This window comes from Bacteroides sp. M10 (assembly GCF_014334015.1).
In the GTDB taxonomy this organism is placed as follows: Bacteria; Bacteroidota; Bacteroidia; order Bacteroidales; family Bacteroidaceae; genus Bacteroides; species Bacteroides intestinigallinarum.
Window position 1 is genome coordinate 4,105,110 of sequence record NZ_CP060488.1, and the last position, 115,343, is coordinate 4,220,452.

The 115,343-nt window shown below is 41.2% G+C and carries 86 protein-coding genes (2 of these 86 cut by a window edge); 48 read left to right on the forward strand and 38 right to left on the reverse strand.

Annotated features, from left to right (window positions below):
• The 10 genes from H8796_RS14625 to H8796_RS14670 form a co-directional block, all read left to right on the forward strand.
• Positions 1-654 carry the 3' portion of an alginate lyase family protein gene (locus H8796_RS14625; protein WP_233530389.1) on the forward strand. 612 nt of this gene lie to the left of the window's left edge, so the window shows 654 of its 1,266 coding nt (coding positions 613-1,266); its start codon lies off the left edge, out of view; it ends in the stop codon at positions 652-654.
• Between the two features lie 95 nt (positions 655-749).
• Positions 750-3,893, forward strand: a complete 3,144-nt coding sequence (locus H8796_RS14630; RefSeq protein ID WP_117935093.1) for a glycoside hydrolase family 2 TIM barrel-domain containing protein — start codon at positions 750-752, stop codon at positions 3,891-3,893.
• A 291-nt stretch (positions 3,894-4,184) separates the two neighbouring features.
• Positions 4,185-7,010: a two-component regulator propeller domain-containing protein gene (locus tag H8796_RS14635; RefSeq protein ID WP_117935091.1), complete on the forward strand. Its 2,826-nt coding sequence runs from the start codon at positions 4,185-4,187 to the stop codon at positions 7,008-7,010.
• Positions 7,011-7,709: 699 nt separating this feature from the next.
• Positions 7,710-8,225 (forward strand): RNA polymerase sigma-70 factor, encoded by a 516-nt coding sequence (locus H8796_RS14640; RefSeq protein ID WP_117935089.1) that lies wholly within the window; start codon positions 7,710-7,712, stop codon positions 8,223-8,225.
• Positions 8,226-8,294: 69 nt separating this feature from the next.
• On the forward strand, positions 8,295-11,594 hold the full coding sequence (locus tag H8796_RS14645) for a TonB-dependent receptor (protein WP_117935087.1): 3,300 nt from the start codon (positions 8,295-8,297) through the stop codon (positions 11,592-11,594).
• A 3-nt stretch (positions 11,595-11,597) separates the two neighbouring features.
• A complete protein-coding gene (locus tag H8796_RS14650; RefSeq protein ID WP_117935085.1) occupies positions 11,598-13,331 on the forward strand; it encodes a RagB/SusD family nutrient uptake outer membrane protein in 1,734 nt (577 codons plus the stop codon).
• Between the two features lie 32 nt (positions 13,332-13,363).
• A complete protein-coding gene (locus H8796_RS14655; protein ID WP_117935083.1) occupies positions 13,364-14,890 on the forward strand; it encodes an Ig-like domain-containing protein in 1,527 nt (508 codons plus the stop codon).
• A 5-nt stretch (positions 14,891-14,895) separates the two neighbouring features.
• Positions 14,896-16,299: an alginate lyase family protein gene (locus H8796_RS14660; protein WP_117935081.1), complete on the forward strand. Its 1,404-nt coding sequence runs from the start codon at positions 14,896-14,898 to the stop codon at positions 16,297-16,299.
• Positions 16,300-16,546: 247 nt separating this feature from the next.
• Positions 16,547-18,196 carry a glycoside hydrolase 43 family protein gene (locus tag H8796_RS14665; RefSeq protein WP_117935079.1) on the forward strand — a complete coding sequence of 550 codons (1,650 nt, stop codon included), beginning with the start codon at positions 16,547-16,549 and terminating at the stop codon, positions 18,194-18,196.
• 87 nt (positions 18,197-18,283) lie between these two features.
• Positions 18,284-19,504: a glycoside hydrolase family 88 protein gene (locus H8796_RS14670; RefSeq protein ID WP_074637735.1), complete on the forward strand. Its 1,221-nt coding sequence runs from the start codon at positions 18,284-18,286 to the stop codon at positions 19,502-19,504.
• A 159-nt stretch (positions 19,505-19,663) separates the two neighbouring features.
• On the opposite strand, the gene H8796_RS14675 is transcribed toward H8796_RS14670, so the two are convergent.
• The 4 genes from H8796_RS14675 to H8796_RS14690 form a co-directional block, all read right to left on the reverse strand.
• On the reverse strand, positions 19,664-20,140 hold the full coding sequence (locus tag H8796_RS14675; protein WP_004296964.1) for a copper resistance protein NlpE N-terminal domain-containing protein: 477 nt from the start codon (positions 20,138-20,140) through the stop codon (positions 19,664-19,666).
• Between the two features lie 56 nt (positions 20,141-20,196).
• Complete coding sequence (locus H8796_RS14680) at positions 20,197-21,489, reverse strand: hemolysin family protein (protein WP_117935077.1); 1,293 nt, start codon at positions 21,487-21,489, stop codon at positions 20,197-20,199.
• Positions 21,490-21,737: 248 nt separating this feature from the next.
• Entirely contained in the window at positions 21,738-22,523 is a 786-nt protein-coding gene (locus H8796_RS14685; RefSeq protein ID WP_117935075.1) for a M48 family metallopeptidase, read from the reverse strand.
• A 32-nt stretch (positions 22,524-22,555) separates the two neighbouring features.
• The gene (locus H8796_RS14690) at positions 22,556-24,934 is read right to left on the reverse strand and encodes a TonB-dependent receptor (protein WP_117935073.1); all 2,379 of its coding nucleotides are present in this window, start codon (positions 24,932-24,934) and stop codon (positions 22,556-22,558) included.
• A 182-nt stretch (positions 24,935-25,116) separates the two neighbouring features.
• Here H8796_RS14690 and H8796_RS14695 point away from each other — a divergent pair, with 182 nt between their 5' ends.
• Positions 25,117-25,551 carry a DUF2007 domain-containing protein gene (locus H8796_RS14695; RefSeq protein WP_117935071.1) on the forward strand — a complete coding sequence of 145 codons (435 nt, stop codon included), beginning with the start codon at positions 25,117-25,119 and terminating at the stop codon, positions 25,549-25,551.
• Between the two features lie 24 nt (positions 25,552-25,575).
• Positions 25,576-26,394, forward strand: a complete 819-nt coding sequence (locus H8796_RS14700; RefSeq protein ID WP_117935069.1) for an alpha/beta hydrolase family protein — start codon at positions 25,576-25,578, stop codon at positions 26,392-26,394.
• A gap of 556 nt (positions 26,395-26,950) precedes the next feature.
• Here H8796_RS14700 and H8796_RS14705 read toward each other — a convergent pair.
• Positions 26,951-28,447, reverse strand: coding sequence for a S41 family peptidase (locus tag H8796_RS14705; RefSeq protein WP_117935067.1), 1,497 nt, complete (start codon positions 28,445-28,447; stop codon positions 26,951-26,953).
• Positions 28,448-28,627: 180 nt separating this feature from the next.
• Between H8796_RS14705 and mnmA the strand changes: the two genes are divergently transcribed.
• From mnmA to H8796_RS14720, 3 genes are all read left to right on the forward strand, one after another.
• Positions 28,628-29,695 (forward strand): tRNA 2-thiouridine(34) synthase MnmA, encoded by a 1,068-nt coding sequence (gene mnmA, locus H8796_RS14710; protein WP_117935065.1) that lies wholly within the window; start codon positions 28,628-28,630, stop codon positions 29,693-29,695.
• Positions 29,696-29,784: 89 nt separating this feature from the next.
• Entirely contained in the window at positions 29,785-30,024 is a 240-nt protein-coding gene (locus H8796_RS14715) for a hypothetical protein (RefSeq protein ID WP_117935063.1), read from the forward strand.
• On the forward strand, positions 30,014-30,355 hold the full coding sequence (locus H8796_RS14720) for a type II toxin-antitoxin system RelE/ParE family toxin (protein WP_117935061.1): 342 nt from the start codon (positions 30,014-30,016) through the stop codon (positions 30,353-30,355). The genes H8796_RS14715 and H8796_RS14720 overlap by 11 nt, the downstream gene beginning before the upstream one ends.
• A 9-nt stretch (positions 30,356-30,364) precedes the next feature.
• Here H8796_RS14720 and H8796_RS14725 read toward each other — a convergent pair whose 3' ends face one another.
• The 7 genes from H8796_RS14725 to H8796_RS14755 form a co-directional block, all read right to left on the reverse strand.
• A complete protein-coding gene (locus tag H8796_RS14725) occupies positions 30,365-31,024 on the reverse strand; it encodes a response regulator transcription factor (RefSeq protein WP_117935224.1) in 660 nt (219 codons plus the stop codon).
• 88 nt (positions 31,025-31,112) lie between these two features.
• Positions 31,113-31,703, reverse strand: coding sequence for a DUF4251 domain-containing protein (locus H8796_RS14730; RefSeq protein WP_117935059.1), 591 nt, complete (start codon positions 31,701-31,703; stop codon positions 31,113-31,115).
• A 67-nt stretch (positions 31,704-31,770) separates the two neighbouring features.
• A complete protein-coding gene (nhaC, locus tag H8796_RS14735; protein ID WP_004305934.1) occupies positions 31,771-33,198 on the reverse strand; it encodes a Na+/H+ antiporter NhaC in 1,428 nt (475 codons plus the stop codon).
• 156 nt (positions 33,199-33,354) lie between these two features.
• On the reverse strand, positions 33,355-33,789 hold the full coding sequence (locus tag H8796_RS14740) for a hypothetical protein (RefSeq protein ID WP_004296952.1): 435 nt from the start codon (positions 33,787-33,789) through the stop codon (positions 33,355-33,357).
• Between the two features lie 46 nt (positions 33,790-33,835).
• Positions 33,836-35,011 (reverse strand): MFS transporter, encoded by a 1,176-nt coding sequence (locus H8796_RS14745; RefSeq protein ID WP_117935057.1) that lies wholly within the window; start codon positions 35,009-35,011, stop codon positions 33,836-33,838.
• A gap of 26 nt (positions 35,012-35,037) precedes the next feature.
• A complete protein-coding gene (gene pbpC / locus H8796_RS14750; protein WP_187343819.1) occupies positions 35,038-37,476 on the reverse strand; it encodes a penicillin-binding protein 1C in 2,439 nt (812 codons plus the stop codon).
• A gap of 135 nt (positions 37,477-37,611) precedes the next feature.
• Positions 37,612-43,242 carry an alpha-2-macroglobulin gene (locus H8796_RS14755; protein WP_117935055.1) on the reverse strand — a complete coding sequence of 1,877 codons (5,631 nt, stop codon included), beginning with the start codon at positions 43,240-43,242 and terminating at the stop codon, positions 37,612-37,614.
• Between the two features lie 99 nt (positions 43,243-43,341).
• On the opposite strand from H8796_RS14755, the gene H8796_RS14760 reads away from it, so the two are divergent.
• Positions 43,342-43,743 (forward strand): FKBP-type peptidyl-prolyl cis-trans isomerase, encoded by a 402-nt coding sequence (locus H8796_RS14760; protein WP_004296948.1) that lies wholly within the window; start codon positions 43,342-43,344, stop codon positions 43,741-43,743.
• Positions 43,744-43,767: 24 nt separating this feature from the next.
• Here the strand turns inward: H8796_RS14760 and H8796_RS14765 are convergent, their stop codons facing one another.
• The 7 genes from H8796_RS14765 to H8796_RS14795 form a co-directional block, all read right to left on the reverse strand.
• Positions 43,768-44,154 (reverse strand): LytTR family transcriptional regulator DNA-binding domain-containing protein, encoded by a 387-nt coding sequence (locus tag H8796_RS14765; RefSeq protein ID WP_117935053.1) that lies wholly within the window; start codon positions 44,152-44,154, stop codon positions 43,768-43,770.
• A gap of 165 nt (positions 44,155-44,319) precedes the next feature.
• A complete protein-coding gene (locus H8796_RS14770) occupies positions 44,320-45,432 on the reverse strand; it encodes an AraC family transcriptional regulator (RefSeq protein ID WP_117935051.1) in 1,113 nt (370 codons plus the stop codon).
• A 127-nt stretch (positions 45,433-45,559) separates the two neighbouring features.
• Positions 45,560-45,913 (reverse strand): DUF1622 domain-containing protein, encoded by a 354-nt coding sequence (locus tag H8796_RS14775; protein WP_117935049.1) that lies wholly within the window; start codon positions 45,911-45,913, stop codon positions 45,560-45,562.
• A gap of 81 nt (positions 45,914-45,994) precedes the next feature.
• Positions 45,995-47,146: an acyltransferase gene (locus tag H8796_RS14780; RefSeq protein ID WP_117935047.1), complete on the reverse strand. Its 1,152-nt coding sequence runs from the start codon at positions 47,144-47,146 to the stop codon at positions 45,995-45,997.
• Between the two features lie 106 nt (positions 47,147-47,252).
• Complete coding sequence (locus tag H8796_RS14785) at positions 47,253-47,828, reverse strand: Crp/Fnr family transcriptional regulator (protein WP_233530388.1); 576 nt, start codon at positions 47,826-47,828, stop codon at positions 47,253-47,255.
• A 146-nt stretch (positions 47,829-47,974) separates the two neighbouring features.
• Positions 47,975-48,985, reverse strand: coding sequence for a GGGtGRT protein (locus H8796_RS14790; RefSeq protein WP_008760490.1), 1,011 nt, complete (start codon positions 48,983-48,985; stop codon positions 47,975-47,977).
• Positions 48,986-49,004: 19 nt separating this feature from the next.
• Positions 49,005-49,706: an iron-sulfur cluster assembly scaffold protein gene (locus H8796_RS14795; protein WP_074556386.1), complete on the reverse strand. Its 702-nt coding sequence runs from the start codon at positions 49,704-49,706 to the stop codon at positions 49,005-49,007.
• 238 nt (positions 49,707-49,944) lie between these two features.
• Between H8796_RS14795 and H8796_RS14800 the strand changes: the two genes are divergently transcribed.
• Positions 49,945-50,349 carry an HsmA family protein gene (locus H8796_RS14800; protein ID WP_117935045.1) on the forward strand — a complete coding sequence of 135 codons (405 nt, stop codon included), beginning with the start codon at positions 49,945-49,947 and terminating at the stop codon, positions 50,347-50,349.
• A 194-nt stretch (positions 50,350-50,543) separates the two neighbouring features.
• Here the strand turns inward: H8796_RS14800 and H8796_RS14805 are convergent, their stop codons facing one another.
• On the reverse strand, positions 50,544-52,157 hold the full coding sequence (locus H8796_RS14805; RefSeq protein ID WP_117932118.1) for an IS66 family transposase: 1,614 nt from the start codon (positions 52,155-52,157) through the stop codon (positions 50,544-50,546).
• A gap of 69 nt (positions 52,158-52,226) precedes the next feature.
• Entirely contained in the window at positions 52,227-52,736 is a 510-nt protein-coding gene (gene tnpB / locus H8796_RS14810) for an IS66 family insertion sequence element accessory protein TnpB (RefSeq protein WP_117932120.1), read from the reverse strand.
• Positions 52,737-53,291: 555 nt separating this feature from the next.
• On the opposite strand from tnpB, the gene H8796_RS14815 reads away from it, so the two are divergent.
• The 8 genes from H8796_RS14815 (at position 53,292) to H8796_RS14845 (ending at position 60,862) form a co-directional block, all read left to right on the forward strand.
• Positions 53,292-53,792, forward strand: coding sequence for a DMP19 family protein (locus H8796_RS14815; protein WP_117937546.1), 501 nt, complete (start codon positions 53,292-53,294; stop codon positions 53,790-53,792).
• 82 nt (positions 53,793-53,874) lie between these two features.
• Positions 53,875-54,636 carry a hypothetical protein gene (locus tag H8796_RS14820; protein ID WP_117937544.1) on the forward strand — a complete coding sequence of 254 codons (762 nt, stop codon included), beginning with the start codon at positions 53,875-53,877 and terminating at the stop codon, positions 54,634-54,636.
• A 32-nt stretch (positions 54,637-54,668) separates the two neighbouring features.
• Positions 54,669-55,214 (forward strand): Yip1 family protein, encoded by a 546-nt coding sequence (locus H8796_RS14825; protein ID WP_117937538.1) that lies wholly within the window; start codon positions 54,669-54,671, stop codon positions 55,212-55,214.
• A gap of 9 nt (positions 55,215-55,223) precedes the next feature.
• The gene (gene smpB / locus H8796_RS14830; protein ID WP_117937536.1) at positions 55,224-55,676 is read left to right on the forward strand and encodes an SsrA-binding protein; all 453 of its coding nucleotides are present in this window, start codon (positions 55,224-55,226) and stop codon (positions 55,674-55,676) included.
• An 86-nt stretch (positions 55,677-55,762) separates the two neighbouring features.
• Positions 55,763-58,510, forward strand: coding sequence for a methionine synthase (gene metH / locus H8796_RS14835; RefSeq protein ID WP_117937534.1), 2,748 nt, complete (start codon positions 55,763-55,765; stop codon positions 58,508-58,510).
• Between the two features lie 11 nt (positions 58,511-58,521).
• Positions 58,522-59,121 (forward strand): nitroreductase family protein, encoded by a 600-nt coding sequence (locus H8796_RS14840; RefSeq protein WP_004296933.1) that lies wholly within the window; start codon positions 58,522-58,524, stop codon positions 59,119-59,121.
• Between the two features lie 71 nt (positions 59,122-59,192).
• The gene (locus tag H8796_RS25645; RefSeq protein ID WP_004296931.1) at positions 59,193-59,318 is read left to right on the forward strand and encodes a symporter small accessory protein; all 126 of its coding nucleotides are present in this window, start codon (positions 59,193-59,195) and stop codon (positions 59,316-59,318) included.
• Positions 59,315-60,862 carry a sodium:solute symporter gene (locus tag H8796_RS14845; protein ID WP_117937532.1) on the forward strand — a complete coding sequence of 516 codons (1,548 nt, stop codon included), beginning with the start codon at positions 59,315-59,317 and terminating at the stop codon, positions 60,860-60,862. Before H8796_RS25645 ends, H8796_RS14845 begins: the two co-directional genes overlap by 4 nt.
• Before the next feature lie 31 nt (positions 60,863-60,893).
• On the opposite strand, the gene H8796_RS14850 is transcribed toward H8796_RS14845, so the two are convergent.
• A complete protein-coding gene (locus H8796_RS14850) occupies positions 60,894-62,285 on the reverse strand; it encodes a transporter substrate-binding domain-containing protein (protein WP_117937531.1) in 1,392 nt (463 codons plus the stop codon).
• Between the two features lie 24 nt (positions 62,286-62,309).
• Positions 62,310-62,921, reverse strand: a complete 612-nt coding sequence (gene udk, locus H8796_RS14855) for a uridine kinase (RefSeq protein WP_008648370.1) — start codon at positions 62,919-62,921, stop codon at positions 62,310-62,312.
• Positions 62,922-63,029: 108 nt separating this feature from the next.
• Between udk and H8796_RS14860 the strand changes: the two genes are divergently transcribed.
• Entirely contained in the window at positions 63,030-63,329 is a 300-nt protein-coding gene (locus H8796_RS14860; protein WP_004315980.1) for a Dabb family protein, read from the forward strand.
• 15 nt (positions 63,330-63,344) lie between these two features.
• Complete coding sequence (locus tag H8796_RS14865) at positions 63,345-65,402, forward strand: cytochrome c biogenesis protein CcdA (RefSeq protein WP_187343820.1); 2,058 nt, start codon at positions 63,345-63,347, stop codon at positions 65,400-65,402.
• 105 nt (positions 65,403-65,507) lie between these two features.
• On the opposite strand, the gene H8796_RS14870 is transcribed toward H8796_RS14865, so the two are convergent.
• From H8796_RS14870 to H8796_RS14920, 11 genes are all read right to left on the reverse strand, one after another.
• On the reverse strand, positions 65,508-66,212 hold the full coding sequence (locus H8796_RS14870) for a pirin family protein (protein WP_004296925.1): 705 nt from the start codon (positions 66,210-66,212) through the stop codon (positions 65,508-65,510).
• A gap of 133 nt (positions 66,213-66,345) precedes the next feature.
• Complete coding sequence (locus tag H8796_RS14875) at positions 66,346-68,586, reverse strand: glycoside hydrolase family 3 N-terminal domain-containing protein (RefSeq protein ID WP_117937527.1); 2,241 nt, start codon at positions 68,584-68,586, stop codon at positions 66,346-66,348.
• Between the two features lie 7 nt (positions 68,587-68,593).
• The gene (locus H8796_RS14880) at positions 68,594-70,585 is read right to left on the reverse strand and encodes an FAD-dependent oxidoreductase (RefSeq protein ID WP_117937542.1); all 1,992 of its coding nucleotides are present in this window, start codon (positions 70,583-70,585) and stop codon (positions 68,594-68,596) included.
• Positions 70,586-70,593: 8 nt separating this feature from the next.
• Entirely contained in the window at positions 70,594-72,909 is a 2,316-nt protein-coding gene (locus tag H8796_RS14885) for a glycoside hydrolase family 3 N-terminal domain-containing protein (protein ID WP_117971789.1), read from the reverse strand.
• 85 nt (positions 72,910-72,994) lie between these two features.
• Positions 72,995-74,209 carry a hypothetical protein gene (locus tag H8796_RS14890; RefSeq protein ID WP_074556398.1) on the reverse strand — a complete coding sequence of 405 codons (1,215 nt, stop codon included), beginning with the start codon at positions 74,207-74,209 and terminating at the stop codon, positions 72,995-72,997.
• A gap of 14 nt (positions 74,210-74,223) precedes the next feature.
• Entirely contained in the window at positions 74,224-75,579 is a 1,356-nt protein-coding gene (locus H8796_RS14895; protein ID WP_074556399.1) for a glycoside hydrolase family 2 TIM barrel-domain containing protein, read from the reverse strand.
• Positions 75,580-75,583: 4 nt separating this feature from the next.
• A complete protein-coding gene (locus H8796_RS14900) occupies positions 75,584-77,230 on the reverse strand; it encodes an FAD-dependent oxidoreductase (protein ID WP_117937523.1) in 1,647 nt (548 codons plus the stop codon).
• Positions 77,231-77,257: 27 nt separating this feature from the next.
• The gene (locus H8796_RS14905) at positions 77,258-78,844 is read right to left on the reverse strand and encodes a RagB/SusD family nutrient uptake outer membrane protein (protein ID WP_117937521.1); all 1,587 of its coding nucleotides are present in this window, start codon (positions 78,842-78,844) and stop codon (positions 77,258-77,260) included.
• Between the two features lie 12 nt (positions 78,845-78,856).
• On the reverse strand, positions 78,857-82,126 hold the full coding sequence (locus tag H8796_RS14910) for a TonB-dependent receptor (protein WP_117937519.1): 3,270 nt from the start codon (positions 82,124-82,126) through the stop codon (positions 78,857-78,859).
• A 268-nt stretch (positions 82,127-82,394) separates the two neighbouring features.
• The gene (locus tag H8796_RS14915; RefSeq protein ID WP_117937517.1) at positions 82,395-83,372 is read right to left on the reverse strand and encodes a FecR family protein; all 978 of its coding nucleotides are present in this window, start codon (positions 83,370-83,372) and stop codon (positions 82,395-82,397) included.
• A gap of 126 nt (positions 83,373-83,498) precedes the next feature.
• Entirely contained in the window at positions 83,499-84,101 is a 603-nt protein-coding gene (locus H8796_RS14920) for an RNA polymerase sigma-70 factor (RefSeq protein ID WP_117937515.1), read from the reverse strand.
• A gap of 173 nt (positions 84,102-84,274) precedes the next feature.
• Here H8796_RS14920 and H8796_RS14925 point away from each other — a divergent pair, with 173 nt between their 5' ends.
• From H8796_RS14925 to H8796_RS14960, 8 genes are all read left to right on the forward strand, one after another.
• Entirely contained in the window at positions 84,275-84,928 is a 654-nt protein-coding gene (locus H8796_RS14925) for a DUF2490 domain-containing protein (protein ID WP_117937513.1), read from the forward strand.
• 307 nt (positions 84,929-85,235) lie between these two features.
• Positions 85,236-87,140, forward strand: a complete 1,905-nt coding sequence (locus H8796_RS14930; RefSeq protein ID WP_117937511.1) for a fimbrillin family protein — start codon at positions 85,236-85,238, stop codon at positions 87,138-87,140.
• 73 nt (positions 87,141-87,213) lie between these two features.
• Positions 87,214-87,705: a PaaI family thioesterase gene (locus H8796_RS14935; protein WP_004296910.1), complete on the forward strand. Its 492-nt coding sequence runs from the start codon at positions 87,214-87,216 to the stop codon at positions 87,703-87,705.
• Positions 87,706-87,964: 259 nt separating this feature from the next.
• A complete protein-coding gene (gene hisG, locus H8796_RS14940) occupies positions 87,965-88,816 on the forward strand; it encodes an ATP phosphoribosyltransferase (RefSeq protein WP_117937510.1) in 852 nt (283 codons plus the stop codon).
• 41 nt (positions 88,817-88,857) lie between these two features.
• The gene (gene hisD / locus H8796_RS14945; protein ID WP_117937508.1) at positions 88,858-90,141 is read left to right on the forward strand and encodes a histidinol dehydrogenase; all 1,284 of its coding nucleotides are present in this window, start codon (positions 88,858-88,860) and stop codon (positions 90,139-90,141) included.
• Positions 90,142-90,244: 103 nt separating this feature from the next.
• Complete coding sequence (hisC, locus tag H8796_RS14950; protein ID WP_117937540.1) at positions 90,245-91,285, forward strand: histidinol-phosphate transaminase; 1,041 nt, start codon at positions 90,245-90,247, stop codon at positions 91,283-91,285.
• Between the two features lie 3 nt (positions 91,286-91,288).
• A complete protein-coding gene (gene hisB / locus H8796_RS14955) occupies positions 91,289-92,413 on the forward strand; it encodes a bifunctional histidinol-phosphatase/imidazoleglycerol-phosphate dehydratase HisB (RefSeq protein WP_117937506.1) in 1,125 nt (374 codons plus the stop codon).
• Between the two features lie 29 nt (positions 92,414-92,442).
• Entirely contained in the window at positions 92,443-93,003 is a 561-nt protein-coding gene (locus tag H8796_RS14960) for a dual specificity protein phosphatase family protein (protein ID WP_117937505.1), read from the forward strand.
• Positions 93,004-93,440: 437 nt separating this feature from the next.
• Here H8796_RS14960 and H8796_RS14965 read toward each other — a convergent pair whose 3' ends face one another.
• Positions 93,441-95,366: an NAD(+) synthase gene (locus tag H8796_RS14965; protein ID WP_117937503.1), complete on the reverse strand. Its 1,926-nt coding sequence runs from the start codon at positions 95,364-95,366 to the stop codon at positions 93,441-93,443.
• A gap of 650 nt (positions 95,367-96,016) precedes the next feature.
• Here H8796_RS14965 and H8796_RS14970 point away from each other — a divergent pair.
• From H8796_RS14970 to H8796_RS15025, 12 genes are all read left to right on the forward strand, one after another.
• Positions 96,017-98,962 (forward strand): TonB-dependent receptor, encoded by a 2,946-nt coding sequence (locus H8796_RS14970; RefSeq protein WP_117937501.1) that lies wholly within the window; start codon positions 96,017-96,019, stop codon positions 98,960-98,962.
• Positions 98,963-98,980: 18 nt separating this feature from the next.
• A complete protein-coding gene (locus H8796_RS14975) occupies positions 98,981-100,510 on the forward strand; it encodes a RagB/SusD family nutrient uptake outer membrane protein (protein ID WP_117937499.1) in 1,530 nt (509 codons plus the stop codon).
• Between the two features lie 21 nt (positions 100,511-100,531).
• On the forward strand, positions 100,532-101,443 hold the full coding sequence (locus tag H8796_RS14980; RefSeq protein WP_117937497.1) for a DUF4984 domain-containing protein: 912 nt from the start codon (positions 100,532-100,534) through the stop codon (positions 101,441-101,443).
• 17 nt (positions 101,444-101,460) lie between these two features.
• Entirely contained in the window at positions 101,461-103,020 is a 1,560-nt protein-coding gene (locus H8796_RS14985; protein ID WP_117937495.1) for a DUF5003 domain-containing protein, read from the forward strand.
• A gap of 11 nt (positions 103,021-103,031) precedes the next feature.
• A complete protein-coding gene (locus H8796_RS14990; protein ID WP_187343821.1) occupies positions 103,032-105,722 on the forward strand; it encodes a DUF4458 domain-containing protein in 2,691 nt (896 codons plus the stop codon).
• Positions 105,723-105,743: 21 nt separating this feature from the next.
• Positions 105,744-107,447, forward strand: a complete 1,704-nt coding sequence (locus H8796_RS14995; RefSeq protein ID WP_117937491.1) for a BACON domain-containing protein — start codon at positions 105,744-105,746, stop codon at positions 107,445-107,447.
• A 3-nt stretch (positions 107,448-107,450) separates the two neighbouring features.
• Positions 107,451-109,505 (forward strand): S8 family serine peptidase, encoded by a 2,055-nt coding sequence (locus H8796_RS15000; protein ID WP_117937489.1) that lies wholly within the window; start codon positions 107,451-107,453, stop codon positions 109,503-109,505.
• A gap of 18 nt (positions 109,506-109,523) precedes the next feature.
• Positions 109,524-110,336: a DUF1573 domain-containing protein gene (locus H8796_RS15005; RefSeq protein ID WP_117937487.1), complete on the forward strand. Its 813-nt coding sequence runs from the start codon at positions 109,524-109,526 to the stop codon at positions 110,334-110,336.
• Between the two features lie 37 nt (positions 110,337-110,373).
• A complete protein-coding gene (locus H8796_RS15010; RefSeq protein WP_117937486.1) occupies positions 110,374-110,853 on the forward strand; it encodes a lipocalin family protein in 480 nt (159 codons plus the stop codon).
• A 155-nt stretch (positions 110,854-111,008) separates the two neighbouring features.
• A complete protein-coding gene (locus H8796_RS15015; protein ID WP_117937484.1) occupies positions 111,009-111,437 on the forward strand; it encodes a Fur family transcriptional regulator in 429 nt (142 codons plus the stop codon).
• Positions 111,438-111,459: 22 nt separating this feature from the next.
• Positions 111,460-112,020, forward strand: a complete 561-nt coding sequence (locus tag H8796_RS15020) for an NADH peroxidase (protein ID WP_004297333.1) — start codon at positions 111,460-111,462, stop codon at positions 112,018-112,020.
• Positions 112,021-112,114: 94 nt separating this feature from the next.
• Positions 112,115-112,750: a SagB/ThcOx family dehydrogenase gene (locus H8796_RS15025; RefSeq protein WP_187343822.1), complete on the forward strand. Its 636-nt coding sequence runs from the start codon at positions 112,115-112,117 to the stop codon at positions 112,748-112,750.
• A 109-nt stretch (positions 112,751-112,859) separates the two neighbouring features.
• On the opposite strand, the gene H8796_RS15030 is transcribed toward H8796_RS15025, so the two are convergent.
• From H8796_RS15030 to H8796_RS15040, 3 genes are all read right to left on the reverse strand, one after another.
• The gene (locus H8796_RS15030; protein ID WP_117937480.1) at positions 112,860-113,324 is read right to left on the reverse strand and encodes a thioredoxin domain-containing protein; all 465 of its coding nucleotides are present in this window, start codon (positions 113,322-113,324) and stop codon (positions 112,860-112,862) included.
• Between the two features lie 17 nt (positions 113,325-113,341).
• Complete coding sequence (trxA, locus tag H8796_RS15035; RefSeq protein WP_004306008.1) at positions 113,342-113,641, reverse strand: thioredoxin; 300 nt, start codon at positions 113,639-113,641, stop codon at positions 113,342-113,344.
• 130 nt (positions 113,642-113,771) lie between these two features.
• Positions 113,772-114,950 (reverse strand): IS4 family transposase, encoded by a 1,179-nt coding sequence (locus H8796_RS15040; RefSeq protein WP_117938164.1) that lies wholly within the window; start codon positions 114,948-114,950, stop codon positions 113,772-113,774.
• Positions 114,951-115,155: 205 nt separating this feature from the next.
• Between H8796_RS15040 and H8796_RS15045 the strand changes: the two genes are divergently transcribed.
• Positions 115,156-115,343 carry the 5' portion of a glycosyltransferase family protein gene (locus H8796_RS15045; RefSeq protein WP_117937920.1) on the forward strand. Its footprint extends 940 nt past the window's final position, so only the first 188 of its 1,128 coding nucleotides appear in the window; its start codon is at positions 115,156-115,158; its stop codon lies off the right edge, out of view.

The window sequence follows — 115,343 nt, forward strand, 5'->3', positions numbered from 1 at the left end:
GATGATTTCTTAGATAACCACTTTAATTCTTCAGCCATTGCAGGTTGGGTGAGTTGGGATCTGCCCGCCATGCTCACCATTCTTTCTATCGGCGTACTGAACGATGACGATGCCAAGATTAAACAAGCCTTGGAATTTTTCTACCACGGAAAAGGTATGGGGTGTATCGAGTGGTCGGTGAGAGGTATGCACGAAGACCCGGAGGGAAAAGTGAAAGGTAGACATTTGGCACAGAGCCAAGAGATGGGTCGCGACCAAGGGCACGCTACTCTCAATGTAGGCTTGCACGCTTACTTCTGCCGCACGGCCTATAACATGGGAATTGATCTCTTCGCCTACAATGACAATATCATTCTCGATCTCTGCGAATACACGGCCAAGTATAACCTGACTTCGACCGAAGATGTGGAGATGCCTTTCGAACCTTATTATCACCCTAAATATGGCTGGCACGAGAAGGTTTCAGCCGATGGTAAGGGGCGTGCCCGTCCGGGATGGGAACTCCTTTATAACCACTATGCCAAGGTGAAAGGTATGAATGCACCCTATTCGCAAGCCTTTGCCGAAAAAGAACGTCCTGAAGGATATGGTGAGCGTGGCACTGCTGAAGCCGGCGATTTGGGATTTGGAACATTATTGTATACAGAAGAATAATTTTTTGAGCTTTTCCAACTGATTGCAAGGAGTTAAGAGGTTCGACTTCTTAACTCCCTGATACTATTCAATGAAACCCTCACAACTTTTTCCTTATGATAAATAGATTATTTTCTACCTTATTATTGTTTTCCTGCCTATTTGGTGGTTTGCCTCAAACAACAAAAGCACAAAACAACGAGTGGGAAAATCCCACCAAATATGAGTGGAACAAAGAGAAGCCACACGCTGACTTTCACCTCTACGAACAGGTAGAGGATGCTGTGAATGATAATCCCCAAAAATCACCTTGGCAACACTCATTGAATGGTACGTGGAAATTTATTTACGCTCCTACTATAACAGAGAGCATAAAAGATTTTTATCGCACGGATTTGCCCGACAATAATTGGAATACAATTACCGTACCCTCCAACTGGGAAATCCAAGGATTTGGTGAACCGATTATCCGTAACATTCAGTATGTGTTTTCACCTAATCCACCTTTTATTGATGTAGACAATCCGGTAGGCACCTATCGGCGCACATTTACAATTCCTCAAAATTGGCATGGACGTGAAGTGTTGTTACACTTTGGTTCTATCAGCGGCTACGCCCGTATTTATGTGAACGGACAACAAGTCGGTATGACCAAAGCTTCCAAAACTCCGGCCGAATTTAATGTGACTAACTATCTTAAAAAAGGAGAGAACTTACTGGCAGTGCAAGTTTATCGCTGGCATGATGGTAGCTATATGGAAGACCAGGATTTTTGGCGACTGGCCGGGATTGAGCGTGATGTATTCTTGCACGCTTACCCTAAATTGACTATTTGGGATTTCTTCTTAAAATCAAGTCTGGATGGCGCATATAAAAATGGTATATTCAATGCCACCGTAGATTTGCGTGAATTTACAGGCAACTATATAAAAAGAGGAACACTCAAACTGGAATTATTGGATAAAACCGGCAAGACAGTTTTATCACAACAAAAGAAATTTAACGTAGAAGAAGAGTTTACCCGGTTAGCTTTTTCGGGCGTCATAAAGAATGTTTCTAAATGGAATGCCGAAAAACCATCTCTTTATGATTGTGTCATCACACTTTTGGATGATAAAAACAAGCAGCTTGCAGTTACTGCCTATAAGACAGGTTTCAGAAAGATAGAAATAAAGAATGCCCAACTATTAGTGAATGGCGTTCCGACTTATATAAAGGGTGTCAACCGACATGAACATAACGACAGTTTGGGGCATACTCAAACTCGCGAAATTATGATGAATGACCTGAAGCTGATAAAGCAACTGAATATGAACGCCGTTCGTACCAGTCATTATCCCAATCATCCGTTGTTTTATAAATTATGCGACCAATATGGCATTTACATTGTAGATGAAGCTAATATTGAAACCCACGGAATGGGATCAGTTCCTTATTTCAAAGATACCATTCCACATCCTGCTTATCGTCCCGAATGGTATGCAGCCCATGTAGACCGTATCACTCGAATGGTAGAAAGAGATAAAAACCATCCATGTATCATTGGCTGGTCATTAGGAAATGAATGTGGTAATGGACTCGTATTCCATGATGAATATAAACGTCTGAAAGAATACGATCCAAGCCGTTTTGTACAGTTCGAACAAGCTTGGGAAGATTGGAATACAGATATTGTTTGTCCGATGTATCCTAATATGTGGAAAATAACGGAATATGCCAAGTCCGGTAAACAGCGTCCGTTTATCATGTGTGAGTATGCTCATGCCCAGGGGAATAGCAATGGAAATTTTAAAGACCTTTGGGATATTATTTATGACAGTCCTAATTTACAAGGTGGCTTTATCTGGGATTTTATGGATCAAGGATTTAAAATGAAGACAGAACCGAGAGACGGACGTACCTACTGGATGTACAATGGCAAAATGGGAAGTTATAAATGGTTGGAAGATAAGAAAGGGGAACTGAATACAGGAACCGATGGCTTGATCTCCGCTAATGGTATTCCCAAGCCGCAAGCGTATGAAGTAAAGAAAGTCTATCAGTACATTCAGTTTAATGCGAAAGATTTGGATAAAGGAATTATTTCAATTAGAAACCGTTATGACTTTACCAATCTGAATGAATATGCTTTCACTTGGGAAGTATATAAAAACGGAGAGAAATTCTCTACAGGAAATTTCAATGTTGAATTAAAACCTCATGCGGAAAAAGAGGTGCGATTGAATCTTCCAGTCATTCCGGAAGATGGAAATGAATATTTTCTCAACCTCTATGCCTATACAAAGGTTGCTACCGATTTAGTTCCCGTACATCATGAAGTAGCTAAAGAGCAGATAAAATTGAATAAGAGCAGTTTCTTTACATCTCTTTCGGCTTGTTCGGGTAAGTTGTCTTATGAAACGAAAGACCATATTTTATCCTTTAAATCAGGTACTGTTTCCGGTAAGATTGATTTGAAAAAAGGAATTCTGTTTAATTATAATATAAATGGTGAGCAGCCCATTAAACAATATCCGGAACCGGCTTTTTGGCGTGCTCCGGTTGACAACGATTTTGGGAATAAAATGCCAAGCTTGGCAGGTGTCTGGCGGACAGCCCATATTAACCGTTATGTGAAGAACGTGGTCATAGATGAAAAGAATGAAAAGGGATTGTCCATAAAGATTGATTGGATATTAAGTGATATTCAGGTTCCTTATACAATGGAATATTTGATACGTGATAATGGATCTGTTATAGTGTCAGGAAGTATCGACCTGACTGGAACGAGACTTCCCGAACTTCCCCGTTTCGGTATGCGGATGGAATTACAACAACCTTATGAAAACCTGACTTATTATGGAAGAGGGCCTTTTGAAAACTACATCGACCGTTATTCAAGTTCATTCATCGGACGTTATAATGATAAAGTAGAAAATCAGTTTTACTGGTATATCCGTCCGCAGGAAACCGGCAATAAAACAGATGTCCGCTGGCTATCTCTATTGGACAATAAGGGGCAGGGGGTGAAGATTACAGGTTTGCAACCTATCGCATTCTCTGCTTTGCACTTTTCACCGGAAGACCTTGATCCGGGGTTGACACGAAAGATGCAGCATACTATTGATATTATTCCTCAAAAGAATATTTTTTTGCATATAGATCTGAAACAAAGAGGACTTGGAGGGGATAATAGCTGGGGGATGTATCCGCACAACGAATATCGTTTACTCGATAAGAAGTATAGTTATAGCTATATGATCGAGTTGATAGACCAATAAATAATTTAAATAGTATTGAGTAAATGCGATTGTCTCTTCGTATTTGTCTATAAAATATATAGCAAATATGGAAGAGACAATTTTTATTAGTTATATTTATCACTTGTACGGTTCTCATCACCTACTATCTATAAAGTGTCAGACATTGATGCAGATGCGTCATTGAAGGTTCGTATCGAACAATAGCCGATTTAAAATGGGATTTTTCTCATTTTAATAAAAGATATATTCTCTTTTGGAGAATTTTATGTAAGTTTGTCACATGTTTAATATGAAAAAAGCCCATTGTAGGTGAAAAACACGATTAAATATCTGATTCTTTTAATAATGTGTTTGGCTTGCGGTGTAAAACTACAAGCCCAAGATTACACGTTCCGTAATGTCGTGATGTCCGACGGTCTTTCCGGGTTGTTGGTGAACGCTATTTATAAAGATTCGGAGGGCTTTGTCTGGCTAGGAACGGATAACTGTCTCGACCGTTTCGATGGAGTAAAAGTACGCCATTTTGAATTCCGGGGCATTGAATCAGGAAGAAAGAAACGGGTAAACAGCGTTACAGAAACAGCCAACAAACAACTGTGGGTAGGAAATGGAATCGGACTTTGGCGATTGAACCGTACAAGTAGCCAATTGGAAAGAATTGTCCCCGAAAAGATAGATTTTGCCGTAAATACTTTGTTGGCTAATGAGGATATTCTTTATATTGGAACAGAGAAAGGCTTATTCATTCATAAAGACGGTCAATTACTACAGGTCTTGACAGACCGGAATATGCTTGCCGCCTGTAACAGAATCATGGATATTTGTCTGAATGAAGATAAAACCGTATTATGGCTGGCTACGGTGCAGGGGCTGTACTCTTATTCACTGAAAGATGGAAAGATTGATTCCTGGCATTTTCAGGAGAATGTGCCCGAAGCCGATTATTTCCGTTGCCTGACCCGTATCGGAGAAACTCTTTATCTGGGCACAATGAGCCAAGGTGTAGTGCGTTTCGATATAAAAAAGGAAACATTCTCTCATACGGTATCTTTAGGCTGCGATGTCATTTCTGACATATCCAGCGATGGGAAAGAGACTGTGTATATAGCTACTGACGGTAATGGCGTCCACTTCCTTTCACACAAAGACCAACAAGTGACACGTCGTTTCTACCATGATGTCAATGATAAGGAAGGAATTCGCAGTAATTCTATTTACTCCTTACTTGTAGATGATAGAGGTGCTGTCTGGGTGGGGCATTTTCAGGCAGGGCTGGATTATTCACTCTATCAGAACGGCCTTTTCCGCACGTATGACTATCCACCTTTGTTCAATTCGGCAAATCTTTCCATTCGTTCTTTCGTAAACAGAGGGCAAGAGAAAGTCATCGGTTCACGTGACGGTTTGTTTTATATAAACGAAGCTACCGGAGTAGTGAAAAGTTTTGTAAAGCCCGTTTTAACTTCAGATCTGATACTGACAATCAGCTTCTATCAAGGAGAATATTATATCGGTACGTATGGTGGCGGTATGATGGTACTGAATCCGGGAACATTATCTCTGAAATATTTTGCACAGGGCGATACGGAGCTTTTTCAAAAAGGACATATATTCTGTGTGAAACCGGATGCAAAAGGAAATCTTTGGATAGGGACCTCACAAGGACTCTTCTGTTATAACGGACAGACCAAACAGATCAAACACTTTACCAGTGCTAACTCCCAACTGCCGGAGGGCAATGTGTATGAAGTAAGTTTTGATTCTACGGGCAAAGGATGGATTGCTACTGAAACCGGTATGTGTATTTATGATCCGGCTTCTCAAAGTTTACGCTCTAATGTGTTTCCGGAGGGATTCGTTCATCGGGATAAAGTGCGTACTATCTACGAAGATGCTGAACACAATCTCTATTTTATCCGTGAGAAAGGGAGTCTGTTTACATCTACTTTAACGATGGATCGTTTCCAGAATCGCTCTATCTTTTCTACTCTTCCGGACAATTCGCTGATGTCTGTTATAGAAGATAACCAAGGTTGGCTGTGGGTGGCCTGCAATGATGGGTTGTTGCGTATCAAAGAAGAAGGGGAGGAGTATGATGCTTTCACCTTCAATGATGGAGTGCCGGGACCAACTTTTACGAATGGAGCCGCTTATAAAGATGAAAAAGGACTATTGTGGTTTGGTAACACCAAAGGACTGATTTATGTTGATCCGAAACGTGTGGACGAAGTGCGTGGCAAGGTTCGTCCGATTGTATTTACCGATATACTGGCTAATGGCGTACCTTTTACCAGTTCCTCTTTGAAATACAACCAGAATAATTTGACTTTCTGTTTCACAGATTTCGCCTATGGTCTGCCATCTGCCTTACTATATGAATATCGATTGGAGGGAGTGGACAAAGACTGGAAATTATTGGCTGCACAGAACGAAGTCTCTTATTACGGACTTTCTTCCGGAACTTATACTTTTCGGGTACGTCTTCCGGGAAATGAGCAATCGGAAGCTATCTGTCAAGTGACAGTACGCCCTATGATACCTTGGTGGGGATGGGCACTTTCCATTTTATTAATCGTAGGAATTATAGCCTTTATACGGTATTATGTTTGGAAACGTATGCGTCGTTTGCTTGCTTCCTCTGCTTCGTCGATTTCGACATCAACGGAGGAGGAAATACAACAGAGAGAACAAACTGTAGAACATCCGGAAGTAATTTCAGAGCAACAATCTTCCGCTGTTGAAGAGAAATATAAGACCAATAGACTGACCGAAGAGGAATGTAAAGAACTTCATAAGAAACTGGTGGCTTATGTAGAGAAAGAAAAGCCATATATCAATCCCGACTTAAAAATGGGGGACTTGGCTTCTGCATTGGATACTTCTTCACATTCATTATCGTATCTTTTGAACCAGTATCTTAATCAGTCTTACTATGACTTCATCAATGAATACCGTGTTACCCAATTCAAAAAGATGGTAGCGGATAGCCAATATTCCCGCTATACTTTGACTGCACTGGCAGAACTTTGTGGTTTTAGTTCGCGTGCTTCTTTCTTCCGTTCATTTAAAAAGAGTACGGGAGTTACTCCGAATGAATACATCCGTAGTATAGGCGGAACAGCCAAAGAAGAGTAACTTTTCGACTTATTATCTCTGAAATCTATTTTGCACCCATATTCCCTTCACCCTTCACTTCTCCCTGTTCATTGGGGATAGAGGGTGAAGGTTCTTGATTCACTAAGTGACTTTCTTCCTTTCACTTGTTTCTTTCCATTATCTATTAATAGATAAGTTCTTCTTCTCCCTATATAAACTTCTTTTGGTCCTATTGCAAAGTTGTTTTTTATAGGGAGTAATCTATAAACGAAAGCTTTGTTTTTATAAATGAAACTTGCGTTTATAAAAACAAAGCTTGCAATTATATAATTGAAGCTTGCATTTATAGTTTACCCTTAATCAAACGTAACTTTGCAATAAGTGCAAAGCAAGTTTGTCTTTAATGAAATGAAAGTTTTCTTTTAATGTTTATGTCTCATCAAAGCCGTTGATGAGACAATGAATCGGTAAGATCGTGAAATGGTGAGATTGAAAAGGAGAGAAAGGTAAGGGCAAACAGGTGTAAGTGGAGCGAAAATGCATAGATTTTAGTGTGTGGAGTCTCATTTTATAAAGTGATACTCTATTTAATGTGAATATAACTTGTTGATAATGAGAAGAGTGTATTTAAATAAGTCTAACTAGATTCGTTGAGATTGATCCGCTTTATTTTACGACCGTTATATCCGAAATCCCCTCTATATTTGCATCGTGATTAAAACCGAAAAAGATAGTATTATGGAGACAATAGCTAACACTTACGACGACATTATCACCCGTTCTTATGAAGAATATTATCAGGTGATTCTTACCTATATTACTTATCGTATCACTCATCGCTACGAAGCGGAGGATCTAACCCAAGATGTATTTGTACGTCTGCTGGACTACAAACAAATGCTCCGTCCCGACACAGTGAAATATTTTCTGTTCACTATTGCCCGCAATATTGTAATCGACTATATCCGTCGTTATTATAAGAAGCAGGAGATAGACAGCTACATCTATGATACTATGTCTACTTCTACCAATGAAACCGAAGAAAAAATTATCGGTGATGATTTAATGACAATGGAACGGACCCGTCTGGCTGCCATGCCCGAACAACGTCGGTTAATTTATACATTAAGCCGTTTCGAAAATAAAACTTCTCCGGAAATCGCTAATGAACTGAATCTAAGTTGTAGGACGGTAGAAAACCACCTATTCCTTGGACGTCGTGAAATGCGCGAATTCTTCCGAAATTGTATATAATCTTATTCATTAATAAATAACCCTTTGTGCTTATGGAAAAGGAGTCAGAATTTACAAAGAGGCACCTGTATGCCTTACCTTATTTTAGAGAACAAAAATTTAATACTATTTTTAAACCTCAAATTTAATTTTATGAAACGAAGAGGATTAATATTTAATTCGCGACCTAACAAGACAGCTGTGTTTGCGTTAGGATTAATGCTGGGACTTTGTCCTGTTTCAAAGGCATGGGCTGATACAAACATGAACGATAGTCAAGTAGTGGCACAGGCTCAAAAGAAAGTGAAAGGTCAAGTCGTTGATGCAATGGGCGAGCCATTGATTGGCGTGAATATTACTGTAATAGGTGGGACAGAAGGAACGATTACAGATATCGACGGAAATTATACAATTGGTGTATCTGCTGGAGCCAAGTTGAAATTCAGCTATATCGGTTATAAAGATCAGATCATAGATGTAGCTTCGCAAACTGTGATAAATGTAAAGTTGCAAGAAGATAGCGAAGTATTGGATGAAGTTGTAGTAGTGGGATATGGTTCACAGAAGAAGGAAACATTGACAGGTGCTGTAACGGTGGTATCTGATAAAATGTTGAAGAATAAAGGAACGATGTCAAGTCCGTTACAGGCAATGCAGGGTCAGGTTCCGGGTGTGACGATTACTCGTAATTCAGCTGCTCCGGGAGATGAAAGCTGGGGCTTGAAATTGCGTGGTTCTGTTTCTGCAAATAATGCGGAGCCGTTGATCGTTATTGACGGAGTTGCTTATGATGGCGTAAATGCATTGCGTAATATCAACCCTTCCGATATACAGTCTATCAACTTTCTGAAAGATGCATCGGCAGCTATTTACGGTTCCCGTGCCGCAGGTGGTGTGGTATTGGTAACCACCAAACAGGCAAAGGAAGGAAAAGCGAGAATAGAGTATAGCGGTTCATACACTTATAAGATGGTGGGATTGCAGCCGGAACTGATGACAATGAACGAATGGGCGAATGCTGTGTTGCAGACTTGTCAGAATGACGGTCAGCCGGATTCTTATTCATGGGTGAAATATGCGAAAATGGCATTGGCCAGTGAAGGTAAATACATTGATTTGGATCACAGTGCAAATCCTTTTGCTCCCGGCTATTCAGATGTAATGGATTTCGTGTTTATGGATACCAACTGGCAAGACGTGTTGTTCGGCAATTCTTATTCTACGCAACATGACCTGGCTGTTTCCGGAGGTACGGAAAAGAATTTATATCGCTTGTCCGTAGGGTATATGTATGATGACAGTAATTTGAAGTGGGGAAATAATAATAATCAGCGTTTCAATCTTCGTTTGACTAATAAACTGAAGGTTTTTGATAACTTTGCTATTGAATCAGTGATTGCCTACAACCGCCAGGATCAGGTATCTCCCTCACAACTGAATAAAACGTTGACATCCAGTTATCCGCAACCGGGTCTTCCGGCTTCTACGATTGATGGAAAACCTTATTCATGGGGAACTTGGCTGTCGCCAATCTGGTTTGCCGAGCTAGGTGGGGATAATCAATTGAAAGTATCTGAAATTAATATCAGTGAAAAATTCACTTACAATATCAATAAACATCTGGATGTAGTAGCAAATCTCGGTTATAACTCCGGAGTAGCTTCACGTGATATAAAGAAGATGGCCATTACCTCTTATAATTATGCAGGGACTAAGATAAACACCAAGGCCGACGGCTATAAGCAGGAAGAATCGTCATACGAGAAAACGAGTTCACGTACAGATTTTTATTCTATGGCAGGTTATGTTGATTATCACAATACATTTGCGCAGCACCATAATGTAAGTGCGATGCTTGGTGCTCAATATGAATTGAAAGAATATGATTATTTTGGTGTATCGGTGAAAGATATACAGAACTCATTGGAAACTGTAAATGGTGCGGGACTTGTGAATCTGACAGACAAACATGGTACGAAGTGGCATGAGGCTGTGATGTCCTACTATTCTCGTTTAAACTATAATTATAAGTCAAAATACCTATTGGAAGTAAATATGCGTTATGATGGTTCTTCCAAATTCAAACCGGAGAATCGCTGGGACTTCTTTTATGGAATATCCGGTGGATGGCGTATTACGGAAGAAGCGTTCATGAAGAATATCAAATGGCTGAACGATTTGAAAATCCGTCTTTCTTATGGTGAAGTAGGTAATCAAAGTGGTATTGATCGTTACGATGGTACGCAGTTCTATAAATTTGAATCTCAAAGCGGAGCTTACATCGGTCCTAACAAAGGTACTATCATAGATACGAATGGTAAAATCGCTTCTTTGGGGCGTGAATGGGAACGCATTAAGAATTATAACTTAGGATTGGATTTCTCTTTGTTCAATTCCCGTCTGACAGGTACTGCCGAAGTGTACATGAAACGTAATGATAATATGTTGATTAATGTTTCTTATCCGGGAGTTCTGGGGGATAACGCAGGTATGTCTAATAATGGAAAATTCAGATCACATGGATGGGAAATTATGGTAAACTGGTCTGATAAGATTGGAAAAGACTTCACTTATCATGTAGGAGGTACTTATTCTTTCAATACCAACAAACTGACAGATATTGGTGCGGTATCAGTCCTAAAATCCGGTTTTGTTGATAAGCAACAAGGCTATCCGTTGAATAGTATTTTCGGTTTGCGTTATGCCGGTAAAGCGCAGACAGAAGAAGAACGTCAAAAATATCTATATCGTTTCCTGACTGGTAATACCATCGGACTGACAGAACAAAACTTCCGTTTGGGAGATAATATGTATGCTGATGTGAACAATGATGGGAAACTGGATCAGAATGATATTGTTTATCTGGGTACAGATGATCCGAAAATCTCCTTCTCTTTTAATGTAGGAGCAGAATGGAAGGGATTTGATTTATCATTGGTTTTCCAGGGTGCTGCCAAACGTACTATTTTCCGTACGGGAGATAATAACGGTAATGAGATTTGGCGTATACCGATGAAGGCATTATATCTGAACACCTCTAATCAATCGGTAGGTAACACGTGGAGTCCGGAAAATCGGGGCGCTTATTATCCGACATATAGTAATAAGAATGAAATTAATGACTACAACTATCAGGCTTCTTCCTGGTCAGTGGAAGATGGTTCTTACATTCGTCTGAAGAATGTGACATTAGGATACAATGTGCCTGCTGCCTTTTTAGCTAAAACAAAAGCAATAAGTTCTTGTCGTGTATATGTAGCGGGTGCTGATCTTTGGGAATATTCTAAGATTAACGACGGATGGGACCCGGAAGCTAGCCGTAAGGTATCAGCGGCAGGACGTTTCCCCTTTGTTCGTACTGTGACTTTTGGATTAAATCTAACTTTTTAATGTATGAAGAATATGAAACTATATAAGAAAGCTCTTTTGATTTTATCGCTTGGCCTGACACTGAATTCGTGTCTGGATCTCGATCCGCAGGATCAACTGGCAGATGGCAACTTGTGGGGGGCAGCAGATGATTTTAAGTATTTTGCAACTAATTTCTATGGTTGGACCCGCGATTTCACATCGGTAATTTCTGATGGTGCACATTCTGACTGGCGTTCGGACTTGATGACTTCCAGTTCTGTAAACATGTACAGCAATGGTAGTAATCCGATTCCTACTTCAGACGGTAACTATACAGGCAACTATGCTCATATCCGCCGTTGTAATTTGTTGTTGCAAAAAGCAGCGTCTTTTTCCGGTAATGGTGATATTAGCCGCTATGTAGCAGAAGCAAAGTTTTTCCGTGCTTATTCTTATTTTGATTTGGTACAATTATTCGGAGATGTGATTATTACCAAAGAACCGCTGGATATTACTTCTCCCGAACTGCGCATGAGCCGTAACGATCGTAGTGAAGTGATTGATTTCGTCATTCAGGACTTACGGGAAGCGGCTGAAGTATTGCCGGAGACAATCACAACGGATGATGAAGGACGTATTTCAAAATGGGGAGCTTATGCATTTCTTTCACGTGTTGCTTTATATGAAGGCACATGGCAACAAAACCGTAATAATGAAGAACGTGGCAAAGCATTGTTGAGCATTGCAGCGGATGCGGCAAAGAAGGTTATCGACAGTAAGCAGTTCGAATTATTCAAACCAGCAGCGCTGGGAGATATGGCTTATAAATACCTGTTCATTTTGGAAAATGTACAGTCTAATCCTGCGAATCTGACTAAGAGTGCTAATAAAGAATATATATTCTATCGCCGTCATGATGAAACGATTGCTCCGATCGGGACTAATATCACTCATGGCTGTGTGGCTAACGTGCAATACATTAATCGTAAATTTGTGAATATGTATCTTTGTAGCAACGGATTGCCTATTGACCATGCCAAGAGTGCCGATATTTTTAAAGGTTATGGAGGACTGACCACAGAATTTGAAAATCGGGATAATCGTATGAAGAACTGTCTTCTGGCTCATGGTACTAAATATTGGGATAATGACAAACCTCGTATCGATTGGAAAGGCATGGATGGAGAGGATGCCACTAATGCCATCACATGTAATGTATTCCAAGGTTCCGGTTATCAGAATAAGAAATGGGGTACGGAGCGTAAAGTTGCCGATACATTTGAAGGATATGACTTCCCGATCATCCGTTATGCAGAGGTTTTATTGAATTATGCAGAGGCTATGTATGAGTTGGGAACTACCGGTAAGGCTTTGGATGATGCATTGAATATCTCGTTGAATCTGGTTCGCCTGCGTGTAAACCCGGATATGCCCAAACTGACTACTTCTTTTGTTTCGGAAAACAATTTGAATATGCGGGAAGAGATCCGTCGTGAACGTACCATCGAATTGTACAATGAAGGTTTCCGTATTGATGATTTGAAACGTTGGAATACTGCTATTGTAGAGATGCCTAAACCGATTTTAGGTGTGAAATGGACAGGAACAGATTTTGCGACTTCATGGGCTGGTGCTTCTAATATGGCAAAAGATTCGGATGGCTGTTTGATTTTGGAAAATAGTCGGCGTTGGGGTAGCAAAAATGATCTGTATCCACTTCCGGTAGATCAGTGTCAGTTGAATCCGAACTTGGGACAGAATCCGGGATGGCAATAAACGAGTCTGAAATAACTTAAAGAATAAGAATCATGAAAAGAGATTATATAAAATATTTTGTTGGGCTGGCGGCTTGTTCGTTTTTAGGTCTGACTTCATGTGATGATGATAAGGATTTAGGAGGACAGATGGATGAGATGATTACCATATTCACCATTACTCTGAACGAAACTCAATATGATGCAGGAAATAAAGCAATTTGTTTGCTGAAGAATAAGGAACTGCAACTCTCTTGGAGTATTGCACCCGAAAGTGCAACTAATGCGAATGTGCAATGGACTTCGTCGGATGAATCTATTGTGTCTGTTACACGGGAAGGTAAGGTCGTAACCAAGGATAAAGCAGGAAAGGCTGTTATTACTTTAATGCCGGAAATCGGTTTCGGACCGGAAGCTACTATCGTGACCAGAACAGTGGAGGTCTTGGAAGAATATACATATATGTCATCTATTAACATTAAGAATGTTCCTGCGGAAGAAATTGCAGCCGGGGATGAATATCAGTTGGAAGTTGTGTCGGAACCGTCGGATGCTACATTTAAACGGTATAAGTGGATAAGTAGTAATCCGGAGGTAGCAACTGTAGATGAAAAGACTGGATTGGTGACCGGAATTAGTAAAGGTGATGCAACTATTACAGTGACTGCCGATGATTTTAGTTCGACTCCGGTGTCTGCAAGTTGCAAGATAGGAGTGAAAATAGTTACTCCAATTACCGGAATGACATTTACTGAAGATAAGGAACTCAATCAGTTAGGATACGGACAGGAATATCAGATTAAATATACATTGGAACCTGTAGATGCTACTGCCTCATTACTGACTTGGACGAGTGATAATCCTGATGTGATAAGTGTAGATAAAACAGGTAAGTTGAAAGTACATACCACGAAGACCGCTTCTGCTGTTATAACCGCCTCTTATGGCCCTGTTGTACAAAGTGTAACTGTAACAGTTGCCGATGGACGTTTCTGGTATTCATTAGGTAATGGTCTGGGTAATGGACAGGATAATAATTGGTATCTGGATGGTAACGGCGCATCTGTAGTTTCATCTGACGGAAAGAAGACCATTGTTCAAATGGGTTCCGGATATCGTGGTGATTTATGGCTTGCGAGAAGTGGTAAAGGAAAGGTTGTAAATGTGACTCCTGCTGATTATAGATATTTCGCAATTAAAGTAGGATTCAAATCGCAGCTGGTTCCGGGAAAGAATAAACCTAATGGTTGTATTAAGTTAGAGATATTTGATGATGGTATTAAGAAGATAGGACCTGAATATTTTGGAACAGGTGGAGATGCAAATAATAGATATGAGATTCTGGGGGCAAGTGAGATTTCGACTACAGAACCGAATGTTTTGTACTACGACTTACAGTCAAAATATAAGACTGTGACACCTACAGACTGGAATCAGGTATTTGATTTAGCGCAATGTAAATTTGTTATTGCTGACTTCCCGGAAACAGCACAGACTTATGATCTTTACTGGATTCGTTCTTTCAAGTCCATAGAGGAACTTCAAGCTTTTGTAGACAGTGAAAACAATACTAACGAATAACTATCATGAATAAGATGAAATTACATACAATAATAGGAGCAGGGCTTTTCGCCCTGACTTCTACCACGCTTTTAGCATGTAGTGAGATAGAAGACGGTTCTAATGATATGAGCAGTTGGCCGGAAGTGAAAGATTATGTTACGACTTTGGAGCATCCCTGTATGCTTCATACAGAAACGGATTTTGAATTTGTAAAAGGAAAGGTACAAGCTGGTGCACAACCTTGGAAAAATGCGTTCGATCATTTGAGCCGCGGTGGGAATAGCTTGTCTCAATCAAACTATAAGGCTTCTCCGGTGAAATTATTAGCACGTCTCGATCAGAACAACTGGGCTGGCAAATATCCGAATGATTGGAATAACTACACGAAGTTGATGAAAGATGCCGCCGCAGCGTATCAGTTGGCTCTTCGATGGAAACTGTCGGAAACAGATGGTGCACAGTATGCGGATGCGGCTGTTGCTATTCTGAATGATTGGGCTAAAACTTGTACAGGATTTATCGTGAATGATAAAGGTGAGTTTATAGATCCGAATGAGTTCTTGATTTTCATTCAAGTACATCAGCTGGCTAATGCTGCGGAAATTATGCGTTCTTATTCAGGATGGCAGGAAGCTGATTTCGTTAAGTTTAAAGCATGGATTACGGATGTTTTTTATCCTCATATCACAAAATTTCTGTCTACCCACAACGGAAATGAATGTGCACTTCATTATTGGCTAAACTGGGATTTATCCGCAATGACTGCTTTGCTTTCTATCGGTATTCTGGCGGATGATAACTTTAAAATCAATGAGGCTATTCAATATTTCAAATTCGGTATTGGTTCCGGAAATATAGGAAATGGCGTTCCTTTCATCCATTTAGATCCGGATAGTAATGAAATGCTGGGACAATGTCAGGAATCAGGCCGTGACCAGGGACATGCTACCTTGTGTGTCAGTCTGCTGGGTGCCTTTTGTCAGATGGCAAAGAATGTAGGTGAAGACCTTTTCATATTTGATGATGGACGCGCATTGGCTATGTGTGAATATGTAGCTAAGTATAATATCGGTGGTGCCGAAACCGGTAGTTCAAGTGCCAGTTGGAAGATGACGAGTTTTAAATATACAGATAATGATCTGCCTTATACTACTTATACAAATTGTAGTGGAAGCTGGGATACTATTTCTGCACAGGAAAGAAGAGAAGGAAAGGATTCACGTGGTGAAGTACGTCCTGCATGGGAGTTGGTGAATCGTTTGGCGCAAGATTACGGAAAATCAAGTATTTATGCTAAGATGTGGGTTGATAAAATGCGTGAAAATGCATCACGCGGAAATTCCGATGGCGGAGCAGGTGATTATGGACCTAATAGCGGTGGTTATGACCAATTAGGTTTCGGAACGCTGATGTTTGCAAAAGAGTAAAGAAAACGCTGTTGGTAATATAGCATGATTGTTTTACAATAATCTTGGATAAATAGAAAAAAGTTGTAAGGGGATTAGGTATTTACCTAATCCCCTTCGTATATATAAGCAAATAGGTTAAGAAATAGATTGTTTGGAATCAGATAATAGATTCAGTTTTTAAAGTGATTGGTTTTATATAAAGGTAGAAAGAACCTGTTTTTAGGAATAACACTTGAATTTAGAAAAGAATTATTAGTTAGGTACTATGCGTAAAAAGATTCTGTTTTTAGCAGGAATGATGGCTTGCTGTTCATTGGCAGGTGCACAAGAAATTTCTAAGACCTGGGTGGCTGATAAGGGAAATGGAACTTATCAGAACCCGGTTCTTCATGCAGACTATTCGGATCCGGATGTATGTGCAGCCGGAGATGATTTCTATATGACAGCGTCCAGTTTTAATTGTATTCCCGGAATTCCTATTCTTCATTCCAATGACTTGGTGAATTGGTCGCTGGTAAACTATGCGTTACCGGTTCAGGAGCCGGAAGAATTCTTCGATAAGGCACAGCATGGTAAAGGCGTATGGGCACCGGCTATTCGTTTTCATAACGGGGAGTTCTACATTTACTGGGGTGATCCGGATTATGGAATCTATATGATTAAAACCAAAGACCCGAAAGGAAAATGGAGCAAGCCTGTATTGGTGAAAGCCGGGAAAGGTATGATTGATGCCACTCCTTTGTGGGACGAAGACGGAAAAGTATATCTGATACATGCTTATGCCGGAAGCCGTAGCGGAGTGAATAGTATTCTCGTTATTTGCGAACTGAATGCAGAGGGAACAGAAGTAATTTCCGATCCGGTGATGGTATTTGACGGAAATGATGGAAAGAACCATACGGTAGAAGGACCGAAGCTTTACAAACGCAACGGATACTACTATATTTTTGCTCCGGCAGGTGGAGTAGCAACCGGTTGGCAATTAGTACTTCGCTCGAAGAACATTTACGGCCCCTACGAATCGAAGATCGTAATGGCACAAGGAAAGACAAATATCAACGGGCCTCATCAAGGCGGCTGGGTAGATACGAATACAGGAGAATCCTGGTTCGTTCATTTTCAAGATAAAGGTGCTTACGGACGCGTGATTCATCTGAATCCGATGACTTGGGTAAATGATTGGCCTGTAATCGGAGTAGACAAGGATAAAGATGGTTGCGGTGAACCGGTAATGACCTATAAGAAACCGAATGTAGGAAAGACATATCCGATAGCCACTCCGCCGGAGAGTGATGAATTCAATACCCGTCATTTAGGATTACAATGGCAATGGCATGCCAATAAAAAAGACACTTACGGGTTCACGACCGACTTGGGGTATATTCGTCTTTATGCAGGCAGCCTCTCGAAAGAATTTGTGAACTTCTGGGAAGTTCCTAACTTGTTGATGCAAAAGTTTCCGGCTGAAGAGTTTACAGCTACGACCAAGTTGACATTTACTGCCAAGCAGGATGGGGAACAAACCGGAATCATTGTGATGGGATGGGATTATAGCTATCTCTCCATTCGTAAGGCGGGAGATCAGTTTATTCTGCAACAAGCGGTCTGTAAGGATGCGGAACAGCAAAATCCCGAACAGATAAAAGAATTGGCAAACATTCCGGTGGAACATCTGAAGATGCCGGGAGTAGCAGATAATGAGTGGCAAACAGTTTACTTGCAAGTAAAGGTTCGAAAAGGAGCCGTTTGTACATTCGCTTATAGTCTGGACGGAAAGAAATACACGACAGTGGGAGAGCCTTTCACAGCCCGACAAGGTAAATGGATTGGAGCCAAAGTTGGAGTATTTTGCGTAACTCCGAATGAGGGCAATCGTGGATGGGCAGATGTAGACTGGTTCCGGATGACTAAGTAACTGATGGAGTGACTAAGTAACTGACCGCTCAAGTAACTGACAAAGAGAAATAAAGATTAAGAATTAACGCGAATATATTGAACTAAGATGAAAAAGATTGTAGTAGGTCTGGCTGTGATGTTAGGTTTTTGTATGTGCACTCACAAGCCTTCCGGTACATTGGATGTGAATAAGGCATTAGACTACTGTGCAGAGCAGACACAACGTACGCTTACGGAACTGAAAACAGATTCCGGCATTGACTATACGATGATGCCACGTAACATTATGGCTGACGAACACCACTGGAACTGTCGTAAGGCAACGAAAGAAGAATGGTGTGCCGGTTTCTGGCCGGGTGTGCTCTGGTATGATTACGAATATACACAGGATAAGCACATTCTGGAAGAAGCGAAGAAGTTTACGAACTCATTGGAGTTCCTTTCTCAAATACCGGCTTATGACCATGATTTGGGATTCCTCGTATTCTGCAGTTATGGAAACGGCTATCGCTTGACGAAAGATCCTGCTTATAAGAAAGTGATTTTGGATACGGCCGATTCGCTGGCTACTTTATTCAATCCGGTGGTAGGAACAATGCTTTCATGGCCTCGTGAAGTGGAACCACGCAACTGGCCTCACAACACAATCATGGATAACATGATTAATCTCGAAATGCTTTTCTGGGCAGCGAAGAATGGAGGAAATCCTTATTTGTATGATGTTGCTGTTTCTCATGCTGATAAAACAATGAAATGTCAATTCCGTCCCGATTATACATCCTACCATGTAGCAGTCTATGATACCATCACAGGTAATCTGATAAAAGGAGTAACCCATCAGGGCTATGCAGACAGTACCATGTGGGCGCGTGGTCAGGCATGGGCAATCTACGGATATACTGTAGTCTATCGGGAGACGAAAGATCCTAAATATCTTGATTTCGCACAGAAAGTGACAGATGTCTATCTCGAACGCTTGCCGGAAGATAAAGTGCCTTATTGGGATTTCAGTGCACCGGGAATACCGGATGCTCCCCGTGATGCTTCGGCTGCGGCAGTGGTGGCCTCTGCTTTACTTGAACTATCCACTTACCTCCCGAACGGAACCGGAAAACGTTATAAAGATGCAGCTATTGAAATGCTGGCAAGCCTGAACTCTGACAGTTATCAGAGTGGTAAGAGCAAACCGTCATTCCTGTTGCATAGCGTAGGGCATTGGCCGGCTCATTCTGAGATAGATGCTTCTATTATTTATGCAGATTATTATTATATCGAAGCCTTGTTGAGGCTGAAACGTCTACAAGAAGGACACGGGGTATTGGGATAACCGTATTACCGGGCTTATGAATACGGTAATATCAAAGTATCGGTAGAACTCATAAAGTGAATAATTAGATTAGTATAGATTATAAGCTAAAAAACGAAAAGCTCTGCAAGAACGAAGGTTCTGTGCAGAGCTTTTTTACTGGTTAGGGTTAGGTTTATTTTATTGTTTTACCTTGATAATGTCATAATTCAGATCGCTGACAGCTTCTTGCAAGCTATCGTTCACCAGACGAAGAGTGGTGTCATTTACAATCACGAAATACATCGGAGCTTCACCGTCCTTCGGAGTTAACTTAACAGCAGTCACAGGTTTTTTGTTCACTACCTTGTGTACAGTCTGCTGTTTTCCTTTTGAAGTGAAAGTCTTGTTTTGTCCTTGACCTTCAGCATCGAGGTAAGTCATATCCAGTGTATACGCAGTATCTACACCGTCAGTTGCAGCGTTCAAGGTTAGTACATAGTCAATACCCGGACCGTCGGCAGCAGGAAGAGTACCTTCATAAACTTCAGTTAGTTCGGTAATCGGAGTCATAGCAAGAGCTAGACTGTCTGCTTGAGCCTCTGCGGCTTTGTTTGCTTTTGATTGGCATGATGCCAAAGCAGCTACGACTGCTGCTAACATAATTACTTTTTTCATCGTTAAGTGCTTTAAGTTAATATAAATATAGTGAGCTATTGCTCGTTTTTGCTATTCTATTCCTGTTCCTCGTCCCGTTTGATGACAAGCAGTTTGTCTACTCGTCCGCGGTCCATGTCCACCACTTCGAATTGCAAATTCTTGTAGGTGAAGATGTCGCCCGCTTTCGGGATACGGCCAATCAGGAACATGGCTAATCCACCCAGAGTGGTGAAGTCTTCCGATTCCAGATCTTCATAGGATAAAATACCCATTTCCTCCATGAAGTCGTCGATGTTCATTGAAGCTTCCACCAGCATCGAACCATCCTGCCTTGTGACGATTTCTTCTTCTTCCATTTCATCCTCTTCAAGGATGTCTCCGAAGATACTTTCGGTCAGGTCGTGCAGTGTGATAATGCCTTCTGTGCTGCCATACTCGTTAACAACAACTCCGAACTTGTTTTTGTTCTTCTTAAATAGCTCTAAAACTTTATTTGCATATAAACTTTCCGGAATAAAGAGGGGAGGACGGGCAATTTCGCGTAAGTTAAACAGCTTTTTACTGCCTACCATCAGGATAATATCCTTTACGGAAACCACACCGATAATCTCATCTTTCCGTTCGTCCACCAACAGATATTTACTATAATGTTCTTCTTCGATCGTCTTCATCACCTTTTCCTGCGTATCATCAGGGTGAAGGATAATGAGATCTCTGCGATGCGTCATCAGTTCGTTAGCCCGTTTGTCGGAGAAGCGGAACACATCACGTATCATTTCCGTTTCCTCTTTGTCAATCACACCCTGTTCCGAACTTTGGTGGAGAATCATTTTGATTTCCTCCTGCGTCATGGGGCGTTCTTCGCTTTTCAAACCGATTAGTTTATTCAGTAGCCGGGTAGAGACACTCAGCAACCATACAAAAGGATAAGAAACCTTTGTCAGCAGAATCATGACCGGGCTGAACAAAGTGGCGTACCGCTCCGGATTACTAAGAGCAATAGATTTGGGTACTAGCTCTCCGATAATCAGAGAAAGATAGGTAATGATTGCTACGGTAGTAATCATTGCCAGGTTGCGTGCATAAGCTTCTGCGCCCGGAATGAGAGAAAAGAAAGGAACGAGGTCGTCGGCAATTGCCACACCACCATACGCACCGGATACGATACCGATCAGAGTGATACCAATCTGAATGGTAGATAAGAACTTTTCCGGTTCTTCCAATTGTTTCAAAACTCCGCGGGCTGATTTGTTACCTTTTGCGACAAGTGTTTCAAGACGTGCTTTGCTGGATGATACCAGCGCAATTTCATACATGGCAAAAATGCCATTCAGTACAAGTAAGAAAAGTATGATAAGAAATTCCATAAATGGATTAAAATGGTTATAGGGTCGAAATTACATGAAATCACGACACTATGCAAAATCTATGTAATATATTAATGAAAATTTAATAATCGTGTTGTCTTTTTGTGTATTCATAATAATATAAGGCACGGATTACACGGATTTCACGGTTTCAATTAAATAAGAACCGTGTTAATCCGTGTAATCCGTGCCTTAATAAAAATATCAACAGGAAGTTTTGAATTCTCCCTTATATATCAGATAACTCTTTAATTCTTGGCGTAGCTGTCAGCTTTGGCTTTTGTACGTTCAATGCGCTTCTGAGTGTCCGGATGTGAAGAGAACATTCTTTGTGCATAGGATGCTTTAGGAGCATCTTTTGCAAGTTCTGCCAATTTACTCAAGGCATTTGCCATTGCATAAGGGTCGATGCCGTTTTTTACGCAGAATTCAACCCCGTAATCGTCGGCTTCATTTTCTTGCTTTTGTGAGAATTGTGCACCAGCAAGGGCTTCTGCCATAGCTCCCAGTTCGGAGTCTGTCAGTTTGGCTACTTTTTCGTTGGCTGCACCTGCCGCGTTTTTCACAGCTGATCGTAGGTAGGCATTTTTCATAGCGTCTTTGGAGTCAGTGTGAACTACGTGGCCAATCTCATGTCCTACTACTGCCATCACTTCTTCATCCGTCATCACGTCCATCAGACCGGCGCAAATACGTACACTACCGTCGCCACAAGCGAAAGCATTTACGTCTACCACTTCATATACACCAAAGTTAAGTTTCAGTCCGTCCACTTCTTTGATGTGTCCCGTCAACTTCTCCAGACGTTTGCCATATTCGGAATCAGGTTTGGTCAATGGATTATGAGCATCCATCCATACCATATATTCCTTACTCATGTTGGCGATGTCCGCATCAGATAAAGTAACGGCTGATACTACGTCTTTACCGGCTTGTAACGCTTTTCCCAAATTAATCTTCTTGCCGAATTGTGCAGAAGCTGTCATACCCATGCCTAGCAATACGAAGGCAATCATAGCGATTTCTCTTTTCATACTCTTTTCTAGTTTACAGTTTTATGCATAAATTAATACTCAAATGTTATTCCTAATGTGGGGAGCAATGTCCCGCTCGATTGTTTGATGCGTTTCATTTTATAGTGTTGGCTGTCGGCAGGAGCTTCCGGATTTTCAATGATACCGGTGCTCATCAGTACATCCTGCTGTTTCAGTTTGCTTACCGTGATATTTTGCAAATCAAGATAGAATCCCAGCATACAATGTTTCAGATAAAATGTCTTGTCGATACGGAGGTCTACCTGTGCAAAGGCCGGAAGACGTTCTTTATTATATTTAGAATAGTCGTAATATGCTTTACCTTGTGCATCCCAGGCAGATACCAGAGATGACTTTTCTTCATCATAAGGTGTATAAGGAGCACCGCCGATGCAACTGACTTTCATCCCGACACTCCATTGGCGCGGCAGATTGTAGGTTCCCCGTAAGTTGAAGATATACCGGTTGTCCCATGCAGATGCAATGTATTCACTCTCTTTATCGTTGCGGTATTCGCTTTTAAAGATGGTAAAGGAAGAAGCCAGATTCAGTTTCTTGGCGATCAGCCATTTCACCAGAATCTCCGCACCATACGAACGTCCCTGGGCGGTGGAGGTCAGCAATTCGTTGCCAATCACCCCGTAGTCATTTCCTTTGCAGGTAAGAGGAATGCCATCCACAACGGAGAGCGGAATTTTATCATAATCTTTGTAGAATCCTTCCACGGAAACTTCGAAAGTATCTCCTTTGCGCCAACTGATACCCAGACTTTCCTGGCTGACTTTCATATAGCGGAGATTGTATTTGTTGACATACGTTCCGTTATTATCCTTAAAACCGAGAGCCGTGTAAGGAGGCAACTGGTAATAAAGTCCTGCATTTCCGCTTAAAAACCAGTGATCGGCAAGTTGATAGGAAAGCGATATGCGCGGTGAAAGCTGATCGGAGAGTGATTTCATCGTCGATGAATAATTGTTGGCATCCGCTCTCAATCCCAAAGAAGCAGTGAAGCGTTCGTCCATCGAAGAGTAGCTGATAGTGCCGAAAAGTCCCCAGCGCATCATCCCCAAATAGGTATGGTAATCAAACGTTTGTGCCTGATTGGTATATGCCTTTTGAAAGGTGGTGTTGGTATATTGGCTGTAATCCAGGTTCACTCCGAGGTTGACCTTCCAGTTGCGGAAAGAAGAATTGTTTTCGAAACGGAACTTTGTCTCTTGTTCGGTAGAACGGAGGCGGAGCATCAGATTCTCCGGAATACTTTCATCATTCTGACGGTATTTGGTGTTGCGGTTGTTCAGATAGCTGTGACTGACTACCACCGACTGCACATGTGCGCCTGCATAATGACGATAAACGGCTCCCAATGTAAATGTCTCCTGCTTGATTTTCGGCAGGTAACTAAGGATGTATTCATTGTCTTCGCTATCCGCTTTCGTGTTCAATCGCATATTGTCGATTCCTCCGAGTCCCAGCACTGTCAACTCGTTCTGTTCGTTAAACCGGGTTTTCAATTTGAACTGCGCATCGGTGAAAGTCGGCAGGAAAGGGAGGTCGAGCATATCAAACAGGAATTGCAGATAAGATTGACGTACAGATACCAGATAAGAGGTCTTTTTCCCGATATGCCCGTTGGAGGCGAGCGAGACTTCGGATGCTCCGAGGGTAGCCTTTACAGAGTTGTGCTCCATATCTCCGTCGCGCAACTTGAAATCAAGAACGGAACTAAGTGCGTTTCCTCTATCAGTGGGGAAAGCACCGGTATAGAAATTGACTTCACGTATCAGGTCGGCATTGAGGATTCCCACCGGACCACCGGAGGCTCCTTGCGTACTGAAGTGATTGATATTGGGAATCTCCACTCCATCCAGGTAGAAACGGTTTTCAGAAGGAGAACCACCGCGCACAATCAAGTCGTTGCGGTATCCAATCGGCGAGAAGGCAACTCCTGGATAAGACTGTACAATGCGTGAAATGTCCCGATTGGCTCCCGGACTCTTTTCTATTTCCTGCAATCCGATAATGCGCAGGCTGACGGGGCTTTCCAAATCACGTCGGAAAGGAGAAGCGGTGACGGTTACTCCTGCGAGTTCGGTCAGGTTCTCTTCCATCTCTATTGAGATGTTCAGATCTTTGGTAGATACAATATATTCGGGAGTGGTGACACTCTTGTAGCCGATGGCAGTTGCTTGCAGTCGGTAGATGCCGGGAGGCACTTGTTCGATGGTGAAATGTCCTTCCGCATTGGTGACGCCGCCTTTGTTCAGTCCGAGAACCATTACGTTAATGAACTCTAATGGCTGACGGCTGTTTTTCTCAATAACCGTTCCCTTAATTTGATGTACAGGTTGTGCCTGTAACAGGGAAAGCAGAAGGTTTGAAAATAGTAGCAATGTCAACAGTCTTTTCATGTGATTGCGAATTATTGCTGCGAAAGTACGAAAAAAGTATTAAAGAATGATACCTTCCGTGAATAAAAATAGAATCACTTCTTATTTGGTTCGTTTTACTTCCTGATAAAGTTAGCCGGATTTTGTTTCTCATTTCATTTTTATATCTTATTTTTGTGGGACATATTAAAAACAGATTCCTAATGAAGACTGTAAAACTGATAACTTGTAATGATGCAATGAAGGCACATATCCTTCAAGGGGCATTGGAGAATGAAGGTATTGAGTCTATTCTGCACAATGAGAACTTCTCTACTTTGTATAAAAGTTGTGTGAGCAGTATAGCGGGGGTGGATATACTGGTGGCAGATGAAGACTATGATAAAGCTGTTCAAGTATTGAGAGATAACGATAGTTGGCCGGAAGAGTTGACGCTTTGTCCGTATTGCGGTTCGTCGGATATCCGGTTGGTTTTGAGGAAAGGAAAGCGATGGCGTGCGATGGGTGCTGCCGTACTTTCGGCATTGATGGTTATTCCTCCGGGAGACAACCACTGGAATTATATTTGTAAGCAGTGTCATAAAAACTTTGAAATGCCGGTTTCTAAATTTGATCCCTCCGCAGTAGCAGAGGAATAACTATATCTAACTATATAACACACAATGAAAAAGAAAAAACTTCAATTAATTGCTCTTCTTTTAGTATGGGTGGCTCCTTCGTTTGCTGCCAAAGTAGATACTTTATTAATTAAAAGTCCTTCCATGAATAAGGATGTGCAAGTGGTGGTGGTAACGCCGGATGCTGCGCTAGGGAAGAAAGCGGTAGCTTGTCCCGCCATTTATTTGTTGCACGGTTACGGTGGAAATGCTAAAACATGGATTGGAATTAAACCGAATCTTCCTCAAATTGCGGACGAAAAAGGAATTATATTCGTTTGTCCGGACGGAAAGAATAGCTGGTACTGGGATAGTCCGCTCAATCCGTCTTATCGTTATGAAACTTTTATTTCATCGGAATTGGTGAAGTATATCGACGAACATTACAAGACGATTGCCGACAGAAAAGGACGTGCCATCACCGGATTAAGTATGGGTGGACACGGAGCGATGTGGAATGCGATCCGTCATAAAGATACGTTTGGTGCCAGTGGAAGTACCAGTGGAGGACTGGATATCCGCCCGTTCCCGAAAAACTGGGAGATGCCTAAGCAGTTGGGAGAATATGAAACGAATAAAGAAGTCTGGAATAATCACACTGTTATCACGCAGATTGATAAGATAGAGAATGGTGATCTGGCTATCATTTTCGATTGTGGAGAAGGAGATTTCTTCCTGAATGTGAATAAGGATTTGCATAACGCTCTGTTGGAAAGAAAGATCGATCATGATTTTATAACTCGTCCGGGTGCACATAACGGAACGTATTGGAGTAATTCTATTGATTATCAGATTCTATTCTTCGATAAGTTTTTCAAGAAATAAATCCGGGAATACTTGACTTTGGCTTTTCAATGTCGTATCTTTGGATACAGAATCATAAAATAGATTGAGGTTAAACTACGATAGAAGGAGGAGGCGAAAGCTTTCTCCTTTTTTGTTGTATGCTGCGGTGACGGAGAATCTCACCCCGGCTTGTAGCGGTTGTAAGCCCGGGTCTAAAGACTCTTTAGCTGCCGGGGGATGGTAAATCAGGTGTTTTATCAGGGTAAATCATACGCTCTGTTAAGTGTAAACCGATGCTTTGTTAGATGTAAACCGACGCTTTGTTTAGTAGAATCAGACGGTCTGTTTTGAAAAGGTGGAATAATGGGATTCTTTTGTTAATGATGCGTAAATCTGCTATTGACAAGAAGTGTGGTGAAAAACGAAGAAGGTGTGTCATAATGAATAATAAAACGCAGATGAACGCAAATTATCGCAGATTATTTCAATTATATTGATATATTAATCAACGACTTATAAAATGATTTCTGCGATAATTTGCGTTAATCTGCGTTTTGACACACTCTCTTCATTCTATTTGGTTCTTGCTTTGCTTCTATTTAATCTTTAGACCGCCGCCACCGACAAACCGTCTACTTGCGGGACTAATAACACTTTTCTCAATCTTGAATGTTGCTTTGGTGGTTTCTTCTGTGTCTTCCTCTTTTTTCGGTGGATAGGTGCCTTCTATAACTCCGATGGCTACTTTTAAAAGTCTTTCATCTTTGTTACCGAATGGCAGGAATTCGCTGTAATTGGTAATTCCATTAATAGTCGTTTCGCTGATTTTAAGATCTGTAGCTGGTGAAATAGAACCGTAAGTATCGTGATTGGAATCGTAAACAGTGCACACTACGGGGTTAACCGACCATAGAAACTCCTCGTTAATGAATTGCTCTGTTGCTACATTTTGTCCTTTGGTAGCACCACCAATGGCTACGACGGGATAGCTGTCTTTCAGATAAAGACTTCTGATTAACATTTCCGGTGCTCCGGTTGTCGTACTGCTTGTGATAACAAACAGGCCGGGTAGATTTAAGTTGGTTCCCCCCTTTAATACTTCACGATCAAAGTTGATGGTAGCATCCTTATCTTTGTTTTTATCATTATATTCAAGATAAGCCATTGGTTCATTCTGTTCAACCCGTTCTTCTGAAGCTAGAATTGTACCCAGTAACTGAACGCAATCCAATGAACCGCCGGAATTGTAACGTAGGTCAAGTATGACATATTTCACACCTGCTGTCTTGAATTCTTGTGAGACGCGACGCAGTTCGTTATTGTACTTTTCCGGATCAGCTTTTGTTCCGGCAGTGAAGCTGTTGTACATGAGATAACCAACTTTGATTTCATTATTGTTTTCTGTTGCCGGAAGTATCTTTGTTGTATGTATCGGATTGTCTTCGACGACTTGTGCTGCAGGCAGTTTTTTTGTGATACCGTTAGGCACTACCTTGTAAACATATTCGATTTCGTCTTCTCCGCTTTCTCCTTCTCCTTCCGTATCAGCTTTGGTTTTATCTTCTTCCTCATCTATCACAGGAACTTCTTTCCATTCTCCCATCACTAAATTCCGGGCTATTGTCCCTTGCAGTAATTGAGTCTCATATTTTTTGCTGATGTAAGAAGTATCGACTTTCATAATCCAGTCACCACGTTCCAATCCGGCTGCTTCTGCCGGTGAACCGGGAATGACATAAGTGATTAATGCGTTATACGCTGTATCAATATCTATGCTTCGAACCAAGGAATAGTCAAATCCATAGGTAGGCAGTGGAGTTTCCATCACAGAGTCTACAAATGAGTAACTATCGCTTTTCGATTTCACTTTAGACAAAAACGCGGCAGGATCCAAAAATAGATTCACATCATCGTAGGAAGGTAGATCTTGATACCACAGATAGTTCTGTTGCATGATGTCGAGCATCCATGTATCCAGTGCGGTCTGATGGGCATACTCCGGCCAGCGGTCGACACCACAGGAGAAAAAGCCACTGATAAATACGATGCTCAGGGCAGGTATGAGGATTATCTTTCTTAATTTCGTCATCATAAAAAGCTTTTTACTGTGCAAATGTAGGAAATACTTTGCTTATCTACCACATTTATGGTATAAAAATGCCTTCAATATGTGATTGGCTGTTAGAGATTCTTGCCTTATCTTTGTAGCATAGAATTTTTTAATAGGTATTAGCTTACATATAGAACGTTATTAATAGACGAATCATTATTCATGGATATAGCTGCATTATTATCAGGAGGTGTCGACAGTTCGGTTGTTGTACATCTCCTTTGTGAGCAAGGATATAAGCCCACTCTTTTTTATATTAAGATAGGCATGGACGGAGCGGAATATATGGACTGTTCGGCAGAGGAAGATATTGAATTATCTACTGCTACGGCACGTAAGTACGGTCTGTCTTTGGAGGTAGTGGATTTGCATCAGGAGTATTGGGAGAATGTAGCGGCCTATGCCATTGATAAAATCCGGCAGGGACTGACGCCTAATCCGGATGTGATGTGTAATAAGCTAATCAAATTCGGTTGCTTTGAACAGCGTGTCGGGAAAGACTTCGACTTTACGGCAACCGGTCATTATGCCACCACTTTACTACTCGACGGTAAAACTTGGTTGGGCACAGCGAAAGACCCTGTGAAAGACCAGACGGACTTTCTCGCACAGATTGATTACCTGCAAGTTTCCAAACTCATGTTTCCCATTGGAGGTTTGATGAAACAGGAAGTCCGTGAGATTGCCAATAAAGCCGGATTGCCGAGTGCCAGAAGGAAAGATAGTCAGGGTATCTGTTTTCTCGGGAAGATAAACTACAATGATTTTGTCCGTCGCTTTTTAGGAGAAAAGGAAGGGGCGATTATTGAATTGGAAACCGGAAAGAAATTGGGTACACATCGCGGCTATTGGTTTCATACAATCGGCCAGCGCAAAGGGCTTGGATTGAGTGGTGGTCCCTGGTTCGTAGTCAAGAAGGATATTGAAGAAAATACAATCTATGTGTCCCGCGGTTACGGTGTGGAAACACAGTACGGCAATGAATTCCGGATGCATGATTTCCATTTCATTACTGATAATCCCTGGAAAGGGCAGGAGAAAGAGATAGACATCACTTTCAAGATTCGTCACACTCCCGACTTTACCAAAGGAAAACTGATACAGGAAGGGGAGAAGCAATTCCATATTTTGTCCTCTGAAAAGCTGCAAGGCATTGCTCCGGGGCAGTTTGGGGTGATTTATGATGAAGAGGCGAAAGTTTGCGTGGGAAGCGGAGAAATCATCTGTTAAATAGTTTATTTTGAAAGGTGAGGATTCGATAATCAGGATAATTTTCACTACTTTTGTTTCGTAGAATAATAAATAAAGGAGGATTGCATATGACAACGATGGAATTGAAAAGTCTGAAAATGGACTTGGTGGAGGAACTCCTGAGTTTGAATGACAAAGAGATGCTCAATCGGGTGAAGAACTATTTGAAACGACTTAAGAAAATGGAAGCAGAAAAAGAAATGGAAGAAATCACAAAAGAGGAGATTCTTGCAGGGATTGATGCAGGACTGAAAGATGTAAAGGCTGGAAGAACGAGATCTGCTTATGAACTCCTTGATGAATTATAGTATAGAAAGCTCTGCCTCTTTTGATAAGGAGGCAAAACGGTTAGCGAAACATTATGCCTCATTTAAAGAAGATTATTTGAAACTTCTTGATGAGTTATCCCGTAATCCGCAATTAGGTACCGATTTAGGTCATGGCTTGCGCAAAGTTCGCATGAAAATTACTGCGAAAGGGAAAGGAAAAAGCGGAGGGGCAAGAGTAATCACTTTCACTCTGGTTGTTTCCCAGCAAGATGCAATTTTGAATCTTCTCTATATTTATGATAAAGCAGACAGGGCTTCTATATCAGACAAGGAAATAGAACAACTTTTGAAACAAAATGGCTTGAAGTAAAGCGTATAATCAGATATAGTATTCGGCTAAATCCACAATCCCTGCCCTCATCGCATATTTGGTAGCCTCGTGCACATTATTCACTCCCAATTTACGAAAGATATTCTTACGATGGCTGTTGATCGTATGGAAACTAAGATTTTTCTCTGCTGCAATCTCTTTCGTTGTTTTCCCTAATGCAATTTCTTTTAGGATATTCTTTTCTGTCTGCGTCAGCAAATGGTCGTCCATGCTTGACGCTGCCAGTGGAGAAGAAGCTCCTGAAAGCAGCAGATTGCTGACATGATTGCAAATATACCGTTGTTTGCGGGTGGCGCATTGAATGGCAGTCATGATTTCTTCTTTTGAGTTATCTTTCATCACTACCCCGAAAGCCATGCTGCTGAATAATACTTGGCGGAGAAAGTTCAGGCTTAGTTCGTCAGAAAATAGAATCCAGTCGGCTTCCTTGAATCTTTCCTGCAAGACAATCAATTCATCTGCCCCCGCAAAATTGAACAAGGTATAATCCAGAATAATCACTGCTTGCGGATACAATCGTAGCTGCTGAATCAGTTCAGCCTTGTTGTCAGCTTCTAAAAGGAGGGATACCTCCTTTTGTTTACTCAACAGGAACATCATTCCTGCCTTACTGATATCCTGATTGTCTGCAATGATAAATTCTCTCATAAGCCATACTGAATAAAAAAACTCCGTTACAAATGTACGCATTTTGCGCGATTTGTAGCGGAGTTATGATAAGATTCTTGTACCCGGATTACCAGGAACGTCCCTTGAAGATATTTGACTGGTCAAGCGGAACGATATTTCCGTTCAATGTCAGGTTGTTGTTGCTGAAGTTCGGGCTGATACTAACCGAAGCTGTATTGTTTCCACTGCTCATATTAATAAATACTTGAGCGGAGATGCCGATACCCTGAACACTGAATGAACAGTTCACATTTCCTTTTTTGTCGATATTCATCTTCATATCCGAAGAATTACCATCTACTGTCACACCACCGATTCCGTTAGGACCAGGGTAAGGAGTATTGAAAGCAGTCTGTACGGTAGCTCTGTTGCCGTTCATCAAAACGAAATTGGTGTTTGAAGTAACGAAAGCGCTCATACCGTTGCGGAAAACCACCTGATTAGCTTCCAGAACAAATTGCTTGTTTTTCAAAGCCTGTACAGCTTGTTGGTAGGCTGCCATGTCCTGCACCTCTTCTTCGGCACGGAGTTTTGCTCTCTCTGCATCTCTTTCTGCTTTTCTTTCTGCGCGGCGTGCTGCTGCGCTACTTTCTTGTGCATACATCATTGTGCTTGCACTCACTAATACTAATGCTACTAATGCAATAAACTTTTTCATAACTTTTTTTTGTTTAGGTTTAATATGTTGTTCGTTTATTGCAAAAACAAAGTGTATGCCAGATTGTTCACGAGCGTCGTGCAATTTTATATCCGATGGCTGCCACGGTGATACTCATTAAGGGACTGATAATGTTGAAAAAACAATAAGGGAGATACACAAGTGTGGGTACACTCAAGATGGTGGCTTGAGTCATTCCACAGCTGTTCCACGGGATCAATACGGATGTAACGGTTACTGCATCTTCCGTGGTACGGCTTAGTAAGCAACTTTCATACCCTTTCTTGGCATAAATATCGCGAAACATATTTCCCGTCAGAATAATACTGATATATTGGTCGGCAGTGGTCAGATTAAGAAACAGACCGGAACAAACCGTCGCACTGACCACGCTGACTGTTTTCTTCATAAAGCGCACAAAGATGGAAGTGATACTTCCCACCATGCCGCTTGCTGTCATTGCTCCGCCGAAACACATGGCACATAGTATCAGCCAAATCGTATTCATCATTCCTGACATGCCACGTGTGGCAATTAAATCTGTCAGAACGGCATTATCCGTGTGTAAATTTGTCTCTCCGTAGATAGTCATCATTAGTCCTTTAAACAGTGAATCGAATCCGGAAGCGGCAATTCCTGAAATTTCTTCCAACAAATCCGGCTGAAAGATTAAAGCAAAAACAGCAGCCAGCAGGGTGGACAGGAACAGCGTAACGATAGACGGCACTTTCTTCGCTATCAATATGCCGGTTGCTACGGGAACTATCAACAGCCACGGAGTGATATGAAACTTTTCATTCAGAGCTGTTGCCACTTCTGCGATGTGTTGTGTATTGTTGGCATCATGAGAGAATCCTGCTACGGTGAAAATAATTAGCGTAATGACAAGAGATGGAACCGTAGTAATCATCATGTAACGGATGTGACGGAATAAGGGAGTGTCTGTGATGGAAGAGGCCAGGATGGTAGTTTCGGATAAAGGAGATATTTTATCTCCGAAGTATGCCCCCGAAATAATGGCTCCGGCAATCCAGCCGTCTTCAAAACCTTGCGCCTTTCCGATACCCATCAGGGCGATACCGATGGTAGCAATGGTAGTCCAGGAACTTCCGGTCATAACGGAAATCAATGCGCAGATGATGCAGGTAGATGCCAGGAAGAAACTGGGATGGATAATTTGCATCCCGTAGTAGATTAGCGTAGGCACTACTCCACTAATCATCCAAATCCCACTCAACGCACCGATTATCAATAGAATAATAATGGCTGTTGCCACTCCGGCAATATTGTTGGTTATGGCGAGCTCATAATCTTTCCAGGGAATTTTATAAAACACCATACCGATAAGGATACAAATAGCTGTAGTGGTGAGTAGTGACACTTGGCTTCCGCCGCTTAGGGCATCACTGCCAAATGTGCGGATAGTGGCAAACAATAATAACACCAGTACAATGATCGGTATCAATGATACAAGGGGAGAGGGGGCTTTCTTCATGTTGATTCTTATAACCTTTTATTTGTTTTCCGGCTACTGTTTTGTTTATAGCCGCGCAAAGATACAACAAAAAAGAATGAAATCTTTTGCTTCAAAACGTCAGGCAATAAAAATTATTATAAGTTTGTATTTGATTGGAATATGTATAAGACCGGCTCAATTAGCGAAAGTCTTACGCCTTATCCACCAGTAACGGATGAAAAGTACCCCTGTCAGGATGAGGGCAATGGATAATCCGGTATAGAAAACTGAAATGAACGTTTCGGGCAGAAGATGGAAGCTACGTATGGTAATTCCCAGAGAAATCATGAAGATCATTGTAATCCAACTTTTCACATCGAAAAAGGAGAACGGGCAATTTCTGTGTTCTTTCTTTTGTTCGATTCGCTGGGTATGTTTATAATAAAGTCTTCTGAACACCAGAACGAAGAATAACAAGAAAACGACGGTAGCTTCTCCTATTTTGAACATCCAATCTTGGGAGGTGTTTAACCAGGTTACAATTCCTATTCGCAGAATATTGGCACCGGCTATAATCCAGACCGTGCCGGCTGTGATAAGTAAGATTTGTCTGTTAACTCCGTATTTCATTGGCTTTTTTATTGTAATAAACGGTTTGACCGTCCGTTTTGTTGACTCACTTCTTGTAGAAAGTCGTAATTAATAAAGAAATTCCGGTTAAAACGACTCCGGTACCGATAACTCCGTGCCAACCATACAGTTGCCAGAAGCTGCCCGCCAGAAATGTTCCCATCGAACCGCCAATAAAGTAAGTAGTCATGAAAACTGTATTGATACGGTTCGAAGCGCGCGGGTCCAGTTCGAAGATACTTGTCTGGTTACTAAGTTGGATGCATTGCATCCCTATGTCAATGATGATGATTCCGGCAATGATACCAATAAAAGTGTTTTCACCGATGAGGAACAGTAACCAGGCAAAGAGAATCAATCCGCAACCGATAAAGTTGAAGCGGCGTACCCCGACTTGTTTTACATATCTTCCAACAAAAGAGGCTGTTAATGCTCCCGCCACTCCGCAAAGTCCCAGCATACCAATGACGTCGCTGTTGGCAAAGAACGGGGCTTGTCCCATCTTAAATGCCAGGCAGGACCACATGGCGAGGAGGGAGCCGAAGTTTAATGCCGCCCGGATGGAATAAATGCGTAGTTGCGGATATTCTTTTACTAAGGCTAACAGGGATTTCATCAGGCCGCTATATTTTCCCTGAAAGTTGGTCTGAATGTCGGGAAGGACTTTTAGTACAACAATGGCGCAGATAAGCATCATGCCTGCGGCGATGTGATACATTTCCCGCCAGCCAATCAGTTCACCGATAAATCCGCTGACAACGCGTGAAGCCAGGATACCGGTCAGTAATCCTGATAAGACGATTCCTACATTCCTGCCTTTATTTTCCGGACGGGAAAACTGGGCGGCTATCGGAATGAATATTTGTGGAATCATCGAACAAACTCCCGTGAGGAATGAAGCGATAAGTATCAAATGAAAATTGTGCGTCAGGGCGATAGTCAATAGGGAAAATATCAGAACGGTGAAGTTGACGAGGATGATTTTCTTACGCTGATATAAATCTCCCAGAGGGGTGATAAACAGCAATCCTGCCGCATAGCCTATTTGCGTGACCATGGCAATCAGGTTAGTTCTGAACTCTGATATGCCAAGTTCATGGCGTATCATATTTAATAGAGGTTGAATATAATAGATGTTGGCTACCGAGACACCGGCCACAATAGCAAGTGTCCAGAGGATAGACGCCGGTAGTCCACCGTTTTCTTTTAAAGGCTGTTTCATGCGGCAAAGATAATAAAATAAGATGTTTATTCGATGAAGAAAGTGGTGGAAACTGTGTTACCTTCTCCGTCTACTGCCGTCAGGGAATGTTTGCCGGGAGCAGGTTGCAGGGAAATTTTGTGGAAATCCTGTGTCTGTGTCTGATAGGTGTCGTCGAGATGCCAGAAGATAGTGGCATTGGGATTGCTGTGTGCCAGTTCCACCGTGATAAAGCCTTTGCTGCCGTCCAATTGCTTGGGCAGTTTGATGTGGGCGTTCATCGGAGGGTAGATGAACTGCATGGGTTGGAAAGAATCTTCTCCGCAACCGGCTTTGAAAGGTGGTAGCGGTTTATATTCCGGATGATGCTGTTTATAGTACCATTCCCATACGGGAGGCAGGGCAAACCATGATTTCTGAATGGTAGGTTCCGTGTTTGCACAGTTTTCATAGATGCGGTGGCTTTCGTCGGCGGATAGTGTGACGAGATGATGGTAAGGACAAGCCTCTGTCCGTAATCCGACGGGAAGGATCAGTACGGTATCGGTTTCTTCACAGAAACGTCCTTTCAGATGACCGGATTGACGGCATATCTCTGCATCAACGAAAATTCCTTTGGGACGTTCGAACCAAGGTGAAGATGGGAGATAATTGAATATATCGAATAATACGGGACCGGCCGTTTGTGCACCGACCAATCCAGGTTTTCCCTCTCCGGTTGCATTTCCTACCCATACGCCTACTGCATAGCGGGGAGTCACGCCAACGGCCCAAGCGTCACGGAATCCGTAACTGGTTCCGGTCTTCCATGCGATAGTCTGCATCGAGGGGATTGATTTCCAGTCAATCTCTTCAGGTCGGTTGACTTCTATTAAGGCGGAAAGGGTGAGCCAGGCTGCTCCTGCTGAAATAACCTCTTTTGAAATAGCTTCTTCTGATATAGTTCTTTTTGGTATAATCCTTTCCGAAGTTGTCTTTTCCGAAATCGTCTTTTCTGAAGTAACTTTTCTTGAATCATCTCTTTCCAAAACAGTCTTTTCTTCTGCTTCTAATAGTATCTGTACTTCCTTTTCTTGGGGAAGATCGTTGGAATGATTGTTGGAGAGGCTTCGTCCCATTTGTGCATAAGCATTCGTTACATCCCATAGAGTAGCTTCGGCACCTCCTAAAATGAGTGATAATCCATAATGGGAGGCTGATCGGTTGATAGTCTTGAACCCCATTTGTTGCAGCATGTGATGAAATTTGGGTACTCCATATCTTTGTAGCATGGTGACAGCCGGGATATTTAATGAGCGGGCAAGAGCTTCGGAAGCGGGGACGGCTCCTTCAAACTGTAGGCTGAAGTTTTGTGGAGTAAAGCCGTTGATATTAACGGGTACGTCCGGTAATAGCATTTGCGGTAATAGACTTCCCTCCTGTAACATGGCACCATAGAGAAAGGGTTTTAAAATACTACCTGTACTTCTAGGAGCTTGAATCACGTCTACTTGATTCCCCCCTTGTTTACGGTCGAAATGTACATTTCCGCAGTATACTACCACTTGATTGGCGGGAATGTCTATAATTAGGATAGCCAGGTTACGGATATCACTTCGATTAAATTCATTACTCCACCGTTCCGCCAAACTCTCTATATGGGTTTGTATTCCTTTATCGATGGTTGAGCGGGTATATAATCCGTTTCTTTCCTGATAAAAGCGGGTAACCAGATGTGGGGCTATTTGAGGAAGAGGATGTGGTTCGTCGGGTAACGGTTCGCTGATAGCCAGTTCATAGGTGGACGCATCGATAATCTCTTCTTCAAAAAGTTGTTTCAATAGACGGTTGCGTTTGGAAAGAAGTGTTTTTCGTCCTTTGGATAGATGAATCATGGCGGGGGCATTGGGCAGGACGGCCAGCATGGCTGATTCCGCCCATGATAAATCTTCGGCAGAATGACCGAAGTAACGCCAGGCAGCAGCATCCAGTCCTACCACATTTCCTCCGAATGGTGCATGAGAGACATACATGGATAAGATTTCCTCTTTGGAAGTCCGGAACTCCAAACGGGTAGCCCAGATCATTTCAATGACTTTCTCTCCGATAGTTCTGGGTTTGTTTCGGGCGAGACGGATGGTCTGCATGGTAAGGGTACTACCTCCGCTTACAACACGTTTATTCTTTAAATTCTGATAGAGTGCCCTTCCGGTAGATAACGGATTAACTCCCCAATGGTGGTAAAAGTGTTTATCTTCAAAGGTAATAAGGCATTGTTTGATTTTCTCGGGTGTTGTCTTTCGGGGAGGAAACCGCCATTGACCGTCCGAAGCGATACGTGCTCCCAGTAATTCTTCGTTTCGATCAGTCACGACGGTAGAGTAGGGTACATGAAACAGTTGCCGGGGAAGGCAAAAGATGTATCCTATCATCAAAAGAGCAATGCTTATTGTCATTACTTTCTTAGTAACAGATAATCGTTTGAAGAATTTATATATAGGATTCATTTAAATGTTAAAAGCTAAGAGACATATCTTTTTGATAAATGATTAGGTACGAAATAATTAGGCACGGATTACACGGATTTCACGGTTCTACTCGTTAACCAAAACCGCGTAATCCGTGTAATCCGTGCCTGAAATTTATCGACTGACAGTTGTTCTTCCCGCTTTGCTGCGTGCCTGTACGTTTACATCATACATTGCTTCACATTGAACGGCAGGAAGAATAAAGTTACCTGCATAAGTCGCTTGCAGTCTGACAGTGAACACTTTCGTTTCACCACGACGCAAATTGAAATAAGTAAATACCCTGTCATCGCGTATATCCAGATAATTATATTTGCTGACGGACTTACCGGAACCATCGGCTGCTACGCTTTCCGTTTCGGGGGCAACCATTCTTTCGTTATATATTTCCCAACCGGACGGTATGATATGCGTCAGTGCCAGATTGGTGTAATCGGAAGTTCCGCTAATATTGGATATGGAGGTGATAGCCATAAAGTCAGTTCCCTGTATAATATCATTGACAGAGATCGGTGTACCGTTCAGGTTGGCATATCTTATATCCATACGAAGATTGTCGCTGATGGCCGGTAATGTATCGTTCAACAACTGTGTGCGTGTGATAAGGTCAACGCTAAGCGCTCCTTTTCCTTGATTTTTCACAGCAATCATACCGGATTTGGGAGTGGTGGCGATTTCCTTTTCAAACACAGCTTTAGCCGATTTCACGGCAGGTTGTTGTTTGTCGTTCCATGTCCATACGAAATCCAATGTACCTGACAGCTTTTCAGCCAGACGTCCCATTGCCATAAGAGCAAAAGCGGTGGATTGTGTACTGAACCACTCCTCTTGTGACAGATTCTTTGAAACGACTTTTGCCTGCTGCAAAGCATCCCGTTCCCGGTTCATCAGGATCAGTGTTTCCAGAATCATAGCTTCATCACGGTCGGAGGAACCGTAAATCTGATTCATGGAAGAGTAGGGGCTTACTGTTGTTTCTGCATTATACACCAGTTCTTCAGCCGGTTTCATCTTTCCGGTCAGTGCATAGGTTGCTGCCAGTCTCCATTTAGCCTGAATGGATAATCCTGCCTGTTCTTTCATCCGGTTCATGGCCCCATATTCCGGTGCTCCTGCCAATGCAAGCGTATATAAACGGAAAGCCTGTTGCAATTCCGACTGCCATTGTTGCCAGCCGCTTGCATCCTGCGGCATCCGCCAGTTCTGTGCGGCAGCACGTTGGAAACGCTTCCACTTGTTCAATACGTTCGAATGAACGGCGTATCCTTTTTCTTGTGCCAGTGTCAGGAACATTCCTGCATAAGAACTGATCCATTCGTCGGCAACAGCATTTCCCGGCCAATATACAAATCCGCCATTGGGGAGTTGACGACCATAAATCTGCCGGATAGCTTCCTGTACATTTGTCTTTATCTTTTCGGCTTCTATCTTATCTATTGTTTTGAATTGGCCGACAAACAGAAGAGGCAAAGCCTTGGAAGTCAACTGTTCCGTACAATGGTGCTGATAGTTGTATAAGAAGTCGAACCGGCGGCTGATGTCAACCGAAGGTATGCGTGATACTTCCAGCTTTATCTGGTTATTTGCAGAAGAACTGCTTAGATTGTATGAAAGTTCTTTGCTTTGTCCGGCTTCTACCCATTGACTGTTGCGCAGGGTTACTACCGGATTCGGGTTGCGTACTTCTATTTCAATGGTTTCTTTAGTTTGTTGTCCGCCACCATTGGCTGTCAGATGGATGGTAGCTTTTCCTGTTTTACTACCTGTTTTTAAGGTAAAGAACACAAGCTGGTCACCCGGTTGGCTAAATTTGAGCGACTGTTGGTTGGCCCCTACAATCTGTACTCCTCCACCGGATGCCTGAAGTGATACGGTTACATTCTTCACTTGATTTTCCATCGCAAAGATATTTACCGGAACGGTGATTTCTTCCTGAATGCTAAGCACACGGGGCAAGGTGGACAACATCATTAACGGAGTCCGTACGAAAGCCGTTTTTTCCGCATTGCCGTACGCTCCCTCTTGTCCGGCAACCACCATGGCACGTACCGAACCTACATACATCGGAAGTTTCAGCGTATGCGTCTGGCTCTTACCTTTTCCCAGATAGAAAGGACCTATAAACTTGACTACCGGTTTGAAACGGTTTGCTTTTGCATCGGCAGGTTTCAATGTGGCGTCTCCACCCGTACTGAAAAGTGAACTGTAACTTCCGGCGGAAGCTCCCAATACATTATCATACATATCCCATGTCCGGATGCCGAGTGCTTCGCGTGAATAGAAATCATTCCATGGGTCCGGGGTCTTGAAATTGGTAAGATCCAGCAAACCGTCGTCTACAATAGCTAATGTATAAGTCATCGGTTTTCCGGTCTTTTCGCTGACGGTCACATTGAAGTTGGTTTCCGGGCGTAACACTTCCGGCATCTGTATCTGCGGTTGTAATACCGTCTGACTGTTAGTCACGAATACCGGAACGACGCCATACATACGGATGGGCAGGTCATTGACTGTTTGCGCATGAGGCTGTAACAAACTGATATGGAGATATACATTCGGAGTCATCTCCGGTGTAATCTTGAATGTATATTTCGTATCTCCTCCGTTGGAAACCTCTATCCATTCTTGTCGTAATACGGTAGAACCGTTTTCTATGGATACCAGTGCGCGTCCTCCCGCTGCTGCAGGAATGATTGCTGTGGCTGTTTCTCCTATTTCATAAGAGTCTTTGTTCAGTGAGAAAGCAAGCATCTTGATACCGCTGGGATCAGTCTTGCTCGAACGTCCCCGCCATTCCGGCCAGTCAACATAAACTGTACCTCCGGTGGCATGTCCACTCTCTTTATCTTTCACGTAAACCAGGTAGCGTCCCCATGACGGATAATCGATACGGAATTTGAAAGATGCTTTTCCGCCTCTTGTCTGTAAATTGCCGCTGGCAACAGGAGTGATGGAACTGTTGTTGATATACGTTCCGAAAGATTCACCACTGTTTTCCCACCACCAACTCCAGCCGATGCGGTATATTTTGTATTCCAGATTAGAACTGTTCACTAACTGTCCCTGCGTGTTTACAGTTACAATATCGAATACATGATCTTTGTCAGTTTCAATATATTTGCCTTTTGGCTGGTTCAGATTGATACCGACATAAGAGGTGAATGGTGAGAATGGAATTGTTTGAGTGTAGATGCTGGCATCTCCTCCCGGTTCGAACACGCGGGTGGTGAAAGTGGCGTTCAGCATACCCGGCGCTTCCGTTGCGGTCGGAACTTTCAGCATGACGTTTGCTTTTCCTTCTGCATCCAGTGTGCCGTCAAATATATCTGTTTTGATAGTCGTGAAATCCGTAGCCGGATTGTTAAAGATATATTGTCCGTAATTCTTAAACTGTGTATTCACTTTCGATAAAGACATTTCTACTTTGGCTTTCAGTTTGGAGGCAGTTGCTCCTGTCAGCCAGGTTGAAGTGAGTGGGGCATAGAAATCCTTGTCCGTGGCTTGAAGAACCTTCGGCAATGCCAGATTTATTTTCAGGCGGTTGGGCTTTATGGTTTCGATACGCAGACCTTTGTGGAAGGTGGTTCCTCCCACCTTAATATACGCATTCCAAAGTCCGGTCGGGTCTGTTGCCTGTGTCGGAACGTCGAATGTATAGAATCCGTTCATTCCTTGTGTTGAAATCATTTTCGTGTAGAACTGTCCTCTCGGATTGTAAATCTCCAGTGCTACGGGGTGCTTGTCGGGGATTCTCTTTTCGCGGTCTTCCAATATAAAGGAAATGTGCAGCGTGTCTCCCGGGCGCCATACCCCTCTTTCGCCATATATAAATCCTTTCAGTCCCTTTTGAATATCTTTTCCTCCCACGTCGAATCTGCTGACGGACTGTTCTTCACCGTCCACAACGCGCACATACGCCTTTTGTTTTTCCGATTCTGCCACGATAATGAAAGGCACACCGTTCGGAGTGATTTCAACGAATCCTTCTCCATTGGTTTCTCCTTTCCCTATGGGTTGTAACTGGAAGTTATACGCTGTTACCTGTGCTTTCCCTATCGGCTTTGTATCCAAAATGTTACTAACGGCGATCCACAGTTTATTCAGTGAGTTCCGTTTAACAATCATTCCCAGGTTGGAAGCGAAAACATTGCAGGCAGCTACCCGGTCTGAATTCATATAATAAGACGGATGGCAGGGATTGTCGCGTTCCGTCCATCGGTACACACTCCAGTCCATTGTTCCGCCATTGTAATAATAGTAAGCTTCGGGGGTATTCCAGATTGCTTCATCTTCTTCGGACAAGACACTTCCACTTACTTTGGTCAGCCCGTCGGAGGTGCTGCTGTCTGCGAATTTCATATCCTGATTCTCGACCCCTCCACAAGGATAAGCGGAGTATTCCTGACGGAATGAAAGTATCACACGATAGATGGCACCCGGTTCCTGATGGATTAATCCGGCAAGGTCTATCGAGTAATCTCCCCAATGATGAATGTCTTTGGAAGCATCTTTGGCAAGCCATAACGTTTTCTTATAAACCAGTCTTCCCGAACGGCGTAGCTCATTGGCTGAGGCCAGTGAATTGGTTTGCATAAACATCAATACATTGTTCTCGAAAATGCGGATCACGCTCAAATCCACAGCATACAGGTTGACAGCCCTGAAAGGAATAATCAGACTTTTCGAATCGGGCAGGATAGCGGCGGTAGTAGACATTTCCACTTGTGGTTTCAGACTTACTTCACTGAATGAGATCGTATGAGAAGTTCCCAACGCTTTACCTTGACTGTCTTTGACTCCTTCATGGATATTCAACGTCAGTTTGTTCTGTGTGTTTGCTTCGAAATAGATAAAAACTCTGTTCTCACTGATTTGGAAGATCGATGAGGAGATTTCCGGGATCTCAATCAGTCCTTTTAAATCTTGAGTAGTGGATAGGGGAGCGGAGAAAACAATCTCGATTCCATTTTCCGGTTGGTCGATGCGTTCGGCAGACATGAAACGGAAACAATCTTTCGCCGGTATCAGTATTTCTTCGCTTTGTTTACGGTCGATGCCGGCTGCGTTGCCGTTGGCTGTGATAGTCAAGGGGTAATCATCAGCTTCTCTGGGGATTTGTCTGATACTAAACAAATACCGGGTATGATTGTCGGTTGCGGTGACTTCCACCGGATAACTCTTTTTTCCGTCACTGGCAGTCAGCATCTTTTCTACCTCTTCCTTTTTCACTACGTCGCTGAAACGTATCTCTCCTTTAATATTTATTTCATTCGGTTGGGTAGCTGTAATCGGTAATGATTCCAGTTGCAGGGTGAAGTTACGTTCCTGTACACGGAATGAGAAGTTGAACTCTTTCAGCTTTTTGTCCACTTCGATGAAGTCTCCGAGCCGGAAAGTTCCTTCGTAAAGTGTTCCCGGTTTCAGCGTTCCTTCTTCGGGCACAAATTCAATGGTATTGTTGCTAACCCAATATGCTTTTCCCTTTAATGAAGGTGAGAAACTGAACGGATTGCTTTTTAACTCATTGTTCATATCCACCATGGGTTGGTCGTGGGTCAGTTCTATACGTATGGTCGAATTTTGCGAGATGACTCCTCCCGTATACGCATTTACATACGGTGCATAATCGGCAGAAGGAATGATGTCTTTTTGAGTGCGTGTGCATGAATATAGGCCCACAGTCATCATGATAAGTAAGAATAGTCCGGTAGCACTGATGCTACGTGTAGTCTTTGTTTGTCCCATAGTGAGAAGTTTTTTATAGTTCAACAAACAAATATACAGTTTTTATGCTAAATCCTTTGTTATTCTGATTATTTTTGCAAGTTCTTAATCAATTTATTTATGGGGAAAAAGAAAGAATACAAAGAGGCCAATCGGCGATTTCTGAAAAAACTATCTTTTCAGGAAGGTGTTTTCGCGTTGCCGTGTGGAATCTATTACAAAGTTTTGGAAACTGGCGAAAGTACGATTTCTCCGGGTGCACGGAGCATTGTTACCGTGCATTACAAAGGAAGTCTGATTGATGGCCAGGTGTTTGATAATTCTTATGAGCGTACTTGTCCCGATGCCCTACGTCTTAGTGATGTAATAGAAGGGTGGCAGGTGGCACTTCAGAAAATGCATGTTGGTGATAAATGGATTATTTATATTCCTTATGCAATGGGATACGGTATCAAATCTTTTGATTCTATTCCTGCCTACTCGACATTGATCTTCGAAGTGGAACTGCTTGGTGTTGCATAGAGCATAAAGATGAGCTATATACAATCAGATACATGGATATTTTTCTTTTAGCTTTTTCATAAAAGACTTGCTTACTTGTAAAAGTTCCATCTCATTAAATGGAGGAAGCAATATGCAATTGTTGTCTTCAATCGAAACCAGATAGCTTATATTGATAATGTGTGACTGGCTAATCTGGATAAGATAGGGATGCAGACTCAATATCTTTTGTGAGTTTGTATTTCTTTTGAGTGTCAGGGTATGATTGTTATTTAATACAGCTTCCCATAGCTTACTCTTGGAGTTATACCGGAAATAGCCAATCTGTTCTAAATGGATTAGTTGCAAGTTTCCAGTAATGGTAGTATATAAAAAGATCTTTTCTTCTTGATGTTTTTCTGTGTCGGTGTGATTGCAATTGTCAATATTCATATTCTATTTATCTTAGTATTCGATTAATCTGTTGATGATGCCAACGTCGTAGTTTTATTTTGCATCAAAAGTAACGGATTGCTTTTAGCTATAAAAATAAAAAGTGTCTCATTCCTGAAATGAGACACTTTTTACTATTAAGAATTGTGCTTTTAAAAAAGAAAATTATTGTTCTACTCTTTGATTATCAATGAATTTACTAGGTGATACACCATACTTTTCTGAAAAGTTACGATAGAAAGTTGCCCGGGAGGTGAAACCGCATGCAAACATCAGTTCTTTTACATTACTCTTTGGATTTTCGGCGGCTAGTTGTCTGAAATATTCCAGTCGAAGATAATTAATGTATTCCCGGAAACCTGTAAAGCCCTGACTTTTGATTGCTGCAGAAATATCATGTTCCTGTTTATTCAGAGACTTGGCTAAAAGTTCTATGTTATACCGTTGATCGGTATAGGGATGCTGTTCCTGAAGATAGGCTTCAATCGTTGAGAAGAGCGGGGGAGTAGGAGATGGCTTTCCAGCTTGTAGCATTATAGTGCTTTCCGTATTCTTTCCATTATGAATCATGTTTATATGGTTCGAAAACGGATTCTCATAACGTAAATATTGTATGGAGAATAAGACCGTAAAAACGATTGCCATAATGCCGAACAGGTTGAAAACAAATTCATTGATATTTAGAGTGAACAAGATGTATATCCCTAAAAATACGAATAGAAAACCGATGAATAGATACATGTTATTATTTATCCTGCGGTAGGTCTTGTTATTCATCATAGGATAAATAAGAAGAATGAGTGGGGTAAAAACGGATAACAGGAATATGGAAACCCTGAGCTTGACATCTGTTTGATGGATATTCGGAATAATTTCATCTATGGAGTGGATGGGAGTAATATTTCCATTGAAGCCTAAATAACTGATTCCTACAGTTATCGTAATGATAGGTAATAACAGAAAAGTAAATATTCTGAAATGGTTCAGATAGCCCGGCGATAAAGAAGCGATAGGGAACAGGGCTACAATATTTGCTAAAGCATACCATTTGAGCATTTTCTCTATGTTGAGCAATTCTGTGAAGTTGTATTTCGGAGTGTCTGTGACAATTGTCAGCCATCCGATATTTTCCCATGAAAACATAATACCGATGCCGGTAGCTATAATTCCCCAATATAATTTCGGATAATTGTCTTTAGCACGTATAATAAGGATGATTCCTATAATTAACGCAATCAGATCAAGTGTAAGCTCAATAGATAGATGTGTAATTCCCATATTTCTGACGTGTTTCTATTTTTGAAGTATATACATAAGTATTTCCCTTTGCAAAGGTAGCTAAAAATAGATATATTTGATAATAAAAAACACGTGACTCTGAAGGAACTTGCTATGTTGCCCTGTCTTATATCTTCTTGGAAGAATCGTCTTCAGCCAATTCTTTAATCTCTTTATTCAAAAATACGGAAAGAACAGTTCTTACCACAACTACTCCACCCAAGATCGCTAGTTCATCTAAAGTAGGGTCAACTACAGTTTTCAGTATGTCGGAAGCGATTAAAAATTCCAATCCCAGTAAAAGGTAGCTACCGAAGTCTGCTCTAAGTTGCCGGATATTATTGACGGTATAAGTACCGTTGAACCGTTTGATTTCATTGCGCAGGAAGGCTACGAAGCCAACGAGTACTCCATAAGTTACAATCAGCAAACTGATAACACTGATGATAGTAGCGAGCGTATTTAAGAATGTAAGTAGCATTGTTGTATAATGTTTTTGGTATCTGTCATATAAACAAATGAAGCTATATAATGGTTCTTGGATAAATCTTCATCTATTCCCTTATCCCATTATCCATTTAGCATATCTCGGCATAAATTTGTAAATTAAGGCTACAATTCCCCAAGATAAAATAAATACAAGAATGCCAGTGATAGGAATCTGGAGAGCTATTGGGATATTGATTTTTTCTATGATTAAGTAGCCAATTCCTACAATGAAATAGTGTATCATATAAATGCCTAACCCACATTTTGTTATATTTGATAAAATAGATATGATATAGGGGGAACGAATTTGTATCTTTTGTACTATTAGGAAAATGGCCATTGTCATCAACAAAACATTAGGAGAACAGTAAAGGAAAAACAGCTCCATTTGCTCTTCTGAAATATGGGGTTGAGATGTCATGTTTCTGAAGCCGACATAAGTTATGGCATAACCAATGACAAATAAAATAACAGATAGCATTATTGTCTTGCCGGTTGTGAGCGTATTTTTCATGTATAAGTAATAGCCTAATAATAGATAGCCATTAAAACCTGCAAAATAATATAAAGTGCCAAAATTGTTCCACGCACAAGTTCCCCATATATAGCTAGATATGTATTCACTGCAATAAGGTAGGAAAAGAGTGATTCCCCAAATAAAAAGGAATATTTTTATTTGCTTATCTGTTGCTTGTTTAACCCATGCGGAAAAGAAAGGCATGTATAAGTATAAACCTATTAACATATAGATATACCATAATGGGATGGTATATACATTGAAATTAAATGGTATCATGTATATGTTATATAGACAACTTTCCCATGATTGCGAAGGATTTTCTCCTGCATAAGCAAACATTCTTGAAAGAATGGAGTTATCCCAACCCATGATTCCTGTTAGTAAGGGGAATAAGTTATACAATAAAGACCAAATAAGAAAAGGAACTATAACTCGCAACATCCTTTTTTTGTAGAATTGTTCCATATCTTGTTGTATAGGCAACAACAGCATGCCTGTCAACATTACAAAAAGTGGAACGCATGGACGTAGAAAAGCTCCATATATACTGCCCCATAGATTATAATCAGGATTTGAACGAGCTTCCGGAGATACATTAAAAGGGTCCGAACAATGGATGCAAATCACCATGATAATAGCGACAAGTCTTAGTAAATCCGCCCATACGATACGGCTTGGTGTGATAGAGTTTGATTGAGTATTCATTTTGCACTTAATTTAAAAGTGCAAATTTACGACTATGGTATATCTTTTTTTTTAAAGTACTTTAAAAAAAACATTCATATAATATGTTGAAATCATCCCCAATATACTATTTGATTCGATTTCTTAGATGGGATAAGGTTACTTGAGAAATTCCTAAGTATGAAGCAATGTAGCCAAGGTTAACACGTTGAAAAAGTTCAGGACGTGTTTCTAATAGTTCTGTATATCTTTCTTCTGCTGTTTGATATAACCTTGATATTAAGCGTTTCTCATTCACAATAAACGCATCTTGATGTAAAATTCTTGACCAGTTGGCTATCTCTATATTATTAAAATAGAGTGCTTCTAATTCTTTAATCGGGATAGCATATAAAATAGAATTTTCCAATAATTGCACGATTTCATATTCATATCCTTTTATGTTACCATAAAAATTATTCGTAGAAAAAACGATATCTCCTTCCATACTGAACCACGAAGTAGCTTCCTTGCCATTTATTACGCAATAAGAGCGTGCTATGCCTTTTTCCATGAAATAGAAATTTCTGTCTTTTTGAAAGGAGGAGGTTAATATGTGTTTTTTAGGTAATTTCAATAATGTGCTGTGAGTAAACAACTCGTTTATGGAATTGTCACTCATGTTTGATTTAGCTTTCAGGGCATTTATTATATTTATCATCATTTCTTTTTAAAATATCATATATGCGAATATACTCATAATTTTTCATATATGCTGAAAGTCACGAATACATGTGTAGAGGTATACAAAAAAAGAAATCCCCATAACCTTATCAGTTACAGGGATTTAATATATAGTAATTATCTAAGTTACTTAGCTAAAGCCTGAGCTACGTCAACCGCACAAGCTACTGTACAACCTACCATCGGGTTGTTACCAATTCCCAGGAATCCCATCATTTCTACGTGAGCAGGAACTGATGAAGAACCAGCGAACTGAGCGTCAGAGTGCATACGACCCATAGTGTCAGTCATACCATAAGAAGCAGGACCGGCAGCCATGTTATCCGGATGAAGAGTACGACCTGTACCACCACCAGAAGCAACTGAAAAATAAGGTTTGCCAGCAAGAACACGTTCTTTCTTGTAAGTACCGGCAACTGGGTGTTGGAAACGAGTCGGGTTAGTAGAGTTACCTGTGATAGATACGTCTACACCTTCTTTCCACATGATAGCTACACCTTCGCGAACGTCGTCAGCACCATAACATTTTACTTTTGCACGAGGACCGTCAGAGTAAGCGATTTCGCGAACAACTTTCAGTTCACCTGTGAAGTAATCGAATTGAGTCTGAACATAAGTAAAGCCGTTGATACGAGAGATGATCTGAGCAGCATCTTTTCCAAGACCGTTCAGGATGCAACGCAACGGTTCTTTACGTACTTTGTCTGCTTTTGCAGCGATTTTGATAGCACCTTCAGCAGCAGCGAAAGATTCGTGACCTGCCAGGAAAGCGAAACATTTAGTTTCTTCGCGCAGCAACATAGCAGCCAGGTTACCATGACCGATACCAACCTTACGGTCGTCAGCTACAGAACCCGGGATACAGAATGCTTGCAAACCGATACCGATAGCTTCAGCAGCTTCAGCAGCGTTTGTGCAGTTCTTCTTAAGAGCGATAGCAGTACCTACTACATAAGCCCATTTTGCATTTTCAAAGCAGATAGGCTGAGTTTCTTCACACGTTTTATAAGGATCAAGTCCGGCAGCTTCGCAGATAGCGTTAGCTTCTTCGATGTCTTTGATGCCGTTAGCGTTCAAGGCTTCAATGATACCTTTGATACGACGGTCTTGGCTTTCGAATTTTACTTCTCTAATCATAGTTTCTTTCCTCCTTATATTATTCGTGACGTGGATCAATAGATTTAACTGCTCCCTGTTCTGCTGTTACGCGTCCATAAGTACCTGTAACTTTCTTCAAAGCTTCGTTAGCATCAGTACCTTTCTTGATTTCGTCCATGAACTTACCCATGTGTACGAATTCGTATCCGCAGATTTCGTCGTTCTTGTCCAAGAAGATTTGTTTGATATAACCTTCTGCCATTTCAAGGTAACGAGGACCTTTAGCCAAAGTACCATAAAGAGTACCTACCTGGCTACGCAGACCTTTACCCAAGTCTTCCAAACCTGCACCGATAATCAAACCACCTTCAGAGAAAGCTGATTGAGTACGTCCGTATACGATTTGCAAGAAAAGTTCGCGCATTGCAGTATTGATAGCGTCGCAAACAAGGTCAGTGTTTAATGCTTCAAGAACTGTTTTACCCGGAAGGATTTCAGAAGCCATAGCAGCTGAGTGAGTCATACCAGAGCAACCGATTGTCTCGATCAAGGCTTCCTGGATGATACCTTCTTTAACGTTCAGTGTCAGTTTACAAGCACCTTGTTGAGGAGCGCACCAACCGATACCGTGTGTCAAACCAGAAATATCAACGATTTCTTTAGATCTTACCCATTTGCCTTCTTCGGGTATGGGAGCCGGTCCATGGTTAGGACCCTTCTTTACAACACACATGTGTTCCACTTCGTGTGAATAAGTCATAATTAGCTCTTTTTTTAAGTGATATAATTAAAAATACGTAGTCACGATTCTCTAAATCGCCCACAAAGGTAGTCGATTTATTTGTTTCTGCAAATCGCCTTTTATTACTTTTTTGTGAAAAGAGACAAATCTGTTTGCGTTTTTTCTTCGTTTGTAAAGTCGGGATTGCATTTGTGAAAGATTGAAGCTGGGAGAACTATCTATTCTTTGCTTTGTTGTTATTAGAAAACGAAAATTTATGGAACTGAATCAAGTAGACATACATTATTTAATAGCGGCAATTTGCGTTATTTCATCTGCGCTTATTTTTTATACGATAGGTGTTTGGGGCGAACGTCTTCAAAAGAAATTGAAGTTTTGGCATATTATTTTCTTCCTTCTCGGTTTGCTTGCCGATACGGTTGGCACAAGTCTGATGGAGCACATTGCTGAACTGACTCATCTACATGACGAAATTCATACGCTGACGGGAACTATTGCTATTCTTCTGATGTTTGTACATGCTTTATGGGCGATATGGACTTATGTGAAGGGAACGCCTATAGAAAAAAGGCATTTTAATCGTTTCAGTATTGTAGTTTGGTTCATTTGGCTTATACCTTATTTAATAGGTGTTTATTTGGGGATGCGATTACACGTTTAAATAAGTCTATATTGAGGTAGTCGTATGAAGTGAGGAAAGATAGAAAGAGAAGTAGGGATGATTAGGATAAAGAGTAGATAAACATAGATTAGCCTATGTAAGCATTCGGTCTCGTGCGTATTCTCTCCAAACTCTTATAAAGTCAAAAGCCAGACGGAGTACGTCTGGCTTTTGACTTTATAAACCTTTCTTGTTTATCCTTTCCAATTAAATGGCAGTAAATCGGAGTAGTCGTTTTTCTCTTCTCTTTCTTTATCCTGTACTCTAATCACCACGTCCTGCATCCATAGTTTTGGGTTCACCTTATTTTCCCTGCAACATCCCATCAGTGAAAAGAATATTGCCGCTGCGTGTGCTGCCTCATGCGATCCGGAGAAGAGTGTATTTTTTCTGTTTACAGTCAACGGTCTAATAGAACGCTCCACCGGATTATTATCAATGCAGAACTGTGCATCATTGACATATCCGGACAGTTGTTCAAAGCGTGTGTACATATAGAATATGGCCTTGGCAACAGGCGATTTATCGACCGTATGTTCATATTCCTCTTTGCACCATTTTTCCAGTCCTTTGATAATAGGGTACGATTTTTCCCGGCGAAGCTTTACTACAGCCTCGCCTTCCAGATGTTCTATCCTGATTTCCTCCTCCACAGCATACAGTCTGCCTATTTGTTCAAGTGCATACCTTGCTCTGGGAGGGTCATTTCCTTCCGCTTCCACAAACTTGCGCCTGACGTGTGCCCAACAGCACAAGTGCAACTTTCCGGGTAGCGTGTCGAACTCGTCATATACTGCAAAGCCGTCACTCTGTACCACGCGGACCTGTCCTGCCAGCAGTGTGTCTATTCCGCTGCTGCCACGCCCCTTGTGATATTCAAAGAAGGGGGTATGAAACCGGGGCAGATAGAAGTTCCACATATACCCGCGATGAAGAGCACCGGGTCGGTCGCTTTCAAGTACGGGGTGGGGCGTCTCATCGGCCATGACGTAATAACTGTCCTTAACCAGTTCACGAAGCTCATTGTAGATCGGCTCCAAACGCTGTGCGGCAGCCATCATCCAGTTACTTACGGTGGAAGGACTCAGATGGATGCCTTCACGCTCAAAAATGTCCAGCTGTCTGTGCAGAGGCAGGTGATCGTAATATTTGGCGGTGGCAATGTGGGACAGTACACTCTCCGAGGCATTGCTGTGAGGGTGTGCCATTACGGGCATGGGAGCAGTTATGATACGACCGTCGGCAAGCCGGTATTTAGGACGGATGATGCGTCTCACATAGAATCGGGCAGGGCTGACGGCATATTGTTCGCTCACTTCCTCCCCCAGCTTCGTCGCTCCCTCCAGAGAAAGACCTTCCGGCATGGGAATGATGATTTCTTCACGGGGAAGGGACGGATCGATGGGCTTACGGGCGTGGGGAGTAATCTTTTGGGTGAAGCTCTTACGGAAACGATTGTAACCATTCTCCGACCGGGCAGATTTCTCAGCCGTTTTCTGCTCCTCCGCTACCGGGTCATTGACATCGGACGGAGATTCAAAACAGATGCTCAATTGGTTGGCATCTTCGGGAAGATGACGTTTTTCACTGGATTTACCCCATAAACGGCGTGTCAAATCAGCCAATTTCCATCTCAGGTCAGCAATGACGGCTGTACAGGCTGAGATTTCCTCAACTTGGCGGGAATACTCCTGCAAAGAGGCTGCGTATTTTCTCTGAAGTTCCGCATGTTCCTTTTCAAGACGTTCACGTTCCTTGCGCAACTCTTCGTACTCTTCCAAAGTAAAGGTAATGACTGGTTCTTTCACTGCATATCCACTTTTTTATTATGTGGCAAAGTTATCAAAATAAACCTGTACGGCTTGTAGGATGGGAGATTACTTTTCAACTGTTTTCCGATACTTTTTAACAGTAAGCAGCTCATTCAGGCGATTCCAGGAAATTTGAAGAAAATCTCTTTTCCGTTCGTCCTTTTTCAAGAAGAAAGAACTGTGGTTCAGACGACGGCATTCCAGTCGGTATTCGTCCTCGCACCGATAGAGGATATGCAATCTGCTACGGGAACGGTCAAGAAAAATATGACAACTCTGCTCTGACACGCAAGAACCCGTGTGCCGGATGACCTCGCCACAAAGACCGTCAATACCTTTATGGAAATTACAACCATTGGGATAAAGGTAATAAGACCAGAAAGGACTGTTACGGAAAAGACCAAGACCTAAGGGGAGAAGTAGATCCTGAGGAGAATGGATGCCAAGACTGGAAGCCGAAACTTTATAACGACGACCACCATCAAATATGAAAAGAACAGAATCAAAATGGTTAGACTCGGATAAGAGACTACGCAGCTTTTCACTTTCACTAGAAAATACTAATACTGAACACATAATGGATTAAGATGATTATGAAGGCACAAAGGTAGGAAAGAAAAGAAGGGAAAGAAACACGCACGAGCCCGAATGCTTACTAGCCTATCGGTATCTTTAATTCGTCACGGCCGTGGTGAGATCTTCCCACGGCTGTGGTAGGAACTCTTCACGGCTGTGACGAATTCTTCCCACGGGCGTGGGAAGCTAACAATGTCGGTAGTATGATCGAACTTTAGTATAGGTAAAACATAACTTTGCTGGCTGTGTAACATAAAGATAACGGATGGTTGGGTACTGTTCTATATAGGACTAAGAAAAAAATGTCAATCAAAATCAGGGCAGAGACATGGTGATAGGTGATAGATCGGGTGATAGGTTGCTTTTTAACCTATCACCGCTTGAAAGTACGATGAATAAATGGTTTGAATGATGTCGGTGATAGGTGATAGAGGAAAGTGCAATTTTGAACATGAAGAGTGTAGTTGATTACAAAGCTGTTTTTATTTATTTCGCAATTAGTTGGGAAGTAGAATAAAATTCGTAGCTTTGTTGCGTAAATTATTGAATGAAGATATGATAGAAGTTTTAGAGCCAGCTTTACAGAAGGCTGCGGGTGAAGGAATGGATGAATTTATCCAAGTATTTACTGATAAATATAAGGAAGTGATTGGTGGTGAATTGACTGCTGATACAATGCCTTTGCTCACTGGTGAGCAACATTCTTTGCTGGCATATCAGATTTTTCGTGATGAAATAATGGTTGGTGGATTTTGCCAATTAATTCAGAACGGTTATGGTGGATATATCTTTGATAATCCGTTTGCGAAAGTGATGCGTTTATGGGGGGCAGAAGAATTCTCTAAATTAGTTTATAAGGCTAAGAAAATCTTTGATGCCAATCGGAAAGACTTGGAAAAGGAACGGACGGATGATGAATTTATGGCTATGTATGAGCAATATGAAGCTTTCGATGAGCTGGAAGAGACTTATTTGGAAATGGAAGAACAAGTTACAGCATTGATTGCGAGTTATGTAGACGATCACTTAGAGCTTTTTGCAAAAATAATAAAGTAATGGATGCAGTATTTTTTAAGTCCTTGCATTTATTAATTATGAATTAGAATTTATATCTTTGCAAAATCTAAAAAATATGTTTATGAAACAGATGAAATTTTTCTTGGTGGCTTTGATGGCTGTGGTTATGGGGATGTCGGTTACTTCATGTATGAATGGAGACGATAACCACAATGTAACGATGACTGTTCCTGTTAAGTATAATTTTGGATCATTTCTGATGGGAGATGCAACTACGAAGTTGGTTCCAACTACAGAATTAGGTTTATTGGATGGGACTATGTATATAATTTCATGCCAATATGACCAATCACAGGTATCAGCGAATAGTAATAGTATACCAGTAACGCTGTTATCTACTCCACTTTGTATTGATCCTAAAGATGGTGAAAGTTTGAGGCCAACAAAGACGGAGCCTAATAAACCTCTTTATACATTGGATAAACAACAGTCAAGTTTGGTTTATTATGATAAAAATACGATTGTTTTGACAATGCCATATTGGGTGAAGGTTACAAACTCTAGTGTTGAAGAATCAGAATTAAAGAAACATTCATTTTGTCTTTACTATAAGCCTGACGAAATAGAAAGTAATGCTACTAAGTTGAATTTATATATTAGTCACCGCGTTGAGGATGGAGAGGAAAGTGTAACTCGTTCCAACTTCACATATGCTTATAGAGCTTATTCTATTATGACTGCTCTTGATGCATTTAAAACAGCAACAAGTGGTAAATTGCCACAGTATTTGGTGCTAAAAGCTGAAACTAATAATTCTAAAGATGAATTGAAAGACGAGAATGGAGAAACTTCAGTTGAATATCAATACGCGTTTACAGAATAACATTGAACTACAAAGAACTATTTAACATAGCAATGAAATTGATTTCCTCTCCGGCGAAGGCCTGGGAGGAAATTTCTATGGAAGAGGATAGGCGAAAAGTATATATGACTTTTGTCTATCCTATGATTGGTTTATGCGGTCTGTCCGTGTTCGTCGGTTCATTATTGACGAATGGATGGGGAGGTCCGCAAAGTTTCCAGATAGCTATGACCAACTGTTGTGCCGTAGCTGTAGCCCTGTTCGGTGGTTATTTTCTGGCAGCTTATGCCATGAATGAAATGGGAACAAGAATGTTTGGCATGCATAGCAATATGCCATTGACACAACAGTTTGCAGGATATGCATTAGTTGTGCCTTTCCTGCTTCAGATAGTAACCGGACTATTACCTGATTTTAGAATTATTGCCTGGTTGCTGCAGTTCTACATCGTCTATGTGGTATGGGAGGGAGTTCCTGTATTGATGGGAGTAGAAGAAAAACAACGATTAAAATACACCCTTTTGTCGTCTGTATTGTTAATACTATGTCCGACGGTGATACAGATTGTATTTAATAGACTGACGGCTATACTTAATTAATGAGTGAAGATGAAACAACCTTCTGTAAATATAAAGAATAAACGGGCCACGTTTGATTACGAGCTGATAGATACCTACACAGCAGGTATTGTGTTGACCGGTACGGAAATAAAATCCATTCGTTTGGGAAAAGCCAGTCTGGTAGATACGTTTTGTTATTTTACGAAAGGCGAATTGTGGGTGAAGAATATGCACATCGCCGAATATTTCTATGGATCGTACAATAATCATACGGCACGTAGAGAGAGGAAGTTGTTGCTTAGTAAAAAAGAATTGGAAAAACTTCAGCGGGAGATGAAAAATCCCGGCTTTACGATTGTCCCTGTACGCTTGTTTATCAATGAGAAAGGTTTGGCGAAACTGGTCATAGCTTTGGCGAAAGGTAAGAAAGAGTATGATAAACGGGAATCTATTAAGGAGAAAGACGACCGTAGAGATATGGCAAGAATGTTCAAGCGGTAAATAAAACGCTATAAGATAAAACGCCGGACTACGAGAAGTCTGGCAATGTTGGCAGAGTGGTAATTAGGTATTAATGTGATAGGGTAATGAAAAAGACAATTTCTCAGATCGTATCCGAGCGCATCCTTATTCTGGATGGAGCAATGGGTACAATGATTCAACAATATAATCTCAAAGAAGAAGATTTTCGTGGTGAACGCTTTGCGCATATTCCCGGACAGCTGAAAGGGAATAATGACTTGTTGTGTCTGACACGTCCCGACGTGATTCAGGATATTCATCGTAAATACCTGGAAGCGGGTGCGGATATCATCGAGACCAATACATTTAGTTCAACCACAGTTTCTATGGCCGATTACCACGTAGAAGAATACGTGCGTGAGATGAATCTTGCAGCCGTAAAACTGGCTCGTGACCTTGCTGACGAGTATACAGCCAAGAATCCCGATAAACCACGTTTTGTGGCCGGCTCCGTAGGACCTACCAATAAAACCTGTTCTATGAGCCCGGACGTGAACAACCCGGCTTATCGTGCTTTGAGTTACGACGAACTGGCTGCATCCTATCAGCAACAAATGGAAGCAATGCTCGAAGGTGGGGTTGACGCCATTCTGATTGAAACAATCTTTGATACCCTAAATGCCAAAGCTGCAATTTTTGCAGCCGAACAAGCCATGAAAATGACAGGCGTAGAAGTGCCGATCATGTTATCTGTAACAGTGTCTGATATTGGTGGACGAACATTGTCCGGACAAACATTGGATGCATTTCTGGCTTCTGTGCAACATGCCAATATCTTTTCAGTCGGTTTGAATTGCTCATTCGGTGCCCGTCAGTTGAAGCCGTTCCTGGAACAGCTGGCATCCCGTGCACCTTATTATATTAGTGCCTATCCGAATGCCGGGTTACCGAATAGTCTGGGTAAGTATGACCAGACACCTGCGGATATGGCTCATGAAGTGAAAGAATATGTTGAAGAAGGATTAATCAATATTATTGGTGGCTGTTGTGGTACGACAGATGCCTATATTGCTGAATATCCCGCCCTTGTAGAAGGAGCTAAACCGCACGTTCCTGCCTCTGCGCCGGATTGTATGTGGCTCTCCGGACTTGAACTGTTGGAAGTGAAGCCGGAAATAAACTTTGTGAATGTCGGCGAACGTTGCAACGTAGCCGGTTCGCGCAAGTTCCTTCGTCTCATCAATGAAAAGAAATACGATGAAGCTCTCTCTATCGCCCGTCAACAAGTGGAGGACGGTGCTTTAGTGATTGACGTCAATATGGACGATGGATTGTTGGATGCAAAGATAGAGATGACTACTTTCCTGAATCTTATCATGTCCGAACCCGAAATAGCCCGCGTTCCGATTATGATTGATTCTTCCAAATGGGAAGTTATTGAAGCCGGACTGAAGTGTCTTCAGGGCAAATCAATCGTCAATTCTATTTCTTTGAAAGAGGGAGAGGAAGTTTTCCTTGAACATGCCCGAATCATCCGGCAATATGGAGCCGCTGCTGTGGTCATGGCGTTCGACGAGAAAGGACAGGCAGATACAGCCGCCCGTAAAATCGAAGTTTGTCAACGGGCTTACCGTCTTTTGGTTGACAAAATCGGCTTTAATCCTCACGATATTATTTTTGACCCCAATGTGCTTGCCGTAGCTACGGGGATTGAAGAACATAATAACTATGCTGTAGATTTTATTGAAGCTACCGCTTGGATAAAGAAAAATCTCCCCGGTGCACACATCAGCGGAGGAGTCAGCAACCTTTCTTTCTCTTTCCGTGGCAACAATTATATCCGTGAAGCCATGCATGCGGTATTCCTTTATCATGCCATCCAGCAAGGAATGGATATGGGGATTGTGAATCCGGGAACTTCCGTATTGTACACTGATATTCCGGCTGATGTCTTGGAAAAGATAGAAGATGTTGTCTTAAACCGTCGTCCGGATGCGGCGGAACGGCTTATTGAATTAGCGGAATCTCTGAAAGCAAACATGAGCGAAACTGCCGGACAACCGGCTGTCAAGCAAGATGCCTGGAGAGAAGGAACTGTTCAGGAACGTTTGAAGTATGCCTTGATGAAAGGAATTGGAGATTTTCTGGAACAGGACTTGGCAGAGGCATTGCCTCTTTATGATAAAGCTGTCGATGTAATTGAAGGGCCGTTGATGGATGGAATGAACCATGTTGGTGAACTGTTTGGTGCCGGTAAGATGTTTCTTCCCCAGGTTGTGAAGACTGCCCGCACCATGAAGAAAGCCGTAGCTATCTTGCAACCGATCATTGAATCGGAAAAAGTGGAAGGAAGTGCTTCGGCAGGTAAAGTGCTACTGGCAACTGTAAAGGGGGATGTGCACGACATCGGAAAAAACATTGTAGCTGTAGTGATGGCCTGCAATGGTTATGATATTGTAGATTTAGGAGTAATGGTTCCTGCAGAAACCATCGTTCAGCGTGCTATTGAAGAAAAGGTAGATATGATCGGATTGAGTGGACTGATTACTCCATCTCTGGAAGAAATGGCTCACGTAGCTGTTGAACTTGAAAAAGCAGGTTTGGATATTCCTCTTTTGATTGGTGGAGCTACTACATCGAAGATGCATACGGCATTAAAGATTGCTCCTGTTTATCATGCTCCGGTAGTACACCTGAAAGATGCTTCCCAAAATGCAGGCGTTGCTTCCAAATTGCTCAACCCGCAGGCAAAAGCCGAGCTGGTGAACGAATTGGAGGCAGAATATCAAGCACTCCGTGAAAAGAGTGGTCTGATGAAGCGTGAAACTGTTTCGTTGGAAGAAGCACAGAAAAATAAGTTGAACCTGTTTTAAACATTGTCACAATGAAAAAGATTTTCTCTTTCTTATGTCTGATTGTAGCAGTCACTGCTATGACCTCCTGTTCTTCTGCAAAAGAAGAAAAAGGAACATCCGGAACCGGAAATGCTGTGTTGGATAATATTTTCGAGCGCAAAAGTGTGCGTGCTTATCTGAATAAAGGAGTAGAGAAAGAGAAAATCGACTTGATGCTTCGTGCCGGAATGGCTGCTCCTACGGGTAGGGATATCCGTCCATGGGAATTTGTGGTAGTATCTGATCGTGCCAAACTGGATTCAATGGCAGCAGCACTTCCTTATGCTAAAATGCTGACGCAGGCTCGTAATGCCATCATTGTCTGTGGAGATTCTGTACGCTCTTCATATTGGTATTTAGATTGTTCCGCAGCGGCACAGAATATTTTGCTGGCTGCTGAAAGTCTGGGATTGGGTGCTGTATGGACAGCGGCCTATCCTTACGAAGACCGTATGCAAGTAGTGCGTAAATATACTAACCTGCCCGATAATATTCTTCCGCTTTGTGTCATTCCTTTTGGCTATCCGGCAACAAAAGAGAACCCGAAACAGAAATTTGACGAGAAAAAGATACATTATAATCAGTATTAGTAATCAAAAGTTTTGTCTTTTCAATAATTTCCTTACATTTGTGTCCGAATTGATTAAAATCTGATACGCAAATGTTTGGAATAGACGACCCTTTTATTATTCTACCTTACCTACTTTCGGTGGTATGTGTGATTTTTGCTGCCTGGTTTGGGCTGAAATATTGGAATAAGGACGACGAAAAAGACGAAACCCGATGAATACATTTACTCTTGGACTAATTGTGGTAGCTTATCTGCTGTCACTAGCCTACCTCGGCTTTTTGGGATATAAGAAAACTACGAATACCAGTGACTATTTGGTAGGCGGACGTCAGATGAATCCTATCGTAATGGCACTTTCTTATGGTGCTACGTTTATTTCCGCATCTGCTATTGTAGGTTTTGGAGGAGTAGCGGCTGCTTTTGGAATGGGTATTCAGTGGCTCTGTTTCCTCAATATGTTTGTAGGGGTGGTGATAGCTTTTATCTTTTTCGGTTTGCGTACCCGGCGTATGGGGGCGAAGTTGAATGTGAGTACTTTCCCACAATTATTAGGCCGTCATTTCCGCTCCCGTAATATACAGGTATTTATTGCTGCTGTTATTTTCATCGGAATGCCGCTTTATGCAGCGGTTGTAATGAAAGGAGGAGCCGTATTCATCGAACAGATTTTCCAGATTGATTTCAATATCTCTTTGTTGATATTTACATTGGTCATTGCTGCTTATGTCATAGCAGGAGGAATGAAAGGAGTGATGTATACAGATGCGTTACAGGCAGTTATTATGTTTGGCTGTATGTTGTTTTTATTGTTTTCTCTGTATCAGGTGCTCGGTATGGGGTTTACGGAAGCTAATAAAGAATTGACAGCTATTGCTCCGTTAGTTCCTGAAAAATTTAAGGCATTGGGGCATCAGGGATGGACAGCAATGCCTGCAACAGGCTCCCCGCAATGGTATTCACTTGTTACTTCTCTCATTTTAGGGGTAGGAATCGGTTGTCTTGCACAACCCCAGCTGGTGGTTCGCTTTATGACCGTGGAGAGTAGTAAGCAGTTGAACCGCGGTGTATTCATCGGTTGTTTCTTTCTGATTATAACAGTAGGAGCTATCTATCATGCCGGAGCCTTGAGTAATCTTTTCTTCCTGAAGACAGAAGGAGCGGTTGCTACCGAAGTTGTGCAGGATATTGATAAGATAATTCCATATTTTATTAATAAAGCGATGCCCGACTGGTTTGCCGCGCTTTTTATGTTGTGCATCCTTTCAGCCAGTATGTCTACGTTAAGTTCACAGTTCCATACGATGGGTGCTTCGGTAGGCTCTGATATTTACGGAACTTATAAACCCCGTTCACGGAATAAACTAACCAATGTGATCCGTCTGGGTGTATTGTTCTCTATCCTGGTCAGCTATATTATTTGTTATATGTTGCCTCATGATATTATAGCCCGCGGAACTTCCATCTTTATGGGAATTTGTGCAGCCGCTTTTCTTCCGGCTTATTTCTGTGCTTTATATTGGAAGAAAGCTACTAAACAAGGCGTCATGGCAAGTCTTTGGGTGGGAACAATCGGCAGTCTGTTTGCTCTTGTATTTCTTCATCAGAAAGAATCTGCGGCATTGGGTATCTGTAAAGCGTTATTCGGGCGGGATGTGTTGATTACCACTTATCCTTTCCCTGTGATTGACCCGATATTATTTGCCTTACCATTATCTGTATTGGCTATTGTCGTAATCAGTCTGATGACCTATAAGAAATAAGTATTAGGTATTATTACACCTAATACTTTACTCACGCTTTTATTTTCTTTTTGTAGGATTCGTAGCGCGACATAATATCTCGAACGAAATTGTAAGTCTCGATGCCACGGAAATATCCGTTTTTGCAGACAGGATCGGTGAAGTATTCTTGATTGCTTTTAAGTAAGATGAAGTTTTCTACATTATCTTTCCATACTAATTTGTTCTTCCCGTATTTTTCGGCTAGTGCCATTGCATCATATATATGTCCCAAACCGGCGTTGTAAGATGCCAGGATAAAATTGAGCCGTTCCTGTTTGTCGGGAATCATGCTGAAACTCCGGTCGGTGGCGGTAATATATTTAATAGCCGCTTTCACACTTTCCTCCGGATTCTGCTCTTTGCCGGGAGGTACTCCCATTGCGCGTGCTGTGGCAGGCATCAACTGCATGAGTCCTTTGGCGCCAGCCCAAGATACAGCGGTAGTATCGAAATTGGATTCTGTATATGCTAATGATGCGAGCATACGCCAGTCCCAGCCGATGTCTTTGGAATACTTCTTGAATAAATGGTCATAATGAGATATCTTTCCTTCTTTTAAGGAGAGGATAGGAGAGTGCGGCATCATTTTACTATTCTCAAAATAACGTTTCATACTGGCTGTGTAAGCAGGAGAAGTCATGTTTTCCTGATGCCATTGGGTAGCAGCGGCTGCCAGCTCGGGGCTGTCTTTTCGTACCGCCCACGAAGAGCGTTGATCGAAACTGATGGACAGGTCGATATTTAAATTGGGATAATAGGTCTTATTAAGTCTGGCTAAATCATTGTCGGCTACCGTATACGGAATTTTTCCTTGTGCTACTTGTGTAATCAAGTCCTCAATAGTGATACTGTCATTGGTGACTTCATGAATCCGGATACCTCCTCCTAATTCACTGTTCAGATTGACGAGGCGATCATAATATTTCCCCGGTTTTACGTATATATCTTTTCCAACCAGTTCGGTTACATCTTCCAACGGCTTCTGTTTTCCTCTTCCTTGCTGAACAATTACCTGGTGAGTAATTACATCTTCGCCACAATAAAGAAGACTGTCTTTCCACTCTTTGGTGATTGGCAGATTATAGGCAATCATGTCTCCTTCGCCTGCCAATAATTTTTGGATCATTTCGTCGACGCTGTTGGCTACTTCAATCCTAAGCTTTAGTCCCAGACTTTTGGCAAACTGTTCACTAAGTTCATACTGGAACCCCATTTCTTGTCCCCGGTAAATGAAATAGGAAGTAGAACTATATAATGTCAATACAACGAGTTCGCCACTATCTTTTATTTGTGGAAGATCACGTGCTGTCTCATCCATCTTGTTATGATGCTTATTCCGGCATCCGAGCATACAACAAAATAGAATAAGAAATAAAGGAATACTCAGTGTCTTGACATTCATTTCTTAATTTTTAATTTTCAATTTTTAATTCTTAAGGTGCTTCTTGATGTACATGGTCAGTATATCAATAGCCACCCTATTACTGCCTCCTTCCGGTACAATAAGGTCGGCATATCGTTTGCAAGGTTCGATAAATTGCAAGTGCATAGGTTTTAAAACCCGTGTATAACGTTCCATTACAGCTTCGGCAGTACGTCCGCGCTCAATGACATCTCTCTGGATGACACGTATCAGGCGTTCGTCGGGATCGGCATCAACAAATATTTTGAGGTCCATCATATTGCGCAGCTTTTTATCACATAAGGCAAGGATTCCTTCAATGATAACCACTTCACGAGGTTCGATATGAATCGTTTCGGGCTGGCGTGTACATGTGAGATAAGAATAGGTGGGCTGTTCGATACTCTTTCCTTCTTTCAGCGTCATGACATGCTTGGAAAGCAGACTCCATTCAAAAGCATCAGGATGGTCAAAATTGATATTCTGGCGTTCTTCAACCGGGACATGACTACTGTCTTTGTAGTATGAATCCTGTGGTAAGAGTACTACTTCTCCTGCAGGGAGACTTTCTATAATTTTCCGTACGACGGTGGTCTTTCCGGAGCCCGTTCCGCCTGCTATTCCTATAATTAACATCTCTTTAAATGTATATTTGAACCAAATAGAGTATTTTTGCATTACTATTAATGTGGTAAACGCATTAACAAGACAAATATAGAAACAATTCATTAAAATAACAACGTAATGGTAAAACACATTGTATTATTTAAGTTAAAAGACGAAGTTCCTGCTGAAGAGAAACTGGTAGTCATGACTAAATTCAAGGAAGCGATAGAAGCTCTTCCTGCTAAAATTTCTGTAATTCGCAAAGTGGAGGTCGGATTGAATATGAATCCTGGTGAAACATGGAATATTGCGCTTTACAGTGAGTTTGATACACTAGAAGATGTAAAATTCTACGCAACACATCCCGACCACGTAGCTGCCGGAAAGATTCTGGCTGAAACGAAGGAGAGCCGTGCGTGCGTAGACTATGAATTATAAACCCCAAAAATAAAGATGAGAAAAATAATTTCTTTCCTGCTTTTAAGCTTTGTTGTATATGCATTGCAAGCGCAGATCAAAGATCCGGTAAAGTTTAAAACAGAGCTGACACCTCTCTCCGATACGGAGGCAGAGGTGGTGTTTACAGCTACCATTGATAAAGGTTGGCATGTTTATTCTACCGATCTGGGAGATGGCGGCCCTATTTCCGCAACATTCAATGTTGATAATAAATCGGGTATTGAGCTTGTTGGCAAACTGAAACCTGTAGGCAAAGAAGTATCTACTTTCGATAAATTATTCGAAATGAAGGTACGCTATTTCGAGAACGCAGCAAAGTTTGTGCAGAAAGTAAAATTCACGGGTGGAGCTTACGCAATCGAAGGTTATCTGGAATACGGAGCTTGTGATGACGAGAGTTGTCTGCCTCCTACTCAGGTGCCGTTTAAGTATTCCGGAGTAGCAAAAGCCGGAAATGCCGCTGCAACGAAAACAGAGCAACCGGAGCAAAAGGTAGCGGATAAGCAAAAAGAAGAACCCGTGCCTGCTGCTACGAAAGATTCTTCTGCGATGATGGAACTGGTGTCTGCAACTACAACCGAAGCTGCTACGGATATTCAGCCTGCTGTTGCATCGGGTGATCTTTGGAAACCGGTAATCAGTGATTTACAAGCCTTAGGAGAAGAACATGGTCAGGAAGACATGTCCTGGATATATATATTCATAACAGGTTTTCTGGGTGGATTATTGGCATTGTTTACCCCTTGTGTATGGCCGATTATTCCGATGACAGTCAGTTTCTTCTTAAAACGTAGTAAAGACAAAAAGAAAGGAATTCGTGATGCGTGGACATACGGTGCATCTATCGTAGTGATTTATGTGGCATTGGGCTTGGCTATTACTTTGATTTTCGGAGCCAGTGCATTAAATGCTTTATCTACCAATGCTATTTTCAACATTCTCTTCTTCCTGATGCTGGTGATTTTTGCTGCTTCATTCTTTGGAGCGTTTGAAATCAGGCTGCCGTCGAAGTGGGGAAATGCAGTAGATAGCAAAGCTGAATCTACGACCGGATTGCTAAGTATTTTCCTGATGGCTTTCACGCTTTCATTGGTATCTTTCTCTTGTACAGGTCCGATTATCGGCTTCCTGCTGGTACAGGTATCTACAACAGGAAGCGTAGTTGCTCCGGCAATCGGTATGTTAGGATTTGCCATTGCTTTGGCGTTGCCGTTCACACTCTTCGCCCTGTTCCCGTCTTGGCTGAAATCGATGCCAAAGTCCGGCGGATGGATGAATGTTATCAAGGTTACACTGGGTTTCCTCGAATTAGCATTTGCACTTAAATTCTTGTCAGTTGCTGATTTGGCTTATGGTTGGAGATTGCTTGATCGCGAAACATTCCTGGCTTTATGGATTGTCATCTTTGCTTTGCTTGGATTCTACCTGTTGGGCAAGATCAAATTCCCGCACGATGACGATGATAATAAGGTGGGAGTAACCCGCTTCTTTATGGCGTTAATCTCTTTAGCATTTGCCGTATATATGGTTCCCGGTTTGTGGGGAGCACCATTGAAAGCCGTATCTGCATTTGCTCCGCCTATGCAGACGCAAGATTTCAATCTGCATAAGAATGATGTACACGCGAAATTCGATGACTATGATTTAGGAATGGAATATGCCCGTCTGAACGGAAAACCGGTTATGCTCGACTTTACCGGATATGGTTGCGTAAACTGCCGTAAGATGGAAGCAGCGGTATGGACTGACCCGAAAGTGAGTGATTTGATTAATAACGACTACGTATTGATAACACTTTATGTAGATAATAAAACTCCGTTGACCGAACCCGTGAAGATTCTCGAAAATGGTACAGAACGTACTTTGCGTACTGTCGGCGATAAATGGAGCTATCTGCAACGTGTGAAATTCGGAGCTAATGCCCAGCCTTTCTATGTATTGCTGGACAATCAGGGTAAACCATTGAATAAGTCGTATGCTTATAACGAAGATATCCCTAAGTATATTGAATTCTTACAGACCGGATTGGAGAATTATAAGAAAGGGAAATAACGATTTCTCCGATAATGACCAATCTTGGATAATGAATAAAAAAGCGGTCTCATCTTTTCGATGAGGCCGCTTTTTGAATAGAATAAATTGAAATTTTAGCGAAAATTACATGGGTACTTCTATTAATAGAAGTTGGGTTCCTTTTAATATATGTATCGGGAATTCTTTTGTATCCCAAACACCGATACCATCACGTTTGGACAGCCGTTCTTCCGCCACTGTGATTTCTCCTTCAAGTACGAAGATATATACCCCGTTACCTTCCTGATGCATCTTATATTCGATTGTTTTTTCCGTATCGAAACTTCCCATAGAGAACCATGCATCTTGTTTGATAGAAGCTGGAGTCTTCCCGTTCGGAGACAGGATTAGCGCCAGTTCATTTGGTTTCAGGAGCGGACGAATATCGAAGTTGTTATACTCCGGTTTGGTGTTTTCAACTCGTGGAAATACCCATATCTGCAGGAATTCCAGTTGTTCTTTATCACTGCCATTGTATTCACTGTGATAAATGCCGCTGCCTGTACTCATAACCTGAATATCACCTGGAGTGATGGTTTTAGTGTTTTGTACACTGTCACCATGTTTCAGGTATCCTTTTAGAGGGATGGAAATCACTTCCATATTTTTATGCGGATGTGTATCGAATCCCATAGACGGGTCTACACTGTCATCGTTCAGCACTCGTAATGCTCCGAAATGAATTCTTTCCGGATTATAATAGTTGGCAAAACTGAATGTGTGATGGGTCTTGAGCCAGCCGTGATTAAAATAGCCTCTTGATGAAGCTCTGTCGATTACTTTTTTCATAATCTTCCTTTCTTTTTTAATAGAACTTTGTTGTGCATCTTATTTGCACTTTACTATCAGTAATAACAAAGGAAAGGAGAATAAAGTTCTCGGCGATGATTAATCATAGAAGTTCTTTACTCCATTGCTGTTATTACTTTATTTCGAAAAAGGTTTCCGGTCCGCTTTGACTATCAGTGCCGATTCTTATTTTGAACTTACCTGGTTCCACCTCTTTTTTCATATTAATATTCCAAAAGCTCAGTTCGTATGAGGAGAGTTCGAATACTACCATTTTTTCTTCATTTGGACTTAACTCTATCCTTTTAAACCCTTTTAGTTCCTTTACCGGGCGAGTGACGGAACCGAAAAGATCCGATACATAGAGTTGAACTACTTCTGTCCCTTTATATTGCCCTGTATTTTTCACTTTGACGCTAATTGAAAGCGTATCGTTCGGAGTGAGTACGGTGTGGTCTATTTTTAAATCGGAATATTCGAAAGATGTGTATGACAGACCATATCCGAATGGGAATAAAGGTTGTGCTCCTAAATCGAGATAATAAGAGGAGTGCCCTAATACTGACTGTTTGGCATTTAAAGGTATTTCGTCTAAAGACTTTTCTTTTCCTGTAGCCGGACGCCCGGTATTGGTGTGATTATAGTAAATGGGAATTTGTCCTGTTGCTTTTGGAAAAGTAACGGGTAGTTTGCCGCTAGGTGTAGTCTTACCAAATAAAATATCTGCCAGTGCGTTACCGCCCATCGTTCCGGGATGCCAAGCATATAATACAGCATCGGATAGGTTTAGCTCCTCATTGATAATCAATGGGCGTCCGGCCATGATAACTGTAATGAGCGGCTTATTTGTTCTGCTTAATATTTTGATAAGTTCGGATTGTGCTCCTTGTAGCTTTATGTCAGCCAAACAATGCGCTTCGCCTGACAGGATGGCTTCTTCACCGATAAAAGCTATAATGGCATCTACTTGGCTTGCTTTTGCCAATACCTTATTGAAATTCATCTTATTTTTATCTCTGCTGTACTCCAGACCTTTCACAAAATGAATTTCCACTTTGTCGCCATACATTTCACGCAGTGCTTTTACAGGAGTTTGTGTTTTCTCTGTTTCTCCGTCCATTGTCCAGGTTCCGAGTTGATCGTGAGGAGCATCGGATAATGGCCCTACTATCAGGATACTTTTTATTTTCGGAGATAGCGGTAATGTGCGGTTCTCATTTTTCAATAGGACGACAGATTCTTCCGCAATCTTTTTTGCAATAGCCAGATGCTTGTCCGAATAGGTTTCTTTTTTCTTATTAATATCAGTGTAAGGATTGTCAAACAGTCCGAGCCTGAACTTTAATCTTAGTACATTTCGCACCGCATTGTCCAATGTCTCTTCGGTAATTATCCCCTTGGCGATTAATTCCTCTATATTCTGAATAAAGGCTTTGGAAGACATATCCATGTCCAGTCCGGCTTCTATCGCTTTTCGGGCTGCATCTTTCCGGTCTTCAGCGAAGCCATGTTTTATCATTTCCGTTACAGAGCCCCAGTCGGAAACTACAACCCCGTCAAACTTCCATTCTTTGCGAAGAATACCCTTTAATAGTTTTTTGTTTCCTGTAACCGGAATCCCATCATTATCATTGAACGAAGTCATAATACTGGAACAATTGGCTTTTACAGCTTTTTCGAAAGGCGGAAGATAGACATCTCTCAACTGTCTTTCGGGAATATGAGTTGAATTATAATCACGTCCTCCTTCTACAGCCCCGTATCCGATAAAATGTTTGGCGCAGGCAGCCATTGATTGTGGATTTGATAAATTATCACCTTGAAATCCGTTTACTACGGCAACAGCCATTTGTTCCGTGAGATAGGTATCTTCACCAAAACTTTCGGCTATGCGTCCCCACCGGGCATCTCTGGATATGTCTATCATGGGTGCAAATGACCATCTGACACCATGCTCCGTGGCTTCTATGGCTGCGATTCGTGCCCCTTTCTGTATCAGTTCCGGATGGAAGGTGGCAGCTTGTCCTAACGGAATGGGTAACATTGTTTTGAAACCATGCACGACGTCGCGGGTGAAAACCAGGGGGATACCGGTTCTTGATTGTTTGCAGGCGATTTCTTGTAACTCATTGACGATTTCGGGTTCGGTAACATTCATAACCGAACCGATTTCTCCTTTTCGTATCAATATCTTCAGATTTTCAATTGTACCGCGTCCGTCAAGCTGGTTCAACTGCCCTGCTTTTTCACGGATAGTCATACCCGATAGGGTTGAATCAATCTTTTGCTCTAAATATATATTCTCATTCTGAGCATGGGAAAAACAAAATATTGATAGCAGATATAGCAAACACAAAATCTTTTTCATATACATATAAATCTTATTTTACGGGTATGAATAGTACAGCGTCAGCAATGACCGCCCCGCTTGTATCTCCGGTGGATATTTCTATATATGGCATGGGGCTTTTTTGAAAGTTGTATGTTCCCAGTTCTACCCATTCTCCCGTAGTTTGTCCTTCTATTCTCACGCTGTCTTTATGTATGACTCTTGTCCAACTATCGATTCCGTCCGAAATGGAATATGTGATAGCCGGTGATATATCTTTTCTCATGTGATAATAAGTATAGACTTTGTATTTTCCTTCATGTTCCATATGTGGGCTGAAACGGATAGGCGAACCGTTGCGAACTTTGGATTTCAGGAAAGTGGGACCATATCCTCCTTGTTTTTTTATAACTTCCCAATCATTATTGATGGATAAGTCCAGTTCGCTGTCGTCAATCAGTATCTCGGAAAAACTACCGTCCAATAGAGGATTTTCGTGTAGCAATGCCTGTACTTTTTTTATATCGACGGTCTGTACGCTTCCTGTGTTTATGGCTTCTGCTGCGGCGATAGCGGCAGACTGTGCCAATACCATAAATACCGGTTCCATACGGATGGAACCATAGGCAATATGACTGGCAGAGAGACAAACGGGAACGAGCAAGTTCTTACATTCTTCTTCCTTTGGGATGATGGAACGATAGGATATGGGGTAGGGGAGTCCGCCGCCGATTTCTACATTTCCTTCATTTTTTACCATGTACTTACCATCTTTTTTTACGAGTATCCGTTGGCAGTTGTGTGAGTCCATGGTATATGCAGCCATACCGATACCATCGGTAACTGTTTCTCGTCCTTCGCAATGTGCTTGCGTCATTACATAATCCCCTGTCATTCTGCGGCTTTCTCTGATATATAGTTGAGGCGACCAATGGTTGTCCTCGGTATATTCGTCTTTGGGATAGCCCCATGCCTGTATTTCGTCTCTTAATTCTTGCGGAACTCTGGGGTCGGTCTTGTAGAAATAAAGTAATCCTTGGGTATAGTCTTTATGTGCTTTTATGATTTCTGCCTTTTCTTCGTAAGATGCTTCCGGATAGTTATGATTCATTCCAATCATATCAGTAGAAAATCCTCCCCGGTTATTTATATCCGTCTTATTGTTTGGCATCCGGCTCCAGATAAAATAATGGTTTAGTTTCCTTTTATTGGGTTGGGCGTCAAACAGGCGTAGCAGTAACTCGTATTTGGTGGAATCATAATTTTCCGGGCGGGTGATTTCTATTTTGTTGGCTGGATTGTCGGTGAGGCAAATGCGGTAATTATAGGCTTGTACTAACTTGTCGCCCGTACCGTCCGATGAAAGTGCGGCAGGACTGATTCCCCATAATAATCCGCTTGTGGAATCACCTTTTATCTTGTATGGGTCTACTCCATCCGGAAACTGGTGTCCTTTCATCAGTTGGACGCCATTATAAGTTTCATCATACAGTTTGTTGCTTTCCCGGCCTATCGTGTAGGAAACTCCTGCTTTAGCCATCAGGTCACCCTCATAAGTACAGTCGATGAATACTTTGGCGGCTATGGATTTGCCGGGTTTTGTTCCGTCGGAACTTTCAAGAGTGATATTTTTTATATATCCATTGGCAAGTTGGGCATCTGTGATTCTGTATTTGTATAAAACTTCGACGTCTGCCCGTTTAATGTAGTCATTAAAGAGGCTGTCCGCTATTTTGGGTTCGAATATCCATTGTTCCAGTTTGCCATAATGAGCTCCCAAACGGCGGTAAAAGTCTTTTGATAATCCGGTCACTACTTGTTTGTTTCCTATATCGGTGAAACCAAGTCCACCGGAAGTCAGTCCACCGAGGCGGTTTTGCGGTTCGATAAGTAACACTTTCTTACCCAACATCTTGGCAGAGTATGCTGCTATTACTCCAGCGGAAGTACCACCATAGATACATATATCGTACTCTTCCTTCGGGTTGCTTTTACAACTGAACAGAAAAGTAAGAATGGTCAATAATAGAATCAGTTTCTTCATATCCGATTTCATTTTACGTTAAACTTAACTTTTTGCAGGTCTTTGTCCAAAGAACTACCGCCCACCATGACGGTGAACGTACCCGGTTCCAGTACATATTCGGCTTTATGGTTATAGTAGGAAAGGTCTTCTTTGTTTAAGCGAAATGATACCACTTTGCTTTCTCCCTTTTCCAAAAGAATACGTTGAAAACGTTTCAGTTCTTTCACCGGTCGGGTGGTGTTACTGTAATCATCCCGAATATAAAGTTGGACGACTTCTTCCCCTCGCCTTTTTCCTGTGTTACTGACATTCACAGTAACCTCTATTTCTTCGTTGGCATGATAATCCGCCTTGTTTACTTTAAGCTGGTCGTACTTGAAAGAAGTATAGCTTAGGCCATACCCGAAAGGATAAAGCGGCGTTTTGTCCCCGTCGATATAAGGATGGAGAAATTGGGACGGTTTGTGATTATATACAGTTGAAATCTGACCTACGTGCCGTGGAATAGTGATGGGTAACTTTCCGCTGGGGTTTACTTTGCCGAAGATGATTTCCGCAATTGCTTTTCCACCCATTGACCCTGGTTCCCAAGCTTCAATAATAGCCGGGATATTTTCAGCAATCCATCCGGTGGCAAGGGGACGTCCGTTTACCAAAATGATGATAGTAGGAACGCCTGTCTTGTAAATAGATTCCACAAGATAGTCCTGTTTACCCCAAAGGGTGATATCCATACGGTCCCTGTTTTCTCCGCATGTTTTCTCTTTCCAGTGCTGTCGGAAAGAGTCTTCTCCAACTACGACAATTGCCAGATCCGAAGACTTTGCTGTTTGTATGGCCTCATCTATTTTGGCACTATCCAATGCTCTCATATTCCAGCCGACATCTACATAATTTATCTGTGCACCGGGTGCTTCCTCTTTTATGCCTTTCAGTATGGTTGATACATTCTTCTCCGGTTGCTCAAATACCCAGTCGCCCATGATTGACTGGTTATTGGCGTTAGGCCCTGTCACGAGTATCTTTTTGAATTTTTGGGTGTCAACGGGAAGCAGACTCTCGTTTTTCAATAGGACAATGGAGCGCCGGGCGATTTCTAGTGCTGTTTGCTGATGTTCTTTGGTGAAAACCGTATTCTTTATTCCGGCTTCCGTAACATATCGGTTCTCGAATAATCCTAGCCGGAACTTGGCTTCCAGTATCTTGGCGCATGCTTTGTTAATTCTTTCTTCCGTCAGTTTTCCTTCTTTTATAAGTTTCAGGATGGCATCGGAAAAAACAGGGCCATGCATATGCATGTCTACTCCACCATTTACGGATAGAAAGAATGCGTCAGCTGTATTTTCGGCTATCCGGTGGCGTGTGCTGATTGCTTCCATATCCATCCAGTCGCTTACAATGAACCCATCGAATCCGTATTCATTCCGCATAATGTCGGTCATCAACCATTTGTTTGCATGACACGGGACTCCATTCAATTCGTTATGTGCCGGCATAAGGGTAAAAGGTTTGGCTTCTTGTATGGCTGCTTTGAATGGGGGCAAAAAGAAGTTTCTTAGTTTGCCTTCACTCAATTCTACCGGACTGGCATTGGTTCCGTTATTGGCTATTCCCCCTGCAACCAAATGTTTGGCACAGGCCAATACGGTATTTAGTCCTGTAAGGCTGTCTGTTTGCAGACCTTTTATGGATGCTACTCCCATGCGGGATACCAGATAAGGGTCTTCTCCGAATGTTTCTCCTACTCTTCCCCAACGGGCATCACAGGCTATTTCTATGTTGGGAGTGAAAGCCCAGTGAGAACCTGTCGCACGCATTTCGAAGGCTGTCTGCCTGCTTGCCTGTTCTATTAAATCGGGCGCAAATGTGGAAGCCATTCCTATCGGAGACGGGTAAATGGTAGAGCCGCTGACGAGCCCGTTTCCATGTATGGCATCAATCCCTATCAGCAAGGGAATTTTCAAACGGCTTTTTTCCGCCAACTTTTGCAGATGATTGGCTTCCGCAGGAGTCAGGACATGAAGAAATGAACCGATTTCTCCCCGTGTGACCATTCGTTCCACTCCTGTGGAGTGCAATCCTTTGTAAAATCCTCTGGCATGACCGTTCAGTAACTCTTCTTCCGTGATATTCTTTTCCGCGTCGCGCATATGTTCCAGACCTACATACTGGCACATTTGGGCAACCTTTTCTTTCAGCGTCATTAAGGACATCAGATTTTCCACTCTTGTCCGGATTGGCTGGGAAGGATCAAGATAAAGCGGTCGTTCAGGTATGTCATTAGCCCCGAATACTAAGGGCTGAAAAGTAATTAGCAGGATGGATAGTAATTTTATTTTCATTGTTTTATAGATAATAATTTCTAATCCGCCCCTATTTTTGTCATAAATAAGGGCGGTTAAGAATTAATTTATTTTGAGAACCGGGTTATTTTTCCACTTTCATGTCTATGGTGACATTTCCTTTTGAACTGCCGCTGGCAAATGACCTGACAATTATAATACCATATTTGTCGGTAACAGTTTTGAATCCGATGATAGAGCCTACTCCCAGCTTGTCTGTCAGTTTCTCTACTTCTGCTTCGGATGAGCTCGTGTAGAGATTCTGAATCATTTCAGCAGAATTGATTGCTAAGAATTCGTCTGGCGTCATTTGGATAACTTTCAGTTTCGTACTGTTACGATGTTCCCAGGTTGTTATTGCATCTGGTGCTTTAAAAATAGCTTCGATGCTTGCATCAGACGGGGATACGAAATAATAGCCGTATGAACCGTTACTATAGAATAGGGTAATGTCGATATTGGCTGATTTGGCAGCAGCTCCGTCTCGTACATAAATTTCTCCGTTAGTAGTATTTAAGAAAGGCCCTGCGTCTGTACTGGCTTGTGCTCCGATTTTAAGTGTGTAGAATTCATTTATGTCTAATTCTACTGCTCTCGTTACTTCTACGCTATATTCACTTCTTACGATACCGCCGTTGGCATCCATCACTTCAAATGTGAATAACAGGGTTTGTCCAGCATTCAAATCAGTAGTCGTGTATGAGAATACATAGATATCACTGTTGGGATTCTCAAATGTCTCTTTGGTTAAATCTGTAATTTCCAGACCTTCGAGATATGTTTTTATGCTTCTTAATGTTGTTGCGGAAGTAATCTCAATATCGAACGCTACCACTTCTCCCGCGGTAACCGTTTCCGGTGCGGTATTAGGAATCTTTATTTCAATTTCCGGTTTGGCAGCCTGGATGTAAACTACATATTCGGCAGTGGATTTCTTTTCCTCATTGTCAGTTGCCAGTATTACAAAGTTCAATGTTTTACCTACTTCTTCCGATTTTATGGTGTATGATACGCTGTATGAGTCTTTATCCGTATTTTCCGGATATTCTTTGGCACTTCCGGGGATTTCTTGTGAATCGAGCATGGTAACGACTTTCTTAATGCCGGCTGTGCCTGTCATCTCAACAGAAAAACAGAGTTCTGTGCCCGGATAAGCAATGACTGGTTCGTCTCCGACTTTCGTGAACTTAATAGTCGGTTTCGGGTTCTGTTGTATAGTTTCATCGTCACTGTCACATGCAATGAAGAAGATAGCTGTGAGACACAACAAGATGCCTAAATTATATTTTAATAGTTTCATAGTCGATAATTTTTTTATTGAACTGAAAATGGAATAACCGCACTTGCTACTTTTTTGTTTTTCACATCGCGCACAAAGACTATCAGACGATAGTTACCGACCGTTGAGGGAGCCTTGAATGTAATTTCCTTTTTAGTGTTATCATCTATTAATCCGGTGATGCCATCCGGCAGGCTGCCGTCTGAAGAAGCTGTCTTTTCCTTCATAATCATCCAATCGTAGGTCAGTGCATCCCCATCCGGGTCGGTGGCTGTGACTTTAGCTTCGTTGGATGAATTCGGGCTGACAATAATAGCGTCTTCCGCTTTCTTGCCATTCATCAGTATATCATTACGGGTTGCTATTACCGGGGCCCGGTTTTTCGGATAACTTCCTGTCCATGCATATTGCATGGCATCAACTGCTGGGAAGGTATATCCTTTTTTGTCGAATAGCCCGTACCAGGTCAGTACTTCCCCGTGAGTTTGGTATCCCCATAAGAATACAAACGAACCTAAGCAACCGTTGTCTTTATTGGCAGCTATATTCTCTTGGTAGGCTTTCAGATAGTCAGCTTCTTTTTCACTGCTGGTCTGTTCTACTAGACCTCCCCATGGTAGCACTCTTTCGGGTTCGGGATTCATTTGCCAAGTGCCGCGTGGTCCGAACTCTGTAATCATATACGGCTTGGTCCAGCCTGCGGACTGAAGATTTCCCAATACCCCCGGCAGGTTAGGCGCATACGTATTGACTGAAAGAATATCTATATGCGGAGCTTTTTCTATAATATTTTTTATGTGGTTTACATTAGAGGAAGCCAATGTCGTTGTAGTGGGATGATTAGGATCGGTTTCATGAATCATCTTGGCTATGTCATTGATGGCATCCCATAGTTTGAGATTGGTGTAACTTGCTTCCGCTTCATTTCCTATCGACCATACCAAAAGCGCCGGATGGTCCTTGAAACGTTCGACTGCCGCTTTCATTTCATCAAATTGAGCTTTTACTGCCGCTTCGTTGTTATAATCGAAACCGTCGGTTTCTCTTTTTATGTAAAGTCCGAAATTGACATAGAGTCCTTTTTCCTGAGCGGCATCCAGAATGGCTTTGCTCTTGTCGGATACTCCGTATGTCCTGACTACATTAGCACCGAAATCAGCTGCTTCAGCATAGAAGTTGTTGCATGCGGCTCCTTTGACATATAGTTCTTGACCGTCCACCAGCAATCTCCATTTCCCGTCGACTTTTGATGTCTCAACTTTAACGGGAGGAACAATTGGCTTTTCTTCAAAAGAGCCTTTAGGTATTGTATAGTTGTCGCTGTCTGAGCATGCAACATTCAGTACGGCGGCAAGCACAAAAACTGAGGTTATTATGTATTTTAGTTTCATAACTTTATTTTTTAGTGGGTACTGATAATAATTGTCCGTCCTGTAGTAATTTATACTTCAATACATCATAAGATATTTTCTGGACAGGTAAATTCGAATCTATTGCTAGAGCGGCGGCTGTGGCTGCCGATTGTCCTAATATCATATATACCGGTTCCATCCTGATTGTACTATAGGCAACATGAGAAGATGATAAACATACGGTTGCCAATAGGTTGGCACATTCTTCCTCTTTAGGAGTCAGTGAATAATAACTGATGGAGTAGGGAATGGTAGGGGCGAATATAGTACCCTCATTTCTTAATTTGCCCTCTTGGTCGATGACGCGGGATACATAATGGCAGTCTAGGGCATAAGAACCCAGTCCCACCGAATGTTCGGCCGGCGTACGATCTATTTTGCGTACATTCTTTTCTGTCATTACAAATGCTCCGATCATCCTGCGGGCTTCCCGTACGTATATTTGATAAGGGAAATTCTGGGTGTCAGTGAATTCGTCTTTAGGCAATCCCCAATCCAGCATTTCTTTGCGGATATGTTCTGGTACACGTTTGTCATGTCCCAGAAACCACAACATGCCCAGCGCATAATCTTTATGTAACTGCTCTATTTCCTGCCTGGTTTTATAGTCGGCTTCTGCATAGTTATAACTTGCTCCGAAGAAGTCCAGATGGTTGGTATCCGTTTTCTTGTTAGGCATAGGAGTCAATGTTATAATTTGCTGAAGTTTTGTTTCCGGTTCCAGTTTTAGCATACGTGCATATATCTCATACCATAACGGATTATAGTTCTTCGGCTTTTGAATAGATATACGGTTATCGGGGTCGTTTGTCAGAGTCATTCTGTAGCAATAGGCTTGCACGCGTTTGTCCGCATCCCCTTGTTTGCCCCATTCCTGATCTGTAACGTAGGGCAAGGCGCCTGATTTTACATTCCCTTCTTTAATGTAAGGGCTTATTTTTGTCAGGTCTTTTCCTTGGTCGTAATTGAGACGGATGCCGTTATAGGTTTCCCCGTATTGCAGGTTTGATTCGCGTCCTACTGTGTAGGATACTCCTGCACGTGCCAGAAGATCGCCTTCGTAGGAAGCGTCTATAAATATTTTGGCTTCAATTACCTTTCCATTCTCCAGTTGGATACTCCGGATTATATTCTCTTCTTTCCGGACGTTCTTATCCAGATCAAGCCGGTGGTTGAAAAGAATTTCTACTCCTGCCGTTTTCAACATATCCCGCATAATTCGTTCGGCTACTGAAGATTCATAAACCCATTGTATCTGTCTTTCATCATTTTTCCCTTTATATGTACGCTTTAATGTCGAAACCATGAATGATTCTCTGTCCTGATTGCGCCAGACTTCAGGTTGCAGGTAGTAATCGTATATTTTGTTGTAGAATTCTTTTGTTATACCACCTATCAGGTCATTACGGTTCATGTCGGTGGCTGTCAGTCCTGATGTGACAAGACCGCCGACATGGTTGTTTTTCGATATAAGCACTACTTTCTTACCCATACGCGCGCCTTGTATCGCTGCAATTACTCCGGAAGCTGACTCTCCGTATATACAAATATCATATGATGGAGTATTGGCAAACAAGCCCGTAACGAAAGAGCAGAACAGTAGTGTTATTATGGTAATCTTTTTTTTCATCTTATTATATGTATGTTTTTTCAGTTATTATTTGTATCCTACATTTTGCGGGAAATTTTCGGCTCCCATATTGATAACTTCTGCTTCGGGTATCGGCCATCGCACAAAGTGCGGGTTGGCGGGCAGATTGTTGCGTCCGAGAATGGATGCGGGAATTTCCGGATCTCCAGCGTATGCCTTGACTTGCTCAATAAGTATTCCCAACCGTTTCAGGAAATACCATCTGTCACCTTCGAAAGACAGTTCGCGAGCTTGTTCGTCCATAATGTCTTTCATGGTAAGCATGCCAGTGAATTTGTTGTTTCCGGCTCTTTCCCATGTTTTGTTAAAGTAGTATTTGGCTAATGTTTGGTCGTTCTTCATCAAGGCTGCCTCGGCAGCCATTATATAGGATTCAGCTAGACGGTACACTATTACATCTTTATAACTGCGTGTTTCCGAAGCGGTGCGCGTCCATTTATCCCCATATTTGATGCATCCCGGATATACATTCTTATTAATACTTCCATTCTTATATAGAGGGAAATAATCTCCAGGTTTTATGGTAGCCGAACCGTATGTGATGTTTTTATCAGTAGTATTTTTGTACTGGTGTATATAGTACTCCTGATAACGTTTGTCCTTAGCCTTGTCATACAGTGAGAATAAATAGGGGCTGGGGAGACATCTTCCGTAAGTATATCCCCAGTTGTCATAAGAACAGGCATATTCTGCGGTTCCACCGATTTCGGTACGGTATTGGGCAATGAAATAGGCAGCATAGTAATTTCCTTTTGGAGTGGCGTTGGATAAATTACCGCCCGGATTTTTACTCCACTGTTGTACCATCAACGCTTCTTTATGATTCAAGTCTCCGGCGTTGAATACTTCATTCAATGTAATCAAGTCAAAATGTCCCGATTTCTCTATTTCTTCCACTTGCTCTAAAGTTGTATCCCAGTCTTTGAGCCATAATGCGGCTTTGGCTTTCATATGACGGGCAGCAGCTTGGGTGAATCTTCCCGCTTCGTCGGATACCCAGTCGAGGTTTGTAATGGCATACTCCAAATCCTCGTAAATAAGTTCGAACACTTCTTTCTCAGAAGCGGCATGAAAATCTCTCGGATCGTTGACGTTTTCGGCTGTAGTCGGCAACATATTCAGCCATATTCTGTCGAATGTGCGGTATAGCAGGAAATAAGACTGTGCTCTGAAACATTTTGCTTCTGAGACGGTAGCCCGTAAGGAAGGGGTATCCTCTAAGTCTTCGGCTGCGGCGATTATTTCATTGGCCTTGCCTATGATTTGATACATTGTACGCCACATGAAGCCTACCTGGCTGGCGGATGGCTTTAAATAATTAGGGTCATAGATACCGTAAAAGTTACCGGTTCCGCCGTTGGTTACAGCTAAATCCGTACCTCTTTCTAAAGCGAAGATGGTGGCATTTTCAGTATCATTTGCGTAGTAACGTTGCAATGCGTATAGTGCATTGACTGCGAGTTTTAGGCCTTCCGGTGTTCCGAATACATATTCGGAGCTATACTTCGTCTTGTGCTCTTCATCCAGGAAGTCGGAGCAGGAACTGGTGAACAGGAAGCAGGCTGTAATTATAAATAATATACTCTTTTTCATGATTTTATCTTATTAAAATGTCACATTCAATCCAAATAATACAGTCCTGGGTTCGGGATAATCTCCCGGAGTCTGTTCCGGACCGTAAGCTTGTACATCGGTTTTCGTCCAGAAGTTAGACAGTGTCATATAGATTCTCAGGCTTTGCATGTATGCTTTGCTGATAAGTGCACGAGGAAAATTGTATCCGAAAGTAACGTTTCGCAGACGGACATATGATGCATCCTGATAACCCAATGAACTGATATATGCAGGAGCTTGCGTCATGTTTGGCGCAGGGGCTTCATTAGACGGATTATTCTGTGTCCAGTAATTGCGTCGGATACCATTCCGTTTGGCAGTCAAGTCACCACCATTTTCAAATGTAGTCAGATAAGGGTTGTATATAGTTCCTCCATGAGAGATATATAGGTCGGCGGATAAGTCGAATCCTTTATAATTGAAAGATGTGCCGACTGTACCTATCCATTTGGGGTCACGTTGCATCACTACTCTGTCATCGGCTGTTATCTGATTGTCGTTGTTGACATCGCGCAGTTTGATGCTGCCCGGAGTGGCTGTCGGCATATGGGAATTGGCAATATCATCATCTTTCTGCCAGATGCCGTCAAATACATAGTCGTAATATACATTCATCGGATGTCCGACAAACCATTTGTTGTTCACATCATCAAGCGGCTTTCCATTCTCGTCAACTTGTCCGTCTATCTTTTTAATTTCATTCTTGTTTTTAGTGAAAGTGAAGTTGATATCCCATCTGAAATCCTTGATTTTGACGGGAGTGGTATTAAGCGTTATTTCGATACCATTATTCTTCATTTCCGCCAGGTTTACAGTCTGGGTGGAATATCCGAGCGAGCTTGGGATAGACTTGGTGACAAGCAGGTCGGTAGTCTTGGTATTATAGTATTCTATCGTACCATTGATTCTTCCGTTGAAGAATCCGAAATCAAGTCCGATATTTCCGGAAGTGGACGTTTCCCATTTTAAGTTAGGGTTGGTCAATTCCGTTCCGGGTAGATAACCGATGACAGTCTTGTCGCCGAATTCGGTCAGGTATCTATCTGTCAAACCAAGTGATTTATAAGGGGTAACGCCTTGGTTGCCGACCGCACCGTAACTTAAACGGAGTTTCAGGTTGGACAGCCATTTGGCTTCTTTTAAAAAGGATTCTTCATTTATCCGCCAGGCAAAGGCTCCCGAAGGGAAATAACCATATTTGTTATTCTTTCCGAAAACGGAAGAACCGTCCACACGCAAAGCGAAGGTGAACAGGTATTTCTCGAACAGGTTATATCTGACACGTCCCAAGAAAGATAATAGTTTTCTATCAGATAATTCCCAGGTAGGCGTACCATATTCATTGGCAGAGCCTATCGCATTATAAGTCAAATCATCGTTTGCGAATCCGGTACCGTTTATTCCCAGATTTTTCCATTCGATGACATTGACACTTTGCATAAAGGTTGCGTCGAAATGATGGTTCTTATTGAAATCCTTCACGTAGTTGACTATATTCTCGAACAGATAGTCGTTAGAGAAACTTGTGCCGGCAGTCGCTTTTCCATTGTTATTGCGTCCTGTCGTATGCTTTGTCCCCTGATAAGTGTTGCTATGGACAGTCCTGGTATTCAAACTTCCGTTTGCACGGTATGACAGGTCCTTTGTGATTTTCCAGTCCACGAAAAAGTTGATCAATAACCGGTCGGTCTGGCTTTTATTGTTTGAGTAGTCGATATTCCATAATGGGTTGTAGTGGGATTCTCCGGCTTCGGTTACATCTTCACGCAAGGAACCATCGTCATTATATACTTTTGCCAGAGGCGGCATGGTGATAAATGAATTGAAGGAGCCATCTGCTGTTTTCTTCCATGATTTGGTGTATAAGAAGTTCGTACCTATTGTCAGATTTTTCAGTAGTTTGTGGTCGATGTTCAATCGTCCGCTTAAACGTTGGAATCCCGAATTTGGAACCATACCGTTCTGGTCAAAATATCCTAGTCCCAAAGCATACTTTGTTTTGTCTCCGCCGGATTGTATCAAGATGTCGTGCTTTTGCTGCCAGGCGGAGCTTATCATCAACTTTTCCCAGTCAACATACTCTCCTGATTTAAGAACGTCGAGCATCAACCCTCTGAAACAGTCGGCTTCATCATAGTTAAGATTGGCATTATAGTATGCTTCCTTGCGTAAAGCAGCCCATTCCTCTCCATTGTAAAACTCAAAGTTCTTATGGATACTTTGTGAAGCGGCGTAGGTATTATAACTGATTTTCATCTTTCCGGTCTGTCCCCGTTTGGTAGTGATCAGTATGACACCATTGGCTGCACGGGCACCGTAGATTGATTGTGAAGAAGCGTCTTTTAGAACTTCAAGCGATGCTATGTCGTTGGAGTTTATATCATCTATACTAGTCATCGGGACACCGTCCACGATGTAAAGAGGATCATTTCCGCCGGAAAGCGAACGACGTCCCCGGATCAGAATATTTGAACTGCCACCGGGAGCGGCATTGGACATGGTAACTTGCACACCGGCAGCTTGTCCTCTCAGCATTTCACCTAGGCTGGAAGAGGGGGTAGAATTCAGTTTCTCGGAAGTTACGGAAGATATAGCGCCTGTGACGTCACTACGTTTCTGTACACCGTAACCTACTACTATTACTTCATCCAGCAGCTCGCTGTCTTCTTTTAGTATGATACGCGCCAACTCTTTACTGTTCGCTTTGACCTCGATTGTTTGATACCCGATGTATGAGAACTGAATAGTAGCATCTTCGGTTACGTTTGCCAAAGAATAGTTTCCGTTAATATCGGTAATGATACCGTTTGTCGTACCTTCTACTAATACATTGGCACCGATAATGGGTTCACCGTTCTGGTCTGTGACTGTTCCGTTGACGGTTTTGGTTCTTGTTGATTTTATTGTTTCCCGACTTTTTTGTTTGCCGACGGAGATGGTATTATTTTTCCTATTGAAATATAAATTGGTCTGTATCGTTATCTTGCTTAAAATATTTTCTAACGAGCTATTGCGTGCTTTGATTGAAATACGTGGGGCGGCATTTACAATTTCCTGATCATAAAAGAATTTGTAGCCGGTCTGTTTACTTAATTGATTGAATACATTTTCTACAGTTTCATTCTTGACATCCAGCGTAATGTTTTTCTTTTCTTGTGCCTGTATATAATTAGACAATGATGACAAGCATACGAATAGTAAAAAAGCTAAAAATGAATGTACATTTCTGACTTTCCTTTTTATATTAGGAAGATTATTCATAAATTTGTACGTTTTAGTAATTGAATAGATTATTTAAAACACAAACTTGTAATACGAGATACGTTATTCACACGGGTCGAAACGAATGAATATCCGTTCGGATTACGGAATAGGGGCTTCTCTGAGAGACGGCTCCTATTTTTCTGAGATAGAATTAACCGGGTGCTTTCATAATATGTCTTTTTTAAATTATAAGTTAAATGTTCAAGGTTCTACAAGGTAATACACACCGTAAACTATATACTAGGGTGTGATTAACATCTTTTTGCTATTTATATAACAATATGCGGTTGCCTTCCTTCTTATACCGGATGCCACTTGTATATTCGATAGATTGAAGAACTGCTTCCAGGCTCTTGTTATCGTGTTCTCCAGAAATCAGATTGTTGAATTTACCGTTGGCAAATGTAATGCGGCAATTGTACATTCGTTCCAGTTCCTTTGCCACGTCACGTATCGGAGTACTGTTGAAACGCAGACCGCCTTTTTTCCATATGGCTACCGGTCGCTCTTCCCGTCGTTTGCTGTATTCGCCTGAAATGGTATTGATAAGTATTTGCTCTTTGCCTTTTAACCGCATCATCGCTTCCGGCAAATCTACCTGCACCTTTCCGCTTTCCACTTCTACAGATACGATTTCATCAGAAGAATAGGATTTTATATCAAAGCAGGTTCCTAGTACACATACATCGAAACGGCGGGTGCTGACAATGAAAGGTTGTTTTTCATTTTTGTGTACCTGAAAATATCCTTCACCTTCCAGTACTATTTTACGCTCTTCTCCTGTGAAATTATTCGGATACCGGACATGCGAGCAGGAATTGAGTGTTAGTTGGGTGCCGTCGGGCAGAAGAATCTGTTTGCGCTCGCCATAAGAGGTTGAGGCTTCCAGATAGATAATTTGTTGTTCATTCAGATATTTCAGATAGTGAATTCCGCCCAGTACCAGGCAAACGATTGCTGCAGTGCTGGCGGTAACAACTGCGATACGACGGAACCAAGTACGTTTTTTATGTTCTATACGTTTCAATAATTGACGTGCCTCTCGTTTATAGTGTTCACGTTCAAGATCGGTATGAGGTTGCTGTGTGGCTGCTTCTTCCCAGACATCGGAAGACAACTCATTGAGTGTTTCATGATTATCCGGGGCGTGCAGACTGTTCAGTAGTTGCCGGGCATCCTCTGTTGTATAGAGATCGTCCAGATAACGGCGATATAGTTTTTTATTATTTTCTGTATTCTTCATATTCTGTTATTTAGAATCCGGGTGTATCTTAATTTCCCCTTTGTATAATTAGTACACAAAGAAAAAGAATGTCTAGGGTATAGTTAACTTCCTTTAACTGTATATGCTGTTAGAAACTATCTTCCGCTAAAGATTGAGGCAGATAAGAAGTAAAATTAGGTCAGTGTCGGTAACAGAGTGTTTTTCCAAGTACATACGAAGCGAACGCAAAGAAGATGAGATATGTTCTTGTACCGTATTGACAGAAATTCCCAACGCTTTTGCTATTTCTTTATGAGACATTTGTTTCTCACGGCTCATTTCGAATATTTCTCGCTGGCGGGAAGTCAGTTGTTTCAGTGCATGAGATATAAGCCTCTGTAAATCATTGGCAATGATTTTATTGTTTGTTTCATTACTATAGTCTATAGCTTGTGAAAGGATTTGCTCTTTCAGCCGGTCTTCGCTTGCCAGTTCGCGCAAATGATTTAGAATCCGATTGCGCATGATTGTATATAAATAAGAAGAAAAAGATGTGTCGGGATTAATAAAACGACGACTTTCCCAAATCATAGTAAAGGCGTCCTGAAAGATATCCTCTGCGTATTCGCGTGATTTGAGAAAACGCATCGCAAAATATATCAGACGATTTTTATAAGCCGCATAAAGTTCACAGAATGCTTCTTCATCTCCGGCTATCAGGCGGATGACAAGCGAACGTTCATTACCGGGAATATTTGTTGCGCACATATAGCATTTTAGGTTTCAATTCACAAAGGGATTATTAGAATGTCACAAACGTACGTAAAATCCGGGAAATAAAAAAGGAAAGAAGTCGCTAATCTTTTCAGATTTATTTCAGTATCATGATTTTTCTTTGCCGGAAATAATTTACTATCTTTGCTACTTTAACCCGAAAATCAATGAGTAGAATAATATTAAATACTAAGACTTGGCTATTATTTGTGCTGTTGTTTGGATCATTTTCTGTATGGGCACAAAGTGATGATTTCAATACATGGACTAAATTCAAGGTCAATCATAAGATCGATTCTCGCTTTTCGGTTTCAGGTGATTTGGAATTACGCATGAAAGATGATGTGAGTAAATTGGATCGTTGGGGGCTGACTGTTGGTGGAAGTTACCGGCCCTATTCATTTTTGAATCTGGGTGTTGGCTATGAAACCCATCTTCGGAATTTGGGTGACTCAGACTGGAAATTCAGACATCGCTATCATATAACTGCTACTGCCAGTTTTCGTTATCAATGGTTGAAAGTAGCTCTAAGGGAAAGATTTCAGCAGACGTTGGATCGTGGCAACTCTGAAACTCGTTTGCGTTCCCGCTTGAAATTATCCTATGTTCCTACAAAAGGAATTGTTTCTCCTTATTTCTCTGTTGAAATCTATCAGAGTCTGGATGACGCTTCTTTCTGGAGAGCCGATCGTATGCGCTATCGTCCCGGAGTGGAAATAGCTTTGGCCAAATGTTGGTCGTTGGATGCATTCTATTGTTATCAATATGCATCTTCACAAGGCAGACACATTGCCGGAATAGAAGTGGGGTATTCTTTCTGAAATTAGTATGCTCTTAATATAATAATGTGAGAGTTTAATACTTGGTCTCTGACTACTTGCTTATAACTCATTGGTTATTTGTGTTTTAACTTAAAATGTAAAATTTTCCTATAGAAACCATACTTCGGTTTAATATAATTATATACTTTTGCTTTCAAGACATCAAAATGATATCTTGAAATTGATGATTCCACAGTACAACAGACGTGTTGTTCAGTATCCCATAACCGAAAGCGAATAACTTCCTCTTATGTCATCCTTTCTGTTCAATCAAAAGTTTCTATTGGGAAATTAAAAAATAAATGTGATGAAACTATTTTATAACCTACAAAGGGGCGTGGGTTTACTTGTTTTTTGTTCTATCTTGCTTAGTGCTTGTGTGAACCATATTTCGGAGGAAGAGGAGGATAGTGTTAATAATGGAGATATTCTATTGAAATTTATTGCCGATATTCGTGAGTCAGTTGGTACCCGTATGGCAAATAATAACTTTGCCGAAGGGGATGAAGTCGGTCTGTTTGCTCTTGCCGGAACTACTACAATGCAAGAAGAACGTTATGTAGATAATCTTCATTTCATACGTTCATCCAATGGCGAGTTTGAATCTAACGAGTCGGTATACTATCCGGATGATGGAGTTACATTGAATTTAATCAGTTATTATCCTTATCAAAAGAGTGGAGTGGGGATAGGGGAGAGTACCATGCAGGTGGCGGTTTCAACGACTCAAAATATTCCTGATGATTATTCACATTCTGATTTCCTGATTGCTTCTAAAGAAGAGGTATTAGCCAGTAAGGAGGCGGTCGCTCTGACCTATAATCATCAGTTTTTTCGTCTGAAAATTGTTCTTATTCCTGGAGAGGGGGAGAATCTGGAAGATATGTTATCCGTAAAGCCTACGCTTTCGGTGAGTGGCTTTTATACTAAAACAAGTTATGATTTTCAGAAAAAGACTTTCTCTGGTTATTCCGAAGAGAAAGATATTATTCCTGCAGGAGAATGGGAGATAAAAGATGGTCGACTGATAGGAAAAGAATTTATTCTGATACCGCAGGAGGCGACTCCGGGATACCAATACATAACGTTGGAAGCTGCAGGAAAGCTATATACAAGTCTATTACCATCTACTTTACAATTAAAAAGTGGAAAGCAGCGCGAATTGGAAATAAAGTTTGTATCAGCCGAAGATGTATTAATGAGCAAAGTGAATGGGGAAATCGGAGATTGGGATGGAACCGAAATAGATCATACAGAATCGGTCACGCTTCATAAATACATAGATGTTTCGAAGTTGACTTTTGAAAAGTCGAATGTGTATAAAGTGTTACATTCGGGAAAACAAGTAGCCGAAATATGTAAGGAGTATCTTGTTACTCCGGAATTTTCTTCGCAGGCAATCGTTGCCTATCCGATGAACGAAAATGGTAGTGTAGACTTATCTCAAGGTATTGTAGCACAGTTGCTAGGGAAATCCGGAAAAGTGAATGGAGGAAGCGTATCATGGAATATGGAAGATCACTCATTGGCCTATGTTGACGGAACTTTGCCGATTCGTAATAATGTATATGTGATGGCAGACGGAACCGTTTCTTTATCCGTTACAACGGCAGATGACATGCTATCTGTTTTGGCATTGGAAGATATCGTTCGTGATGTACGTGGAGGAATCATTCATAATTATCCGTTAGTGAAGATCGGAACTCAATATTGGATGCGGGATAATCTGAAGGTATCTTCGTATGTCGACGGTGAAGCACTTCCCAGACTGGATGCAGTGACAACGAATGTTGTCGGATATCTGCAATCTGCTACGGAATACTATTTTTATACAGCTAATGTGGTACTTTCTAATAAAATTCTACCTATTCATTGGAGTATACCGGATTGGAAAGACTGGAACATTTTAAAAGACTATCTGAATGGAGAGGCTTCTTTGCTGAAATCAGGTACTTGGTTACCTTTGAAAGCGGGAGAACAGGTACAGCCTGCAACTAATTTATCCGGTTTTAATGGAATACCTGTAGGAATGTATGTGGGGGCTTTTCAAATTGATTACGAGAAAAAACATCTGGCATATTGGACACTGGATAATGCAGATGCCGCTATCGATACTAAGGTTTTCTATCTGAAAAGCGATACGGATATCATTGAAGAATCTAATGCAGGTGTTGATACAAAAGCCTTTGCCATTCGTTGCATAAGAAAGTAAATCGACGAAAAAGGCTTCTCTTTTCCATAAATTGCTTATATTTGGGAAGTAAAACTAACTAAAAGAGAGAACTATGAAGAAGATAATAAACCCCTGGAAAGGTTTGGAAGGGTACAACTGCTTTGGTTGTGCTTCCAATAATGAAGCCGGATTAAAAATGGAATTTTACGAAGATGGTGACGAAGTGGTAAGCATTTGGAAACCGCGTCCCGAATATCAAGGCTGGATTGATACCTTGCATGGCGGTATTCAAGCTGTCTTGATGGATGAAATCTGTGCCTGGGTGATACTTCGTAAACTACAAACCACAGGGGTGACGTCGAAGATGGAAACTCGTTACCGGAAATCGATTGATACCAAAGATTCTCATATAGTACTGCGTGCGTCTATTAAAGAGGTAAAGCGGAACATCGTTATTGTTGAAGCAAAGTTATATAATAAGGATGGAGAAGTCTGTACAGAATCAGTTTGTACTTACTTTACTTTCTCGAAAGAAAAGTCGAAAGATGAAATGCATTTTTCGAAATGCGATGTAGAATCGGAGGAGATATTACCATTAATTTGAAATAAAAACTCAAGTTTTTGTGATAAATGTTTGGTAGTATCAAACAAATACTTTACTTTTGTCGCAGTTAATAGAAGAAATATGAAATATACAGCTACACATCATCATCATCATTTTCCTAACGAATAATCGGTGGGCGTGGATGATATTGTGTATAACTATATAAACGATAACGAAGGCTTACCGAATACGGTAAGCCTTTTTTGTTTTTCAACGCAGATTGTATTTGTAATTAATAAATTAGTAATTAAATAAAGTCATGTTAAGAATCGCAGTACAAGCCAAAGGGCGTCTCTTCGAAGAGACAATGGCACTTTTAGAAGAGTCAGATATCAAGTTAAGCACTACTAAACGTACCTTGTTGGTACAGTCTTCTAACTTTCCTATCGAAGTTCTATTTCTTCGTGATGATGATATTCCGCAGACGGTAGCTACCGGGGTAGCTGATTTGGGAATTGTGGGTGAGAATGAGTTTATGGAAAAGGAGGAAGATGCGGAAATTGTCAAACGTCTCGGATTCAGCAAATGTCGTCTGTCACTGGCTATGCCGAAGGATATTGAATATCCCGGTTTGTCATGGTTTGAAGGCAAGAAGATCGCTACCTCTTATCCGGTGATTCTTCGTAACTTCCTGAAAAAAAATAATGTAAATGCTGAAATTCATGTGATAACCGGTTCGGTAGAGGTGTCTCCGGGTATTGGATTGGCTGATGCTATTTTTGATATTGTAAGTTCCGGTTCTACTTTGGTCAGCAATCGTTTGAAAGAAGTGGAAGTTGTAATGAAGTCGGAAGCATTGTTGATTGGCAACAAGAACATGAGCGAAGAAAAAAAAGAAGTGCTCGAAGAATTGTTGTTCCGCATGAACGCAGTAAAAACAGCCGAAGATAAAAAATATGTATTGATGAATGCTCCCAAAGACAAACTGGAAGAAATCATTGCTGTATTGCCGGGTATGAAGAGTCCTACAGTGATGCCATTGGCACAGGAAGGCTGGTGTTCTGTTCATACAGTACTTGATGAAAAACGTTTTTGGGAAATCATCGGAAAACTGAAAGGACTGGGAGCAGAAGGTATTTTGGTACTGCCGATTGAAAAGATGATTGTATAAATAGATAGGAACGAAAATTCATTCCTGATAAAATATGAACCATGAAATTGATTAAATATCCCTCAAAAGAGCAATGGACGGAACTCTTGAAGCGTCCGGCACTAAATACCGAAAGCCTGTTTGGTACGGTTCGTTCCATTATAGATAAGGTAAGGGCAGAAGGCGACAAAGCAGTACTGGAATATGAAGCTACTTTTGATAAAGTGACCTTGTCCGCACTTGCTGTCACTCCTGAAGAGATTCAGGTAGCCGAATCATTGGTAAACGATGAACTGAAGGCTGCCATTTCTTTAGCTAAACAAAACATTGAAACATTCCACTCTTCCCAGCGTTTTGTTGGGAAGAAGGTAGAGACAATGAATGGGGTAACTTGCTGGCAAAAATCTGTAGGAATCGAAAAGGTCGGCTTATATATTCCGGGTGGAACAGCACCGCTTTTCTCAACTGTATTAATGTTGGCTGTCCCGGCTAAAATTGCAGGATGCAAGGAAATCGTACTTTGTACGCCTCCCGATAAAAATGGAAATATTCATCCGGCTATCCTTTTTGCTGCGCAACTGGCAGGTGTCAGCAAAATATTCAAGGCTGGTGGTGTACAGGCTATTGCCGCTATGGCCTATGGAACGGAGAGTGTTCCCAAAGTGTATAAGATATTTGGTCCCGGTAATCAATATGTGACAGCTGCCAAACAGTTGGTAAGCCTGCGTGATGTAGCTATTGATATGCCTGCCGGTCCTTCAGAGGTGGAAGTTCTGGCTGATGCATCTGCCAATCCGGTTTTTGTGGCAGCAGATCTTTTGTCACAGGCAGAGCACGGAATAGATAGCCAGGCCATATTGATTACCACTTCCGAGAAACTTCAAACAGAGGTGATGGCAGAAGTGGAGCGCCAATTAGCAGAACTTCCCCGTCGTGAAATTGCAGCGAAATCACTGGAGAATAGTAAATTGATTTTAGTGAAGGATCTCGATGAAGCATTGGAACTGACTAATGCGTATGCTCCTGAACATCTAATCATAGAAACGGAAAACTATATGGAAGTGGCCGAACGTGTGATAAATGCAGGTTCTGTCTTCTTAGGTTCGTTAACTCCCGAGAGTGCCGGCGACTATGCTTCCGGAACGAATCACACCCTGCCGACCAACGGTTATGCCAAAGCCTATAGTGGTGTAAGTCTGGATAGTTTTATCCGTAAGATTACATTTCAGGAAATTCTCCCGGAAGGAATAAAAGCGATTGGCCCTGCTATAGAAGAAATGGCCGCTAATGAACAGCTGGATGCACATAAAAATGCCGTCACAGTTCGTCTGAAAAGCCTGGCTTAATAATTAATTAATATGAAACGCAGATTTACGCGAATTTTCGCAAAGGAAAGTTTAATCTGTGTCTATCTACGTTAATCTGCGTTTCAATAAATAATAAATGAAGATGAAAACGTTACAAGAACTAACCCGGCCGAATATCTGGAAATTAAAGCCCTACTCTTCGGCACGAGATGAATATAAAGGAGTTACAGCCTCTGTTTTCCTGGATGCAAACGAGAACCCCTACAATACACCTCATAATCGCTATCCGGATCCTATGCAGTGCGAATTGAAGACGCTGTTGTCGAAAATCAAAAAAGTATCCTCCGAGCATATTTTTCTTGGAAACGGTAGCGATGAAGCCATCGACTTGGTTTTTCGTGCATTCTGCGAACCGGGAAAAGATAATGTCGTAGCCATCGACCCTACTTATGGTATGTATCAGGTTTGTGCCGATGTGAACGATGTGGAATATCGGAAAGTATTGCTGGATGATGACTTCCAGTTCTCTGCCGATAAACTGCTGGAGACTACCGACGAACACACCAAATTGATTTTCCTTTGCTCGCCTAACAACCCGACAGGAAATGATTTGCTCCGTTCCGAAATTGAAAAGGTACTTTGCCAGTTCGAAGGATTAGTGATGCTGGATGAGGCATACAATGATTTTTCCCAAGCTCCGTCTTTCCTCGAAGAGCTGGATAAATATCCCAACCTTGTCGTATTCCAAACATTCTCCAAGGCTTGGGGATGTGCTGCTATCCGTCTGGGAATGGCTTTTGCTTCCAAAGAAATTATAGATATCCTTAGCAAAATCAAATATCCCTATAATGTCAATCAGTTGACCCAACAACAAGCTATTTCTATGTTGCATAAGCATTATGAGATAGAACGTTGGGTGAAAACGTTGAAAGAAGAGCGTGATTATCTGGAAGCGGAATTTGAAAAACTCCCATGTACTATCAAACTGTTTCCTTCTGATGCCAACTTCTTTTTGGCTAAAGTGACAGATGCTGTGAAAATCTACAACTATTTGGTCGGTGAAGGAATCATTGTGCGTAATCGTCATAACATTTCACTTTGTTGCAACTGTTTGCGTGTGACTGTCGGTACCCGTGTAGAAAATAATACCCTATTGGCTGCCCTTAAAAACTATCAAGGATAATTTATGAAGAAGAAAGTATTATTTATCGATAGAGATGGTACGTTGGTAATCGAACCTCCCGTTGATTATCAGCTCGACTCATTGGAAAAACTGGAATTCTATCCGAAGGTATTCCGTAACTTGGGTTTCATCCGTAGTAAACTTGACTTTGAATTTGTGATGGTCACCAATCAAGACGGATTGGGTACATCCTCTTTTCCGGAAGAGACATTTTGGCCAGCTCATAATCTGATGCTTAAAACATTGGCAGGAGAGGGGATTACTTTTGATGAAATTCTGATAGACCGTAGCTTCCCTGAAGATAATGCGCCTACCCGTAAGCCGCGTACGGGAATGTTGACGAAGTATTTGGATAGTCCCGATTATGATCTTGCCGGAAGTTTTGTGATAGGTGACCGTCCTACGGATGTGGAACTTGCCAAAAATCTGGGTTGCCGGGCAATTTATTTGCAAGACTCGACCGAAGCTCTGAAAGAAAAAGGATTAGAAGAAGTCTGTGCCCTTGCAACTACTGACTGGGACCGGATAGCCGAATTCCTTTTTGCCGGAGAACGGAAAGCGGAAGTACGCCGTACTACCAAAGAAACCGATATTTATGTTGCTTTGAATCTGGATGGAAATGGAGCTTGTGACATTTCTACCGGTCTTGGCTTTTTCGATCACATGCTTGAGCAGATTGGAAAACATTCCGGCATGGACTTGACCATCCGTGTAAAAGGAGATTTGGAAGTAGATGAACATCACACGATCGAAGATACCGCTATTGCATTGGGCGAATGTATCTATCAGGCTTTAGGTAGCAAACGAGGGATTGAACGTTATGGCTATGCCTTGCCGATGGATGATTGTCTTTGTCAGGTTTGTCTGGACTTCGGCGGTCGCCCTTGGTTAGTTTGGGATGCTGAATTCAAGCGCGAAAAGATAGGAGAGATGCCAACCGAAATGTTTCTTCATTTCTTTAAATCATTGAGCGATGCAGCGAAGATGAATTTGAACATCAAAGCCGAAGGACAGAATGAACATCATAAAATAGAAGGAATTTTTAAAGCTCTTGCACGTGCACTAAAAATGGCATTGAAACGTGATATCTATCATTTTGAACTTCCATCCAGTAAGGGTGTTCTTTAATGAGTTTTAGAATCATATCCATATTGCTTATGCAAAGAAGAATCTCGTTATGTTTATGGGCGATAATCTTATCCGTCTCTCTTTTTAGTCAAAATTTGAAAGCGGATAAGATTATTCTGCCCGATAGTGATTTAACAAATTTGTATCAAATAGATTCGGGCGTATATCGTTCGGAGCAACCTTCAAAGGAAGATTTTAAAGCTTTGGAAAAGTATGGGATTGGGGAAGTTCTTAATCTACGGAACAGACACAGTGATGATGACGAAGCAAAAGGAACAAGTATAAAGCTTCACCGGGTAAAAACCAAAGCACATTCGATTAGTGAAAGGGAATTAATACAAGCATTGCGCATTATTAAAAATCGTAAAGCCCCTATTGTTTTCCATTGCCATCATGGTTCTGATCGCACAGGGGCTGTTTGTGCTTTGTATCGTATCGTTTTTCAAAATGTTTCGAAAGAAGATGCCATCAATGAAATGACAAGAGGAGGATATGGTTTTCATCGAATCTATAAGAATATTATTAGAAGAATCAAAGAAGCCAATGTGGAGCAAATAAGAGAAGAAGTAATGGCAGGCGGAGAGTTATAATATTCCCGTCTGTGCCATCACTCTGTCACAACTGTGCCACCGCATTGGCACAACCATGCCATAGTGTTGGCACAGTTGTGACAATGCGATGGCACAAACTTATCGATAGGTTGCCTTATAGCCTCTTGTACCACTACTTGTTCATCAATGTCTTCCTTATCACGTTTGCCTAATTTTTCGGTGTTGAGTCAGATATTCGTCCTTATTAATAGCCGTTTTGAGTGCATCAACTGAAAGTCGTTCATCTAATGACGTCACATATTTCAGAATTGCTGTGTGATGAGTAAATGTAAGACTAAAAAAAACTTGTAAATCTGTCTCATGCAAATTCGGAAATCGCAATTTCCAAATTTGTATTTGTTACTATGCATCACTCTTCATAAAAAGTATGCATATGAACTTTATCTTAAACAAGTTGGTCTTTCTGCTCTAAAATATTATAAATTCTCTATCTCTTTAAGCCACATGGCTGAACTGGCATCGCTCGGCATTCTCCAATCTCCTCTTGGGCTGATAGAAATACTTCCTACTTTGGGCCCATCAGGCAAGCAGGAACGTTTGAACTGTTGATTAAAGAAGCGCCGGAAGAAAGTAGAAAGCCATTTCTTGATCGTTTCATCATCATACATATCTTTGAATGCAATTTTTGCCAGATAGAATATTTTAGAAGGTCGAAAACCGAAACGCAAGAAATAATAAAGGAAGAAGTCGTGCAGCTCATACGGACCTACTAAATCTTCTGTTTTCTGTTTAATCTCCCCGTTTTCATCTGCAGGAATCAGTTCCGGACTAATGGGAGTATCCACTATATCAAGTAAAGTCGCTTTTGAATTTTCATCTATACCATTTTCTGCGACCCATTGTACCAGGTATTTCACTAGAGTTTTCGGAACACTTGCATTTACACCGTACATAGACATATGATCTCCATTGTAGGTTGCCCACCCCAAGGCAAGTTCTGATAAATCTCCTGTACCGATCACCATTCCCCAAGTCTGATTGGCTACGTCCATCAATATTTGGGTACGTTCCCGTGCCTGCGAATTCTCGTATGTGACATCGTGTACATTTATATCATGGTTTATATCTTTGAAATGCTGGATGCAGGCATCTTTTATACTGATTTCCCGAATAGAGATACCTAATGACTTCATCAGGTCGATGGCATTATGATAGGTACGGTCGGTTGTTCCGAAACCCGGCATTGTGATTCCGAGGATATCTTTCCGGGACAATCCCAACTTATCAAAAGTCTTCACGCAAACAAGCAGTGCCAGTGTTGAATCCAATCCGCCGGAGATGCCGACTACGGCCGTTTTGGTTCCGGTATGCACCAATCTTTGTGCCAGTCCGGCTATCTGAATGGAGAATACTTCTTCGCAATGCTCGTTTAGTTCTGCTCCCTGTGGTACAAAAGGATGAGAGTTGAATTTCCGGGTTAATTCCAGTTCTTTGCTATTAACAAATTCTGTTGCAATAGAAACAGCTTTCTTATCTCCTAGGTTTGCCTGATTGGCGGCGAAAGTAGTATTTATTCTACGTTCAGCCCGGATACGTTCAACATCAATCTCACTGATAACGAGTTGTTCTTTCATGCTAAAACGTTCACTACGTGCAAGAAGCGAACCATTTTCATAGATCAACCCGTTGCCGGCGAAAACGACATCGGTAGTAGACTCTCCGAAGCCACAAGAGGAGAATACATATCCGGAGATGCAGCGTGCTGATTGTTGACTGATGAGAGAGCAAAGATAATTATTCTTCCCAATGCCTTCATTATCAGCAGACATATTAAAAATAATTTCTGCTCCTTGCAGTGCCAATGAAGAACTGGGAGGTATGGTAGACCAAAGGTCTTCACATATTTCAATACCAAAAGTCGTATCTGAAGTTTCAAAAAGCAGGTTGGCACCTATGGGAACGATCTGTCCGCATAGTCGAACATTGTTTGTTGTTAACTGAAGGGCAGAGGTAAACCAGCGTTGTTCGTAGAACTCCTTGTAATTCGGCAGATATGTTTTGGCTGCAACTCCCAACACTTTTCCTTTCTGAATCACTACGGCTGCATTGATTACTGTCGAATTGACTACTACAGGCATGCCAACAATCGAAATGATATCTAGTTGACGTGTATTATTCAGGATTTGTATCAGCCCCATTTCTGCTTCTTCCAACAAAAGTTGTTGGCCGAATAGGTCGCCACAAGTGTATCCAGTGATACCCATTTCCGGAAATACAATGATTTGTACTCCTTTTCCTTCAGCTACTGCAATCAAACTTTCTATCTTTTCTACATTGAATTTACAGTCAGCTACCTTTACGTGTGGCACAGCTGCTGCCACTTTTACAAATCCGTAGTTCATCTTATACCTTAATTTATATATAATGGCTACAAAAATAGGAAATAGTTTTGAATATTTGCCGTTTCTACAGTGAATCCTCTAAAAGAGCTTGTAGGACGATGAGTGGTGGTCTTTGTTAAAAAGATAAAATGGATTATCAAAATGAAAAAAGGCTAAGCTGATTTTGAAGTGTTTTTATTGAATTCTTATGCTTAATTGATGTTATTAATTGAAAAGTACTATCAAAAAGATATAAGTGGAAATTTGGTATAAAATATGCGACGTTTTGTTTCTTTTATTTAACTATAATAATTATATTTGTAACCAAAATAAAACAATAATGAAAATATATAACACCAAAGCAGAACAAGTGATATTAGTGTTTAATTTATAACTTAAGAGAGCAGATGGTCATACTTTTAATTCACACAGCAGCAACACGAAGATTTAATTTGGATATTTGGCGTAACATAAAGAATCTTCCAAGTTAGTTTACTCCTATTGTTTATAGAAGAAAGATATTCTATCCCAAATCGGTAAGAAAAAACTGAAAACTGATTTTTGGGAAAGGGGGGTGTATTGTTATTTCATACGTGAGGTAAGCGTATTCCTTATTGCAGATAATCAATAAAAATAAATCAATTTCATTAATTTTAATTCAAGTATCAAAGATGAGAAAATCTATTCTCTTGTTTGTACTCTTTACTCTGACAAATATCCCCCTGTTGCTTTTTGCACAGGGTGGATATCAGGTAACGGGACATATTATTTCGGCAGAAGATAATCAGCCGATGATTGGTGTGTCTGTTCTGGAGAAAGGTACATCAAATGGAGTAATTACCGATATAAATGGTAATTACAGTATTAAGGTGACGAAATCTCCTGCCACTTTGCAGTTTTCTTACATCGGGATGAAAACAATAGAGAAGCAGGTGGCTGGCTCTACTCGTATTGATTTGAAGATGGAGACAAATGCGCAACAAATGGACGAGGTAGTGGTAGTGGCGTATGGTGTACGTAAAAAAGGGACAATTGCCGGTTCTGTATCAACTGTGAAGGCTGAAAAAATGGAAAATGTTCCTGCGGCTAGTTTTGATCAGGCGTTACAAGGACAGGCACCGGGGTTGATGGTGATGTCGGCATCTGGAGAACCTAGTGTAGCGGCTTCCTTTCAGATTAGGGGAGTCAATTCATTGAGTTCAGGAACTTCACCTCTATTTATTCTTGATGGAGTACCTGTTTCCAGTGCTGATTTTAATACGCTTAATCCGAGTGATATTGAATCGATTTCTGTATTGAAAGACGCCTCATCCACTTCTATTTATGGAGCACGTGCCGCAAACGGTGTAGTGGTGATAACAACTAAACGTGGTCTTGCCATAGACAAGGCTAAAGTTACATTCCGTACTCAGCTAGGTATCTCTCAACTGGCTCAGGATAAATGGAATCAGATGAATACGGAAGAACGTATCTTGTTTGAAAAAGAAATAGGGTTGGATAAAGGAAAAGACTATGATATTCTTCGCAAAACTGATATCAATTGGCTTGATGTGGTATTCAATGATAAAGCTATGTTACAGAATTATGAGGTATCGGTGAATCGTGCTACCGACCGTTTAAATTATTATGTATCGGGTAACTTTTTTGATCAGGATGGGATTGCGCAAGGCTCTGGATTCAGACGATATAATATGCGCGCAAATGCGGATGTAAAAGCTAGCAACTGGCTTAAGGTTGGGACTACTTCCACAGTGTCTTATGAAGATATAGAACAGGCGCAGGCCGGAGAATATACATCAGTGACTCCTATTTCTGCTTCACACTTTATGATGCCTTATTGGAATCCTTATAAAGAGGATGGAACCACAGCTTCAACCAAAGATGGAAGTTGGACAGGTACCAACCAAAACCCACTTGATTGGATGCAGAATAATCCTGTTAATTATAAAAAGTATAAAGTCTTGTCAACATTATATGTCGAATTGAATCCAATCAAAGGATTGACCATAAAGTCACAGTTTGCAGCAGACTATGCGCATATGACGGCATTTAGACAATCTTTTCCAAGTTTTTCCACGAATAATGGTTCTGGTAATGCAGGGCGTAGTTCTACTGACAGGCTTAGTCTGACAATTACTAATACTGCTAATTACCAGTTTACGTTGAAAGAAAATCATTCTTTCAATTTCTTGTTAGGACAGGAGGGAGTGGATGCGCAGTCAGAAGGATTCTCCATCACCATGAGAGGACAGAACAATGATCTTCTGACGAATATATCTAATGGTACACTGGCTGCTTCATGGTCGGACACTACTGCCGGAACTGTCTACTCATATTCTTATCTTTCTTTTTTCGGGAGAGGGGAGTATAATTATGCAGGTCGTTATTATGCTGATTTTTCACTTCGTGCCGATGCTTCATCTCGTTTTGGTAAAGATAACAGATGGGGAACTTTCTGGTCTGTTGGACTGATGTGGGACATCCAGAAAGAGAAATTTATGAAAAAATATGACTGGCTGACCATGATGCAGATTGCTTTCAGCACAGGTACTTCCGGTAACTCTGAAATTGGTTATTATGATTCCCAATCTTTGGTGAAAGGTGGCATAGATTATTTGGGTGAGTCGGGGATCTATCCCTCTCAAAATGGTAATCCTGATTTGAGTTGGGAACAGACATGGGCTACTAATCTGGCTTTACATTTAGGATTCTGGAACCGACTGAATTTGGATGTTGAACTGTATAATAAAAAAACGACGAATATGTTGATGTCGGTGCCGCAATCTTATGCAGTGAATGGTTCCGGATCTCGTTGGGATAATATTGGATCAATGGTCAATCGGGGAATAGAACTCTCGGTAAATGCTGATGTTGTGCGTGTGAAAGATTTTACATGGAATGTTAGCGCCAATGCTTCGTATAATAAGAATAAAATAACCGAACTTTATAACGGAGTGGATGAATATGAGATTGCAAGTACAAATCTTAAATATGTGGTTGGACATTCTGCTACAGAATTCTATATTAATCGTTATGCAGGAGTAAATCCAGCCAATGGTGATGCGTTATGGTATACGAAGAATGGTGAAATCACCACGGAATTCAGGGATTCGGATAAAGTGATGACAGGCAAAAGTTTCATCGCACCTTGGCAAGGTGGATTTGGAACTACATTAACATGGAAAGGAATCTCATTGGCGGCACAGTTCAGCTGGGTGGCTGATCGCTGGGTGTTTAATAATGATCGTTTTCTGGACGAGAGCAACGGACTTTTTGAAACATACAATCAATCTAAACGATTGCTTTACGACCGTTGGAAGAAACCGGGTGATATAACGGACATTCCCCGTTATGGCGTTACACCACAGATGGACTCCCGTTTCATAGAGGATGCTTCGTTTATAAGATTGAAGAATCTTATGTTGAGCTATAGCTTTCCGCAGTCATTACTCAAAAAAACTAATTTCCTGACAAATTTACGCATTTATGCACAAGGACAGAATTTGTTGACATTCAGTAAGTTTACCGGACTTGACCCGGAGGGTGTAGCTAATATGTATCAAGCACAATATCCATCTACCCGTCAATTCACATTTGGTTTGGAAGTTTCATTCTAAAATACAATAAAGAGAAAAATGAAGAATAAAATAAAGATATATTTATTGTTGATTGCTTTTGGGATTAGCTCCGCATCATGTCTGGATAAATATCCTGAAGATGCAATTCAGGCGGATAAAGCTATCAATACGGTGGATGATGCCAATCAGGCTATAATCGGCATCTATGCGGCTTTTAAAGACGCTTCGCTTTATAGTGGTTGCCTGACTTTATTGCCTGACTTGCAATCGGACTTGTCTTATGCCGTGACTGGCTATTCCAACCAATATGGTGATATTTGGCGTTGGAATATATTGGCAACTAATAGTGACATAGAATCTGTATACGGAGGACTGTATGCTGTAATAAACCGCTGTAATTTTTTATTAGATTATATTCCGCATATTCAACAGGCTGTGACAGACGATGATGCGTTGGATAAGTTGGACATGATTCATGGAGAGGCTCTTTTTGCCCGAGCACTGTGTTATTCCGAACTAATCAAGCTTTTTTGTAAATCCTATGAAGGTAATACGGAAGCGGAGAATGAATTAGGCGTAGTATTGACATCTAAATATAACACGACTGATAATATCCAGCGTGCTTCTCTGAAAGATTCCTATCAGTTTGTACTGAGTGATCTTGATTTGGCCGCCACTTACCTGAAGATAGATGAAGATAATGTTACAAAGAACGATCTTTATAATACTGCTTATTTTAATGAATATACTGTATATGCTTTACGTGCTCGTATAGCTCTTTATATGAAGGATTATGAAGAAGCTATTAAATATTCAAGTAAAGTGATAGAAAGTGGTTACTATGTACTTTCGAGTGCCAATACACAATATGGAAATACTGGCCAAAGTTATTATCAATATATGTGGACGAATGATAGTGCTACGGAAATTATTTTGAAAGTAGGATTTACGCCAACGTCGTATGGAGCTGCTTTAGGAACGATTTTCTTTAACTATGATTATTCTACGGTACGTCCTGATTATGTACCTGCAAAGTGGGCGTTGGATTTATATGAATCGTCCGACCTTCGTTATTCGATTTTCTTTCAAACGTATCTTACCGGATATCCACATGCTTTGCAATGGCCGTTACTTCAAAAATATTGGGGAAATACAACTTTTTTGGAAAGTTATAATATCAGGCATACTTCCATGCCGAAAGTACTTCGTTTGTCCGAACAATATTTGATTCGAGCAGAAGCATATTGTCAGAAAGAAAATCCGGATTATGGAAGTGCAGGTAAAGATATAACTACATTGCGTATGGCTCGCTATGCTATATATGGTAGTGGTACTACTCTTTCAAAAAATAATGCTATGGACGTTATTGAAAAAGAACGGGTAAAGGAGCTTTATATGGAAGGCTTTCGTCTTCAGGATCTGAAACGCTGGCATAAAGGATTCGAGCGGAAACCGCAAAGTGAATCACTTACTAATGGAAGTAGCCTGAAAGTGGAGAAAGACGATCCGCTTTTCGTATGGCCTATTCCACAAAATGAATTGGATGCGCCGGGAGCAGATATCCAACCGAATGAAAGCAATAAATAATAGTTTTAAAAACCTATAAGCATGAAAAAGATTTTTATTGGATTATCGGCTATTTTCATTCTTGTACTCGGATTGGCAAGCTGTGATTCCGAATATGTAAAATATAGTGGTCCTGATTATATCATGTTTTCTGATACACTGTCCGTACTTCCTGTACAAAACAATGAGGAGTATTTTGACATAACTGTATCAGCTACTGAAGCCTGTGACTATGACCGTACCTTGGGAGTGGAAATTATCGACAAAAAGAGTAACGCTGTGGAAGGTGAGCATTATGCGCTCGAAGCAAATACGGTGACAATTAAGGCTGGAGAGTATTTGGCTAATGTACGTGTGCGTGGTATTTATGATAATATATCCGTAGCAGATTCATTGGGCTTTGTGCTCCATCTGGTTACCGGAAAAGAATCCCAATGGGATATTTACGGCATTGAAACAAAAGTTGTTTTACAAAAGGTATGTCCGTTTGATATAAACTTGTTTAGTGGCTATGCTGTAATAATTTCTACCTATTTCAACTCATACATGAAGAATGTAAGTCAACGCTTGATCCGTACCGAAGTGGATACAAAAGAAGAAAATACCATTATTTTAAAGGACTACTTCTATAAGGGATATGATCTTAAAGTGAAGTTTACTACCGACGACTTGCTTAATCCATTGATTGAGATGGAAGATCAACGTTTTGCGTATACTCCAGATGCTTTCAATACAATTTACGGAGACGGCTATATCTGGGCTTACCAGGCCGGGGCTTATCTTTCTTATTATAGCAGTTGCGAAAAATTTATTTTCCAGTATATGACGTTGCACGTTCCGGGTATGCCGGCAGGAAAAGATGAGGTCGGTACCTATGTCAATGCTGTCAGATGGATCAGTGATGATGAGGCTCAAAAGCTGATAGAAGAGGGAGTTAATAATTCATTAAAATAATAATAAAAAGCAAGGATATGAAAAAGATTAAACAACAAACACCATTTACGCTTATGCGGAAGTTTGGCTTAAATGGTTTCTTAGCCATTCTGGTTATGGCATTTGGTATGAGTGCCTGCTCGGATGATGATAATGATGATGCCGGCTCGGCTTTCCCGGAAAAACAAACCCTCAATTGTAAGGATGGTGATACGGCAGAATTTACTTTTCAAGTCAACACGAACTGGCAATTGACTTCTTCAGCTACTTGGTGTCGTTTTGTTACAGATGAAGTGGAGGATTATTCATTGTCGGGAATTGCAGGAAAACAGACTGTTAAGCTCAAAATAACTGATGAGGCGTTAGAGTTTGATGCACCAACCACTGCCCAACTTATTATGATGATTGGAGCGGATAAAGCGATTGTTGCTGATGTAGTACGTAGCAGTAAAAATCGTAGCCTGAAAATATACGATATGGAGGGAAATGAGATCGAAAAAATAGAGGTTGGCTATGATGAATACCTACCTTTTGTAGTACAAGCGAATTTCCGTTTTGCCGCAACTAACAGGCCGGAATGGTTGGATATTGAAGGAAATGCTATTGTAGGTTCTATTAATAAAAAGGTGACCGGAAATGTTAAAATAATAAGTGATCCTCAATATGCGAAATATATGCAGAACGGTGAGCTTACTTTCACTGACGAAGAAGGAATTGAATCTTATACATTCCCTCTGGTATATAAAGGAATGAATCCTAACGTGATTGAGGTCATTAATTCTAATCCTTGGAATTGGGAAGTATCATTGGATGGTAAAACCTTTACTCAGACAAGTAATTCAGGAGCAAGTGCTACTACGGCTACCTCTACATATAGAAACTTTGTTCCGTTTACTATTCAGGCATTTGATGATGATTTTGAGCCGGTTTATATTGAGAAAAGGTCAGAATATGGAATGACACAGATGCTTATTTCCGGAGAAGACGATGTTGATTGGATGCATCTGACAGGTGAAAAAGGAAATATGCGACTGAAAATTGATGAAGCTTCCGAAGAGAGGGAAGGCTTTGTGTTAGTGATTCCTCGTGCTTTATACAACGAGATTAAAGATGACTTATGGGGAAACCTGATTGAGAGGGATATCGAGACAGGGGAGCTGGATATAAAATTTTCTTATCAACAAGGTAATTTGGTAATGAATGTTGTTCAGAAACAAAAGAAACAGGTAGATGAACAAGCGTTTAAGGTTACATATTATGATGGAAACTGGGTGTCCCAAGAAGTAGATTGTACAAAAGTCACCGACCCGGATATAATAGAGCAATATTCTGGCGTTAATGATATTTACACGATGGAATGGCCTTCTGCTAATTCATTCACAGTTGACCCGATGGAAGGAAATTTTGAGACGGACTGGCTATTTAAAGTGATGCGTGGTGATAAGGACATTACTGCTGAAGGGATCGCAGAAGGATCAGATACTATAAGTACTCTTTTTCTTGAAGATCCTTCGACTATGACAGAGGCACTGCACTTTCTTATTATGAAAGATGATGAGATAAAGAAGGTACTTATTATTACTCCAAATCATAATTAATCATTGAATAGATGAATAAGAAAATATATTCCATATTTTCCTTTGTCACCCTTATCGCCAGCTTATTGGCGATGGTCATGGTGACAGGATGTTCCGATGATGATGAACAATTACAATCCACTTATGGATACGTGCAGTTCAAGTTGTTGAAGGGCGCATCTTTTGAAAAAGGTACAACTTCACGTGCAACAACCGACAAACTGGAAATGTTGAGCGAAGCGCAGAAAGTGAAGGTTGTTATGCAATACAATGGTTCAACTATTACTCAAACTCTACTTTTGAACTCATACAATATGGAAAATGCAGAGTTTGGATTGCGTAGTGATAAGTTGAAGTTATTGGCAGGAAACTATACTGTCATTGGTTTTTATTTGTATAATAAACTGGATCAGGTGTTGTATGCAGGTCCCAGTGGCAATGACAATGTATTTACTATTGTTTCAGACGGATTGCATACGCAACCCTTGAAGATAGATGCAGTAGCGCGAGGTATGGTAACATTCAAACTGGTCAAAGAGTTTGTCAAGACCCGTGCAGCAGAGGATAAAGATTATCCGTTTGACAATATTGTGACGATAGATATTGTTGTAAAGAACATGTTTACACAGGAGCTGGAAACAATCAATAAGGTTCGCGTCAAATATGTACAAGATTTCACCGATAGTCCTGCCGATGGGTATACTGACAGGAATCAGGAAACCTCTTATGCGGAGTGTGATACGGTGGTCTGGCTTAAGGCCGGTACTTATCAAATTAGCAGCTATACTACCTATTCGGATAAAGATAGAAAATATGTACTCGAAACGGCTGCAGTGAAAACGGTTAAGTCATTTGTCGTTAAAGATAATGAGAAGACTGAAACTGCAGAAGTGCCTGTCCGTCTTTCCGAAACTGCAGAATATATTAAAGACTATCAAGCATTGAAAGCTATCTGGGAAAAGATGGGAGGTAAAAACTGGAAATATGATGGGGAAGCTGCTCCTATAGGAAGTAACTGGAATTTTAATAAAGATATCGACTTGTGGGGGCAACAGCCGGGTGTGCAATTGTTGGAAGACGGTCGTGTAGCTTTACTGTCTCTTGCCGGGTTTGGTATTACGGGTGATGTTCCCGATGAAATAGGACAACTTACCGAGTTGCGAACTTTGTCATTCGGCACACATGATGAAAAATACGGAGGACATCTGTTTGATAACTATTCTGTCAACATGACCGAAGAGCAGCGCAAAGCTATAAGAATGGATTATGATTCTAAATTTTTAGCTAAAGACGTTCGGGAAGGATTATCGGAAATTCTGAAAAAGGGAATTAACGGCAATCCGAAGATGAAACCGATTAAAAGTGCCCGGATATCTTTGAAAGATGTGCAGGCAGGGGTTATGACTAATAATCTGACTGGTATATCCAAAGCTGTGATGAGATTGACAAAACTGGAAGAGCTTTTCGTAGGGAATTGTCCCATTCAAAGTGAACATTTCTTTGTAGATGTGAAGGAAGATTCTCCTTATTATGAGGAACAAAATGAATGGAAATGGGAGGATATGACTGCACTGACCGATATTGAAATTTATAACTGCCCCAAACTGACTAGCTTGCCGACAGATATGCTGGGTAATTTGTCCGAAGTGGTTTCGCTTAATATTGCTTGTAACCAAGGTATTTCCGGACCTCAACTTAAATCGGATTGGGAAGCAATCATTGACGGAAAATCTGCGGATAAAATCCAGCTTTTATATATGGGATTCAACAATCTGGAGGAGTTTCCTGAACATGAATATCTAAGAAAGATGATCAAATTAGGGTTGTTGGATTGTACTCATAATAAAATCCATACGTTACATCCTTTTGGCAAGGAAATTCAATTAGTAAAATTTTATTTGGATAATAACCAGATTGAGGATATTCCGTATATCGTAGATGAAAGCTCTAAAATCAATTATTTCTTCGGTTGGAATGATTTGGAAACTTTTAGTTGCACATACAATCTGTTAACCAAAGTTCCGAATATTTTCAATGCAAAATCTGATTATGTTACGGGTGATATTGATTTCTCATATAATCAGATTGACGGATTTCAGGATGGCGATGAGCATCGAGGCATTAATTCCGGTTCTGTGAATTTAGGTAACAATCGTTTAGAGACGTTTCCTACTCTCTTATTTAAGACAGAATCCCCTATACAGACATTGATTCTTGCAGGAAATGGAATGAAAACTATTCCGAAGGGAGCATTATCAGGAAAAACGGCACAGAGGTTTCTTACCAGTCTGGACCTGACTCATAATAAACTGTCAGCACTGACAGATGATTTTTATGTGGTCAATATGCCTGTTTTGTATGGATTGGATCTCAGTTATAATTGTTTTTCTAAATTCCCCACTCAACCGCTATCAATAAATTACCTGGTTGTATTCGGTATAAGTAATCAACGCGACGCTGATGGAAACAGAATATTGCGTGAATGGCCAACAGGGCTTTACAAAAACCCAAGTTTAAAGGCTTTCTATATAGGTTCAAATGATTTACGCAAAATAGAAGATGTGATCTCACCTGCTATTTCGTTGTTCGAAATTAAGGATAACCCGAATATTTCAATTGATATAAGCACTGTGTGCCCGTATATCCAAGCTGGACAGTATCAATTGATTTATGATAAGACGCAGGATATTCGTGGTTGCGATGCGTTGGATTTGGATAAATAAACAAATAGAAGAAAGATATCAATGAAATATTTAATAAGAATAACATTAGGTTTACTCATTTACATGGTTGCCGTGGCATCCTGTAAAGATGATGACGATAGTGGTATTGCTGGTTTCGCAATAGATAAGGAAGATATAATGATAGGTGCCGACGGCGGCACAGATGTAGTGAATGTTTCTTCGGGCGGTGAATGGGCGGCAAGTTCCACAGAACCATGGGTCAATATCTCTCCTGCCAATGGTAGCGGCGTAACCGAGTGTACGGTTGTCATCGATTCTACTTTAATCAATGGAATTCGTACGGCAGAAGTTCGGTTTACTCCCCGTGGACAAGCTCCGTGCGTCATGACAGTGCATCAGACTGGATATGGTAAAATGATCTATATTGAAAAACCGGATATTGAAATAGAGTCTTCCGCCAAATATGAAGAGCGTCATTTTGAAGCTACTGTGACGACAAACGTGGCTTTTAAAATGGAAGTGGAATATACCGATCCGGAAAACAAGGATTGGATTATTTTACCTAATAAGACTTTTGTTGATTTGGATAGAGGCTCTCGTCCGCGTACCACTAAAATCCATATTGACTGGACTATGAATCCGGACTTTGATGTTCGTGTAGCGAAAATAAATTTCATACCTCAGAGGCCGGAAGATGAATTGGAGCATCCGGCAGTGCTTGCCGTTACCCAAAAAGCTGCTCCAAAGATTGAGGATAACCGTTCGGGTGATTCGTTGACATTGCTTACTATCAAAGAACGTATGGAGGCTAGTAACAATTGGGATCCAAGTGAAAATATGAGAAACTGGCCAGATGTCGTGTTGTGGGAAGAGGGAGATAAAGGGATTCCCGATAAACGTGCTATTGGACGTATACGTTCTGTTTCCTTCACAATGTTTGATACCAAAGAGTCAATTCCGCAGGAAGTTCACTATTTGACTTTCGTTGAGACTCTAAATTTCTTTAGTAATACTAATACGGCAACTAAAAATATCATTTTGGAAAATGATGTATGCAGTTTGAAGTATTTGAAAAATTTGAAAATTAGTGCTTATGGATTGACTGGAATAACAGAGGATCTTGTTAAATTAGGTGATCAATTGGAGACTTTGGATATTAGTAGTAATAATTTTGCTTCTATACCTTCTGTTCTGACAAAAGAGAACTTCAAGAAGCTAAAATCATTGGATCTTAGGACTAATCGAAGAATGACACTCAACGATCTTAGGCTGGCGGATAATAAGGTTCAATATCCTGATGGTATCGGGCTGTTTTTCAATACAAAGGTGGATAATTCACTCCGAAGATTGTTATTATGGGATACGTTGGAAGAATTACGTCTCTCCTATAATTATATGGAAGGTGAATTACCTGATTTTGAGATTGGAAAAGAGGGTGTGACTGGTTATACGCAAGAGGATGTTAATGCCTTTGGTGGTGACACGATTCAATATTTGGTAACAGAACGTCCTGATATACCTAAGATACTTCCTAAAGCGAGAATGTTGTCTTTGAACCTGAACTTTTTTACTGGAAATCTGCCTGATTGGATATTATATCATCCGCATTTGGTAGAATGGAGTCCTGGAGTCTTAATTTTTAATCAGGAAGCAGGTGTAGATACAGAAGGAAAGAAAGCAAGGTTTGATAACGAACCGACTACTTTAGAGTATTATTATAAAGCCTTCCCTAAATTCAGGGACAAATATGAATTCAAAGAATAAAATATGAAAAAAATATATATATGCATATTGATGTTCTCCTTGTTGGTAGGAGCTTGCAGTGATAGTGATTTGGCTGATGAATCTCCGGTAACTCCTGATATTCCCGGTACAATGATACCAGACGGAGCTGCTGACGGTGAATTATTAATTAAGTTCGTCCCGGAAATGAGCGAAATACTTGATCGGACATTTCAGACACGTGCGATAGGTGGTTTAACACGGTCCGGTATTCCGTCAACTGACGAGGTGCTTTCTATTTTGGGGGCATATGAATTTGAACGCGTCTTTCCGTTGGATACACGTACCGAAGAACAGACTCGTGCGGCAGGGATGCACCTTTGGTACCTTGTGCGCTTCGATAAAGATACAGACCTGAAAGAAGCGATGGGGAGACTTTCTAAACTGGGTGAAATTTCTAAGCTCCAGTGCAATCCGACTATTCAACGAGCTTATGATTCCAAAAAGAAACCGGTAGTATTAAGCGAAACTGCTCTGTATAAGAAGAACACTCGTGCCATTGCGGATAACAAGTTTCCGTTCAATGATGAGTTATTGTCACATCAATGGGGGTATATCAATCAGGGAAATTATACATTTGCTACGGAAGATGCTCCTGCTATTGTAGGTGCTGATGTCAATTGTGCGGAAGCATGGAAGCTGTGCACTGGTGATCCTGAAATCATTGTTGCTGTGTTGGACGAAGGTGTCATGTGGAATCATCCTGATTTGGAGAATAATATGTGGGTGAATGAATGTGAAGAGTTGGGTTCCGATAAAGATGCTGATAGCAATGGATACAAAGGAGACAGGTATGGCTATAATTTTGTGAAAAATACCGGAATTATTTCTTGGCATTCTGCTGATGATAGCGGACACGGTACGCATGTAGCTGGTACAATCGCTGCTGTTAATAATAACCACATAGGAGTGAGCAGTATTGCTGGAGGAAATGGTGCTAAACGGGGCGTGCGGATTATGACTTGCCAAGTTTTTGAAGGCAATGAAGGAGTAACAATGGCAGCTGAAGCAAAAGCGATAAAGTATGCTGCCGATAATGGTGCTGTCATACTTCAATGTAGTTGGGGATACAATTCGGCTTACGCCAGTCCTATGCTATATATACCGGGTCCGGCTAGTGACAAAGAATGGGAAGAACTTTATCCGCTTGAAAAAGATGCTTTGGATTATTTCATTCATAATGCCGGTTCTCCCAATGGAGTGATTGAAGGTGGATTAGCTATTTTTGCTTCTGGCAATGAATATTCAGCTATGTCTTCTTATCCGGGAGCTTATGAAGGTTGTATTTCGGTTGGTTCACTTGCAGCCGATTATACTCCGTCATCCTTTACTAACTATGGAACGGAAGTAGATTTCTGTGCTCCCGGTGGTGACAGTGATTACTATGGTGTCTGTGGTGAAAATCAAAATAACGAAGATGTTTCTATTGATCAAGGAATGATTCTTTCAACGCTAGTGGTTAATGCCCAACCTGCATATGGTTATAATGAAGGGACTTCTATGGCATGCCCGCATGTATCTGGTGTAGCAGCGTTAGGATTATCGTATGCAGTACAGCAGCGTAGGCATTTTAAGGCACAGGAATTTCTTAATTTGATGAAATCGACAGCCAGAGAAGTTGATAGTTATTATAAGGGTGATAAAGTATATAATTATCTGCATACTTCTATGGGGTGGACGACTACTAAAATGCCCCTTTCTTCTTATCGTGGAAAAATGGGTAAATTGATTGATGCTGGCGCGCTGTTAAATGCTATTGCAGGAAGCGGATCAGATATGAAGGTACCTAATTTGTATGTAGGTGTCGATAAAAATGTAGTAATAGATTTTGCACGTTATTTCCAAAACGGGGAAGCACTGACTTATGAGTGTACAGTAAATGATACGTCAAAAGCTCAAGCTGTATTGCAAGGTACTCGTTTGACTGTGAAAGGTTTGGTTACAGGTATAACAACTGCTGTTGTAAAGACTAGCGATGGAAAAACACAGACCTTTACCATTACTGTGCGTAATAATGCGAATGATACCGGATGGATGTAGTAACTTTTTGTCAGACTCATGAAGAATAAACAACGCATATATTATCTGTTTTACTTAATGGTGGCTTTATTCCCTGTAAATTATCTTACTACTGTACAAGGGCAAGGCTTCCATTATGCGGCGGACTCATTAGTTAATCCTCTGCTGTTGAAAGAAGGAGGGTTGGTACTGTGTTTCGATTCCTTGAATATGCATATGGGTAAGCTTTATGATAACGATGCCCCCCGTACATACACATTTAGATATTGTAATGTGAGCAGTAGGGATGTATGGATTACCAAGATATCCACTTCATGTGGATGTACAACAGCCAGTTTTGCTTCGGAGGTTATAGCTCCAGGAGCGGAAGGTACGGTAGCATTAGTGTATAATTCTAAGAATCGTATAGGCACAGTAGAAACTCATGCATTTGTGTATACGACTGTCTCAACGAAGTATCCCGTAGCACGTCTTACATTGACAGGGGAAGTTGTTTGTTCTGATAAATGGGATTATCTTCCTTATGGTATGGGCGTTTTGCGGATAAAACGTAAGCAAGTTGTTTTTTCTGAAGTTACGTCTTCCATTCGACCGTCGGAGCGCATCTTGTGTGCTAATACTGGTGAGAAGTTTTTAAAACTTTCTGCACAGATGCTTCCGCCGTACGCTAGATTTCACTCCGAACCGGATGTCATACCACCGGGACAGGAAGGGGACTTGGTTATAACAGTGGATGGAAGTAAGCTCCCTGAAAAGACTAAAGACAAGTTGCAGTTTACCTTTATTATAGAAGGTCTAGATGCATCATTATCCGATCGGTTGGTTAATGTGATTATCAACCGTATTCAATAATAATTTTGACTTTAAATAATGTATAAAAAACTATAGTATGAGAATTCTTTTCAGAATAATGACATTGTCTATATTGCTGTTTAGCTTTATAGCTTGTGAAGATGAGGAAGAGGCGAAAGAGAAATCTTTAGAGGTAACACCTGTTAATTTAAATGGTACATGGCAATTGGCAGAGTGGAACGGACAGCCGCTAACGGAGGGAACTTATTGTTATATCACTTTTGCCCGCAAAGACAAAACTTTTAAGATGTATCAAAAGTTCGACAGTATGTATGCCCGATATCTAACAGGATCATTTGATATAGAAAAAGATGATTATCTGGGATATATTATCAACGGGAAATACGATTATAGTTTGGGAGGACGTTGGAACAATTCATATATTGTTACGGAACTTTTGCCTTCGGGTTCTATGATTTGGACTGTGAAGGGTGACGTAGAAGACATATCCAAATACATTCGATGTAATGAAGTTCCTTCCGCTGTTAGGAAAGAAGTACAAATAGATGAAAATTAGATAGTTTCAATTTATATGAAAAGTTTGGATATAAGATTAAAACCGAATATTCAAACTTTTTTTATGTGATTTATTTGATAATTCCAAATAACTCGTTATCTTTGCATTAGATTTATAATTGTAATGAATACAACTTTGAAAAGAAGGAAGAGATAATGAAACCATATGAACGATTATTAGAACATAACATCAAGCCATCCATGCAGCGTATCGCTATCATGGAATATCTGATGGACAATCCGATTCATCCATCGGCTGATGATATCTATACTGCATTGTCTCCTTCAATGCCGACACTTTCAAAGACTACGGTTTATAATACTCTGAAATTGTTTTCGGAGCAAGGAGCGGCTTTGATGCTTACGATTGATGAGAAGAATACGAACTTTGATGCTGACACTTCTGTACACTCTCATTTTTTATGCAGGCGTTGTGGACATATTTATGATCTGAAATGTCCGGAAGCTATAAAAAAAGTGGAGAATATAGATATGGATGGTCATCAAGTATCGGAAGTTCATTATTATTATAAAGGTATTTGCAAGAATTGCTTAAGTAAAGATAAAGAAACACGTATTGACTAATTAATTTAAAATTGAGAAGAAAATGAAAAAATTTAGATGTACTGTATGCGGTTACGTTCATGAAGGTGACGCAGCTCCTGAAAAATGTCCTTTGTGTAAAGCTCCTGCCAGCAAATTCGTAGAAGTGGTTGAGGTAGAAGGTGGCGCATTGTCTTTTGCTGACGAACACGTTATTGGTGTGGCAAAAGGTTGTGACGAAGAAATGATTAAGGACCTGAACAATCACTTCATGGGAGAATGTACTGAAGTTGGTATGTATTTGGCTATGAGCCGTCAGGCAGACCGTGAAGGCTATCCTGAAGTAGCTGAAGCTTTCAAACGTTATGCTTGGGAAGAAGCTGAACATGCTGCTAAGTTTGCAGAATTGTTGGGCGACTGCGTATGGGATACTAAAACGAACCTGCAGAAACGTAAAGATGCTGAACAAGGTGCATGCGAAGATAAAAAACGTATCGCAACTCGTGCTAAAGCTCTGAATCTGGATGCTATCCATGACACTGTACACGAAATGTGCAAAGACGAAGCTCGTCACGGTAAAGGTTTTGAAGGATTGTACAACCGTTATTTCGGTGATAAGAAATAATTAAGCCTAATAAACTCTTAAAAGGTCTGTATTCTGCAATGAGTACAGACCTTTTTTATTTATATTTGCCTATCAACTTTTAAATACCACAATTATGAGAAAAGTACAACTATTGTTAGTTTGTTTAATGCTTTCGGTGGCTGCTTTTGCTGCTGATAAAGTGATTAAATTGCCGAAGCCTAATTTAAACCGTACCGGTACGGTGATGAAGGCATTGTCTGAACGACATTCAACTCGCGAGTATGCTTCTAAATCATTGAGTCTGTCGGATCTGTCTGATTTGTTATGGGCTGCTAATGGGATAAACCGTAAGGAATCCGGAATGAGAACAGCTCCGTCGGCGTTGAATAAGCAGGATGTGGATGTATATGTAGTATTACCTGAAGGAAGTTATCTGTATGATGCTAAAAATCATCAGTTGACTCTGGTTGCTGAAGGAGATCATCGTGGAGCAGTAGCCGGTGGACAGGCATTTGTGAAAACAGCTCCGGTGTCTTTGGTGTTAATCAGTGATCTTTCCAGGTTTGGAGATGCGAAGAGTGCACGCAGCCAGTTGATGGGTGCTATGGATTCCGGCATCGTTTCTCAAAATATTTCAATATTCTGTTCCGCTGCTAACATGGCAACAGTGCCACGCGCTTCGATGGACAATGAACAATTGAAGAAAGTTTTGAAATTGAAAGATAGCCAAATGCCAATGATGAATCATCCTGTGGGATACTTCAAATAAGGATTGGCAAGATATACAAAAGAGTGACGGTATCCCGTAAGGATACCGTCACTCTTTTCTTGTTATAGCGTTACTATCCCGACCGGATAGCGTCACTATATTTTCTTCTTTACTTTAAGAGAAATTCATCAATCGCTTTTTTGTAAGTTGCTTTGTCAGCAGCTCCACGGAAAAGCTGTGGATCTCCTTTCATGGGAATGAATACAAACAATGGAATACTTGTTGCATTAAATAAAGCAGCCAGTTCTTTTTGTTTATCTACATTGACTTTGTAGATGACAATTTTTCCGGCATATTCCTTTGCCAATTCTTTCATGATAGGAGCTGTCTGGCGACATGGTCCGCACCAATCTGCATATAGGTCGATGATGGCGGGCTTATTACCTTTATAATTCCACTCCTTTGATTTCTCATAATCGAAGACGTCTTTCAGAAACATTTCTTTGTTCATTACGACGACTTCACTGTTACCTGTTACTTCTTTTTTACCTTGATTAGTTTCCCTACTGTCGTTGAATGCGTATACAATCACGCTTATCATGACGAGGGCTACCATTACTAATACTTTCTTCATTCGTTATTATTATCTTTTTATGTATAATGCTTTTCGATAACCCCTTGCAGTTCGCTACTATGGATTACGCCGGAATGTCTCCAGACAGCCTCTCCATTCTTAAACAGTATAAAGGTCGGTACAGCTTGTATGCGATATTTAGTAGCCAGGTCTTCATGCTGGTCAACGTCTATCTTTGCAATACGTGCTTTATCTCCCACAATAAGTTTTAGTTCTTCTAAAACCGGTTTCATAGCTTTGCAAGGTCCGCACCATTCTGCAAAGAAATCAACTAAAACGGGCACTGGTGACTGTATTAAATCTTCAAATTTTTCCATAATCTTTTCTTTCTTAGAGTTAAAAAGCAGTCTTTGAAAACCGCAAATAAATTTTCTATTTTATTATATAACGAGAAAAGACTATTTTTTGTTCATGAAATACTACTGGTGCGATAAAATCGCACGGGTTTTAAATATCCTCAAATAAGGAGAGTTCTTTGACATTTTGGTTTGAAATGATTGATACGTCTTGTTTGACTACCAGAGTGCATAACTCTGTTTTCTCCAAAGCAGATATTCGTATGAGGGTCGCCACTTCTGTGATAGAATAAGGACTGTTATACTCAGTCTTGATTCGTGCAACAATCAGATAGGATATGATGGCAACCCAAAGATGGACTTTGACAGCATTTTCGGAATACCCCCAAAGAGTCTTGACGACAATGTTCTGCTTAATCCATTTGAAGAATACTTCAATATCCCATCTATGGCGGTAAATGTTTGTTATCTCCAATGCGCTGACTTCAAAGTTATTGGATATAAAATCTACAATGGTGTCATTGACAGGGTCATAAACACGAACGAACCTCATATCCTCAGGATATAGTTTACTCGATTTATAACCAGTCACTCTGATACGTGCATCTTCGATGATGCCTGACTCTGCATCCGGGGTTTCCATCTGCTCAATAGTCTTGAACTTCATGTTCTCCTTGGGGCGAGAAACCCAGAACGATTGAGCTTGATGAAACCTGAAGAGCGCCTCAAAATCAACATAAGCCTTGTCCATGACATAAAAAGCATACGGTTCAGGAATGAGTACATCCAGTTCGTTACTGTCATGCCATTTGCCATCGGTTATATGGATATTGGTAGGGATGCTACCCCGCAAATCAAGCAGTGTGTGCATCTTGACAGCCCCTTTGCTGTATTTGCCTAAAGCCCAAGCGGCAAGTTTTATGCTGGTGGATATAGTCGTGGAGTCTAATGCATAGATTACATTGTCTATGGTTATTTCGGATAGCTTCATCTTTGAGTACATGGGTCTTACTATTTCCATGAGGCAGATGCCAAGACCTTCAAATATACGATAATCCCGCTTCTCGTTAGCTCGCGACAACGATGTGTGGTTTACTGTCTTACGAAAACCGAGATGATAAAGTATCTTGGAGTGGACTTCCAGGCATAAGCAGATGTCTCGAAGGGAGTCACAGCCTGTCAACTGCCCGAAAAGCAGATAAAGTAGGTGATTGTAACTGTTGAGACTCTTGACGTGCCAGTCTCCTTTATATTGGCGCACAAGTTTATCGAATTGGTAGCGCGGTATAAACTCGATAATTTGGGAGAACACATATTTACCCTGATTCATAATCTTGATGACTTGGAACAACAAGACTAATAAATCATTTTCAAATCAAAAAATCAATGAACGCTTGTATTTGATTAAATATTAATATTTTAATAACGATGGTGAGATTTTTATCGCACCACTACTATTCATGAAATAGTAATCAGGGAGTCATCATCTTGTAATGTGAAAGAGGGAACTTTGCGTATCTAAAAATAATGGAACTATGAAATTCTTATTTATTGTTCAAGGTGAGGGAAGAGGGCATTTTACACAAGCTATCACCCTCGAAGAAATGTTATTGCGCAATGGGCATGAAGTAGTGGAAGTCTTGGTCGGGAAAAGTTCGACACGTACTTTGCCGGGATTTTTCAATCGGAGTATTCATGCACCGGTGAAGCGATTTATTAGTCC

Bases quoted from the DNA above. Each gene is read 5' to 3' on its own strand.
- H8796_RS14630 (WP_117935093.1), top strand. From the start codon at position 750: ATGATAAATAGATTATTTTCTACCTTATTATTGTTTTCCTGCCTATTT.
- H8796_RS14640 (WP_117935089.1), top strand. From the start codon at position 7,710: ATGGAGACAATAGCTAACACTTACGACGACATTATCACCCGTTCTTAT.
- H8796_RS14645 (WP_117935087.1), top strand. From the start codon at position 8,295: ATGCCTTACCTTATTTTAGAGAACAAAAATTTAATACTATTTTTAAAC.
- H8796_RS14650 (WP_117935085.1), top strand. From the start codon at position 11,598: ATGAAGAATATGAAACTATATAAGAAAGCTCTTTTGATTTTATCGCTT.
- H8796_RS14655 (WP_117935083.1), top strand. From the start codon at position 13,364: ATGAAAAGAGATTATATAAAATATTTTGTTGGGCTGGCGGCTTGTTCG.
- H8796_RS14660 (WP_117935081.1), top strand. From the start codon at position 14,896: ATGAATAAGATGAAATTACATACAATAATAGGAGCAGGGCTTTTCGCC.
- H8796_RS14665 (WP_117935079.1), top strand. From the start codon at position 16,547: ATGCGTAAAAAGATTCTGTTTTTAGCAGGAATGATGGCTTGCTGTTCA.
- H8796_RS14670 (WP_074637735.1), top strand. From the start codon at position 18,284: ATGAAAAAGATTGTAGTAGGTCTGGCTGTGATGTTAGGTTTTTGTATG.
- H8796_RS14675 (WP_004296964.1), bottom strand. From the start codon at position 20,140: ATGAAAAAAGTAATTATGTTAGCAGCAGTCGTAGCTGCTTTGGCATCA.
- H8796_RS14680 (WP_117935077.1), bottom strand. From the start codon at position 21,489: ATGGAATTTCTTATCATACTTTTCTTACTTGTACTGAATGGCATTTTT.
- H8796_RS14685 (WP_117935075.1), bottom strand. From the start codon at position 22,523: ATGAAAAGAGAAATCGCTATGATTGCCTTCGTATTGCTAGGCATGGGT.
- H8796_RS14690 (WP_117935073.1), bottom strand. From the start codon at position 24,934: ATGAAAAGACTGTTGACATTGCTACTATTTTCAAACCTTCTGCTTTCC.
- H8796_RS14695 (WP_117935071.1), top strand. From the start codon at position 25,117: ATGAAGACTGTAAAACTGATAACTTGTAATGATGCAATGAAGGCACAT.
- H8796_RS14700 (WP_117935069.1), top strand. From the start codon at position 25,576: ATGAAAAAGAAAAAACTTCAATTAATTGCTCTTCTTTTAGTATGGGTG.
- H8796_RS14705 (WP_117935067.1), bottom strand. From the start codon at position 28,447: ATGATGACGAAATTAAGAAAGATAATCCTCATACCTGCCCTGAGCATC.
- mnmA (WP_117935065.1), top strand. From the start codon at position 28,628: ATGGATATAGCTGCATTATTATCAGGAGGTGTCGACAGTTCGGTTGTT.
- H8796_RS14715 (WP_117935063.1), top strand. From the start codon at position 29,785: ATGACAACGATGGAATTGAAAAGTCTGAAAATGGACTTGGTGGAGGAA.
- H8796_RS14720 (WP_117935061.1), top strand. From the start codon at position 30,014: ATGAATTATAGTATAGAAAGCTCTGCCTCTTTTGATAAGGAGGCAAAA.
- H8796_RS14725 (WP_117935224.1), bottom strand. From the start codon at position 31,024: ATGAGAGAATTTATCATTGCAGACAATCAGGATATCAGTAAGGCAGGA.
- H8796_RS14730 (WP_117935059.1), bottom strand. From the start codon at position 31,703: ATGAAAAAGTTTATTGCATTAGTAGCATTAGTATTAGTGAGTGCAAGC.
- nhaC (WP_004305934.1), bottom strand. From the start codon at position 33,198: ATGAAGAAAGCCCCCTCTCCCCTTGTATCATTGATACCGATCATTGTA.
- H8796_RS14740 (WP_004296952.1), bottom strand. From the start codon at position 33,789: ATGAAATACGGAGTTAACAGACAAATCTTACTTATCACAGCCGGCACG.
- H8796_RS14745 (WP_117935057.1), bottom strand. From the start codon at position 35,011: ATGAAACAGCCTTTAAAAGAAAACGGTGGACTACCGGCGTCTATCCTC.
- pbpC (WP_187343819.1), bottom strand. From the start codon at position 37,476: ATGAATCCTATATATAAATTCTTCAAACGATTATCTGTTACTAAGAAA.
- H8796_RS14755 (WP_117935055.1), bottom strand. From the start codon at position 43,242: ATGGGACAAACAAAGACTACACGTAGCATCAGTGCTACCGGACTATTC.
- H8796_RS14760 (WP_004296948.1), top strand. From the start codon at position 43,342: ATGGGGAAAAAGAAAGAATACAAAGAGGCCAATCGGCGATTTCTGAAA.
- H8796_RS14765 (WP_117935053.1), bottom strand. From the start codon at position 44,154: ATGAATATTGACAATTGCAATCACACCGACACAGAAAAACATCAAGAA.
- H8796_RS14770 (WP_117935051.1), bottom strand. From the start codon at position 45,432: ATGGGAATTACACATCTATCTATTGAGCTTACACTTGATCTGATTGCG.
- H8796_RS14775 (WP_117935049.1), bottom strand. From the start codon at position 45,913: ATGCTACTTACATTCTTAAATACGCTCGCTACTATCATCAGTGTTATC.
- H8796_RS14780 (WP_117935047.1), bottom strand. From the start codon at position 47,146: ATGAATACTCAATCAAACTCTATCACACCAAGCCGTATCGTATGGGCG.
- H8796_RS14785 (WP_233530388.1), bottom strand. From the start codon at position 47,828: ATGATGATAAATATAATAAATGCCCTGAAAGCTAAATCAAACATGAGT.
- H8796_RS14790 (WP_008760490.1), bottom strand. From the start codon at position 48,985: ATGATTAGAGAAGTAAAATTCGAAAGCCAAGACCGTCGTATCAAAGGT.
- H8796_RS14795 (WP_074556386.1), bottom strand. From the start codon at position 49,706: ATGACTTATTCACACGAAGTGGAACACATGTGTGTTGTAAAGAAGGGT.
- H8796_RS14800 (WP_117935045.1), top strand. From the start codon at position 49,945: ATGGAACTGAATCAAGTAGACATACATTATTTAATAGCGGCAATTTGC.
- tnpB (WP_117932120.1), bottom strand. From the start codon at position 52,736: ATGTGTTCAGTATTAGTATTTTCTAGTGAAAGTGAAAAGCTGCGTAGT.
- H8796_RS14815 (WP_117937546.1), top strand. From the start codon at position 53,292: ATGATAGAAGTTTTAGAGCCAGCTTTACAGAAGGCTGCGGGTGAAGGA.
- H8796_RS14820 (WP_117937544.1), top strand. From the start codon at position 53,875: ATGAAACAGATGAAATTTTTCTTGGTGGCTTTGATGGCTGTGGTTATG.
- H8796_RS14825 (WP_117937538.1), top strand. From the start codon at position 54,669: ATGAAATTGATTTCCTCTCCGGCGAAGGCCTGGGAGGAAATTTCTATG.
- smpB (WP_117937536.1), top strand. From the start codon at position 55,224: ATGAAACAACCTTCTGTAAATATAAAGAATAAACGGGCCACGTTTGAT.
- metH (WP_117937534.1), top strand. From the start codon at position 55,763: ATGAAAAAGACAATTTCTCAGATCGTATCCGAGCGCATCCTTATTCTG.
- H8796_RS14840 (WP_004296933.1), top strand. From the start codon at position 58,522: ATGAAAAAGATTTTCTCTTTCTTATGTCTGATTGTAGCAGTCACTGCT.
- H8796_RS25645 (WP_004296931.1), top strand. From the start codon at position 59,193: ATGTTTGGAATAGACGACCCTTTTATTATTCTACCTTACCTACTTTCG.
- H8796_RS14845 (WP_117937532.1), top strand. From the start codon at position 59,315: ATGAATACATTTACTCTTGGACTAATTGTGGTAGCTTATCTGCTGTCA.
- H8796_RS14850 (WP_117937531.1), bottom strand. From the start codon at position 62,285: ATGAATGTCAAGACACTGAGTATTCCTTTATTTCTTATTCTATTTTGT.
- udk (WP_008648370.1), bottom strand. From the start codon at position 62,921: ATGTTAATTATAGGAATAGCAGGCGGAACGGGCTCCGGAAAGACCACC.
- H8796_RS14860 (WP_004315980.1), top strand. From the start codon at position 63,030: ATGGTAAAACACATTGTATTATTTAAGTTAAAAGACGAAGTTCCTGCT.
- H8796_RS14865 (WP_187343820.1), top strand. From the start codon at position 63,345: ATGAGAAAAATAATTTCTTTCCTGCTTTTAAGCTTTGTTGTATATGCA.
- H8796_RS14870 (WP_004296925.1), bottom strand. From the start codon at position 66,212: ATGAAAAAAGTAATCGACAGAGCTTCATCAAGAGGCTATTTTAATCAC.
- H8796_RS14875 (WP_117937527.1), bottom strand. From the start codon at position 68,586: ATGTATATGAAAAAGATTTTGTGTTTGCTATATCTGCTATCAATATTT.
- H8796_RS14880 (WP_117937542.1), bottom strand. From the start codon at position 70,585: ATGAAGAAACTGATTCTATTATTGACCATTCTTACTTTTCTGTTCAGT.
- H8796_RS14885 (WP_117971789.1), bottom strand. From the start codon at position 72,909: ATGAAAATAAAATTACTATCCATCCTGCTAATTACTTTTCAGCCCTTA.
- H8796_RS14890 (WP_074556398.1), bottom strand. From the start codon at position 74,209: ATGAAACTATTAAAATATAATTTAGGCATCTTGTTGTGTCTCACAGCT.
- H8796_RS14895 (WP_074556399.1), bottom strand. From the start codon at position 75,579: ATGAAACTAAAATACATAATAACCTCAGTTTTTGTGCTTGCCGCCGTA.
- H8796_RS14900 (WP_117937523.1), bottom strand. From the start codon at position 77,230: ATGAAAAAAAAGATTACCATAATAACACTACTGTTCTGCTCTTTCGTT.
- H8796_RS14905 (WP_117937521.1), bottom strand. From the start codon at position 78,844: ATGAAAAAGAGTATATTATTTATAATTACAGCCTGCTTCCTGTTCACC.
- H8796_RS14910 (WP_117937519.1), bottom strand. From the start codon at position 82,126: ATGAATAATCTTCCTAATATAAAAAGGAAAGTCAGAAATGTACATTCA.
- H8796_RS14915 (WP_117937517.1), bottom strand. From the start codon at position 83,372: ATGAAGAATACAGAAAATAATAAAAAACTATATCGCCGTTATCTGGAC.
- H8796_RS14920 (WP_117937515.1), bottom strand. From the start codon at position 84,101: ATGTGCGCAACAAATATTCCCGGTAATGAACGTTCGCTTGTCATCCGC.
- H8796_RS14925 (WP_117937513.1), top strand. From the start codon at position 84,275: ATGAGTAGAATAATATTAAATACTAAGACTTGGCTATTATTTGTGCTG.
- H8796_RS14930 (WP_117937511.1), top strand. From the start codon at position 85,236: ATGAAACTATTTTATAACCTACAAAGGGGCGTGGGTTTACTTGTTTTT.
- H8796_RS14935 (WP_004296910.1), top strand. From the start codon at position 87,214: ATGAAGAAGATAATAAACCCCTGGAAAGGTTTGGAAGGGTACAACTGC.
- hisG (WP_117937510.1), top strand. From the start codon at position 87,965: ATGTTAAGAATCGCAGTACAAGCCAAAGGGCGTCTCTTCGAAGAGACA.
- hisD (WP_117937508.1), top strand. From the start codon at position 88,858: ATGAAATTGATTAAATATCCCTCAAAAGAGCAATGGACGGAACTCTTG.
- hisC (WP_117937540.1), top strand. From the start codon at position 90,245: ATGAAAACGTTACAAGAACTAACCCGGCCGAATATCTGGAAATTAAAG.
- hisB (WP_117937506.1), top strand. From the start codon at position 91,289: ATGAAGAAGAAAGTATTATTTATCGATAGAGATGGTACGTTGGTAATC.
- H8796_RS14960 (WP_117937505.1), top strand. From the start codon at position 92,443: ATGCAAAGAAGAATCTCGTTATGTTTATGGGCGATAATCTTATCCGTC.
- H8796_RS14965 (WP_117937503.1), bottom strand. From the start codon at position 95,366: ATGAACTACGGATTTGTAAAAGTGGCAGCAGCTGTGCCACACGTAAAG.
- H8796_RS14970 (WP_117937501.1), top strand. From the start codon at position 96,017: ATGAGAAAATCTATTCTCTTGTTTGTACTCTTTACTCTGACAAATATC.
- H8796_RS14975 (WP_117937499.1), top strand. From the start codon at position 98,981: ATGAAGAATAAAATAAAGATATATTTATTGTTGATTGCTTTTGGGATT.
- H8796_RS14980 (WP_117937497.1), top strand. From the start codon at position 100,532: ATGAAAAAGATTTTTATTGGATTATCGGCTATTTTCATTCTTGTACTC.
- H8796_RS14985 (WP_117937495.1), top strand. From the start codon at position 101,461: ATGAAAAAGATTAAACAACAAACACCATTTACGCTTATGCGGAAGTTT.
- H8796_RS14990 (WP_187343821.1), top strand. From the start codon at position 103,032: ATGAATAAGAAAATATATTCCATATTTTCCTTTGTCACCCTTATCGCC.
- H8796_RS14995 (WP_117937491.1), top strand. From the start codon at position 105,744: ATGAAATATTTAATAAGAATAACATTAGGTTTACTCATTTACATGGTT.
- H8796_RS15000 (WP_117937489.1), top strand. From the start codon at position 107,451: ATGAAAAAAATATATATATGCATATTGATGTTCTCCTTGTTGGTAGGA.
- H8796_RS15005 (WP_117937487.1), top strand. From the start codon at position 109,524: ATGAAGAATAAACAACGCATATATTATCTGTTTTACTTAATGGTGGCT.
- H8796_RS15010 (WP_117937486.1), top strand. From the start codon at position 110,374: ATGAGAATTCTTTTCAGAATAATGACATTGTCTATATTGCTGTTTAGC.
- H8796_RS15015 (WP_117937484.1), top strand. From the start codon at position 111,009: ATGAAACCATATGAACGATTATTAGAACATAACATCAAGCCATCCATG.
- H8796_RS15020 (WP_004297333.1), top strand. From the start codon at position 111,460: ATGAAAAAATTTAGATGTACTGTATGCGGTTACGTTCATGAAGGTGAC.
- H8796_RS15025 (WP_187343822.1), top strand. From the start codon at position 112,115: ATGAGAAAAGTACAACTATTGTTAGTTTGTTTAATGCTTTCGGTGGCT.
- H8796_RS15030 (WP_117937480.1), bottom strand. From the start codon at position 113,324: ATGAAGAAAGTATTAGTAATGGTAGCCCTCGTCATGATAAGCGTGATT.
- trxA (WP_004306008.1), bottom strand. From the start codon at position 113,641: ATGGAAAAATTTGAAGATTTAATACAGTCACCAGTGCCCGTTTTAGTT.
- H8796_RS15040 (WP_117938164.1), bottom strand. From the start codon at position 114,950: ATGAATCAGGGTAAATATGTGTTCTCCCAAATTATCGAGTTTATACCG.